This window comes from Aureimonas ureilytica DSM 18598 = NBRC 106430, from assembly GCF_000382705.1.
Lineage (GTDB): Bacteria > Pseudomonadota > Alphaproteobacteria > Rhizobiales > Rhizobiaceae > Aureimonas > Aureimonas ureilytica.
Map to the genome: position 1 here is coordinate 277054 of NZ_ARQE01000004.1, position 112619 is coordinate 389672.

Sequence of the window (112619 nt, forward strand, 5' to 3'; positions counted from 1 at the left end):
CCAGCCGGCGCGACACTTCGCGATTGGCGGCGTCGAGCCGCGAGGCGCGCGTCAGCGCCGCGTCGAGGTCGGCGGCGAGGCGGGATCGGTCGGCGGTCATGCGCTGCACCTCCTCTTCGGCCGAGATGACGATATGGTCTCGCGACACACGCCGCTCCACCGCGCGCTCCAAACGTTCCAGAGCCGCTTGAAGGCGATTCGTCGCGTCGGTCAGCGGGCCCGCGTCCGGCATAAAAACCCCTTTTCCCGTCAGCCTTGAGAACTCGCGCGACCCGGCCTGAAGGGTGCCGGACCGGGTCGCCTCCCCGCTTTAACGGGAACGCAAGGGCGTGAAAAGCTTTTCCACGCCGGAGCAACGCGCCGCGATGATTGACAGGCGCGAAGAACCTATGATGAGTGCGCGGCAAAGGCGGCGCGCCCGCCGCGCGCGCGACGCATCCGGGAGGACGTTCGACCCCATGCCTTTGCCCAGAAGGCCCGCTCTTCCCGCGCGTTCTCGTCCGCTCCATCCTCACCCGGCGCCCTGCCGGCTCTAACGCCATCGCAGCCCGCCGTTGCGCGCCCTTCGCGCCGGCGAAACGGGACGGGGCCTCGGTGGCTTCGCCCTTCAGGAAAGGAAGACCATGGCAGTACGTGTCGCCATCAACGGATTCGGCCGCATCGGCCGCAACGTTCTCCGCGCCATCGTGGAGTCGGGCCGCACCGACATCGAGGTCGTCGCGATCAACGATCTCGGCCCGGTGGAAACCAACGCCCATCTCATCCGCTACGATTCGGTCCATGGCCGCTTCCCCGGCACGGTGAAGGTCGACGGCAACACGATCGACGTCGGCCGCGGCCCGATGCGCGTGACCGCCGAGCGCGACCCGAAGAACCTCCCCTGGGGCGAACTCGGCATCGACATCGCCTTCGAATGCACGGGCATCTTCACCGACCCGGCCAAGGCCTCGGCGCATCTGGAAGCCGGCGCCAAGAAGGTGCTGATCTCCGGCCCGCTCACCAACGCGGCCGACGAGAAGACCGTCGTCTACGGCGTCAACCACGAGACCCTGACCGCCAACGACAAGATCGTCTCCAACGCGTCCTGCACGACCAACTGCCTCGCGCCGGTCGCCAAGGTCCTGCATGAAGCGATCGGCATCGACACCGGCTTCATGACGACGATCCACTCCTACACGGGCGACCAGCCGACGCTCGACACGATGCACAAGGACCTCTACCGCGCCCGCGCGGCGGCCTTGTCGATGATCCCGACCTCGACCGGCGCGGCCAAGGCGCTCGGCCTCGTCCTGCCCGAACTGAAGGGCAAGCTCGACGGCTCGTCGATCCGCGTGCCGACCCCGAACGTCTCGGTGGTGGACTTCAAGTTCGTCGCCAAGCGCGCGACCTCGATCCAGGAAGTGCAGGACGCCATCCGCGCCGCCGCCGACGGTCCGCTGAAGGGCATTCTCGGCTACACGCTCGACCCGAACGTCTCGACCGACTTCAACCACGACCCGCATTCCTCGGTCTTCGCCATGGACCAGACCAAGGTCATGGACGGCACTTTCGTGCGCATCCTCTCCTGGTACGACAACGAGTGGGGCTTCTCCAACCGCATGTCGGACACCGCGATCGCCATGCACAAGGCCGGCTGAGAGCCATGAGCTTCCAGCCCCTTCTCGCGCGCGATGTCCGCTGGGCGCCCGTGTCCGAAGCGGGGCTGGAGCATCTGCATCTGACGACGACGCCGGACGGCGTCGTCGCTCGCTCGGCGGTCATCGGCGAGCGCGGCGGCCGCCCCTACGGCGTGTCCTACGAAATCCGCCTCGACGCCGACTGGCAGGTCCAGAGCTTCGACATCCGCGCCGCCCATGGCGACCGGCTGGCGCTGACGCAGAGCGCGCCGGGCTTCTGGATCGGCCCCGATGGCACCGAGCGCACGGACCTCGCCGGCTGCCTCGACATCGATCTCGCCGGCACGCCCTTCACCAACACGCTGCCGATCCGCCGGCTCGGCGAACACCTGTCCGAGCCGACCGAGCTTCGGATGCTCTACGTGCCCTTCGACACGTTCGAGCCTCTTGTCGACGCTCAGCGCTACATCAAGCTTTCGGAGCGTCTGTTCCGCTACGAGGCGGTGGACCGCAGCTTCGCGGTGGATCTCCCCGTGGACGAGGACGGTCTCGTCATCGACTATCCGACCCTGTTCAAACGCCTGTAGTTCTTGCGCGTTCAACCGCGTTCTTCCTTTCCTTGGAGCCATGAGATGACCCTCTTCAAGACGCTCGACACTGCCGACCTTCAGGGCAAGCGCGTTCTCGTGCGGGTGGACCTCAACGTGCCCATGAAGGACGGCAAGGTGAGCGATGCCACGCGCATCGACCGCATCCTGCCGACGATCCGCGAGATTTCCGACAAGGGCGGCCGCGTCCTGCTTCTCGCCCATTTCGGCCGCCCCAAGGGCAAGCCCGATCCCGAACAGTCGCTCGGCCCCATCGCGCCGGTTCTCAGCGAAAAGCTCGGCCGCCCGGTCGGCTTTGCGGAAGACTGCGTCGGCCCGGTGGCGGACGGCATCGTCGCCAACATGACGGACGGCGACGTTCTGCTTCTGGAGAACACCCGCTTCCATGCCGGCGAGGAAAAGAACGACGAGACCTTCGTCGCGCAACTCGCCTCGCTCGGCGATGTCTACGTGAACGACGCCTTCTCGGCCGCGCACCGCGCCCATGCCTCGACCGAAGGCCTCGCCCATCACCTGCCCTCCTATTGCGGGCGCACGATGCAGGCCGAACTGGAAGCGCTCGAAAAGGGCCTCGGCAACCCCGAGAAGCCGGTCATCGCCATTGTCGGCGGCGCCAAGGTCTCGACCAAGATCGACCTTCTCCAGAACCTCGTCGCCAAGGTCGACTGCCTCGTGATCGGCGGCGGCATGGCCAACACGTTCCTGGCCGCGCAAGGGATCGATGTCGGCAAGTCGCTCTGCGAGCACGATCTCGCCGACACGGCCCGCCAGATCCTGGAAAAGGCGAAAGCCGCCAACTGCACCATCCTCCTGCCGACCGACGCGGTCGTGGCGCGCGAGTTCAAGGCCAATGCCGCGAACGAGTCGGTGGCCGTCTCGGCCGTTCCGTCCGACGCGATGATCCTCGATGTCGGCCCCGCCAGCGTCGAGGCGATCTCGGCCTGGATCGACAAGTCGAAGACCCTCGTCTGGAACGGCCCGCTCGGCGCCTTCGAGATCGAGCCCTTCGACCGCGCCACCATGGCGGCGGCGCGCCACGCGGCCGATCGCACGGATGCCGGCCAGCTCGTGTCGGTCGCCGGCGGCGGCGACACGGTGGCCGCGCTCAATCAGGCGGGCGTCGCCGAGCGCTTCACCTATGTCTCCACGGCGGGCGGCGCATTCCTGGAGTGGATGGAAGGCAAGGCCCTGCCGGGCGTCGAAGCGCTCAAGGCCTGATCGGCTGACAAGCGGGGGGTTTTCGTGAAGGACACGCTTCTCTCCTGGCTTCTCCTGCCCGTCTATGTCTGGCAGGGCCTCGGCATCCGCCGCCGCGTGGAGCGGATGCCGCCGCCCGCCGGCGCGCAATATGGATGCGTGGGCGTGAGCGAAGAGGCACCGGCCATCCGGCTTCTGGTGATCGGGGATTCCTCGGCGGCCGGCGTCGGCGTCGAGCGGATCGAGGAAAGTCTCGCGCCGCGCCTCGCCGAACGGCTCTATGCGCTGACGGGCCGCGTCGTCGCCTGGCGGGCGGCGGGGGCCAATTCGGCCGTCTGCTCGGAGGTGCGCGACTTCGTGGTGCCCAATGTGGCGCGCGAGGCCTTCACCCATATCGTCCTGTCGATCGGCACGAACGACGTGAAGAACTTCCACTCGGCGCGGCGCTTCAAGCGCAGCTTCGGGACGCTTCTCTATGCGCTGCGCGCCCGCTGGCCGGATGCGCGCATCGTCTGGTCGCAGCCGGTGGACATGCTGCGCGTGCCGGCCTTGCCGCGCGGCCTCGCCCTCGTTCTGGAACTGCGCAGCCGCATCCTGCGCCGCGTCGGCGCGCGGCTTTGCGTCGAGCGTGGGGCCATTCCCGCCACGCAAATCCCCCGCGTCGAGCCGGCCGGCTTCTCGCGCGACGGGTTCCATGCCTCGGCCGAGGGCCATGTCTATGTCGCCGGACATCTGGCGAACTACTGCCTGGGCGAGTCGCGCGACGCGTGATCGGCCCCGCCCGACCGCCCGGCGGACGGCCCTTCCCCCCTCCTCGATGATCCTCGCCTTCAGCGACCGGCCACCTGCCGCCCCCTTGGGCCGGCCGCAGGCCCGCGCGCCTGAATGCGCCGCAGCATCACGGGAAGCGATCGGCCCGTAACAAAGCTTAAGAAAATTTCATCGGGCGCGATGCTTTAGGACAAGATTTGCGCCGCATCCCTGCGATACGAAGCGCGCTAGCGCAGCCTCTCACGGTTTCAAGACACGCTCTCGCGTTTTCTGAAGCTCCGGCGACCCAAAGCCGCGCCGTCAGCTTCATCCCCGATCCCCTGATGGATCGACGCGATTTCGGATGTTTCGCCATGTCGGCTCTTTCCCAAACCTTCTCCGCCTATTCCCAGGCGCTCGCGCTTCTTCGCGCCGAGCGCGGCAAGGCGCTCGGCATCGTCTTCGCCGGCATGGCCGTCGCGGGCATCCAGGTCGCCGAGCCGGTCCTGTTCGGCCATGCGATCAACGCGCTTCTGTCGGGCGGCGACGCCGTGTCGCTCGTGCTCGTCTGGGGCGCGGCGAGCTTCGTGTCCTTTCTCTCGGCCATGGTGATCTCGCTTCTGGCCGACAGGCTGATGCATCGCCGCCGTCTCGCGGCCATGGCGACCTTCCTGGAACATGTGCTGGCGCTCCCCGCCTCGTTCCATTCGCGCTCGCAGTCGGGGCGCTTGATGCGGGTGATGATCTCGGGCGTCGACACGCTGTTCGGCTTCTGGCTGCCGCTGTTTCGCGAGCAGATCGGCAACATGGTGGCGCTCACCGTGCTCCTGCCCGTCGCCTTCTGGATGAACTGGCGCCTCGCCTCGCTCCTCGGCGCGCTGATCGTCATCTACACGCTGGTGAATCTCGCCGTCGTGCGCCGCACCTCGGGCGGCCAGAGCCAGGTCGAAGGCCGCTTCACGGAAGTCTCCGGCACGGTCGGCGAGCTGTTCGGCAACGTGCCCATGCTCCAGAGCTTCCTCGCCGTGCCGCGCGAGATCCATTCGGTGCGCTCCTCGCTCGACCGCATCCTGGCCGCGCAATATCCGGTTCTCAACTGGTGGGCGGTCATGTCGGTGCTGACGCGCGGCGCCTCGTCCATCTCCATCGTCTCGATCTTCGCCTATGGCGCCTTTCTCGCCTCGCGCGGGCTGACCACGGTCGGCGAGATCGTCTCCTTCGTCGGCTTCGCGACACTCCTGATCGGCCGGCTCGACCAGTTCACCGGCTTTCTCATGGGCCTGTTCGGCCGCGCGCCCATGCTGGTGCAGTTCTTCGGCGTCCTGCGCGAGCGCACCGATGTCGTGGAATTCACCGACGCCAAGCCGCTCCCCATCACCGAAGGGCGCGTGCGCTTCGAGAACGTGACCTTCCGCTACCCGGAGGGCTCGGGCGCGGTGCGCGGCCTGTCCTTCGAGGCCGCACCCGGCGAGACCGTCGCGATCGTCGGCCCGACGGGCTCGGGCAAGTCCACCGCGCTCGCCCTTCTCCAGCGCGCCTACGACCCCGAGCAGGGCCGCATCACGATCGACGGAGAGGACATCCGCAACGTCACGCTGAATTCGCTGCGCGGCTCGATCGGCGTCGTGTTCCAGGAAGCCGGCCTCTTCAGCCGCACCATCCAGGAGAACATCGCGATCGGCCGGCCGGAAGCCACGATGGCCGAGATCGAGGAGGCGGCGAAGCTTGCCGGTGCCTTCGACTTCATCCAGCGCAAGGAGGACGGGTTCGCCTCCATGGTGGGCGAGCGCGGCGCGGGCCTGTCGGGCGGCGAGCGCCAGCGCCTCGCCATCGCCCGCGCGCTCCTGAAGGACGCGCCGATCCTGATCCTCGACGAGGCGACCTCGGCGCTCGACACCGCGACCGAAACCCGCCTCCAGGCCGCGCTGGAGCGGCTGCGCAAGGGCCGCACGACCTTCGTGATCGCCCATCGCCTGTCCACGATCCGCTCGGCCGACCGGATCATCGTGCTCGACAACGGCTCGATCGTGGAAACCGGCACGTTCGACGAGCTGGTGGCGCAGGGCGGCGTCTTCGCCGGTCTCGCCCGCGACGCCGGCGTTTCCTCGCTGCGCCGGCCCCTGCCCGAGGTCGTGCAGGACAACGACGCCGAGACGTTCCGCGAGGCCGCGGAATAAGATTAGGATGGAGCGGGGTCGGCCCCGCTCCCTTCCAACAAGGCTGCGGGGCGACCAGGGAGGACACAGCATGCAGCCCTTGATCTTCATCAATCTGGCCGTGCGCGATCTCTCGCGCGCCGTCGCCTTCTACGAGGCGCTCGGCTTCCGGCGGAACCCGCAATTCTCAGACGAGACGGCCGCCTGCATCGTGGTGTCGGATGTGATCCACGTCATGCTCCTGACCCATGCGAAGTTCATGAAGTTCTCGCCGCGCCCGATCACTGATGCGCACGCGAGCGCGCAGGCGCTCTTCTGCCTGTCGACGGAGAGCCGCGCGGCGGTGGACGCGCGCGTCGCCGACGCCGTCGAGGCGGGCGGCATCGCCGATCCGACGCCGACGCAGGAGTTCGGCTTCATGTATTGGCGTTCCTACGAGGACCTGGACGGGCATATCTGGGAGGTCATGTGGATGGACCCCTCGGCCGTCGCGGGCGATCCCGCCTCGCCCTGACTCCACCTCGACTGACGCCTCTATTCCGACTCGTCCTCGTAGCCGACGAGATGGAGCGGGCGGGCGCGCACACCGCGAAGTGAGCACCAGCGCACCAAGGCTTCCTCGCGCCCATGCGTGACCCAGACCTCCTGCGGGGCGATCTCCGCGATGGTCTCGATCAGCTCGTCCCAGTCGCAATGATCCGACAGGATCAGCGGCAGCTCGACGCCGCGCTGGCGCGCCCGCCCGCGCACGCGCATCCAGCCGGACGCGAAACAGGCGACCGGATCGGGAAAGCGCCGCGCCCATTTGTCGGCGAAGGCGGAGGGCGGGCCGACGACGATGGCGCCCGCGAACTCCTGCTTTGCGGCACCCTCGTCGCTCTTGCCCCGCGCGATCGTGGCGGGGCGCAGCTCGCCCAAGTCGATCCCCTCGCTCTCGTAGAAGTCGCAGAGCTTCTTGAGGGCGCCGTGGATATAGATCGGCTCGCGGTAGCCCTCCTCCCGCAGCATCCGAATGACCCGCTGCGCCTTGCCCAGCGCATAGGCGCCGACGAGATGGGCGCGCTCGGGAAACTGCTTGGTGGAGGCGATGAGCTTTCGCACCTCGCCGCGCGAATCCGGGTGACGGAACACCGGCAGCGCGAAGGTCGCCTCGGTGATAAAGACATCGCAGGGCACCGGCTCGAAGGGCTCGGCGGTCGGGTCCTCGCGCCGCTTGTAGTCCCCGGACGCGACGATCCGCATTCCCTCCCATTCGACCAGAATCTGCGCCGAGCCGAGCACGTGACCGGCGGGGTGAAAGGACACGCGAACGCCGTTCACCGTCAGCACCTCGCCCCAGGGGGCTTCCTGGCGCGCGCCGGCGAAATCCTCGCCGTAGCGCAGCGCCATGATGGCGAGCGTGCGGCGCGTCGCCGTGACATGGCTGTGGCCCGAACGCGCATGGTCGGCATGGCCATGGGTGATCAGGGCGCGCTCCACCGGGCGCACCGGGTCGATGTAGAAATCGCCGGGCGGGCAATAAAGCCCGTTGGGCGTCGGGCGAAGCAGGTCTTCGAAACGGGCCATGGGCTGGAAGATAGGCGCGGGGCGCGCAAGCGGAAGCGCCCGCGAAAATCCGCTTGCGCCCGACCGGCCCGCGCCCGATAAGCGCTCGCCCCGCCCCCGGATGACACCCGTGCCTCAGAACCCTCACCGCTCCGGCAACACGCTCGCCGACCGGCGCGCCGACTATGCCGAATCCTATGCCGGCGCGCGCGACTATGCCGCCGCCGCCGACCTGATGCGACAGGCGGTGGACCTCGCGCCCGGCTGGACGCTCGGCCGCGTGCGGCTCGCCGCCTTTCTGGAGGAGGTGGGCGAGCGAAACGAGGCGGTCGCGCTCTACCGCGCGGTTCTGGCCGAGGACGCGGCCGACCCCTACGGCGCCGGACTGAAGCTCGCCGCGATGGGTGCCGCCCCGGTGCCGGACGCGCCACCGCCCGCCTTCGTCGCCGGCCTGTTCGACCAATATGCCGAAAGCTTCGAGACCTCGCTCGTCCAGCGCCTCGGCTATTGCGTGCCGGACCATCTCTTCGCCCTGCTCGGCTCGCATTGCGCGCCCTTGCGCTTCCGCCGGGCAATGGATCTCGGGTGCGGCACGGGTCTGATGGGCGAGCGGCTGCGCCCCGTGACCGACACGCTGCACGGGCTCGATCTCTCGGTGGGCATGTTGGAGCAGGCGCGGCGCAAGCGGCTCTACGATCATCTGAGCGAGGGCGACGTCGCGCAAGCGCAGGCGCCGGACGGCCTACCTTACGACATCGTCACGGCGACCGACGTGATGAACTATCTCGGCGACCTCTCCCCCGTCTTTGCCCGCGCGCGGCAGCTGCTGGCACCCGGCGGGCTGCTCGCCTTTTCCGTCGAGACCACGCACGACCCGGCCGATGGCGGCTACGCGCTGCGGCCGTCCCTGCGCTATGTCCATTCGACCGGATTTCTCACCCAGCTCCTGCAAGCGCAGGGCTTCACCGCCGTCGCCGAGTCCGGCCTCGACATCCGCCGCGATCGGGGCGAGCCCGTGCGCGGCGCCGTGATCCTCGCGCGCCGGGGCTGAGCGGAGGCCGAGCCGCCTTTCGCGCGGCGCATGGCTTCCATGCGTTCTCTCGGGCTTTGCCGGGGAACCGGGCGATTGTAGCGTGCCGCCTTGGCCCGGCATGGAGCAGGCGTGTGACCATATCCCTCGAACAGCCCTCGGACCTTTCGAACGGAATCGAAGCCGGCCGGCTGGAGGAAGAGACCCTGCGCCGCGCCCATCGCTTCGGCGTCTGGGCCGCCACGGCGACGAAGCACAGCCCCTGGGAAGACGTGCTCGGCGTCGTCGCGGGCGTGACGCTGACGGCGCTCGGCATCGCCATGCTCGGCCATCTCGGCTTTCTGACGGGCGGCATGGCGGGTCTCGCCTTCGTGGTCCATTACTGGACCGGCTGGAATTTCGGCCTCGTCTTCTTCGTCCTCAACCTGCCCTTCTACGTGCTCGCCATCGGGCGCATGGGGCGGGCCTTCACGGTCAAGACCGCCTTCGCCGTCGCGCTTCTCTCGGTCATGACGGCCTTCAGCGGCGATCTCATCCGCTTTGCCGGTGTCCAACCGCTGCTCGGCGCCTGTCTCGGTGGCCTTCTGATCGGCTTCGGGCTGCTGGCTCTGTTCCGCCACCGCGCCTCGGCCGGCGGCGTCGGCATTCTCGCCGTCTATCTGCAGGACCGCTTCGGCTGGCGCGCGGGGCTGACGCAGCTCGGTGTCGATCTTCTCGTGCTGGTCACGGCCTTTCTCGCCGTCTCGCCGCTCGCGGTTCTCTATTCCGTCCTCGGCGCGTTGGTCCTCAACCTCTTCCTCGCGATCAACCACCGGGCTGACCGCTACCTCGCGCGGTAAGGTTCAGCTGGCGCGGTCAGGTTCGGGCGGGCGATCCGCCGCGCCGGCCTTGGCGTGCGGCAAGGCCGGCCTTACCTAATCGGGCGTGACCGCGCCCTTTCCCGCCCCCGCCCCGTCCGATCTCGTCTTCGCTCTCCCCGAGCCCTTTCTGCGCTGGTTCGCAGCCAAGGGCTGGAGCCCGCGCGCCCATCAGCTCGACCTTCTGGAGCGGGCTGAAAAGGGCGCCTCGGTTCTCCTGATCGCGCCGACCGGGGCGGGCAAGACGCTGGCGGGCTTCCTGCCCTCGCTGATCGACCTGTCGCGCCGGCCGAAGCGCGTTCCCGGCCGCAAGCCGCCGGGCGTCCACACGCTCTACATCTCGCCCCTGAAGGCGCTCGCCACCGACATTCGCCGCAATCTGGAAAAGCCGGTGGAGGAGATGGGCCTCTCCATCTCCATGGAAGCGCGCACCGGCGACACGTCGCAATCCAGGCGCCAGCGCCAGAAGCTGAAGCCGCCCGACATTCTTCTGACCACGCCCGAGCAGCTCGCGCTCCTGATCGCGAGCCCGGACGCCGACATCTTCTTCTCCGACCTCAAGACCGTGATCTTCGACGAGCTGCATTCGCTCGTCGCCTCCAAGCGCGGGCATCTTCTGGCGCTGGGCCTCGCGCGCCTTCGCAAGCTGCGGCCCGAATTGCGCACGGTCGGCCTGTCGGCCACGGTCTCCAACCCCGACGAGCTGCGCCAATGGCTGGTGGCGCAGGCGCCGGGCACCGCGCCCATGGCCGATCTCGTGACCGTCGACGGCGGCGTGAAGCCGGAGATCACGATCCTCAAATCCTCGGCCCGCGTGCCCTGGCAGGGGCATATGGCGCGCTATGCCATGCCCGAAATCTACGAGGCGATTCAGGCGCACCGCACGACGCTGCTCTTCGTCAACACGCGAAGCCAGGCCGAGCTTCTGTTTCAGGAGCTTTGGCGCATCAACGAGGACACGCTGCCCATCGCGCTCCATCATGGCTCGCTGGACGTGACGCAGCGCCGGCGCGTGGAAGCGGCCATGGCGGCCAACGAGCTGCGCGCGGTGGTCGCCACCTCGACGCTCGATCTCGGCATCGACTGGGGCGATGTCGATCTCGTGGTGCATGTCGGCGCGCCCAAGGGGGCCTCGCGTCTCGCCCAGCGCATCGGCCGCGCCAACCACCGGATGGACGAGGCGTCGAAGGCCATCCTCGTTCCGGCCAACCGGTTCGAGGTCATGGAATGCCAGGCGGCGCTCGACGCCAACTATCTCGGCGATCAGGATTCGCCGCCGATGCGCGAGGGCTGTCTCGACGTGCTCGCCCAGCATGTCCTCGGCATGGCCGTTGCCGCGCCCTTCCGCGCCGACGATCTGCACCGCGAAGTGACCATGGCCCTGCCCTATCGCGAGCTCGACCGCGAGACCTTCGACCGCGTGGTGGATTTCGTGGCGACCGGCGGCTACGCGCTGCGCGTCTACGAGCGCTACGCCAAGATCCGGCTGACGGAGGACGGGACGTGGCGGATCACGCACCCCTCCGTCGCGCAGGCCTATCGGATGAATGCCGGCACGATCATCGAGTCCGAATCGCTTCTCGTGCGCCTCATCCGCGCCAAGACGAAATCCGGCATGGCGCGCGGCGGCCCGGTTCTCGGCAAGATCGAGGAAAACTTCCTGGAGACGCTCGCCAACGGCGACACGTTTCTCTTCTCCGGCCAGGTCCTGCGCTTCGAGGGCATTCACGAGATGGAATGTCTCGTCACCAAGACGCAGGACGACGAAGCCAAGGTGCCCTATTACGGCGGGCAGAAATTCCCGCTCACGACCTTCCTGGCCGAGAAGGTCCGCGAGATGCTGGCCGATCCCGCCAAATGGGGCAGCCTGCCCTCTCAGGTCGGCGAATGGCTGGCGATCCAGAAGCGCAAGAGCGCCATTCCCGGCCCGAACGATCTGTTGATCGAGACCTTTCCGAACGGCAACCGCTTCTTTCTGGTGGCCTATCCCTTCGAGGGACGCCTTGCGCACCAGACGCTCGGCATGTTGCTGACCCGCCGGCTGGAGCGCGCCCGCGCCAAGCCCCTCGGCTTCGTCGCGACCGACTATGCCCTCTCCATCTGGGGCCGGGCCGATATGGGCGCGATGATCGCCGACGGACGCCTGTCGCTCGACGATCTCTTCGACGAGGACATGCTGGGCGACGATCTGGAAGCCTGGATGGCCGATTCCTGGCTGCTCAAACGCACCTTCCGCCAATGCGCTGTCATCAGCGGTCTCGTCATGAAGAACCAGCCGGGGCGCGAGAAGACCGGGCGGCAGATGACCGTCTCGTCCGATCTCGTCTATGACGTGCTGCGCGCGCACGAGCCCGACCACATCCTCCTGCGCGCCACCTGGGCGGATGCCGCGACCGGCCTTCTCGACGTGCGCCGCGTCTCGGACCTCCTCGGGCGCATCAAGCGGCACATCCTGCACAAGAATCTCGAGGAGATTTCGCCGCTGGCCGTGCCGATCATGCTGGAGGCGGGCCGCGAGCGGATCGAGGGCGAGGCGCGCGACGACCTGCTCGCCGAGGCCATGGAAGAGGAACTCATCATCAAGGCGCTCGGCGAGGTGAAGGATTTCCGCTCGAACTATCTCGGCTGAGCCGCTTCCTCCGCCCGGCGGTCGCTTTCGGCCAGCAGCGCGACGATGAGGTCGGATTGCGAGACGATGCCGGCGAGGCGGCCGTCCGCTTCCACCACCGGCAGGTGATGAAGGCCCGTCGCGGCCATGAGGCGCACGATATCGGCAAGCAGCGTGTCCGGCGAGACCGTGCGCACCGGGCTCGTCATGATGTCCTCGATCGAGCCGTTGGGGGCGCGCATCCGATTGAGCGTCAGTTGCAGCCGAAGCCCGACGCCGAGCCTCGGGCCGCGCGGCCCCCAGGTCGGCTTGTCCAGGAGATCGGTCTGCGTGACGATGCCGACGACGCGCGCGTCCTCGCTCGTCACCGGCAGGGTCTTGATGTGGTGCGAGCGCAGAAGCTCCAGCGCCTCCGCGATCGGCGCATCGGGCGCGATGGCGACGACGTCGCGCGACATGATCGAGGCGCAGGTCATCTGCCCCGAGCGGCGGCGATAGGATCGGATTTCGGCCTGACGCAGGATCGCTTCGAGATCGCCGCGATCGACGTCGAGAAGCTGGTCGTATTCCGCCAGAACCGCGTCGAGGTCTTCGGAGGTGAAGCCGACGCGCGCGGCGGCCGGCCTGTCCCGGGTCTGGTGCCCGGCGGCGACGGCTAATGGCCGATGCGGATAGGTGCGCCCGGCCATGCGGTTGTAGAGAATGGCCGCGATCAGCATCAGGACGGAATTGGCCATGACCGGCCAGATCACGAAGCCGTAGCCGAGCGCGTGAATGCCGGGGCCGCCAAGCACCGCCGTCAGCGCCACCGCGCCGCTCGGCGGATGCAGGCAGCGAAGGCCCATCATGAGGCCGATGGCGATGCCGATGGCGAGCGCGGCGGCCAGGAACGGATCGGGCACGAGAAGCCCGACCGTGACGCCGACCAGCGAGGACACGAGATTGCCGCCGATCAGCGACCAGGGCTGGGCGAGCGGGCTCGCCGGCACGGCGAAAAGGAGGACGGCCGAGGCGCCCATCGGCGCGATCAGGATCGGCAGCGCCGTTCCCGGTCCGAGCGCGAAGCGGCAGACGAGGCCGGTGAGGAGAATGCCGATCAGCGCGCCGAAGGCGGAGCGAAGCCGCTCCCTGAAGCTGACCGGCGGGGACGAGGGAAGAAAGGAGGCGAAGACACTCATGGTGCCCCTTATCACCGGAGCGTGATGCTTCGCCAAGAGGCTCGGAAGCTCGGCCCGCCGGCTTAAGGGTGCGGCGGGCCGAGTGGGTCAGTGACCGGCGGTCAGTTCCAGGGCGTCCGCCCGGTTCTGGATGGTCAGCTTGTCGACGATCGTGCGCGAGGCTTCGTTGAGGCCGACGGTTTCCACCTCGACCCCCGCCTTGCGGAAGCGCAGCACGACCTTGTCCAGCGCGCCGACGCCGGTGAGGTCCCAGATATGGGCGTGGGTCACGTCGATCACGACGCGCTCCAGCTTCTCCCGGACATCGAAGCTCTCGACGAAGCGCCCGGCCGAGGCGAAGAAGACCTGGCCTTCCACGCGGTAGGTCCGCGTCCGCCCATTATCCGACAGCTCCGACGAAACGCGAAAGATCTGCGCGATCTTGGAGGCGAAGAAGAGGCCGGACAGAAGCACGCCCGCAAAGACGCCGAGCGCCAGATTGTGCGTCCAGACCACGATCACCACGGTCGCCACCATGACGACGGAGGAGCGGCGCGGATGGGTGACGAGGCTCTTCAAGGAGCCCCAGTCGAACGTGCCGATGGACACCATGATCATGATGGCGACGAGCGCCGGCATGGGGATCACGGCGACCCAGTCTCCGAGCACCACGATGAGGAACAGGAGCGCGACGCCCGCGAAGAAGCAGGACAGCCGCCCGCGCCCGCCGGAGCGGATGTTGATGCCGCTCTGGCCGATCATGGCGCAGCCCGCCATGCCGCCGAAGAAACCGGTCACGGTGTTGGCGATGCCCTGGCCGACGCATTCGCGGTTCTTGTCCGAGCCCGTGTCGGTGAGATCGTCCACGACCTGCGCGGTCATCAGCGATTCCAGAAGGCCGACCAGCGCGATGCCCACGGAATAGGGGGCAATGATGCGCAGCGTTTCCAGGTCGAAGGGCACGTCCGGCAGGAGGAAGACCGGCAGGCTGGAGGGCAGCTGCCCCATGTCGCCGACCGTGCGCACCTCGATGCCGAAGGCGAGCGCGGCACCCGTGATCACCACGATCGCGACGAGCGGCGACGGCACGGCCTTGGTGATGCGCGGAAAGAGATAGATGATGGCGAGCGCCGCCGCGCAGAGCACATAGGTCATGGCGGGCACGCCGATGAGCTCGGGCAATTGCGCCAGAAAGATGAGGATCGCCAGCGCGTTGACGAAGCCGGTCATGACCGAGCGCGACACGAAGCGCATGAGATCGCCGAGCCGGCAGAAGCCGGCCACGATCTGGATGAGGCCGGCGAAGACCGTCGCGGCGAAAAGATATTGCAGCCCGTGGTCGCGCACGAGCGTAACCATGAGAACGGCGGTCGCGGCGGTCGCGGCCGAGATCATGCCGGGCCGGCCGCCGAAGATGGAAATCAGGACGGCGATGGAGAAGGAGGCGTAGAGGCCGACCTTCGGATCGACGCCCGCGATGATGGAAAAGGCGATGGCCTCGGGGATCAGCGCCAATGCGACGACCAGCCCGGACAGGAGGTCGCCCCGGACATTGCCGAACCAGTCGGCCTGCCAATTGCGTGTGGTGAACATCGGAAACAACGAAATCTCGACGACGTCCTGCCGGCTCGCTCAAGGCGGGCGGCGGTCGCATCACATTCTCAACGTCGTCTGGATTGGCCGAGGGATAGGCGCCCGGCATAGCCACTTGGGAGCCCCAAGTCCTTGTGCCCGGTCTGACTGCCTTATTTTATCCGGCGAATCAAGCCGGGCCTCGGAGTCGCACCGCCTTGCCTTCGCCACCAATTTGGATTTGAGACAGGAACAGGACTGGAACAAACGGTAAAGCAAGCGCGACCGATGAACATGATCGACCGACGATTCCGGCAAGCGGGCGGCGAAGGCGTCGAGACCACCGTCAATGGCGGCCGCCTCGTCTGCGACCCGTCGGGCATCGTCTTCTCGCCCGAGTTCGGGCTCTTGATCGTGTCGGACCTCCATCTGGAAAAGGGCGCGGCGTTCGCACGGCGCGGCATGATGCTGCCGCCCTACGACACGGCGGCGACGCTGGCGCTTCTGGACGCGGCGCTCGCGCGCTACGCGCCCACCCATGTCGTGGCGCTCGGCGACAGTTTCCACGACCGGCATGGCGCGGCGCTCATGCCCGCTCCGTTTCGCGAGCGTCTGGCCGGCCTCGTGGCGGGCCGGCGCTGGACCTGGATTTCGGGAAACCACGACCCCGAGCCGCCGGCCGGCCTTTCCGGCGAGGTGGCGGAGGAGATCGCGCTCGGCCCCTGGCTCCTGCGCCACGAGCCCTCCCCCCATGCGCGGGCGGGCGAGATCGCCGGCCATCTCCACCCCGTCGCGCGGGTTTCCGGCCGGGGCCGCTCGGTGCGGGGGGCGTGTTTCGCGACCGACGGCTCGCGCATGGTGATGCCGTCCTTCGGCGTCACCACGGGCGGGCTCAACGTGCTGGACCGCGCCTTCGACGGACTCTTCGCCCGCGAGCGGGCGAAGGCGCTGGTGATCGGCACGACGCGGATCTATCCGATCCCGTTCGGTGCTCTCTCGGCGTAAGGCTTAGAGCGCCACGGGCTGTGCCGTCGCGAAGGCGACCGCGACCATGCAGAGCACGACGACGACGGTGAGCACGAGGCGCAGCTGGGCGTACCAGGGCGTTTCGATGCGCCCTTCGCGGGTCGCGGTGTAGTCCCAGACGCCCTGCACGCTGAAGGCGACGGCGAAGCCGACGAAGTTCCAGGGCTGGGGAAGCTGCACGAAGACCCAGGCCGCGAGCGAGGGGATCACCGACAGGGCAAGGGTCGTCGGGCTCTTGCGCGCGGTCTCGTTCAGGGCCGCGCCCCAGCGCGCGCCGCCGAGAAACGACAGGATCACGGCGGCCCAGGCGGACACGGCGAGCCAGAGATAGGACGGGTCCGCGATCTCCGAATAGGTGGCGATCAGCAGCGTTCCGACCACGAAGGGCACGAGGCCGCCGACGCCCAGAATCCAGCCGGCGCGGACGAGTTGGTCGGCCCGGCTGCGGGCCGGCGCGTCCTGAGCGAAAGTCTGCATGAAGGTCAGTCCCGTTTGAAGATGATGCGGCCGAACCAGCCGGTGAACACGGCGACCAGAACGGCCACGAGGCCGTAAAGCGCGCCGTTGCGAGCGGCAAACACGGAAATCTGGCTTTCGATCCCCGTCTTCACCACCCAGAGGTCTTCCGAGCGCTCGCGCACGAAACTCCCCTCGCGGAACAAAATAGCGCGCGCGACGTGGCGGCCCACCGGCATATCGGGCGGCAGGGTCAGATTGGCGCGAAACAAGGTGGCGCTGACGAACTCGATCGCGCCCGAGGTCTCGGCGTAGAGACCGGCGGCCTTCTTGGCTTCGACCAGGGCGTCGGCATAGAGCTGCGTGTCGGTGGGAGAGCCGTTGCGCGAGGGCGTGCGCTCGAAGGCCTGGTTGGCGACGCCGATGCCGAGCTGGCGCAGCGTGACGCCGGGCGCGATGTCCTGGATCGGGCGCGTCGAGACGAGCGAATAGGAGGCCGGCACGCTTTCGAAGCGCTCCGAGCCGCGATTGAGCCAGATGCCGAAGGTGCGCTTCTTCTCGCGCACAACGAGATTGCTGCGCGGCCCCTCCAGGATCACCACGATATCGTAGCGCCCCTGGCGCATGATGCGCGGATCGGCATTGTCGAGCGCGCCGAACACGACGAGCCGTGTGCCGCCGAAATTCGAGCCGACCGCGATCATCTCGGTGGAGAGGCCGATCTGGAAGCTTTCGGGCACGGGCGGCGGATCGGCGGCCGGAGCTGTTGCCGCCGGAGTGGGGACCGGCGCGCGCGTCTGCGCCCCTGCGGCGGTGGCGAGGAGAGAGAGCCCGAGAAGGAGCGCCAGCCGCCTCATCCGCTTTCGCCGCTCGGCAGGCTGATCGTGAAAATGTCGGTCGGCACCACGACGAGCTCCACGAAAAGGCGCACGGCGACCGCGAGAACGAGGAGCGCCAGAAGCGCGCGAAGCTGCTCGCCGCGCAGCTTGCGACCGGCTTCGGCGCCGAACTGCGCGCCGACGACGCCCCCGATCATCAGGAGAAAGGCCAGAACCACGTCCACCGTCCCGTTGGTGGCGGACTGGAGAACCGTCGTCACCGCCGCCGTGAACATGATCTGCACCAGCGAGGTGCCGATCACGACGCTGGTCGGCACGCGCAGGAGGTAGATCATGGCGGGCACCATGATGAAGCCGCCGCCGACGCCCATGACCGAGCCGAGAACGCCGATCGCGAAGCCGAGGCCGAGCACCGGCACGACCGAGACATAGAGCTTGGAGCGCTTGAAGCGCATCTTGAACGGCAGGCCGTGGACCCAGCTGTGCTGGCCCGTGCGCCGCACCTCGCCCGAGCCGCCGCCCTTCACGCGGCGGATGGCGCGGATGCTTTCGGCCAGCATCAGGCCGCCCACCGTGCCGAGGAGGAGGACGTAGAGGACCGAAACGGCGAAATCGAGCTGGCCGAGCCGGCGCAGCAATGTGAACAGCCAGACGCCGACGCCCGAGCCCACCGCGCCTCCGAGGATCAACATCAGGCCGAGCTTCAGATCCACCGTCCCGCGCTTGTAATGGGCGAGCGCGCCGGAGACGGACGAGGCGATGACCTGATTGGCGCCGGTGGCGACGGCGACGGCCGGGGGGATGTTGTAGAAGATCAGAAGCGGCGTGATCAGGAAGCCGCCGCCCACTCCGAACATGCCCGACAGAAAGCCGACCGCCGCGCCCATCCCGACGATGACGAAAATGTTGACCGAGATCTCGGCGATCGGAAGATAGAGCGTCACGGGTTTCAACTCGCCGACTGGAGGCTGCTGGAACGCTCGAAAGGTTCGGGCACGAAAAAAGGGCAGCCCCGTCTTAGGGCTGCCCTTCGCGTCAAGTCAAATGCCATCGGGCCTTCCCGAGCGCTGAGGTTCGGATCAGGCGTCCTTGCGGTCGAGAAGCGCGCGGATCAGCGGCTCGTCGATCTGGCCGGTGGCCTGGAGGCCGGCCTTTTCCTGGAACTTGCGGATGGCGGCGGTGGTCTGCTCGCCGACCACGCCGTCCGGGCGGCCCGGATTGTAGCCGAGCTTCAGGAGGATGGCCTGAACGTTGCGGATCGCCTTGGTCATGTCCACCGAGGCGGTCTGGCCGGACTTCTCGGTCCAGCTGGCGGGAATGTTGACCGTGTTGACGGCGTCGATGCGCGGCTCGGGCTTCCAATCGGCCGTCTGCGCGTCGATCTCCTTGCGAAGCTCGGGCGCGAGCGACTTGCCGACCTCTTCGGACTTGTTCTGCGCGTCCTTGTCGCCGGCGGCGCCGACGATGCGGAACCAGCGGTAGGACTCGCCGAGATTCTGTTCCACGCCGACGCCCCGGGCATAAAGGATGCCGAGATTGTACTGGCTGTCGCGCATCCCGTGCTGGGCGGCGCGCAGGAACCATTCGGCCGCGGTCTTGGGCTCGGATGCGCCTTCGATTCCCGTGGCGTAGAGAACCGCCAGATTGTGCATGGCGCGGATGTTGCCCTGGTCGGCCGCGAGGCGATACCAGTCGCGCGCCGCGCCCGTGTCGCGGGCGACGCCGTTGCCCTTCTCGAACAGGGTGCCCACGCTGTACTGGGCCGGCGCATAGCCGCGCGAAGCGGCCTGGGCGAACCAGACCATGGCCGCCTTCGGGTCGGACGGCGCGGTGCGCCCTTCCATGAGGCGCAGGCCGATCTCGAACATCGCCATCGGATCGCCCTGGGTGGCGGCGTTCGTCAGCGCCTGCGGGCCGATCTTGCCGGGCATGGCCGGCAGCGCGCCGCGTGCCTCGGCCGGCAGGCGGGCTTCGGCGGTGGCCAGAAGCGGCGAAGCGTCGGCATTGGTGGCGGCCGGCGCGAGGGACGCGGCGACCACCGGCGCGGCGGCGGCAGCGGGCTCGCTCGCCTCGGGCGTCGCGACTTCGGCAACCGCTGGGGCAACCGCCGGGACGGCGACGGCGGCCGGAGCCTCCGGCGCGGCGGCCATGGCGGCCGCGGGTTCGGCGGCCTCCATCGGCGCTTGCGCGGCGGTCTCGCTCATGATTTCGGGCGCGGCCGTAGCTGCGGGCTCGGCGCTGCCGAGGCGCTGCGGCTCGGCGGCCGGCGGCGTGATCGCGGGCGCGGCGGGGGCAAAGGTCGGCGCTTCCAGCGCGGGGACGGGAAGAGCGGGGGCGCGGGGGGCGACCTCGATCGACGCGGCGGGCGCGGAAACGGCGCTCTGCGTCTCATCCGGCTGGCCGGCGAGGTAGCGCTGGCCGAGCGGAATGGCCATGAGCGCCAGAAGCACGGCGCCGACCGCCATCAGAATGGGCTTGCGACGACGGCTGCCGCGCTCGCTTTCGTTCTCGCCGAGCAGCGGCTCGGCCTTCAGCGCTTCGGCTTCGGCGGCAGCGGCCATGGCGGCCTTGCGGGCGGCGGCGATGAAGTCGGCCTTGGCGACGGAATCGGCGCTCTCGGCCCCGGCGCGCTGCTGGGTGCGCACGCGCTCGATCAGGGCCGCGATGTCGGGCGCGCCGGAGCCGGGCTCCAGCGGACGGTCGGCCTCGCGCGACACGACGCTGTCGGCGGCGTCGAGCGAGGGCGCGTCGATCTCGGTGGTCGGCTGGGCGCGCGCCATCGGCGGCACGGGCACGACGGGCGTCGGCCGGATGCGCTCGGCGAGGCTCGGCATCGGCTCGGCGGCCGCGGCGTTGCGCTCGGGGCGGCGCAGGCGCGAGAGCGCCCCGCGCAGGCCGCGCGGCTCCTCCGCCTCCTGGGATGCGTCCGCGTCGGCCGGCGTCATGGCCGGGGCCATCGCCATGGCCGGCAGAACCGGCGCGACGGACATGGATGCGCCGCGCGCGGGCTCGGTGCGAAGCTCGCTCTCGATCGCGGTCAGGCGATCGACGATCTTCACCAGCGTCGTGTGAACGGCGTCGAACACGCCGACCGCACGCTCGTCGGACTGGCGGCAAAGGTCTTCGAGGCGGCGCAGGTCACCGGCGAGATCGCGCACATAGGCGTTCTGGCGATTGTCCTCGCCGGCCTGCATCCGGCGCACGGCCTCTTCGGCAGCGGCGCGGGCGGCGGCGACGACGCTGTCGCGGTCGCTGTCGAACTTGCGCTCCAGCGCTTCCAGGCGGCGGGAGACTTCGGAGGAATCGACGTCCATCAGCGCGGGGGCGCCGGCCAGCACCTCGGCCAGACGGCCGATCTGGTTCTCCAGCGAGCGGATCACGTCATTGTCGACGCCGACCGCGCCGGCCGACTGTTCCAGCCGGTCGGCCAGCGCCTGAAGGCGGGCTTCCAGCGCGTTGGAGGCGAGCTCGCCGCCGGTGGTGCGGAACAGGCGCTCGACGCGCTCGCTCAAACGGTCGATCCGCGCGCCGATCTCGTCGGCGGCCGGGCGGGCGGAGAGTTCCTCGATCTGTTCCGACAGGGCGGCGATCTGCGCCGACAGAAGCTCGGCGTCGCCCGTTTCGGCGATCCGGTCGACCCGGCCGGCGAGCTCGGCGACGCGCGCCTCGATGCGCTGCAGGGGGCCGCTCGCGCTTTCCCCGGCCGAGGCGAGGCCACCTGACAGGATCGCGGCGGAGATTTCGTCGAGGCGCTCCTCCAGAACCGCAAAATGGCTGAGATCGGGCTCGCGGATTTCGGCGGCGAGCTGCTCGACGCTGGAGGACAGCGCCTGGATGCGCGCTTCCATCTGGTCGAGATGCAGCGTCTCGGGCAGGCCGACCAGCGCCTTCTCGATCTCGCCCATGCGCTCCGACAGGCGGCCGATGCCCGCTTCCAGCTCGCGGATCGGCAGCTTGGCGGTCATCGCCTCGAAGCGCGCCTCGATCGCCGCGCCGCTGGCTTCGCTGGACAGCTCGTCGAGCTTGGAGCGAAGCGTGTCGAGCTCGCCCTTCAGGACGCGCGTCAGCGTTTCCTCGGTCTGGGTGCGGACCGTGTCGACATAGCGCGCTTCGAATTCCTCCCAGCGCTGCTGGACGGCCTGGATCTGCTCTTCGGTGGAGAGCGAGCGCAGCGAGCCGCGCAGGCGCTCCAGCTCCACGCGCAGGTCGCGCTTGGCCTGGCTGTCGAGTTCGATCCGGTCGGCGATGCGCGCCTCGAACTCGTCCCAGCGCTGCTGCACGGCCTGGACGGATTCCTCGCGCGCCATCTGCGAGACCATGGTCGAGACGGTGTCGAGCTCGGCCCGCAGCTCCATCAGCGAGGCCTGATCGGCATTGCTCGCCGTCAGCTCGGTGAGCTGCTCCATCAGCGCGAAGATTTCGGCGCCGATCTTGTCGGCGCCCTTGGACTCGCCGACGAGGCGCTTGATCTCGCCGAGCGAGGCCCGCATCTCCTCGAAGCGCTGCACCAGATGACCGCCGACGACGCTGGTCTGGATTTCGCCGCGCAGCGCGGTGACGTCGGCCGCCAGTTCCTTGATCACGGAAAGCGCCGCGCCCTGGGCCTGAAGATCGCCGATCTCTCCCGCGATCGAGCCGAGCCGCTTGTCGGCGGGCTGCGGCGCGCGGGCGGCGGGGCGCTTGGCGGCGGGGGCTGCGTCCATTCGACGCTCGAGCGCCAGCGGCGAGGCGGCGGCATCGAGCGCCGGGCGCGCGGCGCGGCGGGCGGCGGCGATGGAGCGAAGACGGGCGGCGGCATCGCGCGCCGGCTGCTCGGCCGCCACGGTTTCCGCCGCGTCGCCGGCCGGCCGCTTGCCCATGGAAAGCCGCGTCAGCCGGGCTTCCAAATCTTCCAACGTCTTGGACAGGGAGGTAAAGGACCCTTCCGCCATGGGCGCCTCGGCATCGGACCGTGCCTTCAAATGCGGATCGTTGCGCGACATGCCGTCTTCCTCTTGGTCCAAGGTCCCGTCGTGGTCGCGCGGCTCTTGGGAAAAGAACCGAACCGCCGCTCCGGTGGGTTGACGATCGATTAAGGTCGAACCCTTTTGTTAAGGGACTATAAAGACAACCGGGATTGAAGCTGGATTCCTGTCGGGCGAGCGCTTGGCGGCAATGGGTGAAATTCCTACAGGTTTATGAATCGGACGGGTGAGGTCACCCGCGCGGACACGAAATGGCAGGCGCGCTGAGAGGCGCGAAGATGTATGACGCAACCCAATGAGGACACGAGCGAGCAGGAATTCCGCATCACGGCGGACCAATTGCTCAGCTTCGACGACCCGGGCCGGGACAAGCTGGAGGAATTCCGGATCGGCGACCTGTCGCGCGAATTCGGGGTGACGCTTCGCACGCTGCGCTTCTACGAGGATCGCGGCCTCCTTTCGCCCGAACGGCGCGGCACGACGCGCATCTATTCGCGGCGCGACCGGATGCGCCTGCGGCTGGTCCTGCTCGCCAAGATTCTCGGCTTCTCCCTGACCGAGGCCAAGCAGCTCATCGACCTTCGCGAACAGTCCGACGGGCAGCGCAAGCAGCTCAAGACGGCGCTGGTGCGCTTCGAGGAGCAGCGCCAGATCCTGCAGGACCAGAAGCGCGAGATCGAGGAGTCGCTTGAAGCCATGCGCCTGACGACGGACTTCGTGCAGAACTGCCTCACCAAACTCGGCTGATCTGCGGCGCCTTTCAGGCGCTTTCGTGCCGCAAAGCCCTGCGGCGCGGGCACCCTTACGGGTCGCAGCCATCACCTATGAACGAATTATGAAGGAATTGGCGAAACAGCCGTGCATTTGAGTAAGGCGACCTATGCACTCCTACGCATAGCTCTTCGTGCTGCGGTGCATCATATTGGGGATGGGAGTTGAACAGACCCCTATCCTATCGAGGCTTTTATGATGACCGCCCAAACCGAACGCCACGGAGCCCAGCCGGCCCATCTCGGCTACTCCTCGCGCCGCCCTGCCGGTGCGGACCGTTCGCGTCCGTCGAATCGTTCGCTGCAGAGCGGCCGTGCCGTCTTCCTGGAAATGGACCCGCTGACCAATCTCTCCGGTCTGCGCGGCTCCATGTTCGAGTCGGCCGCGCCCCAGCGCTTCTAAGCCCGCAAGGCCCCGCCGAAAGGCTGGGCCGACCATTTTCCCTGATCGCGAGCCCGGCCGCTCTTCGAGAGCAGCCGGGCTCGTTTCGTTTGTGGCCTCGTTGCGTTCGCGACCCCGTTTCGTTCGTGGAGGGCCGCCGCGCCCTTCCGGGCGCGGCGCCGGTCAGTCCAGCGGCCGATCGTTGCGGGTGAGATGCAGCGTCACCCATTCGTCGCGGCGCAGCGTCTTGCGATGGAACAGGCCCTGCACGCGATAGGCGGCCAGCACCGCATCGCGCTGCTTGGCGAGAATGCCGGACAGGACGAGATCGCCTCCATCGCCAAGTTGGCGCGCCATCTGCGGAGCGAGCATCATCAAGGGCCGCGCCAGGATATTGGCGACGATCAGCGAAAAGGGCGCATAGGCCGCGAAGGCCGGGCCGTCGAAGCCCTTCGCCGTTTCGGCGCGCACGAAATTGTGCTGGCCGTTGGCGCGGATGTTCTCTCTCGCCACCAGCGTCGCGACCGGATCGATATCGGTCGCCAGAACCGGCACGCGCGCGAGCTTGGCGATGGCGATCGCCAGAACCGCGCTGCCCGTGCCGAGATCCAGCGCATTCACCGGCCGGCGGCGGCGCACCACCTCCTCGATCATCGACAGGCAGCCCGCCGTGGTGCCGTGATGTCCCGTGCCGAAGGCCTGCCCCGCCTCGATCTCGATCGACAGGTCGTGCGGGCGCACCTTGTCGCGGTCATGCGCGCCATGCACCAGGAAGCGGCCGGCGCGCACGGGCTTCAGGTCCGCCAGGACCTGCGCCATCCAATCGATATCGGGCAGATCCTCGCGGGTCGGCTCCAGCGGCGCGAAGGCGGCATCGAGGGTCTGCGCGTCGGTGTCCGCCTCGCCCTCGAAATAAACCGAGGCCTCGTGGAGATCGGCATCCTCGTCGATCTCGATATGGGCGATCGGCCAGCCCTCGTCCGCGAAGGCGGCGTCGAGGCGCTCGTAGAGCGCTTGCGTGACCTGTTTGCCGCCACGGGCAAAATAACGAACCTGGCCCAAGGGCGGTCCCTTCCTGGTGGTTGTAACGGATCGATCAGGCGCCGAGGCGCTCCAGCTTGAGCTTCGCGGTGGCCGGGTCCTCGCCAAAGGCGATCGTGCCCCGCAGCGCGCCGGTCCGGTCGAGAAGCAGGACCGAGGCGGTGTGGTCCATCGTGTAGTCCGCGCCCTGCGGCACCTTCTTGAAATAGATGCCGTAGCTCTTCAGCATGGCCTCGACTTGCGCGTCGTCGCCGGTCAGCGCGGTCACGTCGTCGGACAAGGCGCCGACATAGGTGCGCAGGATCTCCGGCGTGTCGCGCGCGGGATCGACGGTGACGAAGACGATATTGAGGTCGCGCCCGTCCGCCTTCAGCGCCTTCTGGTAGCCCGCCAGTTCGTACAGCGTCGTCGGGCAGACGTCCGGGCAATGGGTGAAGCCGAAGAACAGGGCGGTGGGGCGTCCGCGCAGGACGGCCTCCGTCACCGGGGCGCCGCGCTGGTCCACGAGCTGGAACGGGCCGCCATAGGCCGGGCCGCTCATCGCGTCGCCGACCTCCTTGCGACCGAGCGCGAAGACGAGGATCATGAGCGCCAGGACGGCGGCCACGAGAAACCACAGCGCATAGCGCAGCGCGCGGGCGCGGCTGCGACGGGGGGTCGGTTCGGGTCGGGCCATGGCGTTTGCTCCTGTCTCGGCTCATCGGATACATCAGCCGGGCCGGGCGGCAAAGCCGCCTCTCCCCTTCCCGCGCGCCGAGGCCCTTCGATGACCCAACTCGCCGAGCCCGATCTGCGCTTCCGGGCCGACGAACCCAAGCAGCATCCGAGCGCGGAGCTGAAGGACACCAGGCTCGGCCGCTTCTGCGACATCGGGCAGCGGGTGAAGCTGCGCGACGTGACGGTCGGCGACTACACCTATTTCGAGCGCGGCGGCGAAGCCGTGCAGACGGATATCGGCAAGTTCGGCTCGATCGCCGCCCATGTGCGCATCAACGCGCTGGAACATCCGACCGAGCGCGTCACCACGCACAAGATCACCTATCGCCCGAACGAGTATTTCCGCTTTCTCGGCGTCGACCACGGCTTTCGCGAACGCCGGGCGGCGCGGCGCGTTTCGATCGGCCACGATGTCTGGATCGGCCATGGCGCGGTGATCCTGCCGGGCGTCACGGTCGGAACCGGCGCGGTGATCGGGGCCGGCGCGGTGGTGACGCGCGACGTCGCACCTTATGCGATCGTGGCGGGCGTGCCGGCGCGCCCCCTGCGGATGCGCTTTGCGCCCGAGATCGCTGAGCGCCTCCTGCGCCTCGCCTGGTGGGACTGGCCGCGCGAGCGTCTGTTCGAGGCGATCCCCGACATGCAGACGCTGCCGATCGAGCATTTCCTCGCACGCTGGGAAGAGCGCGCTCTCAGCCCCGACGCTCCGCCGTGAGGAAGTAGAGAAGCGCGAGCGCGGGAAAGAAGCCGCCGAGCGCGGCGACGCCCTGCCAGCCGAAGCGCTCCAGAATGGGGCTGGTGAGGCTCGACCCGAGCGCGCCGCCGAGAAAGAAGGTCGTCATGTAGACGGCGTTCAGCCGGTTGCGGATCGCGGCGTCGAGCTGAAAGATCTCGCGCTGGCCGATCACCAGATTGGCCTGCACGCCGAGATCGACGAGAATGCCGGCGACCACCAGCGCGGCCAGCGAATGGGTGCCGAGAAACGCGATCAGCATGGCCACGAGAACCAGCGAGATGGCGATCAGCGTGCCCCGGCGCGAATGGCCGCGATCGGCCATGCGGCCCGCCACCGGCGCGGCCAGAACGCCGAGCGCGCCGCTCAAGGTGAAGAGCGCCACCCATTGCGGCGAGAGATTGTAGGGCTCGCGCAGGAGAAGGATCGGCGCGCCGGTCCAGAAGGCGCCGAAAGCGGCAAAGAGCCCGGCATGATAGAGGGCGCGGCGACGCAGGACGGGCTCGGTCAGGAACAGGCGCCCGAGCGAGCGGATCAGCGTCCCGTAGCGCTCGCGCCCCGCCGGGCGGCGCGCGGGAAACAGGCGGCTTCCGGCCAGGGCCAGACCCGCCACGAGAAGCGCCGAGAGAAGGAAGATGCCCCGCCAGCCGGCAAAGCCCGCCACGAAGCTCGACACCGGCCGCGCCAGGAGGATGCCGCCGAGAAGGCCGGTCATGATGTTGCCGACGATGCGCCCGCGCTCCTCGGCCGGCGCGAAGCTGGCCGCGAGCGGCACGATCATCTGCGCGGCGGTGGAAGCGACGCCGACCAGAAGCGTGAGTGCGAGAAGAAGCGGCAGGCTGGGCGTCAGCGCCAGCGCGACGAGGCCGAGCGCGGCGGCGGCCATGGTGAGAAGGATGAGCCGCCGGTTTTCCACGACGTCGCCGAGCGGCACGAGACAGACGAGGCCGAGCGCGTAGCCGATCTGCGAGGCGGTGACGATCAGGCTTTCCATGGCCGGGCTCATGCCGAGATCGGCGCCGATCAGCGCCACCACCGGCTGGGCGTAATAGAGATTGGCCGCGAGCGCGCCGGCCGACAGCGCCATGGCGAAGGCCGCGGCGCGCGACAGGCGCGGCGCGGCGCCCTCAGGGGCGGTGCGGCTGGATTCGGTCGGTCGAGCAAGGTTCGGCGAGGTCACGATCGACGCTCCCTTGGATGGCTTGATGGGCGACTTGATGGGTCAGCTTGACTGTCCCTTACGCCTCCCTTCCCACCGGCGGAAGGCACTCGGCGGGCGGGCGATGGCGAAATCTTGATCGCCCCTCCCCGACTCGTTCCCCCTCCAGCGCTTCTCAGGCCGGTCTTCGGCTTCCTATATGGAGAGGACCGACATTCAACGCTTGCCGAAGGACCTTTCCATGAACCCCTCCCGAACCGGACGTTACACGGCTCTCCTCGCCGTGATGACGCTGGTCTTCTCGACGATGGTCGTGGACTATGCCGAAGCCCGCCGTGGCGGCAGCTTCGGCAGCCGTGGCGGCCGCACCTACCAGTCCGCGCCGGCGACCAACACGGCGCCGGCCGCCGCGCCCGTCCAGCGCTCCATGACCTCGCCGGGCCAGGCCTCCAGCGCGGCGGCCGCCGCGCGTCCGGCCGCCGGCCAGCGCTCGGGCCTCTTCGGTGGCGGCTTCGGCGGCGCCCTGATGCGCGGCCTTCTGATCGGCGGTCTGTTCGGGCTGTTCATGGGCTCGGGCTTCGGCGGTCTCGCCGGCATGCTCGGCCTTCTCGTGCAGGTGGCGCTGATCGGCCTTCTCGTGATGCTCGCGGTTCGCTTCTTCCGCTCGCGCCGCAACCAGACGGCCGCGGCCGGCGGCCCGAACCCGATGAACGGCAACCGCAACGCCTATACCGGCCAGGACCCCAATGCCGGCCGCAACGCCTATGGCTCGGGCCTCGGCAGCCGCTCGGCCGCAGCAAACAAGCCCGGCGTCGGGCGCGACGAGATCGGCGTGACACCGCAGGATCTCGGCATTTTCGAAAGCCGCCTCAAGGCGCTGCAGGCCGCCTATAGCCGCGAGGATTACGACGCGCTCGAGCAGATCGCGACGCCGGAAGTCGTGTCCTATCTCAGCCAGGAGCTGGCACAGAACGCCGCGCGCGGCGTGCGCAACGAGGCGCGCGACGTCGAGCTTCTGCAGGGCGACGTGGCCGAAAGCTGGCGCGAGGGCACGCGCGATTATGCGACCGTCGCCATGCGCTACGGCATGATCGACGTCGTGAGGGACCGCCAGTCGGGCCGGATCGTGGAAGGCGACGAGACGAACCCCGTCGAGTCCACCGAAGTCTGGACCTTCGTGCGCGAGCGCGGCGGCGAGTGGAAGCTCTCGGCGATCCAGGGCTCCTGAGCCCACGCGAACTCCGACTTGCAAGACGAACGAAGGGCCGTCGGCGAAAGCCGGCGGCCCTTTTCGCATCGAGGGGGATCGTCTGGGCGTTTCGACCTCAGGCGGGCGCCCGCCCCGCCGAACACTTTCGAGAGACCCGCGTCAGGGGCTCAGCGCCTCGCTGGCGTCGATCACCCGCCGCTCCGAGCCGCGATGAACCGTGACCCGCCTCGGCTCGATCAGGTCGATCGTCCAGCCCCAGGCCGTGCCGCCTTCCTCCAGCCAGGTGTCGACACCCGCAAACAGAACGCGCCGCACCGCGCTGTCCGCGAGGATTCCGACGAGCCGCAGCGGCGGCTCCACCGGGGCGGCGGCGATCGGCGGCGTTTCGGAAGCGAGCCGACCCACACCGTCCAGCGGCGCTCGCGCGGGGTCGAAGGGCGGCGCGCGCGAGAAGGCGCTACCCTCCAGCCGCAGCGGCGAGACCATGCGGGCAGGCACCTCCGGTGCGCCGGGCGCAGGTGCTTCGAGCGACGCGGTGAGGGCGAGAGCGGCGAGCACCCCGACAAGGACAAGCACGAGCGCGGCGCCTCGCTCGCCCGGCCCCGACAGGAATAGCCCCTCGCGCATCACGGCTGCTTCCGCATCAAAGGGACGGTGGACACCGAGAGGGTTCCCGACAGGACCAGCGATCCGTCCACCTCGCGGCGCTGCGTGAGAACGAGGTCGTCGACGCTGAGAAAGGGCGGGCGGGTCTCGAGATCGGCCAGAAACGCGTAGAGCGCGCCTTGCGTGGCGGTGAAGGCGATCCCCGCGCGAACCGGCGCGCCGGGGCGCTCGTCGGTGGCATCGGCGTTCAGCGTGTCGATGCGAAACGCGCCGGCGGGAGCGGCCATTGTGAGCCGCTGCGACAGGAGCCCGGCCGCCGTGCCGGCATCGGGGGCCGTGAGAAAGGGCGCGTCCGGCTGCGTCGCGAGCCCGCCGACCAGCGCGCGCCGGGCGTCCAAGCGCGCAAGCCGCTCTGCCAGCGCGGTTTCGCGGGCAAGCGCCTCGCGCCCTTCGCTCCACCGCGTCCACGGGCCCGTCAAAAGGGGCGAAACGAGCCAGAGCATCGCGAACAGAAGGGCAAGCGCCGCGAAGCGCCGGGCGGCGGGCGAGGCGAGAAAGCGTTCGGCGGTCATCGCGCGCGCTCCTCCCGCGCCGGCCGCTCGGGCAGCGGACGCAGCTCGAAGGCGAGTTGGCCGGGCGCGGTGTCGGTCCCTTCCGAGAGAAGCGGACTGCCGGCGAGCGCCGCGCGCACCGCCCCACTCCCCCCGCCTTGCAGATCGATCAGGAGCCGCTTTCCCTCCAGGCGAAGCGCCGTGAGCGTGGTGCCGGGCGGCAGGCGGCGCGCGAGCTCGTCGAGCAGCATCGATACCGGAACGCGGCTCGCGCGCGCGTCCAGAAAATCGGCGACCGCTGTCGCGGACTGGGCGGTCGGCGAAGCCTTGGGCAGCGCCGCCCGCGCCGCGCTCAGCTCGGCCAGCGCCGCGTCCTGCCGCGCGATCAGGAGAAAGGGCGTGGCGAGCGCCAGGAGGAGCGCCGCAGCGCCGAGCCAGCGCGCGAGCGGCGAAAGCCGGGCGAGCGCGGCCCGAAAGCTCGCCTCCTGCCGCGACAGGAGGTCCACCGGCATCGGCCGGCCTTCGGCATCCCCGACGCTGACCCGCACGAGCGCGAGCCCCGCACCCGCACAGGCCTCTTCCACCGCCCGGATGCGCTCGCGCGCCAGGATGACGTGGATCACCTCCAGCTCACGCGTCGCGACATTCTCGGTCTCGACATACCAGTCGCTGAAGATCTCGCCCGGCTCGAAGGGCAGAAGCGCCTCGGCCTCGAGGCGGAGCAGCGCGCCGGCATGCGGCAGGGCGCGGCGCGGCAATTGGGAGCGGCGCAGGAAGCACAGATCGCGCGGAACGCAGAGCCGCACCGTGCCCTGCGGCGCGGCCTCGGCAAGCTCGGCGAGATGCCGCGAAAGCGCCTCGCCCGGCGCGAGCGCTCCATCCGGCGAAGGCAGAGCCCCACCGGGAGAGGCGGCCCGCGCCGCCGCGACGCGCCCGTCCGACAGGAGCACGCAATCGATCTCGGCGCGCGCGCCGCTGGCGCGGGCGCGCAACCCGTTCGGCACCAGGGCGGCGATCTCGTCCCGCCACCAGGACCAGCCGCGCCGGGCGATGTCGGTGAGGCTCGGCCGCATGTTGGTTTCCGCTGTCACGCCCCGTCCGGCCACCCGCCCCGTACCCTCGATCGATCGCAGTCGCACAAAGCCTAGCCGGCAAATTTCTACGGATTGTTAAGCAAACGCGTGCTTTTTTGAGGGGGCGTCTTGAACCAGGGACGAGCCTCGCGCCCTCCGCCGGCCGCGCGGACACGCTGAGGCCTTGGGCTCCGCCGAGCCCGGCTTCGCCGATCCGACCTCCCCCCTCGCCCCTGGTTCAAGGCAGCCGCGCGGGATTCGGATCGGAACGGCCATGCTTGTTTGGGGATCGAAGAGGCGGCCCGGATCGCCCGCCACCGACCGGCGCCAGGGCACCCGCGCGGCAGCCGGCCCGACCGCCCTCGGCTTTCTCGACCATCTTCAGGCCCAAGGGCTGATGGAGCCGCCCGCCGCCGAGCGCGCGCGCCTCGCCTTCGAGACGCATGGCTCGCTGCCGATCGTCATCACCGAACTCGGCCTCCTGTCGGAAGCCGATCTCCTCGCGGCGCTGGAAGACTTCACCGGCCTGCCGGCGGCGGCGGCCGACACGCTGCCCGCCGAGCCGGTTCTTGGCGATCGGATGGGCGGCGCCTATTGCCGCCGCGCCCGCGTCCTCGCGCTGCGCGACGGGCCGCCGCCCATGGTCGGCGTGGTGGACCCGTTCGCGACCGACCTCATGGCGGCGCTAGCCTATTCGCTGGGCGGGGCGAGCTTCCGGCTGATCGGCCCGAGCACGTTCGAGGCCGCCGCGCGCCGCTTGTTCGGCGAAGCGGATGCGAACGAACTCGGCGAGGACGCCGAGGACGGGCTCGGCAGCGACCGCGAGCGGCTGGAAGACGCCGCGCGCCAGGCGCCGATCATTCGCCTTGCCCATTCGCTGTTCCGCACCGCCTTCGAGCTCGGCGCGTCCGACATCCATATCGAGCCGGGCGAGACCGACCTCACGGCGCGCTACCGCGTCGATGGTGTCCTGGTGCGGCCCGAGACCCTGCCGAAGGCGGTTCACACGGGCCTCGCCACCCGCATCAAAATTCTCGCCGAACTCAACATCGCCGAGCGGCGCCTGCCGCAGGACGGGCGCATGAAGGTCGTGGACCGGGGCCGCGAGGTGGACGTGCGCGTGTCCGTGCTGCCGACAGCCCATGGCGAGGCGCTGGTGCTGCGCCTTCTCGGCCAGTCGCGCAAGGAAGGCAGCTACGAGGCGCTGGGCTTTCCCGCCCCGCTCGCCGCGCGCATCGACGCCATGGCCGACCGGCCGAACGGCATCTTCCTGATCACCGGCCCGACCGGCTCGGGCAAGACCACGACGCTCTACACGCTCCTGCAACGGCTGAACGACCGCACCGCCAAGATCATCACGGTCGAGGACCCCGTGGAATATCGGATGGCCGGCGTCACGCAGGTCCAGACCCATGCCGCGATCGGTCTCGACTTCGCCGCCGCCTTGCGCTCCATCCTGCGCCAGGACCCCGACATCGTGATGGTCGGTGAAATCCGCGACGGCGAGACGGCGCGCATCGCCGTGCAGGCGGCGCTGACCGGCCATCTCGTGCTCTCGACGCTGCACACCAATTCCGCCGCCGCCGCCACGACCCGGCTGATCGACATGGGCGTCGAGCCTTATCTCCTCGCCGCCGTCCTGAACGGCGTCCTCGCCCAGCGCCTCCTGCGCCTCCTGTGCCCCGAATGCCGCGAGGTCGCGCCGGCCAGCGCCGCCGAGCGCGCGCGGATCGAGCGCCATCGGCCGGACCTTGCGGGCGCGCCGGTGCTGCGCCTCGCCCATCCCGTCGGCTGCCCGCATTGCAACAACACGGGCTATCGCGGCCGGACGGTGGTCGCCGAGGGGCTGGAGATCGGGCGGGGCCTGTCGGCGATGATCGCCGCGCGCCGCAACGAGGCCGAGATCGAGGAAACGGCGCGCCGGGAGGGCATGCAGACGCTGCTCGGCCACGGGATCGACAAGGCGCTGGCGCTGGAAACGAGCCTGGAAGAGGTCCTGCGCAGCCTCGGCGGCGGAGACGGCGCATGACGCTCTATCGCTTCGAGGCGGTGGACGGGCGCGGGCTGAAGCGCGCCGGGCGGGTCGAAGCGGAAGACCGCGCCCGCGCGCTCGCGCTCGCCTCCGCCGGGGGCCTGCGCGTCCTGAAGGTCGAGCCGGTGCCTCAGACCGCCAGCATCTGGCAGCGGGACCTCTTCGGCACGGGCGGGGTGAAGCGCACCGAGCTTCTGTCCTTCGTGAAGGACCTCGCGACGCTTCTGGGAGCGGAGCTCACCATCGACCGCGCGCTGCGGCTCGCCATTCGCCAGTCGCCCCGCAGCCTCACCGAAACGCTGGAAACGGTGCTGGCCGACGTTCTGGGCGGCCAGCCCTTGTCGCGCGCCTTCGCCCGCCATCCCAAGGTCTTCTCGCGCGAGATCGTGGAGGTGACGGCGGCGGGCGAGCTGACCGGCACGCTCGGCCGCGTGCTCGGCGATCTCGCGGTGTCGCTGGCGCGCGCGGACGCGATCCGGCGCACGGTGGTCTCGGCGCTGATCTATCCGCTGCTCCTCCTCGTCATGGCGCTCGGCATCGTCGGGCTCGTGGTGGGGCTGCTCGTTCCCTCGCTCGCGCCCTTGTTCGACCAGCCCGGCATCGAACCGCCGGCGGTGATCGTGCTGACGCAGTCGATGGAGCGCTTTCTCGGCGCGAACTGGGTCCTCGTGCTCGGCGCGTTCGGCGCGCTCGCCGCCCTCCTCGCCGCACTCTGGGGAAGGCCCGGATTCGTGGAATGGCGCGAGGCGGCGCTGTTGAAGCTGCCGCTTCTCGGCCCGGTTCTAGTCGGCATCGAGGCCGGGCGCCTGTGCCGCACGCTCGGCACGCTGCTCGGCGCCGAGGTCGGCCTGCCCGCCGCGATCGCCGCGACGCGCCTCGTGCCCAAGCGCCTCGCGTTTCGCCGCGTGCTCGACGAGGCCGCGCGGCGCATTCCCGAGGGCGCGCGGCTCGCCCCCGCGCTTGCCGGGCTGGAAGCCCTGTCGCCGCTGACGCTTCAGATGATCGCGGTCGGCGAGGAGGTGAACCGCGTGCCGCATATGCTGATGCGCGCCGCCGAACTGCACGAGGAAGCCGTGGAAACGCGCATCGGGCGGCTGTTCGCGGTCATGACGCCGCTCATCACCGCCGGCCTCGGACTTCTCGTCGGCGGGCTGATCCTGTCCGTCATGAGCGCCATCCTGTCCGTCAACGATCTCGCGGCCCAATGAGCGAGGCGGAGGCGGGCGACGCGGGCTTCACGCTGGCCGAGATGCTGGTGGTGCTCGCCCTTCTGGCGCTCGCCGCCACGGCCGCCGCCTCCAGCTTTGCCAACAACCGCCCGGCCGGCGTTCTCAGCACGGTCACGGACCAGCTCGTCGCCGACCTCCAGCGCACGCGCATCGACGCGATGCGGCTCGGCCGGATGCGCCATCTCGCCTTCGATGCTGGAGAGCGGCGCTGGCAACGCGAGGGCGCCGCGCCCGTGCCGCTGCCGGACGGCGTGGGGCTCGACCTCACCACCGCCGGCGAAGCGCGGCTCGGTGGTGGCGGGGACAGCGGCGCGCCGACCATCGCCTTTCTGCCGGACGGCCGCTCCACCGGCGGGCGCGTCTCGCTGCGCCTCGGCGGCGGAGAGCGCAGGGTCGAGGTGAACTGGCTGACCGGCGCGGTGCGCCGCGAGGGGCCATGAGCGAGCCCCTATGAGCGAGCGCCGCGACGAACAGGCAGGCGAGAGCGCCGAGGAGGGTTTCACCCTGGCGGAGGTGCTGGTCGCCTTCGCGATCCTGGCGCTCGTCACGCTCGCCATGATGCGCGCCTTTTCCGGCACCTCGCTCGCCCTGTCGCGCAGCGCCGGCCATGAGGCGCGGATGGATCTCGCCGCGCGAATCATTGAAACCGAGCGCGCCCGCGACCCCATGGAGCCCGGCCGGCGCGAGGGCCGCGAGAACGGGCTCGACTGGTGGGCGCTGACCGAACCCGTCGAGAGCGCCGGCCTCGCGCCGCCCGCCGGCACGCCGCGCCTCTTTCGCCTTTCGGTCGGGGTCGATCCGCACGGCGCCAAACCCGCGTCCGCCCTTCTCTCCACTCTGATCCTCGCGCGAGGGTCCGATGGCCGCTAGCCGGGCCCTGGCGACTCGATCGGCCAAGTCGGCGGAGGCGCCCCCCTGCCGCGAAGCGGACGACCCGGAAGCCGGCACGACGCTGGTCGAGCTTCTCGTGGCGCTGGCGCTCCTGTCGCTGATCGCCCTCTTCATCGGGCAGGGCATCGACGCGATCCGCCAGATGGCGCCGGTCGGCCGGCGCATCGAGGCGGCCATGGATATCGAGGCCGCGCGCGAGCATCTGCGCCGCACGCTCGGCGAGGCGGTGGCCGATCTCGGCCTTGTCGGCGGCGCGCCGTTCGACGGGGCGAGCGAGGCGCTTCGCTTTCTGGCCCCGGCCGACCCGATCCTGGAAATCGGCGGCCTCAACGCCGTCACGCTGATGCTCGCGCCCGTCGCGGGCGGCGGGTTCGACATGGTGGAGCGCCGCGCGGTGGCGGGCGGCGATCTCGCGCTTTCGGGCAGCCTCACCCTGCTCGTGCCGGGCGTGCGATCGCTGCGTCTGCGCTATGGGGAAGCCGGCCCAGACGGGTCCATCCTATGGCGCGAGACGTGGCGGCAGCGCGGCGTCCTGCCGGCGCTCGTGTCGATCGAGCTCAGCTTCCCCGCGTCCGACCGGCGGCGCTTCGCGCCGCTCCTCGTTCATCCCCTCGCCTCGCCCGTGCCGCCGGACCGGCTAAGCCAAAGCCCTTCCGACGAGGCGCAAGGCGCTTTCCTGCCCGAAGGCTGACCGGCGCCTCTGGACCTTGCCAGCCGTCTGTCCAGCCCGCCGCGCCGGGTGAACCAGTTTCGGTCCATCTTGGGTCCCTAATGATTTCCTAACGAAGGGCCCTTGTGCTTCGGATCGGCTTGACCGTGCGGCAACGGTCCGGGGAACGGCAGGCATGGAATCCAAGGATCGGACGGAGACTGCGAGGGGACAGCGCCGCCTGCGGCGCTCCGGCTTTGCGCTTCTCGCCCTGTCCCAGATTCTGACGGCCTGCACCACGCCGAACTCCCGCACCGTCGAAGCGCGCAGCGGGCTGGAAGCCACGCGCTCGCTCGGCGCCCCGCGCGCGGCCCGGCGCGAGGGGATCTTCGGCGGGATGCGCCGTGGCACGCCGTCCGAGGTCGTCCTGTCCGGCGGCGCGTCCGGCCCGGCCGGCGGCGCGCCGCTCTACAGGGAAGCGGGCGACAAGGTGACGCTGAACCTCGTCGATGTGCCGATCCGGGCCGCCGCCAACGCGATCTTCGTGGAAATCCTGCGCTCCAACTTCATCATGGCCGACGATGTCGCGGGCACGGTGACTCTCCAGACGGCGCGCCCCGTGAGCCGGCAGGCGCTGGTGGACGCGTTCGAATCCGTTCTCGCCGGCAAGGGCCTGACGATCCAGAAGACCGGCGAGATCTATCGCATTGCCATGGGGACCGATTCCCTAGAGACCGGCAGCGTCGGCTTCACGCAGCCGGGCGACCTTCAGGTCGGCACCGGGGCGCAGATCGTGCCGCTGAAATCCGTCTCCGCGCTGGAGATGGAGCGCATCCTAAAGCCGATCGCGCCGAACGGCATCGTGCGGGCCGATCCCGCGCGCAACATTCTCGTGCTCACCGGCACGGCCGAGCAGATCCGCACGATGCGCGAGACCATCGGTCTGTTCGATGTCGACTGGATGCGCAACCAGTCCGCCGCGATCTTCCCGCTGACCGGCGGCGGCGATCCGAACGCCATCGCCAAGCAGCTCGAGGCCGTCTATGGCGGCGCGGAAGGCCCGGCGCAGGGCACGGTGCGCTTCGTGCCGAGCCGCGAGCTGAACTCGATCCTGGTGATCGCGGCCAACCGGCGCCAGCTCGACCGCGCGCGGGACTATATCCTCAAGTTCGACTTCGTGGCCTCCGAAAGCGGCCAGCGAACCTTCGTCTACAAGGTGGAGAACCGCCCGGCCAAGGAGCTGGCGACGATCGTCCAGGGCATGTTGTCGGGGATCGAGGGCTCGGGCGTTGCGAGCAGCCTGACGGCGCTGCGCACCAGCGTCGGCATGGGCGAAACGGACCTGCGCGGCGGCGAGGCCGGCGACGCACCATCCGACGCCGCGAGCGGCATCGCCGCCTCGCAGACCCCCGCCTTCGGCGCGGGCAAGATGACCGTGGTGGCGGACGAGCCGAACAACGCGCTGATCATCGTGGCGACCAAGCCGCAATACGACCGGCTCCTGCCGATCCTCGCCTCCTCCGACCGCATGGCCAATCAGGTGCTGATCGAGGCGGTGATCGCGGAAGTGACGCTGAACGACCAGTTGAAGTTCGGCCTGCGCTGGTTCTTCGAACATGGCGGCGGCGGCAAGCTGAAGCTGTCGGACGCCGTCAGCGGCGCCGTGTCGGCTCTCGCGCCGGGCTTCTCCTACATGCTCGCCAAGGCCGACTTCCAGCTCGTGATCAACGCGCTGGCCTCCGTGACCAACGTCAAGGTCATCTCCTCGCCGACCCTCACCGTTCTCGACAACCGCACCGCCCGGCTCCAGATCGGCGACCAGGTGCCGATCGTGACCCAGACCGCCACTGCCACCTCCGCCTCGATCGACGCGCCGATCGTCAACCGGGTGGAGATGAAGGACACCGGCGTCATCCTGTCGGTCACGCCGCGCATCAATTCCAACGGCCATGTCCTTCTCAACATCGAGCAGGAAGTGAGCGACGTCGTGCGCACCACCTCGTCCGGCATAGATTCGCCGACGATCCGCCAGCGCAAGGTATCCACCACCGTTTCGGTGGACGACGGGCAGAGCATCGCGCTCGGCGGCCTCGTTCAGGATTCGCGCGAGAAGGGCAACGACAAGGTGCCGGTGCTCGGCGACGTGCCGGTGCTCGGCGCGGCCTTCCGCAACCGCAGCGACGTGAAGAAGCGCACCGAACTCGTGATCTTCATCCGCCCCCGCGTCATGCGGAACGGGACGGAAGCCGAAGCCATCACCCGCGAGTTCCGCGACGGGCTGGCGCGGCTCGGGCTGGACGAAGGCAACCCGTCCACCTTCCAGCGCATCACCCGCTAGAGGCTGTCATGACGCGCCGGCGCAGAAGCGCGCCCGAGGCGGAGCGTAAGCGCGAGACCGGCGACGAGGACGGCGAAGCCGGCTTCGTGCTTCTTTCGGTGCTTCTGGCCGCGATCCTGTTCGTCGGGGTGGCCGCGAGCTTTGCCGTGCGCGCCCGGCTCGTGACGCTTCAAACCGGCAACAGGAGCGAACTCGCAAGGGCGCAGGCGCTGGCGGACGGCGCGGCCCTGTTCGTCGCCGACGCGCTGCGCCCGCCCCCGCGCCAGGCCCCCACATCGCAGGCCATTCTCGCCGCCGCGCTGTCGGGTGAGGCGACGGCCGCCCCGCCGCCCGAGCCCCTGCCGCTGCCCTTCGACGGGACGCCCCTCTCCTGCGCGCTGCCCGGCGGCGGCGGCGGCCGGCTGGAGCTGTCGGCCGTGGACCAGGGCGCGCTTCTCGATCTCAACGGCGCGTCCGTGCCCATGCTGCGCGATTTCTTCGAGGCCGCCGGCCTCGGCGGCGAGACGGCGCGGCGGTTGGCCGAGGAGATCGGCGACTTCCGCGACCCCGACGACGATCCGCAGAGCAACGGCATCGGGGAGCGCGCGCAATATTGGCAGGCGGGACTGGCCTGGGGACCGGCGAACCGGCCCTTCGTGGATGTGGAGGAGGTCGCGCGCCTGCCTTCCGTCACGCCGGCGCTGCTCGCGCGCCTGCGCCCGCTCCTCACCGTCCAGAATCCGCGCGCCGGCCTCGACCTCGCGCTGACGCCCGCTGCCTCGCACGGCGTCCTGCCGCCGGAGGCCACCGAGCGGCCGAACCTCAAGCGATGGCAATTGGCGAGTTCGCGCACGAATTTCGCGGTGGACGCCCGGCTGCGGCGGGGCGACGGGAGCCTCGCGGCCGGGCGGCGCGCGCTCGTTACCTTCGGCGGGCCGGACAATGGCGAATTGCGCGTCCTGCGCTGGTCGCGCCCGCCCTTCGGCGAGGACAAGACGAGCGCAGCGCCATCGCAGGGCGACGCCTTCTGCTCTCTTCTCGCGACGGCTCTCGGAACGGCACGCGAAGCGGCGAGCGCCACCCTCAGCCCGTGAAGCGGTCGAGAAGAAGAACCGCCATCAGCGCGAGCGCCAGATGCGGGCCGAAGCGCAGGCGCCGATCGGCCCGGATCGCGCCGCCTCGCAAGGCCTGAAGCCCGACCATCGCCAGCCCGGAGAGCGAGGCGAGAAGCACCACCAGCGGCAGCGCCTCGAGCCCGGTCCAGAGCGTCGCCGCCACCAGGAACTTGACGTCCCCGAGCCCGAGCCCCGTGCGCCCGCGCCAGACGCGGTAGAGACGGCGCAGGAGAAGAAGAAGCCCGCCGACGATCGCCGCGTCGAGACCATGCGCGAGGAGCGTTTCCGGCGAGCCCATCGCCAGACGCAGGAGGCCGAGCCCCGCGATCCCGGCATTCAGCGCATCGGGAATGCGCCCGGTTCGCCCGTCGACGAGCCCGACGAGGAGAAGCATCGGCGCCAGCAGGGCGAGGGCCGTCACGTCGCCGATCATCGCTCCTCCCCAGCCCGCCGCAGCACCGCACTTCCCCAAGCGGAGGGATCAAACGGCAAAAGGCGTTGAAGGCGCGTGAACCCGCGAAAATCGCCACGCCGCGCTTTACGGATCGCACATCAAGATCGCCTAGCGTGCCGCAAGGGAACGAGACACGGGACGGGGCGGATGCTCAGCTTTCGAAATCGCGCGGCGGAGACCGAAGGCTCGGACGAGGGCTTCACGCTCGTCGAGCTTCTCGTGGTGCTCGCCATCATCGCGCTGATCGGCACGCTCGTCGGCCCCCGCGTCCTCGGCTATATCGGCACCGCCAAGGCCGACACGGCCAAGACGCAGCTTCAGAACCTCGCCAACGCGGTGGAGCTGTATTACCTCGACACGGGCGCCTATCCGGCCGCCGACAAGGGCCTTGCCGCGCTCACCGCGAGCGACGGCGCGCCCGGCTGGAACGGCCCCTATCTGAAAAGCGCCACCGGCCTTCAGGACCCCTGGGGCCGCGCCTACCGCTACGAAGCCGCCCCCGGCGGCTTCCGCATCGCCACCCTCGGCCGCGACGGCGCGGAAGGCGGCACGGGCGAAGACGCCGACCTCACCAACCGCTGATGCGGGACGGCTCGTCGGTTGATCAAAGCGGCGCCGGGCTTCTCCCGGCCGGACGCACGAACCCGTCGCTCGCCACCATCAGCCGGCGCGCATAGTCCGAGCGCACCTCGCGCCGGGCGAGATGTCCCTGTTCCAGCGCCTCCACCGCCTCGCCTCCGCGCATCACGAGAAGCCGCTCGCACATGTGGTCGATCACGGCGAGATCGTGGCTGACGAAGAGATAGGTCAGGTTCCGCTCGGATCGCAGGCGCGTCAGAAGGTTCAGGACCTCGGCCTGGATCGAGGCGTCGAGCGCCGAGGTCGGCTCGTCCAGAAGCAGGATCGCCGGTTCGAGAATCAGGGCTCTCGCGATCGCAATGCGCTGGCGCTGCCCGCCCGAAAGCTGATGCGGCAGGCGGAAGCGGAAGGCCGCATCGAGCCCGACATCGGCGAGCGCGCGCAGGATGCGCCCGTCGCGGTCCTTCAACCCATGGATCGCCAGCGGCTCGGCGAGGATGCGGTCGACCGTGTGGCGCGGATGAAGCGAACCGTAGGGGTCCTGAAACACCATCTGCACCTTGGCGGCGAAGGCCTTGTCCCGCCGTGCGTCGAGGGGAACGCCGTCCACCCTGACCTCGCCGCCCGAAACCGGAGCGAGACCGCAAAGGGCGCGCAGGATCGTGGACTTGCCCGAGCCCGATTCCCCCACGAGCCCGAAGCTCTCGCCGGGCGCCACCGCGAAGGTCACGCCCTTCACGGCATCGACGCGCCCGCGCCCTTGGCCGAAGCTGATGCGCAGATCCGTCACTTCGATGCGGGGAACGGTGCTCATGCCTCTTCCCATTCGGGCTGGCGGTCGAGAACGGGCAGCATGTCGTGGCCGCCGCCGATGCGCGGCAGGCAGGCCAGAAGCCCCTGCGTATAGGGATGGCGAGCCTCCGACAGCCGGGCCGCCCCGATCTCCTCCACGATGCGCCCGCGATACATGACGAGAACCCGATCGCAGAAGGTGGAGACGAGCCGCAGATCGTGGCTGATGAACAGAAGACCCATGCCTCGGCCGCGCACGAGACCATCGAGAATGCGCAGGATTTCGAGCTGCACGGTGACGTCGAGCGCCGAGGTCGGTTCGTCGGCGATCAGAAGCTCGGGCTCGGGGATCAGCATCATCGCGATCATCACCCTTTGGCCCATGCCGCCCGAAAGCTCGTGCGGATAGGCGCGCAGCACGCGTTCGGGATCGCGGATCTGGACATCCTCCAGCATTGCGATCATGCGGGCCCTGGCCTCGCGCGCCGAAAGCCGCCCATGGGCGCGCAGCGCTTCGCCGAGCTGCCGGTCGATGCGCATGACCGGGTTCAGCGAGTATTTCGGGTCCTGCATCACCATGGCGATGCGGCGCCCGCGAAGGGCGCGCATGTCGCGCTCGGGCAAGGCCAGGAGATCGGTGTTTCGAAAGGCCAGTCTGTCGGCCGCGACATGGCCCGGCGCGCGCACGAGCCGCAGGATGGCCCGGCCCGTCATCGACTTGCCGGAACCGGACTCGCCCACGATCGCGACGCGCTCGCGCCCGACCGTGAAGGACACGCCCCGCACGGCCTCGACGAGACCGCGCCGGGTGTCGAAGCCGACCCGAAGGTTCCTCACCTCCAGAAGCGGCCCGGTTGAAGGAAGCCCACCCGTCATCGCTGCGCGCTCCTCGGATCGAGAATGTCGCGCAGCGCATCGCCCAGAAGGTTGAAGGCGAGGCTGACGAGCAGGATCGCGACGCCCGGAATCGTCGCCACCCACCAATGGGTCAGGAGATATTGCCGGCCCGACGAGATCATCGCGCCCCATTCGGCGAGCGGGGGCTGCGCGCCGAGACCGAGAAAGCCGAGGCCGGCCGCCGTCAGGATGATGCCGGCCATGTCGAGCGTGATGCGCACGATCACCGAGGACAGGCACATGGGCATGATATGGCCGGTGATGATGCGCAGCGTTCCCGCGCCCTGGAGCCGGGCGGCGGCGATATAGTCGGAGCGCCGCACGGTCAGCGTTTCGGCGCGCGCGACACGCGCATAGGGCGGCCAGGCGGTGAGCGCGATGGCGAGAATGGCGTTCTCGATGCCGGGCCCGAGCGCCGCGACGAAGGCGAGCGCCAGGATGAGGCGGGGGAAGGCAAGGAAGATGTCGGTGACGCGCATCAGGACCCGGTCGGTCCAGCCGCCGAGCGTGCCGGCCACGGTTCCGATCACGAGGCCGATCACCGGCGCCGTCAGCGCCACCAGCGCCACGACATAGAGCGTGACGCGCGAGCCGTAGACGAGCCGGCTCCAGACGTCGCGGCCGAGCTCGTCCGTTCCGAGCCAATGGCCGGGACCGGGCGGCAGGAGGCGCGTGTCGAGATTCTGCGCGTTGGGAGCGTGGGTCGCCAGAAGCGGCGCGAAGATCGCCATGAGGACGAGAAGCGCGATCAAACCGAGCCCGATCATCGCCAGCGCGTTGGAGCGCAGCGTCAGCCAGCCTTGCCAGAGCGCGACGGCGCGGGCCTGAAGGCGCGAGCGAGGCGTGTCGGTCGTCAGCCAGCCGCGCCAGCCGGAGCCTTGCAAAGCCTTGCTCATCGCGCCCTCGGATCGACCAGCGTGTAGACGACGTCGGACAGGAGATTGAGCACGATGAAGGCCGCGCCGATCACCAGCGTTCCGCCGAGCACTGCGTTGAAGTCGGCCGCGAACAGGGCCTGCGTGATATAGAGGCCGAGCCCCGGCCAGGCGAAGACGGTCTCGGTCAGGACCGAGCCTTCCAGAAGCGCGGCGTAGGACAGGGCGATCACCGTGACGAGCGGCACCATGGCGTTGCCGAGCGCGTGGACCCAGACGACACGCCGCTCCGAGACGCCCTTCACGCGGGCGGCGGTGATGTAATCCTGGCCGAGCTGTTCGAGCATGAAGGATCGGGTCATTCGGGAGATATAGGCGAGCGAGAAATAGCCGAGCACCAGCGCCGGCAGAACGAGATGCGATAGGGCGTTGCGGAACACGTCCCAGGCGCCCGACAGGGCGCTGTCGATGAGGATCGAGCCGGTGACGCGCGTGACGTCGAATTCGTAGGCCAGTTCGTAGGAGACATCGAGCCGGCCGGGGCCGCCGACCCAGCCGAGCTGCCCGTAGAACACGAGAAGCGCGATGAGGCCGAGCCAGAAGACCGGCATGGAATAGCCGAGAAGCCCGACGACGCGGATCACCTGATCGGGCCAGCGGCCTTGGTGGACCGCGCCGAACACACCGGCCGGCACGCCGACGAAGACGCCGATGAGGGTCGCGAGCGTGGCGAGTTCCAGCGTTGCGGGAAACGCGTTGGCGATGTCCTCGAGCACCGGCCGCGAGGTCAGGTTGGAGCGCCCGAGATCGCCGGTCACGACATCGCCGAGATAGCGCACGAACTGGATCGGCAGCGGCTGGTCCAGCCCGAGCGCGACCTTGGCCGCGTCGTATTGCGCCTGCGTGGAGCGATCGCCGACCACCGCCAGAACCGGATCGAGCGGCACGACCCGCGCGATCAGGAAGGTGACGAAGAGAAGGCCGAACAGGGTGACGAGGAGGCTGAAGAACAGGCCCGCTCCCCGCCGGAGCGCCCTCGGCACGGCCAGCCCTCCCCCGGTGGGCGCGCGGGTCGGATCGAGAGCGGGTTCGTCGAGAACGGGCGGGCTCATGCGCCCGCCCTCATGCCTGGAATGCGCAAGGGATCACTTCGCGGCTTTGGTCACGGTCCAGTAGAAGGCCGACGCCACGGCGCCGCCGGTGTGGAACCCGTCCACCCCCTTGCGAAGCGCGGGCTGCTCGGAGCGCTGGAACAGAACCGCGATCGGCGACGCCATCTGCTCGTGGCGCTGCATCTCCTCGTACATGCCCGCGCGCTTGGCCTCGTCCTTCTCGATCACGGCGGCCGCCACCATCGGCGTCGTCACCGTTGCGGGATAGGCGTTGCGCCAGGCGAGATTGCCGACGAGATTGCCCGCGTCGGAATTGTCCGGGTTGGACGCGAAGACGGAGGCGTTGGTCTGCGGATCGGGATAGTCCGGCCCCCAGGTCTGGAGCGTCAGCTTGTGGTTTCGCGCGCGGTAGATCGACAAAGCCTCGGCGCCGGTCACCGAGCGAAGCGCGGCCTTGATGCCGGCCTGGGCGAGCGTGCCCTGGATGGCCTGCGCGATATCCACACGCTCCTTCTCGTTGCGGATCAGGATTTCGGTCTCGAACCCGTTGGGATAGCCGGCTTCGGCCAGAAGCGCCTTGGCTTTCGCCACGTCGAGCTTGAAGGGCTTGTCCTCGATCGCGCCGAGGAAGCCGGCCGGCAGGAAGGACTGATGCGTCTGTTCCTGACCCTTCAGGAGCTGGCTGGTGATGCCGTCATAGTCGATCAGATACTTGACCGCCTCCATGACCTTGGGCTTGGCGAGGATCTCGTCCTTCTGGTTGCCCGAGAGGTAATAGACCTGCCCGCGCAGCTCGGTCTGGATCTTGAGATTGGCGTCCTTCTCGATGACCGCGATGTCGGTCGGGCCGAGATTGCGGGCCACGTCCACGTCGCCCTTCTGCAAGAGCAGAAGCTGGGTCGCGGGCTCCACGACATGGCGCACGAAGACACGCTTCATCGCGACCTCGTGGTTGAAATTGGGATTGGCGTCGAGCACGACGGATTCGTTCGGCTTCCAGGCGCGCAGGACATAGGCGCCCGAGCCCGCCGAATGGGTGTCGAGCCAGGAATTGCCGAAATCCTCGCCGGCATGTTCCATCACCACGGCCTTGTCGACGATCGAGCCGACCTCCGCCGTCAGCGCGTTGTAGAGGAAGGACGGCGCATAGGGCTTGTCGGTGACGATCTGGAGCGTCGAGGCGTCCACGGCCTTCACGGTCTGATCCACATTGTCCTTGGTCAGGCCGAACTGGGTGAGGATGAAGGCGGGCGTCTGATCGAGCTTTACGACGCGCTGGAGCGAGAAGGCGGCGTCCTCGGCGGTGATCGGATTGCCCGAGGCGAACTTGCGCCCTTCGGCCATCTTGAACGTATAGGTGCGGCCGTCCTCGCTGACCGACCAGCTCGACGCGAGACCGGGGATCGGCTTCAGCGTGTTCGGATCGATCTCGACCAGCGTCTCGTAGATGTTGTTGATCTGGTCCTGGCCCGAGAACTCAAAGCTTTCCGCCGGGTCGAGCGACTTCATGTCGTCGATGCCGTTGGCGATCACCAACGTGTCGGCCGGCGTCTCGGCAAGAGCCGCCGATCCCATGGCGACAGCCCCCAGAAGCACGGTTCCGGCAAACAGGCGGCGGCTGAGCGAACGGGAAAGAGAATGCGACACGGACAACCTCGTCGGGTTCGGTGAACGGATCGGCGCGGCGAAAAGCCGATTCCCCGCGCCCGACGAGGGAACGCTATGCGATGATTAATGCGTCGGCAAGCGTGTGCACTGCACAAAATCCGGGCGCATCGTCACGCCTTCCAGGTGCGGTCGAGAACCGAGAGCCAGTTGCGCCAGCTGATGCGCTCGATCAGGGCTTCGGAATAGCCGGCTGCGGCGAGATGATCGATCAGGGCGGGGAGGCCGGCGGAGGAGCCGATGGCGTTCGGGATCGTCGCGCCGTCGAAATCCGAGCCCAGCGCGACGCCGTCTTCGCCGAGGCGTTCCAGAAGCGCGTCGAGGTGGCGGCGCATCGTGTCGAGCGGGGTGTCGGGGTCCATGCGCCCGTCCTCGCGCAGGAAGGCGGTCGCGAAGTTCAGGCCGACGACGCCGCGCGAGCGCGCCACGGCGTCGAGCTGCTCGTTGGTCAGATTGCGGCTGACCGGGCACAGGGCGTGGACGTTGGAATGGGTGGCGACGAGCGGCGCGTCGGACAGCTCGGCGACGTCCCAGAAGCCGCGCTCGTTGAGATGCGACAGGTCGAGAAGGACGCCGAGCTCGTTGCAGCGCTTCACCAGCCGCCGCCCGGGTTCCAGAAGGCCCGGTCCCGTGTCGGGCGAGGAGGGAAAGCGCATGGGCACGCCATGGGCGAAATGATTGTTGCGGCTCCACACCATGCCGACCGAACGCAGGCCGGCGGCATAGAGCACGTCGAGCATGTGGAGATCGGGGTCGATCGCCTCGGCACCCTCGATGTGGAGAACCGCCGCAAGGCTGCCCCGCGCGATCGCCGCCTCGATCTCGGCGACGCTGCGGCAGACCGTCAGCCCGCCCTTCGAAGCCGTTTCGAGGCGCAGGAGGATCGAGGCCATGGCGATCGTGCTGTCGGCGCCGACCGGATGGGCGAGCGGGTCGGGCAGCGGCAGGTCGTAGCCCGGACCGCCCAGGAGGTCGGCGAGATCGCCCGCCATCGGCGAGGGCGGGAAGATCGCGAAGAGACCGCCGACGAGGCCGCCGGTCCTGGCCTTGGCGAGATCGATATGGAGACTGGAGCCGCCGGCGAGAAAGGCCTCGAACGTCGCGGGCGTCGGGTCCTGATAAATGCGCAGCAGCGCGTCGTTGTGTCCGTCGAAGACCTTCAAGGCGGGCTCTCCAAGGCGAGAAAAGCGCGACCGGAGCCGCGCGAACCATCGGTGCGCCGGCCGAGCCCGTTTCGGTCTCACCCGGCGATGCGGGCGGACGTTAATCGAGCGTCGGCTCGCGGGCCAGCGCCCGGGTCGCTTTCGCTTGGCGACCGAAAGTGCGCCCGCCTGAAGCTCTCGCCGCGCCCGCGATCAGCCGCCGGTGATGAGCCGGCCGCGTTCGTCGGCTTCCATCAGCTCGCTCATGACGTTGCGGATATGGCGCGCCATGGCCTTGTAGGCCGCTTCCGGGTTGCGCAGGCGAAGCGCGGTCAGAACCGCGTGGTGATCGCCGATCCAGAGCGGGCGCACGGTGGGCGCGTGGATGTGCTCGTGCAGCTTCTTCCACATCAGCGACTGGTCGCGCTGCACCCAGAGCGTTTCCACCATGGAGACGATGATGGCGTTGCCCGTCATGCGCGCGATGGCGAGATGGAAATCGCGGTCGCCCTTCTCGTTGAGAAGGAGCGCCTGCGCCTCGTGCTCCATGCGCGCGATGCAATCTTCCAGAAAGGCCAGATCGTAGCTCGTGGCGCGCTCGGCCGCCATGGCGGCGGCGCTCGCCTCCACCGCGAGCCGCGCTTCCAGAAGCTCGAACGGGCCGGGGCCGGCATCGGCGCCGATCTTGTCGAACTGGATCTGGCTGCCGCGCACGGGAAGAACCGTGATCCCCGTGCGCCCCTTCACCTCGACGATGCCGCGCATTTCGAGGGCGATCACCGCTTCGCGCACGACCGGACGGCTGACCTCCAGCTCCTCGGCGAGCTCGCGCTCGGAGGGCATGCGCCAATCGGGATCGCCGGACTTCTCCTCGATCATCCGGGCGATGCGGCGCGCGACCACCTGATACAGGCGCTCGTTGCCGCCGCGAATGCGTGTGTCGCCGTCCATGTCGTCCTTTCAGGGCGCCACCCCGCCGGGGATGGCGCCTCACCCGGTGGGTGTCAGGCCGCGTCCTGCGTCTTGGCCGCGTCCGGCAGCCAGGAGCGGTAGAGCGGATGATCGGCCGTGATCGGCAGCGGCGTCGGCTGGCCGGTGCGCTGCGAATGATAGGCCGCCGTCACGAGTTCGAGCGAGTTGCGCGCGTCCTGGAGCGTCACGGGCGGCTCGCCGCCGGAGACGATCGCCTCGTGGAACAGCTCGAACTGGCGCGTATAGCCGTCCTCGCGGACTTCGTAAGTGGCCAACGCCGCGTCCACCCGCGCCTGATGCGCCTCGTCCCCGGCGATGAAGGTCCAGGGATCGCGGCCCATCGTGTAGGGCTCGAGAATGCTTTCGGCCACGAGATCGTGGAAGCAGAAGCGCAGGCGCGAGATTTCCTTGCGCGAGCCGAGCGTCATGGAGAGGCTGGCGAGCGAGCCGTTCGCCATCTTCACCGAAAGCGCGGCCGTGTCCTCGACCTCGATCGGGTTCACCAGCGTCGCGCCATAGGCGAAGACCTCGGCGCAGGCGCCATGGACATAGTTCAGCATGTCATGGGCGTGGATCGCGTGGCCGAGAAGGCCGCCGCCGAGTTCCGACTTCCACTTGCCGCGCCAGGGCACCTCGTAATAGGCCGGGCCGCGCCACCAATGCGTCTCGATCGTGGTGAGGAACGGACGGCCCGTCAGCCCCTTCTCGATCAGGAATTTCAGCTTCTGCAGGCCGGTGCCGTAGCGATACTGGAAGATCGGCATGAGCTTGGGGCCCGCCGCGCGATCCACGATCGCGGCCATCTCGTCGACTTCCGCGATGGAGCCGAAGAGCGGCTTCTCGCAGATCACATGCTTGCCGGCCTCGATCACGCGCCGGCACAGGTCGAAATGCGAATCGGGCGGCGTGCAGATGTCGATGAGGTCGAGATCGTCGCGCGCGATCAGCGTCGCGACGTCCTGCGTGTATTCGGGAATGGCATATTGGTCGCAGAGCCTGCGACCGCGATCCTCGTCCAGCGAGCAGAGGACGACGACCTCGAAGAGGTCCTTGATCCAGTCGAAGCCGGCCAGATGCCGCTCGGCGATGCCGGCGCCGACGATGCCGACGCGCAGTTTCCGGGTCATGATGCGCCCTCCCCTTCAGCGATTGCCGATGCGCACGGCGTTGGCCTGCGCTTCCAGCGACAGGCGGCACACCTCGAAGACGTGGCGCTGCGGCATGGCGGTTTCGGTCCGGTCCTTCACGTCGTCGGCGAAGGCCTGGAAATAGGGCAGCTTCTCTTCGCTGCAGTCGATATGGACGTTCTCGGTCCCGTTGACGAGGAAGAGGTGGTCCTTCCCCGGACGGCCGGAAATGTCGATATATTTGCGCAGCTCGATATAGCCCTCGGTGCCGAGAATCGTCAGGCGCCCGTCGCCCCAGGTGCCGAGCGCGTCGGGCGTGAACCAGTCGACGCGCACGAAGCCCGAGGCCTTGTCGGAGCGCAGCAGGATCTCGCCGTAATCCTCGAAGCGGGGCTTGTCCGGCATGGCGAAATTGCCGATCGCGCTCGACACGATCTCGGCCGTCTCGGAGCCGGTGTAGTACAGGAACTGGTCGATCTGGTGGGACGCGATGTCCACGATGATGCCGCCGAAGCGGTCGGGATCGAAGAACCAGTCGGGGCGCGTGGCGAGCTGGAGGCGGTGCGGCCCCATGCCCATGGTCTGCACGACCTGGCCGATGCGGCCCTCGCGCACGAGCTCGCCGGCCTTCACGGCGGAGCGCACGCTGTGGCGCTCGGTGAAGCAGACCGAGAAGATCTTGCCCGTCTCCTCGACGGTGCGGCGGACCTCCTCGAGCTGGGCGAAGGTGGTGACGCCCGGCTTGTCGGTCATCACGTCCTTGCCCGCCTTCATGGCGCGCACGGCGAGCCCGGCGCGGTCGGCGGGAATGGCGGCGATGCAGATGATGTCGATCGAGGCGTCCGCGAAGATCGCGTCGCGATCGAGCTTGGGCGCGTTCGGATAATCGGTTTCGAGCGCTTTCAGGACGCCGGGCGCGGTGGTTTCAGGGCAATAGCCGACGAACTCGCAGCCCGCCGCGATCAGGCCCTTGATGTGGTCGAAAATATGCCCATGGTCGATGCCCACAGCCGCAAATCTCAGCATGTCCGAATGCTCCTCCCGTCACGGACCGACGCGACGAAACGCTAAAAGCACGCCGCTGGTCAGACCAGACACGCCACATCGGGGATTGTCAAGACGCCCCACCGGGTGGAGATCTCTGCGCTGTCGGGCACGCTTATGTAGCCAGTTGACAATCTGGTAAGACCAAGCATTCTGATCAGCACGGCCGATCGAGCGGGAGGGCTCGCCGGCATTCTGGGAGGAAGTTCAGCATGAAAAAGCGGCATCTACCGCTCCTGGCCCTTTGCGCGCTCGGCGCTTCCACGGCCCTGTCGTCCCGCGCCTTCGCGGCCGAGATCACCCTCGCCTGCCAGGATGTCGGCTTCGGCTGCACGGCCATGGCGCCGGTGATCAAGCGCTTCGAGGCTGCGAACCCGGACATCACGGTCAAGGTCGAGAACGTCCCCTACCAGTCTCTGGTGGAAAGCCTCCCCGTTCAGCTGGAATCCGGCCAGGGCCCGGACATGGCGGTCGTCACCGATCTCGGTGGCCTCAGCCGCTTCTATCTGGACCTGCGCCCCTATGTGGACGCCGCCCGCTTCGAGGCGGAATATCCCCAGACGCTCTCCTGGCTGCGCGGCGCGGACCCGACGGGCAAGGCCATCAACGGCATGCCGACGACGCTCACCGTCAACGGCGCCTATGTGAACCTCTCGCTCTTCGATCAGGCCGGCGTGCCCGTGCCGAAGGAAGGCGCGACCTGGGCGGACTGGGCCGAGGCGACGCGCAAGGTCGCCAAAGCCACCAACACCGAATACGCCATGGAAATGGACCGCTCGGGCCATCGCTTCGCGAGCCTTGCGATCAGCTACGGCGCGCAGCTTGTGGACGACAAGGGCCAGCCCGTCGTGGACGAGGGCCTGAAGAAAGCCATCGAGCAGTTCGTCGCCTGGCACAAGGATGGCACGATGCCGCTCGACCTCTGGGGCGCGGTCGGCGGCGCGACGCATCGCGAGCTGTTCGCCGACTTCCTGAACGCCAAGACGGTGCTCTATTTCGGCGGCTCCTGGACCCTCAACAAGATGGACAAGGAGGTCGGCGACCTCTTCGACTGGGAGGTCGCGCCCGCCCCCTGCGGCCCGGGTTCCTGCACGGTGATGCCGGGCGGCGGCGCGCTGGTCGGCTTCAAGCAGACCAAGAGCCCGGAAGCGGTCGGCAAGCTCATCGAGTTCATGTCGCTGCCCGAGAACAATGCCGAGATGGTGGTCGCTGCCGTCGAGATCCCGGCCTCGAAATCCCTCATCGACAAGGGGCTCGACTATCCGGGCGCCTCCGAGCGCACGCGCGAATCTCTGAAGACCTTCGCCGCGCAGGTGCCCAAGATGGCCCCGGCCGCCTTCCGCTTCCAGGGCTGGCGCTACCAGCGCGCCATGATGAACGCCATGACCACGCGCATCAGCCAGGTCATCAACGGCGAACTCGACGTCGACACGGCGCTGTCGCGCATCAAGCAGGACACCGAAATGGCCCTGCAGGCCGCCGCCAAGTAAGGCCGGGGAGAGCGATCATGGCCGTCACGCAAGGCTTGAAACACGCGGTCGGCGGGGTCTTCGCCCTGCCCGCCCGCGCCATCGAACCGATCATGCTGCGGGTGCAGAAGTTGATCGGCGCGAGGAGGATGCCCTGGGTCTTCCTCGTGCCGAACCTGACGGCCGTGCTTCTCTTCTCGCTCCTGCCGGTGGGCATCAACGTCTTCTATTCGCTGACCGGCAGCGACCGCCTCTACCCTTCCGAGCGGCCCTATATCGGCTCGGAGAATTTCGCGACGCTTCTCGACTGCGCCAGCTATCTCGACCCCGCCTCCTGCCGGGCGGACCTCTTCTGGCGGGCGGTGCGCAACACGATGCTCTTCGTGCCGGTGCAGGTCACCTGCATGATCGGCGTCTCGCTGCTGGCGGCGATCTGCCTCAACCGCAAGATCCGTGGCCGGGGCTTCTTCCGGGCGATCTTCTTCTTCCCGGTCATGCTCTCGCCCGTCGTGGTGGCGCTGACCTGGCAGTGGATCCTGCAGCGAAACGGCGCGCTGAACGGGCTTCTCAATGCGCTCGGCCTGCCCGGCGCCAACTGGCTGGCCTTTCCCGACACCGCCTTCTTCTGGACCGTCTTCGTCACGGTCTGGGCCCATATGGGCTTCTACACGATCATGCTGCTCGCCGGCCTCCAGGCCATTCCGGGCGATGTCTACGAGGCCGCCCGCATGGACAAGGCCTCCACCTGGCGCGTCTTCTCGCGCATCACCGTGCCGCTTCTCAAACCCGTCCTGCTCGTCGTCTTCGTGCTCTGCGTCATCCGCTCGGTGCAGACCTTCGACGAGCTCTACGTCCTGACCGGCGGCGGGCCGGGATCGGCCACGATGCTGATCGTCCAATATATCTACGAAGTCGGCTTCGCCGTTCAGCCCCGCAATTTCGGCCTCGCCGCCGCCGCCTCGCTGATCCTCGGCATCGTTCTCCTGATCTTCACCGCGGTGCAGCTCCGCCTGTCGAGGAATTCCTGACATGACGAGCCTTTCCTCCGACATGCCGGACCGCAGCGCGCGGGGCTTCCTGTTTCGTAAGCGCGGCGGGCGTCGGGCCGATCTCAGCGACTGGCTGACCTACGGGTTCCTGATCCTCGGCCTTCTCGTGATGTTCAGCCCGATCGTCTGGGTGGTCATCTCGTCCTTCAAGACGCAGTCGAACCTTCTGGAATTCCCGCCGACCGTCCTGCCCTACTCCGCCGAAACGGCGGTCGTGCCCGGCTTCGACGAGCCGCTGCCGCTCTACGATGTGACCCTGAAGGACGGCACGAGCGACCGCCTCGCCCAGATCCGGCGCGTCGGCAAGAACGCGCAGATGATCGACCCCGACAATCCGGCGGCCGGGCGCGTGACCGTGCCGGTCGAGAATGCCGTGGCGGTGCGCCATGTGCGTCTGGCCACCGAGAACTACACCAGCCTCTTCGCCGATTCCGGCAAGGCGCTCGGGACCTATGTCTATAACAGCCTCTACATCACCATCGTCGCGACGCTGATCACCGTCGTCATGAACTCGATGGCGGCCTTCGCCCTGTCGAAATACCGTTTCCGGGGCAGTCAGGTGGCGTTGCTCGCCATTCTGGCGACGCTGATGATCCCGGCCACCGTGGTTCTCGTGCCGACCTTCCTGATCGTCTCGGAGCTGGGTCTCGTCGGCAATCTCTGGGGCGTCATCCTGCCGACGGTCGCGACCCCCACCGGCGTGTTTCTCCTGCGCCAATATATGCTGACCATTCCCGACGAGCTGATCGAGGCCGCGCGCATGGACCATGCCAGCGAATGGCTGATCTTCTGGCGCATCGTCATGCCGCTGTCCGCGCCGGCGCTCGCCGTCGTCGCGATCTTCTCGATCCTGTCGCGCTGGAACGACTTCCTTCTGCCGCTCGTCGTTCTCAACAAGCGCGAGGTCTACACGCTCCAGCTCGCCCTCAATTCCTTCCAGGGCGAATTCGAGCTGCGCTACGACCTGCTGCTCGCGATGACGACGCTGACGGCGCTGCCGCTCGCGGCCGCCTTCCTCTTCCTGCAACGCTACATCACCACCGGCATCGCCTCGACCGGCATCAAGTGAGCGGAACCCCATGGCCGATCTCGTTCTCAAAAACGTCAACAAGACCTTCGGTTCGCACGCGGTCATCCCGAGCATCGATCTCGACATCAAGGACGGCGAGTTCGTCGTCTTCGTCGGGCCGTCGGGCTGCGGAAAATCGACGCTTCTGCGCCTCATCGCCGGGCTCGAGGAGATCAGCTCCGGCGACATCCTGATCGACGGGCAGAACGTCGCGCATACGCCCGCCGCCGACCGGGGCGTCGCCATGGTGTTCCAGTCCTATGCGCTCTATCCGCATATGACGGTGCGCCAGAATCTCTCCTTCGGGCTCGAAAACATCAAGATGCCCAAGGCCGAGATCGCCGCCCGTGTCGATGCGGCGGCGAAACTCCTGCAGATCGACCAGCTTCTCGACCGCCAGCCGCGCCAGCTTTCGGGCGGCCAGCGCCAGCGCGTCGCGATCGGCCGGGCGATCACCCGCGATCCGAAGATCTTCCTCTTCGACGAGCCGCTCTCCAATCTCGACGCCGAGCTGCGCGTCCACATGCGCCTCGAAATCACCCGGCTGCACGAGCGGCTCGGCAACACGATGATCTACGTCACGCACGACCAGATCGAGGCCATGACCATGGCCGACAAGATCGTGGTGCTGCGCAAGGGCGTGGTGGAACAGGTCGGCGCGCCGCTCGAACTCTACAACCGGCCGCGCAACACGTTCGTCGCCGGCTTCATCGGCTCGCCGCGCATGAACCTCCTGGACGGCACCTTCTCGGCCGGCGACGGAGCCTTTCGCTTCCAGGCCGATGGCTTGCCGCCGGTCGCCATGGACCATGCGGGCGGTGCGGTCGCGAAGCAGAGCGGCAAGCTCGGCATCCGCCCGGAGGATTTCCTGATCGGCGACAGCGGCTGGCCGGTCGAGATCGCCGTCGCCGAACAGCACGGCGCCAACAGCTATCTGCACGGGACGCTGCCGAATGGCGAGCCGATCCTGATCCACAAGCCCGGCCAGATCGCCGTGACGCGCGGCGACATTCTCCATGTCGCGCCCGCCCCCGGCAAATATCACCTGTTCGATCAGGCGGAGCTGCGCATCGAGGCCTGAGCGGTCGTTCTTACGGGCGCAGCACGAGTTCCATCCGCTCGGCGTGGAAGCGCGTTCGGATCACCTGAACCGGGCGATCCTCGCCATCGACGTCGATCGCCGTCGAGACCAGAACGATGCTGTCGGGCGAAGTCGCCAGATGGTCGGCGTCGAGCGGGTGGACCCGCTCGGCGATGACCCGCGTTTCGCGGCGGCGATAATCCGCGAGCCCTTCCAGCTTCAAGGCCTCCGTCACCGAGCCGGTTTCGGCATAGGCGCGCACGATGCCGGGAAAGCGCTCGGCCGAGAAATGCGAGGTGGCGATCGACAGGGGCACGCCATTGGCGACGCTCAAGGTCTCCAGCCGATGCAGCGGCGCGCCGACGGCGCAGCCCAGAAGCGCTGACAGCTCCGCGTCGGCGCGCGCGGCGTCGGCCCGGATCAACCGGCCGCCGGGCGTGCGCCCCTGTGCCAGGACGTTTTCCGAAAAGCGCGTGCGCGGCCCGATCGGATAGGCGAGCCGCTGCACCGGCGCGTTGACGAAGGTGCCGCGCCCGCGCTCGACGCGCAGCAGGCCCTCCACCGCCAGCGACTGGATCGCCCGGCGCACCGTGTGGCGATTCACCCCGAAGCGTTCGGCCAGATCGATCTCGGGCGGCAGGCGCTCGGTCAGCGCCCCTTCCGCGATATCCAGGCGAATCCGGTCGGCCACCCGGCGCCAGCGCGTCACGCCCTCGTCCATCCCGTTCAAACTTGGCCCCCTCGCCATTCTTTCGCGCCGTCATACTGGCGTCACCGATGGACTGCTAGACGTGTCTCGTCCAGACTAGATGTCTAAACAACTAGACCAATTACCGGACGAACCGATGCTTGCAGCTTCCGACGCTTCCCCCGATCCCAGCGCGGCGCCCCGCCAAAGGGCGATGGGCGCCTTCGCGCTCGCCCCCGCCGCGCTGCTCCTTCAGCTGCGCGACCGCCTGCCGGCCGACCTGCCGCAGGCCCATCCCGTGCGCGGGCCGCAGATCGGCCTGGTCATGCTGCGCGGGCGGGCGGGCGGCGGCGGTGCGCCGTTCAACCTGGGCGAAGCCAGCGTCTGCCGCGCCACGGTCCGGCTCGGCAGCGGCGAGGTCGGCCATGCGATGATCCTCGGGCGCGACGCCGAGAAGACACGGCTCGCCGCCCATCTCGACGCGCTCTGGCAGCACCCGGACTGGCGCGAGCGGATCGAGAGCGAGATCGTCGAGCCGGCGCTCGCCGCCGACGCGGCCGACGCCGCCCGGCGATCCGCCGAGACCGAGGCGACGCGGGTGGATTTCTTCACCGTCGTGCGGGGCGAGGATCAGGCCTGATGGACACGAAACTCTCCACCCAAACGGTTTCGGGCGGCTTCTTCGACCCCGTGCTCGGCGCGCAGGACGCGTTCCGCCGGATCATGACCGCCTTCGCCGAGCCCGGCACGATCGTGACCCTCCCCCATCCCGTCGAGGCGCCGGCGTCGCTTGTTCCGGCCGCCGCCGTGCTTCTCCTGACGCTGGCCGACGCCGACGCGCCGGTCTTCCTCGACCCCGCGCTGGCGGGCGGCGCGGTGCCCGGCTGGCTCGGCTTCCATACCGGCGCCGAGATCACCCAAGAGCCGGAAGGCGCGAGTTTCGCGGTCCTTGGCGAGGGGTCCGACCCCGCCGGCTGGGCGCGTTTCTCGCTCGGCACCGACAGCTATCCCGACCGCGCGGCGACCTTGATCCTGCCGGTGGCGAGCCTTCAGGGCGGCGCGCCGCTCACCCTCGCGGGCCCCGGCATCGAGACCACGCGCCAGTTCGGCCCACGCGGGCTGCCGGAGGGTTTCCTCGCCGCGCGCGCGGCGAACGCGGCGCTCTTCCCCCGCGGCCACGATCTCGTTCTCGTCTGCGGCGAAGAGCTGGTCGCCCTGCCGCGCACCACGCGCATTCGGGGGGTCTGACCATGTATGTCGCCGTCAAGGGCGGAGAATCCGCCATCCGCAACGCCCACGCGCTTCTCGCCGACCGCCGGCGCGGAGACCGGGACGTGCCGGCCCTTTCGCTCGGCCAGATCACCGGGCAGCTTTCGCTCGCCGTCGACCGCGTCATGGCGGAAGGCTCGCTCTACGACCCCGAACTTGCCGCGATCGCCATCCGGCAGGCGCGGGGCGACATGATCGAGGCGATCTTTCTCCTGCGCGCCTATCGCACCACGCTGCCGCGCTTTCGCGCCGCCGAGCCGATCGACACCGGCGCCATGCAGCTGGAGCGCCGCGTGTCCGCCACCTACAAGGACCTGCCGGGTGGGCAGCTTCTCGGGCCGACCTTCGACTACACGCATCGCCTTCTCGACCCCGCCATGGCCGGCGACGAGCAGGTCCCGGAGCCCGAACGGCGCGAGGCGCCGGAGGCCGACTGCACCGCGCCGCGCGTCACCGATCTTCTCGGCACGGAAGGGCTGATCGAGCCGGACGGCACGCCCCCTTGCGAGGGCTGGGGCGAGCCCGGCGACATCACGCGCGATCCGCTCGACTTCCCGGCCGGGCGCGACCTGCGGCTTCAGGCGCTGGCGCGCGGCGACGAGGGCTTTCTCCTGGCGCTCGGCTATTCGACGCAGCGCGGCTACGGGCGCAACCATCCGTTCGTCGGCGAAGTGCGCATCGGGCTGGTGGAGGTCGAGGTGGACCTGCCCGAACTCGGCTTTCCGGTGGTGGTCGGGCGCCTGCGCGTCACCGAGTGCCAGATGGTGTCGCAATTCGCTGCGCCGGAGGGCGAGGACGCCCGCTTCACGCGCGGCTACGGGCTGGTCTTCGGCCAGAGCGAGCGCAAGGCCATGGCGATGAGCCTCGTGGACCGCGCGCTGCGCGCCGACGAGTTCGACGAGGAGCGCCGCGCCCCGGCGCAGGACGAGGAATTCGTGCTCGCCCATTGCGACAACGTCGCCTCGACCGGCTTCGTGGAACATCTGAAACTGCCCCATTACGTCGACTTCCAGGCCGAGCTTCACCTTCTGCGCACGCTGAACGCCGGGCGCCGGGCGGAGGCGCGGGAACCCGAGGACATGGACGCAGGCACCGTGCGCGCGGAGGCCGCGGAATGACCCTCACCCTTCCCGCCATCAACTTCGCCTATCTCGACGAGGCGACGAAGCGGATGATCCGCCGCGCTATCCTCAAGGGCATCGCCATTCCCGGCTATCAGGTGCCCTTCGCCAGCCGCGAAATGCCCATGCCCTACGGCTGGGGCACGGGCGGCGTGCAGGTGACGGCCGCGATCGTCGGGCCGAGCGACGTGCTGAAAGTCATCGACCAGGGCGCCGACGACACGACCAACGCCGTGTCCATCCGTGCCTTCTTCGAGAAGGTGGCCGGGGTCGCCACCACGACCCGCACCGGCGAGGCCTCGATCATCCAGACGCGCCACCGCCTGCCCGAAGCGCCGCTGAAGGCGGGGCAGACCGTCGTCTATCAGGTGCCGATCCCCGAACCCTTGCGCTTTCTGGAGCCGCGCGAAAGCGAGACGCGCACGCTCCACGCGCTGGAGGAATACGGGCTCATGCATGTGAAGCTCTACGAGGACATCGCCCGCCACGGCCATATCGCCACGACCTATGCCTATCCGGTGAAGGTCGAGGGGCGCTACGTGATGGACCCCTCGCCCATCCCGAAATTCGACAATCCGAAGATGCACCGCTCGCCGGCGCTCCAGCTCTTCGGCGCGGGCCGCGAGAAGCGCATCTACGCCCTGCCGCCCTTCACGGACGTTCTGAGCCTCGATTTCGAGGACCATCCCTTCGCGATCCAGCATTTCGAAAGCCCTTGCGCCCTGTGCGGGGCGAAGGGGGTCTATCTCGACGAGGTGGTCACCGACGACCGGGGCGGACGCATGTTCGTCTGCTCCGACACGGACCATTGCGAGACACGCCAGGCGGACGGCCATCGCGGCGCGCTTCTGGGAAAGGCGGACGCATGAGCGCGGACACTCCTCTTCTTCGCGTTCGCGATCTGGAAAAGCGCTACGGCGCGCGGATCGGCTGCACGGGCGTGTCGCTCGACCTCTGGCCGGGCGAGGTTCTGGCGATCGTCGGCGAATCGGGTTCGGGCAAGACGACGCTTCTCTCCTGCCTGTCGGCCCGCCTCGCGCCGAGTTCCGGTAGCGTCCACTATGCCATGCGCGACGGCGCGATGCGCGACCTCGCCGATCTCACCGAGGCCGAGCGCCGCTTCCTGATGCGCACCGACTGGGGCTTCGTGCACCAGAACCCCACTGACGGCCTGCGGATGCGCGTGTCGGCGGGCGCCAATGTCGGCGAGCGGCTGATGGCGGTGGGCGAGCGTCATTACGGGCGGCTGCGCGACAGCGCCACCGACTGGCTCGGCCGCGTTGAGATCGATCCGGGGCGCATCGACGACCGGCCGACCGAGTTCTCGGGCGGCATGCGCCAGCGGCTGCAGATCGCCCGCAATCTCGTCACCCATCCGCGCCTCGTCTTCATGGACGAGCCGACCGGCGGGCTCGACGTCTCCGTTCAGGCGCGCGTCCTCGACCTCCTGCGCGCGCTCGTCGCCGATCTCGGCCTTTCCGTCATCATCGTGACCCACGATCTCGCCGTCGCCCGGCTCCTGTCGCAGCGCATGATCGTCATGAAGAGCGGGCGCGTGGTGGAGGAAGGTCTGACCGACCGCGTCCTCGACGACCCGCACCATCCCTACACCCAGCTCCTCGTCGCCTCGATCCCGGAGTCCTGACGATGTCCTCTCCTCTTCCGACCGTGGCCCCTCTTCCGACTGTCGCCCCTCTTCTCTCCGTCGACGGCGTCGCCAAGTCCTTCACCATGCATCTGCGCGGCGGCGTCCAGCTTCCCGTGGTGGAGAACGTCGCCTTCCAGCTTCATCCCGGCGAATGCGTCGTGCTCGGCGGCCCGTCGGGCGTCGGCAAGAGCTCGATCCTGCGCATGATCTACGGCAATTATTCCGTGGATCGCGGCGCGATCCTCGTGCGCGACGCCGCCAATGGCGCAATGCGCGATCTCGGCGCCGGCGATCCGCGCACCGTGCTGGCGCTGCGCGAGCGCTCGATCGGCTATGTCAGCCAGTTCCTGCGCGCCGTGCCCCGCGCTTCGGCGCTGGACGTCGTGGCCGATCCGCTGGTGCGCCTCGGGAGCCCACGCGAGGAGGCCGGCGCGCGGGCCGCCGCGATGCTGCGCCGCCTGAACCTGCCGGAAGCCCTCTACGACCTGCCCCCCGCCACCTTTTCAGGCGGCGAGAAGCAGCGCGTCAACATCGCGCGCGGCTTCCTCACCGATCACCCGATCCTGCTTCTGGACGAGCCCACCGCCTCGCTCGACGCCGCCAATCGCGACGTGGTGGTGCTGATGATCCGCGAGAAGCTCAATGCCGGCGTCGCGATCCTCGGCATCTTCCACGACGAGCCGGTGCGCGCGGCGGTCGCCACCCGCATTCTCGACGTCTCCGCCTTTTCCGCCCGAAAGGCCGCCTGATGCCGAAGCTCAGCGAACATGTCCCGCTCGTTCATCCGAGCGCCGAGATCGAGAACTCGACGCTCGGCCGCTTCACCGAGGTCGAGGCGCGCAGCGTCCTGACCGAGACCGTGCTCGGCGACTATTCCTACGCGATGCAGGATTGCCGGATCTTCGCCGCGCGCATCGGCAAGTTCGTCAACATCGCGGCCTCCGTGCGCATCAACGCGACCAACCATCCGGTCTGGCGCGCGACGCTGCACCACTTCACCTATCGCGCCGGCGACTATTTCGACGGGGCCGAGGACGAGGCGGACTTCTTCGAGGCGCGGCGCGACAATGTCGTGACCATCGGCCACGATGTCTGGATCGGCCATGGCGTCACCGTCCTGCCGGGCGTCACCATCGGCAATGGCGCGGTGATCGGCTCGGGCGCGGTGGTGACGCGGGACGTCGCGCCCTACACGATCTCGGGCGGCGTGCCGGCGCGCCTGATCCGCGAGCGCTTCGGCCCCGGCATCGGCGCGCGCATGGATGCGCTCGCCTGGTGGGACTGGCCGCACGAGACGCTCTTCCGCGCGCTGGAGGATTTCCGCCGCCTCGAAGCGGAGGCGTTTCTCGACGCCTACGAGACTGTCACCAAACCTTAATCCGGATGTCACCGACAGCCCAACTCGGCGTGACATGGTCCGCCGAAACGAGATGAGGGACGATGTCATGACCGCGATCCGCGTCACTCGACTGTCCAAGCGATTTGGGACCACGCAAGCGCTCAGCGATGTCAGCCTCTCGGTCGAAGCCGGCGAGATGGTGGCGCTGATCGGCGCGTCCGGCTCGGGCAAGTCGACCCTGATCCGCCACATCGCCGGCCTGGAGACCGGCGAGGGCGAGGCGAGCGGCATCGCGATCTTCGGTACGCCCGTCCAGGCCGGCGGGCGGATGCTGAAGGGCGCGAAGGCGGTGCGCGGCGACGTGTCGGTGATCTTCCAGCAGTTCAATCTGGTGCATCGCCTGAGCGTCCTCACCAATGTCCTGATCGGCGCGCTCGGCCGCCTTCCCCGCTGGCGCGGCACGCTCGGCCTGTTCGGCGCTTCCGAGAAGACGAGGGCGCGCGAAGCGCTGGAGCGCGTCGGCATCGGCCATGCCGGGCCGCAGCGCGCCTCGACGCTGTCCGGCGGCCAGCAGCAGCGCGCCGCGATCGCCCGGACGCTGGTGCAGGGCGCGCGCATCCTGATCGCCGACGAGCCCATCGCCTCGCTCGACCCGGCCTCGGCCAAGCGCGTGATGGACGTGCTCGCCTCGATCAACCGCGACGACAAGATCACCGTTCTCGTGTCGCTGCATCAGGTCGATTACGCCCGGCGCTACTTCCCGCGCACGGTCGCCATGCGGGACGGGCGCGTCGTCTATGACGGGCCGTCATCCGCGCTCACCAACGCGTTCCTGTCCGAGCTCTACGGCTCGGCCTCGGAAGAACTGCTCCTGCCGGACGCCCCGGCGGCAGCGCCCCCGCGCCGGCCGGAGCCGGTGCGCCATCCCTCGCTCGGAGCCCTCGAGGCCGTCTGAGTTTGTCTGACACGATCGGAGACTGCCATGAACGCAATCCTCAAGGGTCTGGCGGGGCTTATGCTCGCCTCCGCCTTCGCCGGTTCGGCTCTCGCCGAGACCGTCAATTTCGGCATCATTTCCACGGAATCGCAGCAGAACCTGCGCACCAAGTGGGAGCCGTTCCTCGCCGACATGACGAAGCAGACCGGGCTCGACATCAAGCCCTTCTTCGCCTCCGACTATGCCGGCGTCATCGAAGGGATGCGCTTCGGCAAGGTGCAGCTCGCCTGGTACGGCAACAAGTCCGCGATGGAAGCGGTGGACCGCGCCAAGGGCGAGATTTTCGCCCAGACCGTCCATGCCGACGGCACGCCGGGCTACTGGTCGGTGATCCTCGCGCCGGCCTCGTCCAAGCTGAATTCGCTGGACGATCTCCTCAAATGCGACAAGTCGCTGAACTTCGGCTTGGGCGATCCGAACTCGACGTCCGGCTATCTCGTGCCGATGACCTTCGTCTTCTCGGCCCGCAACATCGACCCCAAGACCTGCTTCAAGAACGTCACCAACGCCAATCACGAAACCAACGCGATGGGCGTCGCCAACGGCCAGCTGGACGCGGCCGCCAACAACACGGAAAACCTGGAGCTTCTGGAAAAGAACCAGCCCGCGGCCTACGGCAAGGTCAAGGTCATCTGGAAGTCGCCGCTGATCCCGTCCGATCCGCTGGTCTGGGCCAAGGACCTCGCCCCGGAGACCAAGGAGAAGCTGCGGACCTTCATCCTCGACTACGGCACCGACCGCTCCAAGGGCGACAAGGCCCATGAGCTGGCGGTTCTGAACGAGCTGCAATGGACCACCTTCCGCCCCTCCAACGACGACCAGCTCCTGCCGGTCCGCATCATGGAACTGACGAAGTCGATCGCGCAGGCCAAGGGCGACGCCAAGCTGTCGGACGCCGAGAAGGCCGAGAAGATCAAGCCGCTGGAAGAGAAGAAGGCCGCCTACGAGGCCGCGCTCGCCAAGCTTCCGCAGGGCTGATCCGTCCTTCCCGCGCCGGGGCGGCCTTTCGCCCCGGCGCCCTTCCCGTCCTCGCAGGCGAGACCTCATGACCCAAGCGAACACGATCTCCGAGACCGGCAAGGCTTCGATCGCACAGGGCGCGCGCGGCTCCTTCGGCTCGCTCGCCACGCTGGCGCTCGTCGCGGGCGCGCTCGCCTGGAGCTGGACGCCGGCCGATATGGGCCGCTGGACCTATCTCTTCACCGATTCGGCGAACATGGCCGAATATGCCAGCGGCTTCCTGCGCCCTGACTTCGCGGAGTGGCGGATCTATCTCCACGAGATGATCGTCACCGTGCAGATCGCGATCTGGGGCACGTTCCTCGCTGTCGTCCTGTCGGTGCCCTTCGGCATCCTGTCGGCCGAGAACATGGCCCCCGCCTGGGTGTATCATCCCGCGCGCCGGCTCATGGATTTCTTCCGCGCCATTCACGAGGTCGTCTTCGCCGTGCTCTTCGTCGTCGCGGTCGGCCTCGGGCCGTTCGCGGGCGTCATGGCGCTCTTCGTTCACACGACCGGCATTCTCGCCAAGCTGTTTTCCGAAGCCGTGGAGGCGATCGACCCGCGACCGGTGGAGGCGATCCGCACGACGGGCGCCTCGCGGCTGCAACAGGTGATCTACGGCGTTATCCCGCAGGTCCTGCCGCTCTGGATTTCCTTCTCGCTCTACCGGCTGGAATCCAACGTGCGCTCGGCCACCGTCCTCGGCGTCATCGGGGCGGGCGGCATCGGGCAGATCCTGTTCGAGTCGATCCGGGGCTTCTACTATCCGCAGGCCTCGGCCATGCTGATCATCGTCGTCCTGACGGTTTCTCTCATGGACCTCCTGTCCCAGTTCCTGCGAAAGCGCGTCATCTGATGAGAGCCGCGATCTATTTCACACCGCCCGCCGACGCGCCGCTGACGCATCTCGCCGCCGCGTGGCTCGGCCGCGACGCCTTCGCCTCCTCCTCCGTCCCCCTGCGGGCGCCCGAGCCCTGGCTCGCGCCGCTCGTCGCCGAGCCCGCGCGCTACGGCTTCCACGCCACGATGAAGGCCCCTTTCCGGCTCGCCGACGGCATGTCCGCAGAGGCGCTGGACGCGGCGCTCGCCGCCTTCTGCGCCGAGCGGGCGGCGCCGACGATCCGCTCGCTCGCGCTGCGCCGCATATCCGGCTTCTTCGCGCTCGTGCCCGATCAGGCCGAGCCCGAGCTCGACGCGCTGGCCGCGCAGACGGTGCGCCGCTTCGAGCCGTTTCGGGCAGGCTTGAGCCCGGCCGAATTCGCGCGCCGCAAGCCCGAGAGCCTGAGCGAGCGCCAGCGCGCCCATCTCGCCGAATGGGGCTATCCCTACGTCTTCGAGGCGTTTCGCTTCCACATGACGCTGACGGGCCGCGTTCCCGACGAAGCGGCGCCCGCCGTCGAGGCGGTGCTTCTGGCGCGCTTCGAGCCCGTGCTCGGGCGCCCGCTTCCCGTCGACGGGCTCGCCCTGTTTTGCGAGGACGCGCCCGGCGCCCCCTTCACCGTCCAATCCCGCCATCCGCTGCGCATCGAGCCATGAACGCGATCACCATGACCACCACGTCCACCGAACAGGTCTTCACCAACGCCGCCATCGTGCTGCCCGACGAGGTCGTCGAGGGCAGCCTCCTCGTGCGCGAGGGGCGGATCGCCGACATTTCCAGCGGCCCGGCGCGCGGCGGGGTGGATTGCGAGGGCGACCATCTCCTGCCCGGCCTCGTGGAACTGCACACCGACAATCTGGAGGGCCATTACCTTCCGCGCCCCAAGGTGCGCTGGAACATCCATGCCGCGCTGCAGGCGCATGACGCGGAGATCGCGGCCTCCGGCATCACCACCGTGTTCGACGCGCTGCGCGCGGGGCTCGACGAGGACGCCCAGCTCGGCATTGCCGACATGCGCCTCATGGCCGATGCGATCCTCGCCGCCAAGGAAGCCGGGGACCTGCGCGCCGATCACTATCTCCACCTGCGCTGCGAAGTCTCGGCGCCGGACGTGATGGAAGCCTTCGACGGGCTCGCCGCCAACCCCTGCGTGCGCCTCGCCTCGCTGATGGACCATGCGCCCGGCCAGCGGCAGTTCGTGGATCTCGAAACCTACCGCGTCTACTATCAGGGCAAGACCGGCATGTCGGACCCGGTCTTCGCGGAGTTCTGCGCCCGGCGCATCGAGCAGTCGGAAGCCCATTCCCCCGGCCATCGCCTGCTTCTGTCGGAGCGCTGCCGCGCCGCCGGCATCACGCTCGCCTCGCATGACGATGCCACGCTCGCCCATGTCGAGGAAAGCCGCGCCCTCGGCGTCGCGCTCGCCGAATTCCCGACCACGCTGGAGGCCGCGCGCGCCTCGCACGAAAGCGGCCTCGCGGTTCTGATGGGCGCGCCCAATGTCGTGCGCGGCGGCTCGCATTCGGGCAATGTCTCGGCGATCGCGCTGGTGGAAGCGGGCCTTCTCGACGTCCTGTCCTCGGACTACGTGCCCTTCAGCCTGATCCAAGCGAGCTTCGTTCTGGCCGAGCGGATCGGCCTGCCCGCCGCCGTGCGCATGGTGAGCCAGGCGCCCGCCCGCGTCGCCGGCTTCACCGACCGAGGCGCCATCGCGTCCGGTCTGCGCGCCGATCTCGTACGGGTTCATGCGCCGAGCACGAGGGCGGCGACGCCGGTGGTGCGCGGCGTCTGGCGCGAGGGCCGACGTGTCGCCTGACCGGAGCCTGTCGCCCGGCGGGAACCCGAGCCCGCTCGCCCCGGGCGCTGGCCTCCTCGTCGCCGTGGTCGGCCCGAGCGGGGCGGGAAAGGACACGCTGATCCGCCTCGCGCTGGAGCGCTTGGGGGGGGAGCCGCGCCTTGCGCTCGCCCGCCGCGTCGTCACCCGGCCCTGCGATGGCCAGTCGGAAGAGCACGACAGTCTGGACGAGGCCGGTTTCGCCAAGGCCGAGACCGAGGGCGCCTTCTGCCTCAGCTGGCGCGCGCACGGTCTCGCCTATGGCCTGCCGACGCGCATCGAGCAGCAGGTCGGTGCCGGCCAGATCGTCCTCGCCAATCTCTCGCGCCGTGCAATCGGTGAAGCAGGGGCGCGCTTCGGCCGGCTCGGCATCGTCGAGATCACCGCGCCGCCGGAGGTCCTCGTCGCGCGCATCGCCGCGCGGGGCCGCGAAACCGAAGCCGACATCCGCGCCCGCATCGCCCGCTCCGCGCCGCTCAGCCCGCCGCCGCAGACCATCAGCTTCCTGCGCATCGACAATAGCGGACCGGCAGACCAAGGCGCCGACGCACTCGCCACCCATCTCGGCGCGCTCCTGGGCCGGGTCCTGCCCTGACGGATGGCGGAGCGCGTGCGGATCGGCGCGCCCGCCTTTCGGTCGTCTCTCGAAGCGGTTCGAGAGACGAGGGTCCGGGAGCACGAAGCGATTCGCACCCTCGACGGATACGATCCGCACCTTCGCGAGTTGTGTGAAAAATCATCCGTTCGACGCCGAGGAACCCGAATGCTCGCTTCCCTTCTGATCGGTCTGGTCGCCGGCCAGCGCGCCATGACCCCGCTGGCGCTCGTGGCCGATGCGGCGGGCCGGGGCCTTCTGCCGCCGGGCGCGCCGGGCGCGCGATGGCTCGCCCATCCGCTCGCCCGGCTCGGCGCGACGGCGCTCGCGGCCGGCGAGATGGCCGGCGACAAGCTCCCCTCCGCGCCCGATCGCACCGTGCCCTCGGGCCTCATAGCCCGCAGCCTGACGGCGGCGCTCGCCGGCGCGGCGTTCGCGCCGCGCGGCCGGCAGGTGGAGGGCGCCGCACTCGCCGCCGCCGCGGCGATCGGTGCGTCCTTCCTCGGCCTTGCCCTGCGCAAGCGCGCCATGGCGCGCTACGGGCAGACCCGCACGGGCCTTGTGGAAGACGCGATCGTCCTCGCCAGCGGCACCGCGATCACCCAGCTCGCCACGAATCGCGCCGCCTCGCGCCGTTGGCCCGACAGGCTTTCGCACCGGCGCGACTGAGCGCGCGCCGCACACAAGAGAGTGCAGTGATCGTGAGAGTGCAGTGATCGTGAGACAACGGCTCGGTGCGCTTCTCGCCGCATGAGAAGCCACCTAGGCGAACCGAGCCAGTCCATCAACCGGATACGAAGCGTCTGACCGCCCGAATTTGCGTATCTGTCAGGTGTCAGCCAATCTAAAAGCCGAACCACGCGCCTAGATACTGTATTGTCAGGGGGAAGATGGTGCTGCGAGAGAGGATTGAACTCTCGACCTCTCCATTACCAATGGAGTGCTCTACCACTGAGCTACCGCAGCGCTTCGATGGCGGCTGTTTGCCATAAGGCTTCAGGGAAGGCAAGTCGGATTGCGCGATCTTTTTCATCGTGCCGACATGCGAAAAGGCTAGACAGTCTTTTTCGCGACGCCTATAAGGCCCTCACCAACGCAGCACGGTTCGAACGAAGCGGCGCTGCTGGCCCAAGTAGCTCAGTTGGTAGAGCATGCGACTGAAAATCGCAGTGTCGGTGGTTCGATTCCGCCCTTGGGCACCATTTTCCTGGTTTTCAATCTGATGGACTGGTTCGGCTTGACGCTGAGCCGCTAGCTTGTGTTCGGCTCAGCCTGTCGTCGCGTCGACAAGCGCCCATGCTCCACGCTCCGAATCTTCGTGTTTCGATTCGCGCGAATAGCGACCGTGCCCTAGGACCGCGCCCCGCCGAATCTCCGCCGAGCTTGGCAGCCCCTCCCCTCGCTACAAGCGCCTGCCGAAACCTCTCAGCGGAGAATCATGGCTGGAAAATTTTTCGTAGCGCCAGAGAGCAGAGCTCTGTCGCTGGAAGATCAGCAGGGTCACGCTTCCGCCGGTCCTGGCTGGCGGACGAGCCGCATAGCTCGCCCCATGGTCCGACGGCCCCAACCCCGCAAGGTTTCGTCGGTGCTCTAAAGCGCGCCGGCCACCGCCTTCAGCCAGATCGACACGGCGACCGCGCCGCCATCGGGGATGCCGAGCGCGCGGGCGCCGAGATAGCTGGCGCGGCCGAGGCGCGGGCTCATGGCCTCAGTTCTCGCCGCGCCCTCCTCCGCCGCGCGCGCGGCGTCGGCCCAGGCCTCGGCCGGCGTCCGATTCGCCTCGGCGGCGCGCCGGAGGGCGTCGGCCGCCGGTTGGAGCGCGTCCAGCATGGTGCGATCGCCCGGCCTGGCGCCGCCGAGTTCGGAAATCGCCTCCACCGCCGCCGCGAAGGCTTCGGCGCTCGCGCCCGAACCCGCCGGCGCGTCGGCCAGATGGCGCGCCGCGCGCATGAGGCCCGTCGCGTAGAAGGGGCCCGAGCTTCCGGCGATCGCCCGGCGCAGCGCGTCGGCCATGGCCTGGAGCGCGCCGTCAGGGCTCGTCCAGGCGGCATCCGGCAGCGCGCGAAGGGCCGCCGCCCCACGCGCCAGACTGGCGCCGAGATCGCCGTCGCCGGCCCGCGCGTCGAGATCGGTCAACGCGCCCTCAGCCGCTTCGAGCGCGGAGGCCGCCGCCAGCACGGCGCGCCGCATCCTGTCCATGCCGGGCCGGGCCTCCTGCCCGGCCGCTGCGGGCGCGGGCGATTTGGGCGCGGTTGACGGCAGGCGGACGGTTCGGTTGAGATGGCCCCGGCCCGGCCAGGCGGGCGCCGCGGTCGGCGCGTCGAGCAGCGCCAGTCGTTCGTCGTCCACGCGCAGGAGCGAGAGCGAGCAGCCACGCATGTCGAGGGCCGAAAGCAGCGTGCCGCACCAGGCACGCTCGACCCGCAAGCCTCGCGCCGCCAACTGGCGGAGCGCCTCGTGCGCGACGATGTCGAGTTCCATCGGCGGCGTGCCGCCGAGACCGTTGACGAGAAGCACGCAGCGCTCGCCCTCCGTAAGGTGGAGGTCGTCGACGATGGCGGCCAGCAGTTCCTCCACCAGCGCGCCGGCGGGCTTCAAGGGCGCGCGGCGCACGCCCGGTTCGCCATGGATGCCGAGTCCGAGTTCGATCTCGCCTTCGGCCAGCTCGAAATTCGGTTTGCCGGCGGCGGGCACCGTGCAGGGTTCGAGCGCGAGGCCCATCGTGCCGAGATCGGCCGCCGCCGCGCGCACCAGCGCGGCGACCGTGGCGAGCGCGTCGCCCCGCTCGGCCGAAGCGCCCGCGATCTTGTGAACGAGGATCGTGCCGGCGATGCCGCGCCGCCGATCCTTCGGGACGGTGTCGCGCAGCGCCACGTCGTCGGCCACCACGACGATCTCGACCTCCTGGCCGCGCGCCCGCATCATTTCCGCCGCGAGGCCGAAATTCAGCCGGTCGCCTGTGTAGTTCTTGACGATCAGGAGCGCGCCGGCCGCGCCCGTCGCCGCCTCCAGCCCGGCCAGAACCGCGTCCGTCGAGGGCGAGGTGAAGACGTCGCCGGCCACCGCCGCCGTCAGCATCCCCTCCCCGACGTAGCCGGCATGGGCGGGCTCGTGGCCGCTGCCGCCGCCCGACAGGACGGCGACCCGGCGCGCCTCCGGCTCCGGCAGGGGATGGCGGATCACGACCGATTCGTCCGCTAGCAGCGCTTGGGCGGGTGCGAGCGCGACCGCGCCTTCCAGCATTTCGGACACGAGGGTCTTCGGGTCGTTGATGAGCTTCTTCAAGGGGCGCCTCCGCAACCGGCCGGGATCGTCGGGATTGAGTCTGCCGGCCGGGCGCGCGGATGCAAGGGCGGATGCGACGGGATCGGCCTTGTTGCAGAGGTTTGCGAGGCGCAAAGCGCGCGGGTTCCGAAGGATCGATGCAGCGACCGGTGCGCATGGCCCCCGTGCAAGCGACGGGCTGGTGGAGCCCTTATCGGCGGCACCCCGACGTCTCGATCCACCCCCACGCCTTTCGCTCCGCCTTTTCCCTCGCCTATCATGGCGGAGACGGGCTCGGCGGGAGCGCGGCCTCCTCAAGCCCTTTCCGCCGCCGCCTTTGCAGATTGGGAGTTCAAGCATGACGTCGATCTTCGACGAGCCGGAGCGTTTCGCCGCCACTGCCCTTGCCGGCTTCTGCGACGTTCACAGCCATCTCGTCCACGGCCTGCGCGGCGGCGCGCTGCGCGCCAGCCAGACGCCGGAGGGCAAGGTCGCGCTCGTGATCGGCGGCGGCTCGGGCCATTACCCCGCCTTCGCCGGCTATGTCGGCGCGGGGCTGGCGGATGCCGCCGTCGCGGGCGACGTCTTCGCCTCGCCCTCCACCGAGAGCGTCGCGCGCATCTGCCGGCAGGCCCATCGCGGCGGCGGCATCGTGCTCGGCTTCGGCAATTACGCCGGGGACGTCCTGAATTTCGGCGCGGCGGCCGAGCGGCTGCGCGGCGAAGGGATCGACGTGCGCATCCTCGCCGTCACCGACGACGTGGCGAGCGCACCGCCCACGGAGAAGAGCAAGCGCCGGGGCGTGGCGGGTGACATCCCCGTGTTCAAGATCGCGGGCGCGGCGGCGGAAGCCGGCCTGTCGCTGGACGAGGTGGAACGCCTGGCGCGCCTCGCCAATGCGCGCACCGTCTCGCTCGGCGTCGCCTATTCGGGCTGCACCCTACCGGGCGCCGACGCGCCGCTCTTCACCGTGGACCCGTCCAAACTCGCCGTGGGCCTCGGCATCCACGGCGAGCCGGGGGTCCGCGACGAGCCGCGCATGCCCGCCGCCAAGCTCGCCGAGCTTCTGGTCGCCCCGCTTCTCGCCGAGCGGCCGGACGGGGCGAGCGGGCGCGTCGCCGTCCTCCTCAACGGGCTCGGCGCCACCAAATACGAGGAACTCTTCGTTCTCTGGACGCAGGTCGCCGAGGGCTTGCGCGCGGGCGGTCTGGAGCCCGTCGCGCCGGAGGTCGGCGAACTCGTGACCAGCCTCGACATGGCCGGCTGCTCGCTGACCTTGACCTGGCTCGACGAGGAGTTGGAGCCGCTCTGGCTTGCCCCGGCCGAGACCGCCGCCTTCCGGCGCGGGCAGGTCGCGCCCGCTGCCCGCGCGCCCAAGCCCGCCGAGGACGCCGAGGAGACGCCGCGCTTCGCGCCGGCCGGCGAGCCCTCGCGCGAGGCGGCCGCGCGCGTTCAGGCCCTGCTGGAAACGATGGCGCGAGCGCTCGCGGCCGCCGAGGACGAGCTCGGCCGGATCGACGCGATCGCCGGCGACGGCGACCATGGGCAGGGCATGCGGCGCGGCTCGGCCGCCGCCGTCGAGGGCGGACGCGCGGCGCTGGCGCTCGGCGCGGGGGCGGGCTCGCTTCTGGCCCATGCGGGCGACCGCTGGGCCGACACGGCGGGCGGCACGTCCGGCGCCATCTGGGGCCTGATGCTGCGCGCCTTCGGCACGGCGCTCGGCGATGAGGAGAAGCCCGGCGCGGCGGACGTGGCCGCCGGTGCGCGGGCGGGTCTCGAGGCCGTCACCGCGCTCGGCCGCGCCCGGCTCGGCGACAAGACGCTGGTGGATGCGCTCGTGCCCTTCGTGGAGGCGCTGGAGCGCGAAACCGGCGCGGGCCGCGACCTGCCGTCCGCCTGGGCCACGGCCGCCGAGGCCGCCACGCGGGCCGCCGAGGCTACGAAGGACCTCGCGCCCCGTCTTGGCCGCGCCCGGCCGCTGGCGGCCAAGAGCCTCGGTCATCCCGACGCCGGCGCCGTCTCGCTCGCCCTCATCGCGCGCAGTCTCGCCGAAGCGCTGCGCGGGGAGGCGACGGGCGCTTGAAGTCGGGCCCTGTCCTCCTGAGGTCGGTCGGCTTGGCTTGCCGGGGGCGAGCGAGCGGCATCGATCCGGCCCGTCGGGCGCTCCCGCTCGGAGATCAATGGGCGAGCGAGCCCGGCGGGTGCGTTCGCCGGCCGAGCAAGCGGCGCGTCCGTGCTTCGCTCGCAGGGGAGCCGCCCCCCTCCTCCGCCCGCGCCCGCACCCGGCGCCCGGATCGGGCCTCTCCGCCGCCAAGCGCGCGGCCCCGATCATTCCGGCATTGGCAAGGCCGGCCCGATCGCGCTACCCCGATTTCACTGCCGCTTGAGATCGGAGCCCTTCGTGAAGCCCCAGCCCCTGACCTCCGCCCCTTCGGACGCCGAAAGCCGCAAGGCGGTCGCGCCCGTCGTCTGCTATCCCGTGGAACGGCTGCCCCGGCCGGATCTTGGCGCCTATCGCGCCGTTCGCGAGGATTGGACCCTGGTGGAACGGGTCACGGTGCCAGCGCGCGAGGCCGCCTGCTTCCATGCGCCGGCCGGGCATTTCGTCCGCATCCTCTCCGTCGAAGGGCCGCAGGTCGGCGACCTCAACCTCTTCAACGCGGCGGACCTCACCGAGCGCTTCTACAGCGGCAAGACGCGCGCGCTCTGCGGCACCCATGTCGGGCCGGGCGACCAGCTCTTTTCCAGCTTCCCGACGCTGCGCCCGATGGCGACGATCACGCACGACACGCTCGACTGGTACGGGTTCGACGCCTTCGGCGGCGGTGTCCACGACGTGATCGGCACGCGCTGCGACCCCTATACGCATTCGCTCCTCAGCGACGGCGGCATCTATCACCATTGCTGCCATTCCAACCTGACGCGCGCGCTAGCCGAGGAAACCGGCCTGCCGCTGCCCGAGGCCGAGCGGCATGTCCATGACGTGCTCAACGTCTTCATGTGCACCGGCTTCACGCGCGACACCGGGCAGTATTTCATGAAGGCGAGCCCGGTGCGGCCGGGGGATTATCTCGAATTTTTCGCCGAGATCGATCTTCTCGGCTGCATGTCCGCCTGCCCGGGCGGCGACTGCTCGACGGTCCATTCGTCGGATGTGGCGGCCTGCTACCCACTCCTCGTGGAGGTCTACAAGCCGGCGCGCCTGCCGGCCGGCTGGGCGCCGCCCGCCGTCAACCGCTACGACCGCACCCACGGAACGGCCCTCTGAAAACAAACCGGCCGGCCGCGCATTCGCGGCTGGCCGGCCGGCGGGATCGTTGCGGCCCGTTCAGAACCGATAGGTCGCGTTGATGCGGAAGGAGCGGCCGGGCTCGGAATAGAAGAGGTCCGGCTGCGCCCGCGTTTCGGGCACGGTGACGGCGTCGTAATAGGTCTTGTCGAAGAGGTTGAAGACGCCCGCCGCGATCTTCAGGCCCGGCAGTTGCTCGGGCTCCAGATAGGCGGTGACGTCCACCACCCCGTAGCCCGGCGCCTCGAACCCGTTATCGACCTTGTCGCGCCGCGCGGCGAGCTTGGTGGTGACTTCGCCGCCCCAATGGGCCTGCGCATAGCCGAGGCCGAGGATCGCGGTCATCGGCGGCACGCTGTCAAGATAGGTGTCGTCGGTGAGGTTGCGCCCTTCGGCGTAAGCCAGCGAGGCGCGCGCCGTCCAATGGTCGTGAAGGCGGGCGTGCGCGCCGAGTTCGACACCTGAAATCCGCGCGTCCGGGATGTTTTTGTAGCTCGAAATGCCGCCCAGCGGATATTCGCCGCCCGGCTGGGTGAGCTGCACCGTGTCGATGAAGTTCTGATAGCGCGTCGAGAAGACGTTGATCCGCGCGCCGAGCGCCTCGTCGCCATAGCGCAGGCCGAGATCGAACCCGTCGCTCGTCTCGGCTTCGAGATCGGCATTGCCCCGGCGCAGATAGGTGCCGACCGCGCCATAGCGCGAATAAAGCTCGCCCACCGTCGGCGCGCGGAAGCCTCGCGTGTACTGCGCGTAAGCGGTGAGTTCGGGCAGGAGATCGTATTCCAGCCCGAGCTTGGGCGAAAAGGCGTGGTCGCTGTTCTCGGGCGGAAGGCGCCCGTCATAGGCGGCGCTGGCGCGATATTCGGGCGATGATTCGGGCGCGTTGCGATACCAGTCGAAGCGCAGGCCCGGCGTCACGCGCAAGCGGCCGGACAGAAGCGCCACCTCGTCCTCGCCATAAAGGCCGATGAGGCGGCTCGTGACATCCGGCGCGTCGGCCTGGTTGGTGTGGAGCATGCCGCAGGAGAAGCGATCGCGCGCCCGGCCGAGCGCGCAGCTGTCCTTGCCGGCGGAATATTGCGTCGTGTCGGCGGTGCGAAGCTCGGTGCCGAGCGTGACGCGGTGCTGCACCGCGCCCGTGTCGAAGCGCTTGGCGCCATAGGCGTTGAGGCCGAAGGCTTTCTCGTCGAGCGAGTTGTCGCGCTCGAACGGGCCGATCACCGAGGTCGAGCGATAGGCGTCGACGCGCGTGTCGCGCGCGATGTCCTGATAATAGAGAACCGCCCGCGCCGTGTCGATCCAGCCCTCTCCATCCGGCGTGTCGAAATCATAGGTCAGCGCCGCCTTGCGCCGCTCGACCTCCTCGCCGGTGAAATACTGGCCGGCGCGGTAATTGCCGGTCGCGCTCTGGCTGGTGCGCCCGTCGAAATCCTCGTCGCGATGGAAGATCTCGCCGGTGAGGCCGAAGCGATGGCCGCCCTCGACGCTCTGGTAGACCTTCCCCAGAAGATCATACTGCTCGTAATCTCTGGGGTTCGCGGCCGTGCGCGCGGGGCCGAGGACATCGAGCGTGCCCATCGTGTCGGTTTCGTTGCCGCCGCGATAGCCGCCCTGAAGGAGGACCGAGGTGTCGCCGGTCCGCGCCGCGACGGCATGGCTCGTAAAGCCGCTGCGATCGGCCGAATCGAATCCGCTCTTCGAGAGCGTGCCGATGCGGCGCCCGCCGAGCAGAAGATCGTCCGGCTCCAGCGTGCGCAGGGCCAGAACGCCGCCGAGCGCGCCCGAGCCGAGCAGCGGATCGGCGCCGCGCGTCACGTCCAGCGCGGACAGCGTGTTGAAGTCGAAACTGTCGGCGCCCCCGTTCGCGCCGCGCGTCGCGTCGGCGAGATAGGGCACGCGGACGCCATCGATCGTGGTGAGGACGCGCGACCCTTCGAGGCCGCGAATGTTGATGCTGTTGGTGGTGCGGTTGAAGGAAATGCCGGCTTCCTGCGTGCGGCCGAGATCCTGAATGTCGTCGATCAGCTTGGTGTCGATCGTGGCGCGGCTCGTGGTGGAGGTCGTCACCGTGCCGGCCGCGCCTTCGCTGGCGCCCGCCTCGCCGGATTCCACCGTCACCGTTTCGAGCTGCACCGTGTCGCCGGCGGCAGGGGCCGCCGTCTGCGCCCGCGCCGGGGCGCCCGAAAGAAGCGCGGCGGTCGCGACGCCCGCCATCAAAGCTCGAACCGCCAGAGATTGCATCACGGGACTTTTCCTTCCGATCGACCGATTGTCGTGAACCGCGCCATCGAATTGGAATCGTTCCATGAATTCCCGTGGCCAAGCAGTCGGAACGCTGTGTATCGACGCCGGCAAACAGGAGTCAAACAAATAAAATGCAGGATTATAACATTATAATCGTTCAAAAATGGAATGAATCCAATTCAGAAACGCTCTTAGAACGATTTTAGACTTACATTATATTTCGTAATGACTTGACGCGTCGGCGCATTCGTCATTACTCAGGCCTCTTCCTAAGCCAGCCTTTGGGACGCTTCGCCATGCGCCTGCCCCTTCTCGCCCTGCTTCTGACCCTCGCGGCCGGCGCCGCTTCGGCCGATCCGCTGCCCGGCCGCATCGTGTCGATCGGCGGGGCGGTCACGGAAATTCTCTATGCGCTGGGCGCCGAAAGCCGCATCGCGGCGGTGGACACGACGAGCGTCCATCCGCCGGCCGCGCTCCAGACCAAGCCCGATATCGGCTACATGCGCGCGCTTTCGGCGGAGGGCGTCCTGTCGCTGTCGCCGGACCTCATCCTCATGGAGAACGGGGCCGGGCCGAAGGAGGCCGTGGCGCTGATCGACGCGGCCGGCGTGCCCGTTCGGCACGTCCCGAGCGGCCATTCCGTGCCGGACCTCCTGGAGAAGGTGCGCCTCGTCGCGGCCTCGGTCGGCGAGGAGAGCAAGGGCGAGGCCATGGCGGCCGACATGAAGGCGGCGCTGGACCGGCTCGCCACCGACCTCGCTCCGATCGAGCGCAAGCGCCGGGTTCTCTTCATCCTGTCGATCGCCGACGGGCGCGCCAACGCCGCCGGGCGCGGCACGGGCGCCGACGCGGTGATCCGCCTCGCGGGCGGAGAGAACGTCTTTTCGGGCGTCGAGGGCTACAAGACGCTGTCGCCGGAAGCCGCCGCCGCGCTCGCGCCAGACATCATCCTGATGCTGGATCGCGGCGGCCCGAGCAGCGGCGATCCGCTCGCCCCTCCCGCGCTGGCCGCGACGCCCGCCGGACAGGCGGGCGCGGTGATCCGCATGGACGCCTCCTATCTTCTCGGCTTCGGCCCACGCACGCCGGGCGCCCTGCGCGATCTCGCCACCCGGTTCTACCCGGAGGCCGGGCTTGGAGCCTCCCTTGTCCGTTGAGGCCCTCGGCGCCGTCCGGCAGGCGCGCAGGGCCATGCGCTCGGAACAGAGGGAGGCTTCGAGCGACGCCGCCCGGCCCGCGAGCGAGCCCGCGCTGTCCGGCGACCGCAGCCGCCGCGCCCGGCTCGCGACGCTCGGCCTCGCCGCGCTTCTCCTCGCCACGTTTCTCGCCGCGCTCGGCACGGGGCCGGCCTTCCTGTCGCCCGGCAAGGTCGCCGCCATCCTCGCCGCCGGCCCCAAGGGGCAGGTCGCCTCGCTCGCCGACACGGTGATCGTCTGGCAGATCCGCCTGCCGCGCGTGCTTCTCGGCGCGCTCGTCGGGGCGTCGCTGGCGTTGGTCGGCGCCATGATGCAGGGCCTGTTCCGCAATCCCCTCGCCGATCCCGGCCTGATCGGCGTGTCCTCGGGCGCGGCCTTCGCGGCGGTGGCGACCATCGTCCTGTCGGGCGGCGCGCTCGCGCCCTTCGCGGCGCTGTTCGGCCTCTACGCCCTGCCCGTCGCGGCCTTCGGCGGCGGTCTGGCGGCGACGCTGGTGATCTACCGTGTGGGCACGCGGGCCGGGCGCTCCTCGGTCGCGCTGATCCTTCTCGCCGGCATCGCGCTCGGGGCCTTCGCCGCCGCCGGCACGGGCTTCCTCGTTTATCTCAGCGACGACAACCAGTTGCGCGACCTGACCTTCTGGAGCCTCGGGGGGCTTGGCGGCGCGACCTGGGGCAAGCTCTGGGCGGCGCTGCCGATGATGGGCGCGGCGCTTCTCGCCGCCCCTTTCCTGGCGCGCGGGCTGAACGGCATCGTGCTCGGCGAAGCGGAGGCCTATCATCTGGGCATCCGCGTCCAGCGGCTGAAGCGGCTGACGATCCTCACCGTCGCGCTGGCGACCGGCGCCGCCGTCGCGGTGTCGGGCACGATCGGCTTCGTCGGCATCGTCGTGCCGCATCTCCTGCGCCTCGGGTTCGGGCCCGACCATCGCACGCTTCTGCCCAATGCCGCGCTCGGCGGGGCGATCCTCCTGCTTCTCGCCGACATGGTCGCGCGCACGCTGGTGGCCCCGGCGGAACTGCCGATCGGCATTCTCACCGCCGCGATCGGCGCGCCGGTCTTCCTGTGGATACTCCTGCGCCGTCGCGGCCTCGCGGGATTTTGAGGCTGCCCATGCTCGATCTTCAAGACGTGAGCCTGCAATACCGGGGACGCCTCGTTCTCAGCCCGCTTTCGCTCACCATCCGCGCGGGCGAATTCACCGTGGTGATCGGGCCGAACGGGGCCGGCAAGTCCAGCCTGCTGAAGCTGATGACGGGCGAGATGGAGCCGGCTTCCGGTTCGGTGCGGCTCGACGGCGAAAACCTCGCCCGCATGGCGCCCGAGCGCCTCGCGCGGCGGCGCGCCGTGCTGCCGCAGGGCTCCAGCCTCGCCTTTCCCTTCACCGTCGCCGAAGTCGTGAGCTTCGGCCTGGAGGCGGCCGGGCGGGCGCGCGATCCGGCCGCCATCCGGGGCGCGCTCGCGCGCGTCGATCTGGCGAGCTTCGGCGCCCGCTTCTATGGCGAATTGTCCGGCGGCGAGCAGCAGCGCGTGCATCTGGCGCGGGTGCTCTGCCAGATCGGCGCGCCGGTGCGGCACGGCAAGCCGGCGCTTCTGTTTCTGGACGAGCCGGTCTCCAGCCTCGACATCCGCCACCAGCTCGCCGTGTTGGGGCTGGCGCGCGACTTCGCGCGGGGCGGCGGCGCCGTGGTCGCCGTGCTGCACGACCTCAACCTCGCGGCCGGCTATGCCGACCGCTTGATCGCGCTCTCGCTGGGACAGATCGCCGCCGACGGGCCGCCCGCCGCCATTCTCACCGACGCGCTGGTGGAAGAGGTCTTCGGGGTCCGGCTGCCCGTCGGCGCGACGCCCTTCCCGCCTCAACCCTTCGTTCTGCCGCAGACGGCGGCACCGCTTTCGAGGACCTCCGAATGGATACATTGACCGACCCCGCGCAGCCCTCCGCGACGCCCTTCTTCGCCACCGGCAAGCGCAGCCGCGATCTCGCCGCCGAACTCGGCCTGTCGGAAGCCGAGCTTCTCGCCGCGCATGACGGGCCGGAGGTCGTGCGCCTCGCGTTGGAGGCCGAAGCGCTGGTCAACGCGCTGCCCGCGCTCGGCGAGATCATGGTTCTGACCCGCAACGACGTGGCGGTTCACGAGAAGGTCGGCCGGTTCGGCGGCATCCGCTTCGGGAAGGAAGCCGGGCTCGTCATCAACCCGCCGCTCGACCTGCGCCTGTTTCCGAAGGCCTGGGCCTCGGCCTTCGCGGTCGAGATTCCCGGCGAAGGGGAGCCGCGCCGCTCGATCCAGATCTTCGACCGCGCCGGCCATGCCGCGCTGAAGATCCATCTGCGCCCCGCCTCCGATGTCGCCGCCTTCGAGGCGCTCCGGGCGCGCTTCGCCGTCGCGGAGCGCGGGCCGCTCGTCGTCACGCCCTATCCGGCGGACCCCGTGGCGGAGGCGATCGACGAGGAGGCCTTCCGCCGCGACTTCGCGGCCATGGCGGATGTCCACGAGTTCGTGCCCCTCCTGCGCCGCCACAAGCTCGGCCGGCGCGGCGCGCTGGCGCTGATGGGCGAGGCGCATGCGCGCCCGCTCGGGGCGAAGGCCGCGACGCAGCTTCTGGAAGCGGCGAGCGCCGGCGCCCTGCCAATCATGTGCTTCGTCGGCAGCCGGGGCTGCATCCAGATCCATTCAGGCCCGGTCGAGCGCATCCGCGCCATGGGCCCCTGGATCAACGTGCTCGACCCCGGCTTCGACCTGCATCTGCGCGAGGACCTCGTGGCGGAGGCCTTCGCCGTGCGCAAGCCGACGCGCTGGGGCGCGCTGACATCCGTGGAACTCTACGACGCGGCCGGCTCGCTGGCGGTGCAGTTCTTCGGCGTACGCGACGAGAAGGGCCCCGAGGACGAGCGCTGGCGCGCCCTGGTCGCCGGACTGGAGCACGTCCATCGAACATAAGTTCGCCGGACATGCTCCAAATCCTTGTTTCTCGCATTGTCCGGGCGCGAAAGCCTTTTAGGCTTTCGCTGGAAATGCGCCGGGCGGCGCGTTCGAGGATTAGGCGAACAGCGCCTCGCCGGGGCCGGACCGGCGGGGCGCTACCCGCCGAAAAAGGCGATCTCTTCGCGAAGGCGCGCCGGCCCGTCCTCGAGGCCGAGCACGACGGACGCGAGGATGCGCGCCTTAACGCCGGTGAGATCGCCCGCGAAGAGGCCGCCCTTGCGCGCCACGTCCTTGCCCGCGCCATTGCCGTAGATCGGCTTGACGCGGCCTTCCGGGCAGCGCGAGCACATGATGACGGGAACCCCGCCCGCGACGATCTCGCCGATCGCCTCGGTGACCGAGGGCAGGCAGTTGCCGCGCCCGAACCCCTCGATCACGATCGCCTTCGTGCCGCTCGCGGCGAGATAGCGAAGCACCTTGTCGCCCGTGCCGAGGCCGAGCTTCACGAGTTCCACTTCGGTTTCGAGCCGCGCCGGAGCGTAGGTCCGCCGGATCAGCGGGCGGCGATGGAGGATCACGTCCTCGCCGTCCACCTCGCCGAGCTTGCCATGCTCGCCCGAGCGGAACGTGTCGGTTCGCGACGTGTGGGTCTTCGTGACGTCCCGCGCGGCGTGGAATTCGTCCTCGAAGCAGACCAGCGCGCCGAGCCCCCGCGCCAAGGGAGACGCGGCGAGGCGCACCGACTGCGCGATGTTGCGCGGCCCGTCCGTGTCGGGGGCGTCGGCGCTGCGCTGCGCGCCCGTGAACACGACGGGTTTGGTGCCGCCGACCAGAAGATCGGCCAGAAAGGCGCTTTCCTCCATCGTGTCGGTGCCATGGGTGACGACGACGCCGTCGCAATCGGGCCGGCCGACATGTTCGGCAATGCGCCGGGCGATCGAGAAGGCGAGCGGCAGGTCGATCGCCGAGGAGCCGACGCGGCAGAAATCGTCCACCGCGAGTTCGATCCCCTCCAGCCGGTCGTGCAGCCCGGCCCGCAGTTCCTCGCCGGACATCTCGGCCACGACGTCGGAGCGCGCGCCGCCGGGGCGCGAGGCGATGGTTCCGCCGGTCGTGATGAGCTGGATGCGCGCCATGGCCGGGCCTCGTGCAGGAGCGGAAGAAGCCGGCCGCCTTCGACGGGCGGCCGGGGGTCTTCGCGCTTCTGCCCGTTCGCGCCGGGCCTGTCCACCGCGCGTCCGGTGGCCGGCTGGCGCTCGGGCTAACGCGCGCTCGCGACCAGGGCGATCGCCGTGCCCCAGGGGTCGCGCAGCGTCAGGCGGCCCGCTTCCTCGCCGGCCTCCGTCCCGGCCGGCAGGCGGGCGCGCACCCGCTCGATCGCGTCCGGGTGTGTCAGGATCTCGACCTCCGCAAGGCCCGTGGACGGGAAGGCGCGCGGGCCGGCGCCCCGGCTGTTCCAGACATTGGTGGCGAGCTGGTGATGATAGCCACCCGAGCCGAAGAACGTGCCGCCCGGATAGCGGCAGGTCACGTCGAAGCCGAGGAGCCCGCCGTAGAACGCCTCCGCCGCCTCCAGCGCGCCGACCTGAAGATGGACATGGCCGACCGATCCGCCCTTGGGAAAGCCGCCCCAGGGACGCGCGGCGCCCTCGGTGATCAGCCCCTCTGCGTCGAGCGGCGCGTTGTCCATCTCGATCTGCCCGTCGGCGCGCGGCCAGATCGCGCTCGGCCGATCGGCATAGACCTCGATCCCGTTGCCTTCGGGATCGGCGAGATAGACCGCCTCGCTGACCAGATGGTCGGCCGCGCCTTGAAGGCGAAGGCCGGACCGGCCGGCATGGGCGAGCCAGGCGCCGAGATCGGCGCGGCTCGGCAGGAGGAAGGCCGTGTGGAAAAGACCGGCCTCGCGCGGCGAGCGCTGGCGCGCGGCGGGGTCGCGGCGGAGGTCCAGAAGCACGCGGCCATCGATGCCGAGCGTGGCCCGCTCGGCGGTCTCCTCGATCCGATCGAGCCCGAGCGCTTCGGTGTAGAAGCGGCCGACCCCAGCCAGGTCGTGAACCGTCAGGCTGACGCGGCCGATGCGGTGGGGCGCCCCGGCGAGGATCGGATCGGCGTCGGACGGGAAGGCGGATGGGCTCTGCAGGGTCATGATCGGATTCCTTGCGCCTCGTAGAGAAAACGTATCCCTGATATGCGCCTTCCCCTCGGGTTTGATAATCCGGCCGCCTGGCATAAGACTTCCAACCAGGAGAGTGAGTCGATGCTGGATCGCCTGACCGGGTTGGAAGTGTTCGCGCGGGTGGCCGGGCTCGGAAGCCTGTCGGCCGCCGCGCGGGCGCTCGGCATGTCGCAGACCATGGCGACCAAGCACATGGCGGCGCTGGAAGAGCGGCTCGGCGTCAAGCTCCTGCATCGCACGACGCGCAAGGTGGCGCTGACCGAGCCCGGCCGGCACTATCTCGAAAGCGTCGAGCGCATTCTGTCGGATTTCAGCGAGGCGGAGGCGAGCGCGGCGGCGGAGCGGCTGGACGTCTCGGGCACGCTGCGGCTCAACGTGCCCGTGTCCTTCGGCGTGCGCGAGGTCGCGCCGTTGCTCGCCGACTTCGCGAGGCTGCACCCCCATCTCACCGTCGATCTTGGCCTCAGCGACCGCGTGGTGGATCTCGTGGAGGAAGGATGGGACGCGGCGATCCGCATCGGGCGCCTGCGCGGGCCGGACCTGATGGCCCGCCGGCTGGCGCCCTGCCGCCTCGCGCTCGCCGCCTCGCCCCACTATCTCGCCGCGCGCGGCACGCCCAGGCGCGTCGCGGACCTCGCCGCGCATGAGTGCCTCGGCTACACGCTCTCGCCCATGCTCGGGGCCGACCGCTGGCAGTTCGGGCCCGACGGCGCGGTGGCGGTGGCGATCTCCGGGTCCTTGCGCGCCAACAATGGCGATGCGCTGGTCGCCGCGGCGCTCGCGGGACAGGGCATCGTCTACGAGCCGACCTTTCTTCTCGGCGACGAGCTGCGCGCCGGCCGCCTCGTGCAGCTGCGGCTCGACCATCCCCCGTCCGAACTGCCCGGCGTCTTCGCGGTTCACGCCATGAACCGCCGCCCGCCCGCCAAGGTGCGCGCGCTGTTCGACTTCCTCGCCGAGCGCTTCGGGCCGACCCCGCCCTGGGACCGCGACCTCGACTGATACGCCTGTCATGGAACCGTCAGGCGCGCGGCCTAGACTCGACCCGCCAGACCCGAAGTCGCCCGGTGCCGATGCTGTTTCCCGAACTGAGCTATGCCCGCCCTCACGACCCGCTTCTGCGCCGCGTCGTGATCCGCTCCGTGGAACAGGCCGTGGGACGGCGCAAGCTGGCGCGCCTTTACGCCGAGTGGCGCGAGACGGCGCGGCGCGAACCGCGGACGCGCTTTCGCGCCATGCTCGATCTGATGCGCATCCGGCTCGACATCGGCGGCAGCTTCCCGCCGGACATCGCCCCAAACGAACCGCTCGTCATCGTCGCCAACCATCCGTTCGGCATCGGCGACGGCGCGGCGCTTCTGGCGCTCGCCGAGACGCTCGGCCGGCCCTTTCGCATCCTCGTCAGCAACGACCTGATGCGGATCGAGGAAATGGCCGAGTGCGGCCTGCCCATCGCCTTCGAGGAAACGCGCGAGGCGCAGGCGCTGACCCTGAACACGCGGCGCGAGGCCATGCGCCTTCTAGCAGAGGGCGTCGCGATCATCGTGTTTCCGGCTGGCGGCGTCGCCACGGCCGGCGCCATGTTCGGCCGGGCCGAGGACCTGCCCTGGAAGCAGTTCACCGCCAAGCTGGTGCGCCGGGGCGGCGCGACCGTGCTGCCGGTCCATGTCCACGGGCAGAACGGACCGCTCTTCCATCTCGTCAGCAAGTGGTCGCAGACCCTGCGCTACGGGCTTCTGCTCGGCGCGTTCCGTCGGCTTTACGGGCGCCCGATCCGCCTGACCGTCGGCGCGCCGATCCGGCCCCTCGAGGCGGCGGACGGGCGCGCGCTGACCGAGCTCCTGCGCCGGTCGGTGTTCGAGATGGCGCCGGGGCCCGCGCCCCGGCAGGACGCGCCGGGGGCTGCGCTCCGAGCGCTGCGCCAGCGCGCGAGGGCGGCTGGTCAGGCCGCGCCGTAGCCGACGATGCCCTTGATCTCCAGGAAGGATTCCAGCCCGAACACGCCATATTCGCGCCCGTTGCCGGACTGCTTGTAGCCGCCGAACGGGGCTTCCGGGTCCCAGGCCGGATAGTTCAGATAGACATTGCCCGAGCGCATCCGCCGCGCCATGCGCCGGGCGCGCTCGGGGTCGGCCGACTGGATATAGGAGGCGAGACCGTAGACCGTGTCGTTGGCGAGGCGCGCGACCTCGTCCTCGCTCTCGTAGGAGAGGATGGAGAGAACCGGCCCGAACACCTCCTCGCGGGCGATGGTCATGTCCGGTGTCACCTCGGCGAAGACCGTCGGCCTGACGAAATAGCCCCGGTTCATGCCGTCCGGCCGGCCCGGGCCGCCGGCCACCAGCCGCGCCCCTTCCGCGATCGCGGTGTCGATCAGGCCCTGGATCTTCTCGTATTGCGCGCCGCCGATCACCGGGCCGAGATCGATGCCTTGCGCGTCGGCCGGGCCGACCTTGAAGCGCGCGGCGGCGCGCGCGGCGATGTCGGCGGCTTCCTCGTGCCGATCGGCCGGCACGAACATGCGCGTCGGCGCGTTGCAGCTCTGGCCCGTATTGCCGAAGCAGCCGGCCACGCCCTTCGTCACCGCCATTTCCAGATCGACATCCGGCAGGAGGATATTGGCGGACTTGCCGCCGAGTTCCTGATGCACGCGCTTGATCGTGTCGGCCGCCGCCTTGGCGACGAGGATGCCGGCGCGGGTCGAGCCCGTGAAGGACACCATGTCGATGTCGGGATGGCGCGAGATCGCCTCGCCGACGCCCGGCCCGTCGCCGTTGACGAGGTTGAAGACGCCCGGCGGAACGCCCGCCTCGTCCACGATCTCGGCAAAGAGGAGCGCGTTGAGCGGCGCGAGTTCGGAGGGCTTCAGGACCATGGTGCAGCCGGCCGCGAGCGCGGGCGCGACCTTGCACATGATCTGGTTCATCGGCCAGTTCCAGGGCGTGATCATGCCGACGACGCCGATCGGCTCCTGCGCCACCAGCGTCGTGCCGCGCAGCGTCTCGAAGGAGAAGCGCTCCAGCGTCTCGATCGCGACCTGGAGATGCCGCAGGCCCGACCCGACCTGCGAAGCGCGCGCGAAGGGCAAGGGCGCGCCCATCTCGCGGCTGATGAGTGCGGCCATTTCGTCGGCGCGGCCCTCGTAGACCGCCAGAAGCCGGCGCAGGATCGACAGGCGCTCCTCGCGGCTCGTCAGCGCATAGGTCTCGAAGGCGCGGCGCGCGGCCGTCACCGCGCGGTCCACATCCGCCGCCGATCCGAGCGAAATCGTGGCGCAGGGCTCTTCGGTGGAGGGATCGACGACCGCCAGGGTCTTCGGGGTCGCGGGATCGACGAAGGCTCCGTCGATGTAGAATTTCAGCGCGTTCGTCGTCGGAAGAGGGCTCATCGGGGCAGCGATCCTTGGTTTCTCAAGCGGGCTCAGGCGGGCTCAGATGCCTGCGCGCTCGCGCAGGAAGGCGAGCATCGTGCCCGCGTCCGATACGTCGACGCCGACGCCCTCCGGCTCGTCCCGCACGCCGGGCTCGGCGAAGAGCTTCACGATCGCGCCGTCCTCCACCAGCATGGAATAGCGCCAGCTGCGCAGGCCCATGCCGGTGCGCGTGCGCTGCACGAGAAGGCCCATGCGGCGCGTGAAGTCGCCATTGCCGTCCGGCAGCATGAAGACCTTCTCGACTTTGGCGCTGCGCGCCCACTGGAACAGGACGAAGGCGTCGTTCACCGACAGGCAGATCACCTCGTCCACGCCGAGCGCGCGGAAGTCGTCGTAATGGGTCTCGAAGCCCGGCAGGTGCGTCTCGGAGCAGGCGGGCGTGAAGGCGCCGGGCACCGCGAAGAGGACGATGCGCTTGCCCGAGAAAACCTCCGCCGTGGTGAGGTGCTTCCACTCGAACGGGTTCGGCCCGCCAAGGGCGTCGTTGCGCACGCGCGTGGAAAAGACGACGTCGGGAACGCGATCGGGCTGCATTACCCCCTCCTCCAAAACCTCCGGCGCCGGGCGCCGATTCGGGGCGGATTGTCCTGCGCCGCCCGGCCGGAGGCAAGGTCGCAGGGTCGCGCCGGCGCGCAATGCGAAAGGGGCCCGCCTCCTGCGTGGCGAGCCCCCATCCTGCCGGAACGCGGCGCCTGGCGTCAGGCGTCGCCGCGCTTGTTGGACGGCACGTCCTTGTATTCGTCGATCTTCACGCCCCGGCTGTCCAGGCCGAAACTGTCCTCGCGCTGCGCCTTGTCGCGATTGCTGAGGATCTGATTCTTGTTGACCTTCTCGTCCTGAAGTTCGGTCATCGCGCCGGTGCCGTTGGATTGTCCTGCCGACATGGTTCGTCTCCCTTTCGAGGTTCATGGGAGCAACGAGCGGGGATCGATCGGGTTTCGGAAAAAATGGTCGAAACCGGCCACGCGACGTGTTCCAGGCCTTGGTTGCCATCGTCTCGGGCTCCCGCGCCTGATGAGCGTCGGGAACCCTTTCCCGGGGCCGAGCGGTTCTGGAGCATTCGCAGTCGAAAGCTCTCAAGTCCGGCCATGACGGTTTCCCAGCCCCCCTCGCCCCCTCCCCCGTCCGCCTCCGAATCCCTGCCGGAAACGGAGCGCGCCGATCCGCGCTTTCGCGATCTGGAAACCCGCTCGACGGCCGGCCTTCTCGAAGCCCTTCTCGGCGGGCAGGCGGGCGCCGTCGCCGCCGTGGAAGCCGCCCTGCCCGCGATCGAACGGGCGACGGAAGCGGTCGCCCGACGGCTCGGCGGCGATCGCGCCTCCCGGCTCGTTTATTGCGGAGCAGGCACGTCGGGGCGCCTTGCGATGCAGGACGGGGTGGAACTCGGGCCGACCTTCAACTGGCCGGCGGAGCGCGCGGTGTTTCTGCTGGCAGGCGGCGTCACCAGTCTCGCGCTCGCCCGCGAAGGGGCCGAGGACGACACGGACACCGCCCGCGCCCTGATCGCCGAGAGCGGCGTCTGCGCGCGCGACGTGGTGATCGGCGTGGCGGCCAGCGGGCGCACCCCCTTCACGCTCGCCTCGGTCCAGGCGGCGCGCGAGCGCGGCGCCCTCACCGTCGGCCTCGCCAACGACCCGGACGCGCCGCTCCTTCACTCCAGCGAATGTCCCATCCTTCTGCGGACCGGGGCGGAGGCGCTGGCGGGATCGACGCGGCTCGCCGCCGGCACCGCGCAGAAGATCGCGCTGAACCTCCTGTCCACCGCCGTCATGATCAGGCTCGGCAAGGTGTTTCGCGGTCGCATGGTGGACATGCGCCCCAGCAACGAAAAGCTGCGCCGACGAGCCGAGCGCATGGTGGCCGATGTCACGCAATGCGGGTTGGAGCGCGCCCGCGCGGCGCTGGAAGCCTCGGACGGGCGCATTCGCGAGGCCATTCTGCGCGCCGAGGCCGAAACGCGTGGCTGACGCGCGGCGACATGAAAGGACTCTCAGCGGCTGGCGAGGCGCGCCATGAAATCCTTCAGGCGCGAACGCCATTTCCAGCGGCGGTGGAGGCGGCGGCGCCGATCGTCGAGATCGGCGGCGACGCGCGGCACGTCCTTGTTCGCGGCCGGATCGAGCGAGATCACGAGCGTGCCGACCTCGACGCGGTCGCGCCAGAGCGGATTGAGAATGCCGTGGTCGGGCACCGCGCAACTGTCCACCGACAGGATGGTGGGATCGGCGATCATGGCTTCGGTCGCGAGGGACGCGACCAAGGCTCCGGGCCGGGCGCGGGCGAAGCGCTCGTCAAAGGCCGTCTTCCAGGCGACGCCCCGCCCATTCGAAAGCAGCACCACGAGACTGCCGATCGCCTCGCCGTCGAGGCGCAGCGAATAGACGCGCGCGCCGTCCTGCGCCGCGAGGCCATTCACCGCCTCGCGCGCGAAGGCGGTGCGATGGCGGTCCTGTAGGAGGGCGCTGCCGGCGCGGCCCTTCCAGCCCGAAGCCTCCAGATAGAGAAAATCCTCGAAGGCCTCGCGCACCGAAAGCGGGTCCGACGCCGCCTCGAAGGACAAGGAGCCCATGGCCTTGAGGATGCGCAGCCGGCGCCCGTGGTCGCGATGGCGCTTGGGTCCGAGCACCCGGCGCAGATAGGTCTCGGCCGGGCCTATCGAGGCGTCGAGAACGGCGCGGCTGCTCCGGTCCGACAAGGCCATGGCGAGGCCGCGCGACAAGGCCGTGCGGATCACGAGCCGCGCCAGCGCGCCTTCCAGCGGCAGGTCGGGCAGGACGAGGAGCGGCGGCACGCGGCGCGTCGGCGAGCCCATCGCCTCGAAGAGGCCGGCGACCGTCGCCTCCGGGTCGTCCGTGTCGAGCGGCGGCACGCCGAGGCGGCCGAACGGATGGGTCCAGCCGCGCACGACCTTGCGCCGGCCGAAGGAGGCGGCGGCCTCCACGGAAAAGGGCATGAAGAAGCGCAGGCGGCTGCGCTCGCCCTCTTCGTCGCGCACCACGATGAGCCGAACCGCCTTTTCGTCCAGCCGGGGCATGGCGGGCACGAGAAAGCGCGGCTCGAAAAACACATTGGCCTCGATGGCGCGCCGCGACAGGTGGCGCAGTTCGTCCACCAGCGAGAAGGCGTCATGCGGCTTGTAGATGGAGATGCGCCGCGTTCCCGTGAACCGCTCGGCTTGGTTCGGCTCTCCGGGTAGAAGGCGAAGCCGCTCCGCGCGCGGTGCCTGTCCCTCATCGGCACCGGCGTCCGAGGGGTGAGACCGATCCAACGCTTCCTCTTCCAACACCTGCTCGGCGTTGCTCATCAAACGCCTCTACGCCGCGTTGCCAGACTTGCCATTTGCAAAAATTACGCCGCGCTCGTTAAGGCACGCTTTATAACCAAGCGAGCCGAAGGCCGCTCACCCAATTCTGTGGCCGGCCATCCGACGCCCTCAGCCCGCAAAGCCGCCCCCGTCGAGATAGGCCTGCTCGTCCGGCGTGGTCATGCGGCCGAGGATCGGGTTGCGATGGGGAAAGCGGCCGAAGCGCGCGACGATGTCGCGATGCTCCTCGGCGAAGGGCACGTTCTCCTCGCCGATCTCCTGCATCCAGCGCACGCAGGCTTCCTGATCACCGAGCTCTTCGGAATGCATGAGCGGCATGGCGAGGAACTGGTTGATGTCCTCGCCCACATGATAATGGTCGCCGCGCGCGAGCGCCGCCTTGGCGAGCGCCAGCGCCTTTTCGTCGGTGGCGAAGGCGCGCGGCGTGCCGCGGAACATGTTGCGCGGGAACTGGTCGAGCAGGAGAACCAGCGCCAGCGCGCCGTTCGGCTCCTCGGCCCAATGGTCGAGTTCGCCGAGCGCGGCGCGCTCATAGACATCGCCGAAGCGCTGGGCGATCGTCGCGTCCAGTTCGTCGTCGCGGGCGAACCAGCGCTCGGGGCCGAGATCGCGCCAGAAATCGACGATGGTCTGCGGGTCGATCGAGTAATCGCTCATGGGCTCGCTTCGGCGGAGGTTGAGGATCGATGGGGACTGACGGGTTAGATAGGAACGCCTGCAAGGAGGACAAAGCCGAACTTGAGGATCGGCTCGATCTTCGCGGCCTGAAATGTCCGCTGCCCGTGCTGCGCACGAAGAAGGCGCTCGGCCGGCGCGCGCCCGGCGCGTGGCTGGTGGTTCTCGCCGACGACCCGCTGGCCCGGCTCGATCTCCTGCATCTCTGCCGCAGCGAAGGTCACGAGGCCGAGCCGCCCGCCCCCTTGAGCGGGGGCGGCTGGCGGTTTTCCATCCGCAAGGGGCTGGGGGCGGCCGATCAGTAGCCCCGGCTGCCGAGCGAGAGCGGATTGTCCAGAAGCGCGGCCCGGTCCGGCGCGTCGATGCGCGGCGCGCCGGTGAAGGCGGCGAAGAGATCGCGCACCAGCCGCTCGTCCAGCCCGTCGCCGATCAGGACGAGGCGCGAGCCGGGGGCCTCGCCGTCCGGCCAGGCCGGCAGGCGCACGGGCGGATGCAGATAGGTGCGAACCCCGTGCAGCACGAGCGGATGCGCCTCGTCCTCGCGCAGGCGCACCACCGCCTTCATGCGCAGGAGCCGCTCGCCCTGCCGCAGGAACAAAAGATCCAGAAAGGCCTCCAGATCGCTCGATGCGATCGGCGCGGCGTGCGTCAGCGCGAAGGAGGCGACGCCGCCATGGGCATGGGGCCGATTGTGGCTCGGATGCGCGCAGGCGCCGCCGTGATCGTGACCGCACTCGTGGTCGTGATCATGGTAATGATCGTGATCGTGGGGATGGGCGTGATCGTGGTCATGCCCGTGGTCTTGACGATCCTGCCCCTCCTCGCCCATCCAGCGGGCGAGATCGGCCTTGCGCGTTTCGGGATCGAGGAGCCCGCAGCCGAAGGCCTCGGCCGCGCCGGCCGCCTGCGCCTGGCGGATCGGCGCGCGCGGGTTGAAGGCGCGGATCGCGCCGGCGAGCCCGGCCCAGTCGGGCGCGAGATCGGTCTTGCTGACGAGGATGCGATCGGCGCAGGCGACCTGGCGCTGCGCTTCCGGCCGCTCGGCGAGCGAGGCCGCGCCCGTCACCGCGTCCACCAGCGTCACCACGCCGTCGAGCGCGAAATGCTGGAGAAGCACCGGATGCGCCATGAGCATGGCGAGGATCGGCGTCGGGTCGGCCAGCCCCGTGGTTTCGATCACCACGCGGCGGAAGGGCGCGAGGCGCTGCGTCTGCACGCGGTCCACGAGTTCGGCCAGCGTGTCCACGAGATCGCCGCGCACGGTGCAGCAGATGCAGCCGTCGGCAAGTTCGATCACGCCCTCGCGGGCCGTTTCCACGAGGAGATGGTCGATCCCGACCTCGCCGAACTCGTTGACGATGACGGCCGTGTCGCGCGCTTCCGGCGAGCGAAGAAGCCGGTTGAGGAAGCTCGTCTTGCCCGCGCCGAGGAAGCCCGTCAGCACCGTGACCGGCACGGGACCCGCAGGAGAAAAGGCGCTCATCGGGCCTCACCCGCCACGCGAATCCGCGCGCCCAGAATGTCGGCGCCCGGACGCATCGCGTCGGCGTCGCCCTCGCGCAGGGCGCGGCGGGCGGGCGCGGCGGCCTCGCCCGTGTCGGTCGGGCGCGGCGTCGGGATCGGGATGCCATAGGCGGCGACCATGGAAATGCCGGCCGGAAAGCCGCGCCCCGCCGCCGCGCCGCCGAGCGCCACCGGCACGGAGGCGGGCGGGCGCGTCAGCTCGCTCATATAGGGCGAGCCGAAGGTCTCGGGCCGGGTTTCCTCGCTTTCGCGCTCGTTGGCGCGCTGCGTGCGGCCGGCGGCCGAGCAGATCGCGGCGCTGACATCGACCGGCGGCCCTTCCGAATGCGGCAGGTCCTGCACCGTCTCGCGGATCGAGCGCGGATTGGTGTTGAAGCCGTTCTCGATGACTTCGGCCGCCAGACGCTCGCGCACGATCGGCCCTTCGGCGCCCAGCACCACCGCGACGATCGTGCGATTGTCGCGCGTGGCCGAGGCCACGAGATTGAAGCCGGAGGCGCAGATATAGCCCGTCTTCATGCCGTCGGCGCCCTTGTAGCGGCCGAGCAGCCCGTTGCCGTTCTTGATCACGGCCTGCCCCATCGTGATCGCCTCGGTGGAGAAATAGTCGGTGAAGGCGGGAAACTCGCGGCGGATGGCGACGGCGAGGAGGCCCAGATCCTTGGCGCTGGAATATTGCCCCTCGCCCGGCAGGCCGTTCGGATTGATGAAATGCGTGTCCTGCATGCCGAGATCGGCCGCCGCGCGGTTCATCGCGCCGACGAAGACCTCGGTCGAGCCGCCGCCGAGCGTCTGGGCGATGGAATAGGCGACGTCGTTGGCCGACTTCACGAGCATCATGCGCAGCGCCATGTCGAGGCGCATCACCGAGCCGGGCGGAAAGCCCATCTTGGAGGGCGCCTGCCGGGCCGCGTCGCGCGTCATGACGACGGGCGTGTCGAGCTGGGCGCTTCCCTCCTCCAGCGCCTTCAGCGCGAGATAGGCGGTCATCAGCTTGGTGGTGGAGGCGGGAAACCAGCGCTGGGTGGCGTTGTTCTGGGACAGGACCTTGCCGGTGGCGACGTCGATCGCGATCGTGTTGGCGGCCTCCGCCGCGCCCGCGAACGGCAAGGCCGCCATGACGGCGGCCAGAACGAAACTCCTGAGCTGAGCCTTCGCCCGCATCCTCGTCCTCTTTCTTTTTCCAGCGACGTGCGAAAAACGGCCGCGTCCAGCCTCTTCGCACCTGCACCCGACTCGTGTCAGGATAGGGCGAACGTTTTAAGAAGGTTCATTTGTCGCCATTCTATGGCACCGCCCGGAACTTCCCATGCCCGTTTCGCAGAGCCTCGACCAAGCTTCCGACCTCGCCATCTGGCGCCAGACGCTGCATGCCATGCCCGAACTCCTCTACGAGGTGCACGACACGGCGGCCTTCGTGGCGGCGCGGCTGCGCGAGTTCGGCTGCGACGAGGTGGTGACGGGCCTCGGGCGCACCGGCGTCGTGGGCCTGGCGAACGGCCAGGCGCCCGGGCGCACGATCGCGCTGCGCGCCGACATGGACGCGCTGCCGATCGTGGAGGACACGTCCCTTCCCTATGCCTCGCGCCGCCCCGGCCAGATGCATGCCTGCGGCCATGACGGGCACATGGCCATGCTGCTCGGCGCCGCGCGCCAATTGTGCGCGACGCGCCGCTTCGCCGGCCGGGTCGCCTTCGTGTTCCAGCCCGCCGAAGAAGGGGGCGCCGGCGCGCGCGCGATGATCGAGGACGGACTTCTGGAGCGTTTCGGGATCGAGGAGGTCTACGGGATGCACAACCTGCCGGGCCTGCCGGTCGGCACGTTCGCGATCAATCCCGGCCCGATCATGGCGGCGACCGACGAATTCTCGATCGAGCTGTCCGGGCGCGGCGGCCATGCCGCGATCCCGCACCAGACGCGCGATCCGATCCTGGCGGGCGCCGCCCTGGTGCAGGCGCTGCAGCAGATCGTCTCGCGCAATGTCGACCCGCTGGATTCGCTCGTCGTCTCGGTGACGCAGTTCCATTCGGGCTTCGCGCGCAACGTCCTTCCCGAAAGCGCGACGGTCTCCGGCACGGTGCGCTCGCTGCGCCACGCGACGCAGGATTTCGCCGAAACCCGCATCGGCGAGATCGCCGCCGGCATCGCCGCCGCGCACGGGCTCACGGCCGAAAGCCGCTATGCCAGAAACTATCCGGTGACGCAGAACGACGCCGAGAAGGCGCGCTTCTGCGGCGACGTGGCGGCGAGCGTCGTCGGCGATGCCAAGGTCGAGCGCGCCGTCCCCGCCCTGATGGGCGGCGAGGACTTCTCCTTCATGCTGGAGCGACGGCCGGGCGCCTTCCTGTTCATCGGCAACGGACCGAGCGCCGGGCTCCATCATCCGCGCTACGATTTCGCCGACGAGGCCGCGCCCTTCGGCGTCGCCTATTGGGTGGCGCTGACGGAGCAGGCCCTGCCCCTGGCGGCGTGAGCCGTTCTCGGACACCCGACACGAAAAAGCCGGCGACGACGCCGGCTCCTATTCGTCGAAGAGAGGAAGACGAGGTTCAGCGAACGCCTTCGGGGTCCAGCGCCTCGATCAGCGCGCGCAGGCGATGGCGCACTTCGATATCGGGAATGCGCGAAAGAGCGAGCGAGGACTGGAGCGTCTCGCGGCTCGCCACGGGCTGCGCCGGCTCGCTCTCGTCCAGTCCTTCGAAGAAGAACATCGGGCTGGTCTCGAAGGCCTTGGCGATACGGTAGAGCGTGCTGGCGCTGATGCGGTTGGCGCCGGTCTCGTATTTCTGGATCTGCTGATAAGTCACGCCGATCCGGCGCCCCAGTTCCTCGAGCGATACGCGGCGTGACGTGCGAATCAAACGAAGACGCGCGCCCACCTGCACGTCGATTGGATCCCGCTCGGCCTTCAACTCGGACACCTCATACTGCATTTCGACCATCTTCCATCCGGGCCCAGAGCGGAAATGCAACAAGCGTGAGTGGGACGACCGATCACCCAACCCCAGGGGCAAGAGATCGGTCCGGCCTGCGTTGCCTATTCCAGTTCGATTCGACTGCCGACATGATAGCGCGGCGGTGACGAAATTGTGATCCCCACCCCGGCAGACTGCAACCTTCGCGCGCCATGCTTAATAGAACCCGGGGATAAATGATAAGGGAAAAAAGGCAGCCTGCACGTCAAAAAAGCGAAAGCTGCTCGGCCTTGGCTCGTCCGGTCAGCCGGCTTCTCAGGTTTTCTTCGTCGAGGCGCGCGCCCGGCGTCCAGTCCAGCGCGCAGACGAAGGGCCGGACCTTGTCCATCGAGCGGCACAGCCGCGCCACGTCGTCGAGCCGCAGGGTGCGGTGACGGCGCGAGGAGAGAATCGCATCCACCGAACGCGTTCCAAGGCCCGGAACGCGCAGGAGCATCTCGCGATCGGCCCGATTCACGTCCACCGGAAAGCGGTCGCGATGGCGCAGCGCCCAGGCGAGCTTGGGGTCGATCGCGAGATCCAGCATCCCGTTCTCGCCCGACGACACGATCTCGGCGCGCTCGAACCCGTAGAAGCGCATCAGCCAGTCCGCCTGATAGAGGCGATGCTCGCGCATGAGAGGCGGCTTGGCGGAGGGCAACCGGTTCGACGCGTCGGGAATGGGCGAGAACGCGGAATAGTAGACGCGCCGCAACCGATAGTTGCCGTAGAGATTTTCCGAGCGGGTGAGGATCGTCGCGTCGTCGGCGCCGTCGGCCCCGACGATCATCTGCGTGGACTGGCCGCCCGGCGCAAAGCGCGGCGGCTTCACGCGCTCGCGCTTCTCGCCCCTCCCCTCGTCGATCTTCATGCGCAGATGGCCCATGGAGCGGCGGATGTCGCGCGGCTTCTTTTCGGGCGCGAGGCTTTCGAGCGCGACGTCGGTCGGCAGCTCGATATTGATCGACAGGCGGTCGGCGAAGAGGCCCGCGTCCTCGATGAGCTTGGGCGACGCGTCGGGAATGGTCTTCAGATGGATATAGCCCGAGAAGTTCTCCTCCATCCGCAGCTTGCGGGCAATGCGCACCATCTCCTCCATCGTGTGGTCGGAGCTGCGGATGATGCCGGAGGAGAGAAACAGGCCCTCGATATAGTTGCGCTTGTAGAAGGCCATGGTGAGCTTCACCACTTCCTCCACGCTGAAGCGCGCCCGCGCCACGTTGGAGGAAGAGCGGTTCACGCAGTAGACGCAGTCGTAGATGCAGAAATTCGTCATCAGGATCTTGAGGAGCGAAATGCACCGCCCGTCCGGCGCATAGGCGTGGCAGATTCCCGAGCCCTCCGTCGAGCCGATGCCGCCGGACTTCATCGAATCGCGCTTCGACGTGCCGCTGGACGCGCAGGACGCATCGTATTTCGCCGCATCGCTGAGGATGGCGAGCTTGTCCATCAAGGTCATCTTGGCCATCCCACCCATATAGAGTTCCCCTTTCGTTCCGGCCATCGAGCTCCGCGCCTTTTCCACCGCCCGCACCTGTGACGCGCGGTCGCGGCCCGTTCAGGTGAGGTTCAGAACCGTAAGCCTAGCTTGCATTCATCATCGGCCGGAACCGGTGGAGCGATCGGGCGTTCGCCCGGCTCGTCCCCTCCGTCCGGCGGGTCGTTTCAAGGGAGAAGTTTTTTCATGCGTCGTTTCAGTCAGGTCTTCATGGCGCTCGTGGTTCTGGGAACCGGCAGCGTCACCTTCTCGGCCCCCGCCGAGGCTCAGGGGTTCCGCGAGCGTCAACGCTTCGTCGAGCGCTTCTGCGCCCGCAATCCGGGCGCCCGCGACTGCCGCGAGTTCCGTCGCGATGCGCGCCGCTGGGACAACCGCCGCTACAATCGCTGGTACCGCGACAATTATCGGGACCGTCGCGACAATTCGGGCGCCGCGGCGATCTTCGGCTTCGCCGCCGGTGCCGCGCTCGGCGCGGCGGCCGCCGGTGGTGCCTCGAACGGCGCGGTGGTGAGCCGCGATCAGGTGGCCCGCTGCGCCGCCCGCTACCGGACCTACGACCCGCGCACCAACACCTATGTCGCCAACAGCGCGGGCGAGCGTCGCATCTGCCGCCTCTGAGCGGGCAGCCGACGAGCGGACGAACAGGGGTCGGCGCCATGCCGGCCCCTTTTCTTTTGTCGGGAAGCGATCAAATGATCGCGATCGCATTCAGCCGTCATTCAGGATGCCGCCGGTAGATTGACCGCACTGAAGCCGCTTCGTCGCCTCGGATCGTCCGGGAGTTTGAAGAGCGGCGCATCCGTCGCTCCGGAGTTCGCACCATGCGCATTCTTCTTGCCGTTCTGACCGCCTGCACGCTGACAACGAGCCTCGGCACCGCGCAGGCTCAGGTCTGGGACAATGGCCCCGGCTATATCGGCGAGCCGCCGCCGCCGCCGCGCGGCTATTATCGGGAAGCACCCCGCCGTCACCATCGCGGCGGTATCGATGCGGGCGACGCGCTTCTGGGCGGCGCCATCGGCCTTGCCGCCGGCGCGCTTCTCGGCTCGGCCCTGTCGCAGCCCCAGCAGGCGCCCGCGCCGACCTACGACCCGCCGCGCCAGAGCTATCCGGCCTATGGCGTCGCCCCGCCGAGCTATGAGGACACGGTTCCGGCCCGTCGCACCTATCGCCAGCCGCGACAGGCCCGGTACTACGACGATTACGGCACCAACACGCGTCAGGCGCATGTGGACGCCTGCTTCGCGCGCTACCGCTCCTACGACGCGCGCACCGACACCTATATCGGCAATGACGGCTATCGCCATCGCTGCAACATCTGGTAGCGGGCGGCTCCGCCGAACCGGATGATCTGAAACGAAAAAGGCGCCCGGTTCATCGCCGGGCGCCTTTTTCGTGGGATGGGTTCACCGTCTCTCAGCGCGCCTTGCGCACGGCCCGCTTGGCGACGACGGGAACCAGCGCCGCGCGATAGTCCGACGAGCCGTGCAGATCGCCGATCATGTCGCCTTCCGGCACGCTCAAGCCGTCGATCGCCTCCGGCTCGAAGCGCGCCGACAGGGCCGCTTCCGCCTCGTGCCAGCGGAAGGCCCCGTTCGAGCCCGCGCCCGTCACCGCCACGCGGACCTCGCCGCCCCGCCGGGCGACATAGACGCCGCACATGGCATAGCGCGAGGCCGGGTTGCGGAACTTCTCGTAGGCCGAGGCATCGGGGGCTTCGAAGCTGATAGCCTTCACGATCTCGCCCTCGCCCAGCGCCGTTTCGAACAGGCCGAGAAAGAAGTCGTCGGCGGAATATTCGCCGCGATCGGTCTCGATCGTGCCGTTCAGCGCCAGAAGCGCGGCGGGATAATCCGCCGCCGGGTCGAAATTGGCGCAGACGCCGCCGATCGTGCCCATATGGCGCACGGCCGGATCGCCGATCAGCTGGGCGAGCTCCGTGAAGCCCGGCGCGACCGCTTCGATCGCGTCGGAATTGGCCACTTCGAAATGCGTCGTGCCGCCGCCGATGCGAACGCTCCGCCCCTCCACGGAAATGCCCTTCATCTCCGCGACATGCCGCAGATCGATCAGCGCCGAGGGCGCGGCGAGCCGCGCCTTCATGGTCGGGATCAGCGTCATGCCGCCGCCGAGATATTTCGCCTCCTCGCCAGCCCCGGAGAGAAGCTGGGCGGCCTCGCTGAGCGAGGTCGCGCGATGATATTGGGTCTCGTACATGCCTCTCCCCTCCCTCAGTTCGCCGTGCCGGCCGAGCGCAGGGCGCGCCAGACCTTCTGCGGCGTTGCCGGCATGGTCAGCTCGTTGGTGCCGATCGCGTCGGTGATGGCGTTGATGACCGCCGGCGGCGAGCCGATCGCGCCGGCCTCGCCGCAACCCTTGATGCCCAAGGGATTGGTGGTGCAGGGCGTCTCCGTGGTCAGCACCTCGAACATCGGCAGGTCCCAGGCGCGGGGCATGGCGTAGTCGTTGTAGCTGGCGGTCACGAGCTGGCCCGACGCGTCGTAATGGACGCCTTCCAGAAGCGCCTGCCCGATCCCTTGAGCGAGGCCGCCATGGACCTGCCCTTCGACGATCATCGGATTGACGATGCGGCCGAAATCGTCGGCGGCGACGAACTGCACGACCTCCACCTTGCCCGTCTCGGAGTCCACCTCGACTTCGCAGATGTAGCAGCCGGCCGGGAAGGTGAAGTTCTGCGGATCGTAGAAAGCGCCCTCCTTCAGGCCCGGCTCCATGCCATCGGGCAGGTTGTGGCCCGTATAGGCGCCGAGCGCGACCTCGTGCCAGGCGAGCTTGCGGTCGGTGCCCGCGACCTTCACCTCGCCGTTCTCGATCACGATGTCGTCGTCGGAAGCTTCCAGAAGATGGGCGGCGATCTTCTTGGCCTTCACCTCCACCTTGTCGAGCGCCTTGGCGATGGCCGACATGCCGACCGCGCCGGAGCGCGAGCCATAGGTGCCCATGCCGAACTGCACCTTGTCGGTGTCGCCATGGATGACCTGGACATTGTCCACCGGCAGGCCGAAGCGCTCGGCGACGAGCTGAGCGAAGGTCGTCTCGTGGCCCTGACCGTGGCTGTGGGAGCCGGTGAGGATTTCGATCGTGCCGACGGGATTGACGCGCACTTCGGCCGATTCCCACAGGCCGACGCCTGCGCCGAGCGAGCCGACCGCCTTGGACGGCGCGATGCCGCAGGCCTCGATATAGCAGCTATAGCCGAGGCCCCGGAGCTTGCCCTTGGCCTTCGCCTCGGCGCGGCGCGCCTCGAAGCCGTCGACATCGGCCGCCTTCTTCGCGGCGTCCAGCGTCGCGGCGAAATCGCCCGTGTCGTAGTTCATGATGACGGGCGTCTGGTGCGGGAAGCTGGTGATGAAGTTCTTGCGGCGGAATTCGTCCGGCGCAAGGCCCAGCTCGCGCGCTGCCGTTTCCATCGTGCGCTCGATCACATAGGTCGCCTCCGGCCGCCCCGCGCCGCGATAGGCGTCCACCGGCACCGTGTTGGTGTAGACGGCCTTCACATTCGCGTAGATCGCCGGGATGTCATACTGGCCCGAGAGCAGCGTCGCGTAGAGATAGGTCGGGGTCGCCGAGGAGAAGAGCGACATGTAGGCGCCGAGATTGGCGACCGTCTCGACCCGCAGGCCGATCACCTTGTGGTCGGCGTCGATGGCCATCTCGACATGGGTGTGATGGTCGCGCCCATGCGCGTCCGTCAGGAAGGCCTCGGAGCGATCGGAGGTCCATTTGACGGGAACGCCGGTGCGCTTGGACGCCCAGAGGCAGACGATCTCTTCGGGATAGATATAGATCTTGGAGCCGAAGCCGCCGCCGACATCGGGCGCGATGACGCGCAGCTTGTGCTCGGGCGCGACATTGTAGAAGGCGCTCATGACGAGCCGCGCCACATGCGGGTTCTGCGACGTCGTCCAGACCGTGTAGTGATCGTCAGCCGGATCGTAGACGCCGAGTGCCGCGCGCGGCTCCATGGCGTTCGGCACGAGACGGTTGTTCACGATGTCGAGCCGCGTCACATGCGCGGCGCGCGAGAAGGCCTCCTCCGTGGCGCGGGCGTCGCCGAGTTCCCAGTCGAAGCAGAGATTGCCGGGGGCCTCGGGGTGGATTTCGGGCGCGCCCGCCTCCAGCGCCGCCGGCCCTTCCACCACCGCGTCGAGAAGCTCGTAGTCGATCTCGACGGCTTCCGCCGCGTCGCGCGCCTGAAGCCGGGTTTCGGCCACGACCACGGCGACGGCCTGGCCGACATGGCGCACGGTGCCGACCGCCAGCGCCGGCCATTCGCCCATCTTCATGGGCGAACCGTCCTTGGAGGTGACGGCCCAGCCGCAGATCAGATTGCCGATGCCGTCGGCCTTCAACTGATCGCCGGAGAGAATGTCGATCACGCCGGGCATGGCCCGCGCGGCCTCGGCGTCGATCCCCTTGATCCGCGCATGGGCGTGGGGCGAGCGCACGAAGGCGGCGAATTTCATGCCGGGCACCACCATGTCGTCGGTGTAGCGCCCCCGGCCCGTGATGAAGCGGCGGTCCTCCTTGCGCAGGACCCGCGCGCCGAACCCTTCGATACCCATGTTCCATCCTCCCGAGATGCTGATCGGGGCGGGCGGGATGCGCGCGAGGCCGGCGCATCGGAGCGCCCCGTGATGATGCGAGACCGGCGGCGCGAGGCCGCCCGGCGGACGGCCTATTCGGCGGCGACGCGCTGGCTGGCGGGCTCGACGCGCATGGCCTCGGCCGCGGCCAGAACCGCCTTCACGATATTGTGGTAGCCGGTGCAGCGGCAGATATTGCCGTCCAGCTCGTCGCGCACCGTCTTCTCGTCGAGAACGCCGTCATGGCGACGGATCATGTCCACGGCGGTCATGATCATGCCCGGCGTGCAATAGCCGCACTGGAGCCCGTGATGCTCGCGGAACGCGGCCTGGACGGGATGCAGGTCCTGCCCCCTGGCGATGCCCTCGATCGTGGTGATCTGGCTGCCGTCGGCCTGCGCGGCGAGCATGGTGCAGGACTTCACCGCCCGTCCGTCCACATGCACGACGCAGGCGCCGCATTGCGACGTGTCGCAGCCGACATGGGTGCCGGTGAGACCGAGCGTTTCGCGCAGAAACTGCACGAGAAGGACGCGGCCCTCCGCCTGCCCCTTCACCGCGCGCCCGTTCACCACCAGAGAAATTTCGGTCATCCGTTCCTCCCGAGACCATCGGCCGAAACGCCCTCTAAAAGGGGCGATCTCGGCCGGCGCGCGTTTGGGAGCTCGAAGCATCCCCCGCGCCGTTCTCGGCCGTTCGGCTGGGGGAAGACTGCCCCGGCTCGCAAGCCTCGGCAAGCACTTTCTGGAACCATTCCAGAGCCCGGGGCGCGGGCTCGTGCGGCACTATGCCCCGGTTCCCGCGCGGGCGTTAAGCAGCGCCGGCGATCGGCGTTAAGAATGTGTGGCGCAAGTCCCACAAAAGCTTCGGGGAATCCTTCGCCGACTGCGCCACGCGGTTGTTATTTGCGGGAGAGCCGGCATTTTGAAGGACAAGCTCGGGGGAGCTGCGGCCAGCGGGCCGGAGTGATCGGGGAGGTTTTCGTGGAGCGCGCAAGCGCTCCGGCCGCTCTGCCCCCACCCCAAAGCGTCCGGCAAAGAGAGCGTTCCGCGTTGATGTCAGGATTGAAGCGTTGGGCCGGGACGGCCTTCGGCCTGCCCGCCATGGCCTTCGCCGTCGCTCTGTCGGGCGCGCCCGCGCCGGCCGAGGCGCTGCCGAAATTTCTCGACCCGTTCAACCTCTTCGGCTCGAAGGAAGAGGACACGAGCGATCTGCCCGACCCGATCAACTACACGGCGACGCTGACGGTCTCGCCGGATGTCGACGGGCTGCAGAAGGTGCTGGAGCGCGCGTCCTCGCTGGTGGCCGACGAGGACGAGTCCGTTTCGGGCTCGCTCGGGCTCCTGGCCAAGGCGCGCAACGACCGCCGGCGTCTCGTCGCCACGCTCTACGAGAATTCGCGCTATGACGGGCTCGTCACGATCCGCATCGAGGGTCGCGACATCGCCGATCTCGCGCCCGACGCCACGTTCGACACGTCCCGCCCGGTTCCGGTCGAGATCACCGTGCAGCCCGGCCCGCTCTTCACGCTCGGCACGGTGCGCATCAGCGCCAACGGCGTGCCGGTGGATGCCGCGCCCTACGATCTGACGCCTGGCTCCTCCGCCGATTCCACGCGCATCCTCGCCTCGGAAGCCCGGCTTCTGGAAGACCTTCGCAACGAGGGCCGGCCCTTCGTCGCGGTGACGAACCGCAACATCGTCGCCGACAGCGCCACCGACCGGATCGATATCGACCTCACCGTCTCGCCCGGCCCGCCGGTGCCCTTCGGCCAGACCTATGTCACCGGCACGGAGCGCATGGAGCCGGGCTTCGTGGCCTTCATGGCCGGCATAGAGCCGGGCTCGACCTTCTCCACCGCGACGCTCGACAAGGCCCGCAAGCGTCTCGTCGATCTCGGCGTCTTCTCCACTGTTTCGGTCAAGGCCGGCGACGCGCAGGTCGCCGACGGCACGCTGCCGGTTCAGGTGACGGTGGCCGAGCGCAAGCTGCGCGTCTTCGGCGCGGGCGCGACCTTCTCCAACACCGAAGGGGGCGGCGCCAACGCCTATTGGGAGCATCGCAACCTCTTCGGCCGGGCGGAGAGCCTGCGCATCGAAGGCGCGGTGTCGCGCATCGGCGCCGACACGATCAGCACCACCGGCCGCGAAACCGAGGGTTTCGACTACAAGGCTTCGGTGACCTTCAAGAAGCCGGGCGTTCTCGGCCCGGATTCGGTCTATATCGGCTCGCTGACGGCGCTCACCGAGCAGCCGCTGGCCTACGACCGCACCTCCGTCGCCCTGTCCAACGGGGTGGAATATTCGATCGACGACCGGCAGCGGCTGACCGTCGCGGTGAAGGCCGAATACGAGACGATCACCGACTATCTCGTGACCGAGAAGGAGTTCCTTCTCGCCTCCGTGCCGCTGACCTATACGTTCGACGCGCGCGACAACAAGCTGAACCCGACCAAGGGCTTCCTCGCCTCGCTCTCGGCCGAGCCGACCTACGAGTTCGAGACCTCGGTGCCCTTCGTGAAGGCGCGGGCCGACGCCTCGGCCTATCTTTCCTTCGACGAGGAGAGCCGCTTCGTGCTCGCGGGCCGCGTCGGCTACGGCATCGTGGCGGGCGCCGATCTCGCGGACGTTCCGAACGACCGCCGCTTCTTCGCCGGCGGCGGCGGCTCGGTGCGCGGCTACGTGTTCCAGTCGATCGGCCCCTATTATCCGAGCTTCGCGCCCCCGGGCACCAACCGTCGCTTCGTGGACACGCCGAGCGGCGGGCTTTCGCTCTTCGAGGCTTCGGCCGAGCTGCGCTTCAAGGTGACCGACAACATCCAGATCGTGCCCTTCGTGGACGCGGGCGCGGTGGGCGACGATTTCGCGCCCGACTTCAGCAAGCTGAAGATCGGCGCAGGCGTCGGCGCGCGCTACATCACGAGCTTCGGCCCGATCCGCATCGATGTCGGCGTGCCGCTCGATCCCGGCCCGCGCGACAGCGACTTCCAGATTTATGCCGGCATCGGACAGGCCTTCTGATGATGACGATGCGACAGATATTCGCCCGCGCGCTGCGCCTTCGCGCCGCTCTCGTTCTTCTGGCCTGCGCCCTCGCCTCGCTCGCCGCGACGCAGCCCGCCCGTGCGCAGTTCCTCGCGGGCCAGCTGGAAAACCTCCTGTCCACCGAGGACCGGCAGGTGAAGATCGAGGGCCTCTCCGGTGCGCTTAGCGGCAATGTGCGCATCGAGGAGGTCACGGTGTCGGACCGCGACGGCGTCTGGCTGACGGCGCGCGATCTGGCGCTCGACTGGTCGCCGCTGGCGCTGGTGCGCAAGAATGTCGAGATCCAGAGCCTCACGGCCGGCTCGATCACGCTGGCGCGCCTGCCGCGCGCCGCGCCGCCGACCGAGGACACGTCCTCCGGCGGCTTCTCGCTGCCCGACATCACCGCCAATGTCGGCCGCATCGCGATCAACGAATTCGTGCTGAACGAAGCCGTGGCGGGCGTCGCCGCGCGGCTGTCGGCGGAGGGCTCGCTGACGCTCGCGAGCGACCCGGCCCAGCTCGACGCCAATCTGGCGATCCGCCGGCTCGACCAGGGCGGCGAGATCACGCTGAAACTCGGCTTCCAGCCCGCCGCCAACCGGCTGGAGCTGAACGTCGCGGCGAGCGAACCGGCGGGCGGCCTCGTCGCCAATCTCCTGAAGCTGCCGGGCGCGCCGCCCGTGTCGCTGACGATCCAGGGCTCTGGCCCCTTCGACAATTTCGCCGCCAACGGCACGCTCGACCTCGGCTCCGAACGCGCCGCGACACTGACGGCCACCACCGACACGGGCGCGGACGGACGCCGCATCACCGCCGAGCTTTCCGCCAAGACGCAGCCCTTCGTCCCGGAAGCCTATCTCGGCTCGGTCGGCGAGGACCTGACCCTCAACGCCAACGTGCTCCTGCGCAACGACGGCGCGATCGCCATCGAGACCGGCCGCCTTCAGTCCGGCCCGCTCGACCTGACGGCTGAGGGCACGCTCGACCGCAGCGGCTCCACCAACGATCTGACGGTCGCGCTTCGCACGGGTTCGGGCGATCCGATTCCGATCGCCTTCGGGTCGCAGGGCGCGCGAACGGCGCTGGAACTCACCTCGCTCGACGCCAAGCTCACCGGCGCCTTCGCCTCGGCCGGGCTGGACCTCGCCGCCAAGGCCCGCACCGCCGGTTTCGAGACCTATGTTCTGAACGAGGTCGGCGCGACGGCGCGCTCGGACAGTTTCGATCTCAACAATCTCGTCGGCCCCGTCGCACTCAAGGTCGATGCGCGCAATGCGAGCGTTTCGAACACCGCCAATTCGCAGGTCGCGCTCGTCGCCTCGCGCGTTCTGGAAGGGCCGATCGCGCTCGATGCCGACGGCGCGCTGACGAGCGAGGGCCTGAGCTTCAAGAAGGCGACGCTCACCACCGGCGCGGCGGATCTGTCGCTCGACGGACAGGCGGCGCTGAACTTCTCGACCTTCCTTCTCAACATCCGCTCCAGCTTCGAGACGGCCGCGCTCTCGCCCGAGGCCGTGCCCTATGTCGGCCAGCGCGTCGCCATCAACGGGCAGGCGCGGCGGGCCGAAGACGGCAGCCTCGGGGTCAGCGACCTCGTGGTGGACGGCGACGCGCTGGAAATCGCGGGCTCGGCGAGCCTGACGGGCGAGACGATCGCCGCCGCCATCACCGGCCGGCTCGATCAGGCCGCCATTGCGGACTCTGCGCTGAAGGGTCAGGCGAATTTCACGCTCAACGCCGCCGGCACGGTTTCCGCGCCGCAGGTGAACCTTACGGCCAGCGCGCGCGATCTCGAAGTCGCCGGGCGGCGGCTGGAGGCGCTGGAAGCGCGCATCGACGGCACGTTCGCGCCCGATGCTCCGAGCGGCACGATCGCGGTGAACGGCACCTATAACGGCGCGCCGCTCGCGCTGACGGCGGACCTCGCCACCGAGGGCGCGGTGCGCTCCCTGCGTAACCTCCTCCTTCGTCAGGGCCGCAACAATGTCTCGGGCACGCTGTCGCTCGACGGCGAAAACCGCCCGTCCGGCGATCTTGCGATCGACGTGCCGGATGCCTCGACGCTTCTGGCGCTCGCCGGGCAGACCGGCTCGGGCGATCTGCGCGGTCGTCTCGCCTTCGCGGTCGGCAATGGCGGCACGCCGGTGGCCGACGTGGACCTGACCTCCGGCGGCGTGACGCTCGGGGAGAACCGCTTGCGCAACGCGCGCATCGACCTGCGCGTCCAGAACTTCCTTCAGGCGCCGCTCGCCGCCGGCACGATCCGCGCGGGAGCGCTGGAAGCGGGCGGGCAGCGGATCGAGGCGCTCGACGCCACGTTGGAGGCCGCCGGTGACGCCACCGCGATCGAGGCGAGCGCCGAACTCAACGACGTGCCGACGCGCTTTGCGGGCGATGTCGCCTTCACGGATGCCGGCACGGTGATCGCGCTTCGCACGCTCACCGCCGACATTCCGAACGCCCGGCTCGTCCTCACGGAGCCCGCCACGGTGACGCTCGGCTCGGTGCGCACGACGCTCGGCACCCTTCGCTTCGATGCGGGCTCCGGCTCGCTCACCGCCTCCGGTACCCTGGCGGATCGGCTCGATCTCGACCTCACGCTGAACCAGCTGCCGCTGGCGCTCGCCAATCCCTTCGCCCAGGGGCTCGACGCCTCGGGCACGCTCACTGGCACGCTCGAAGTCGGCGGGCTGGCATCCGCGCCCGATCTCGACTTCGACCTTCGCGCCTCTGACGTGCGCACCAGCCAGACCCGCGCCGCCAAGCTGGAGGGGGGCGTCGATGCCGCGCTCGCCGGCCAGTATCGCGACGCAACGGCGACGCTGCGCACCGCCCGCGTCGATCTCGGGCAAGGCTCCGTCGAGGCGACCGGCACGCTTGGTCGCTCGCTCGATCTCGACCTTCGGCTCACCGACATTCCGGTCGCGCTCGCCAACGGCTTCGTGTCCGGGCTGGACGCGACGGGCCTCCTGAACGGCACGGCGAAGGCCACCGGCTCTCTGGAAAATCCGGCCGTCACCTTCGACGTCGCGGGCTCGGGCCTCACCACGGCGGACCTTCGCCGCAGCGGGATCGCGCCGGTGACGCTCGACCTGTCGGGCCTTTATCGCGGCGCCACGGTGCGGCTCGAAACGGCGCGCGTCGATGTCGGCTCCGGCCGGCTGGAAGCCACCGGCAGCGTCGGGCGCGATCTCGACCTCCAACTGCGGATCGTGGACCTGCCGGCGGCGCTCGCCGATGCCGCCCGCCCCGGTCTCGGCGCGTCCGGCACGATCAACGGCACGGCGACGGCAACCGGCTCGATCAGCAATCCCGACGCGCGCTTCGCGCTTACGGGCCGCGATCTCAGCGCCGCGCCGCTGCGCCAATCCGGCCTGCGCCCGGTGCAGCTCGATGTGGCCGGCACCTATGGCGACGGCACGGCGCGCATCGAGCGCGGGCGCGTCGATGTCGGCGACGGGTCGCTCGACCTCGCCGGCTCGGTCGGCCGCGCGCTCGATCTACAGGTGACGCTCGACCGGCTACCGGTGGCGCTCGCCAACGCGGTGCGCTCCGATCTCGGCGCGCGCGGCACCCTCTCGGGCACGGCTCGCGCCACGGGCTCGCTTTCCGCGCCCTCCGCCGAGTTCGACCTCAGCGCCGACGACGTGTCGGTGGCCCAAACCCGTGAGGCCGGCGCGCCGGCGGTGGACGCGGTGGCGCAGGGGAGCTTCGCCGACGGCACGGCGACGCTTCGCACCGCCCGCGTCACGCTCGGCTCCGGCCGTCTGGAAGCGACGGGCACGGTCGGCGAGCGGCTCGGTCTCGACGTGCAGCTCGTGAACATTCCGGCCTCGATCGCGGCTGCCGCCGCGCCCGACCTCGCCCCCCAGGGCACCTTGAACGGGCGCGTGCGCGCCGGCGGCACGATCGCCGCGCCTCAGGTCGAGTACGATCTGGCGCTCTCCGGCTTCTCGGTGCAGCCGACGCGCGACGCGGGCGTCGGGGCGCTCGCGATCAACGCCAACGGCCAGTTCGCCGACAACCGCGTGACGGTGGATTCGACGCTGTCGGGCTCGGGCCTCCAGTTCGCGGCCAACGGCTCGGTCAACATCGCGGGCACGCCGAGCTTCGACCTGCGGCTCGACGGCACCGCGCCGCTGTCGCTCGCCAACCGAATTCTCGCCGAGAACGGCCGTTCGGTGAACGGCACGGCGCGCATCAACGCCACCGTCACCGGCACCGCCGCCAATCCGAACGTCGTCGGCACGGTCTCGACGGCGGGGGCGAGCTTCGTGGACACGGGCGCCAATCTGGCGGTCAACAACATCAACGCCACGATCGCGCTGAACGGCCAGACGGCGACGCTCCAGGGCGTCACCGCGCAGCTCGGCGGCGGCGGCACCGTGTCGGTCACGGGCACGATCGGGATCGGCGCGGGCTTCCCGGCCGATCTCGCGATCCGCGTCCAGAACGGGCGCTACAGCGACGGCGAACTCGTCACCATCCGGCTCGACGCCGGGCTGACGCTGACGGGTCCGCTGACGGGCGCGGCCGTTCTGGCGGGCACGATCAACGCCCAGGAAATCGCGATCCTCGTTCCCGACAACCTGCCGACCTCGATTTCGCGCATCGATCTGGAGCGGCGCAACACGCCGCCCGCCGTTCTCAAGCAGCTGCGCGAGATCGACCCGAACAGCGGGGCGAGCGGCGCGTCGAGCTCGGGCGGCATCAGCCTCGACGTCACCTTGAACGCGCCGGGCCGCGTCTTCGTGCGCGGCCGAGGTCTCGACCTCGAACTCGGCGGCACGATCCGCATCACCGGGCCGATCGCCAATCTCGGCATCGACGGCGCCTTCGACCTGCGGCGCGGGCGGTTCCAGCTCCTGTCGCGCCGCCTTCAGTTCGAGCGCGCGACGCTGACCTTCGACGGCAATCTCGTGCCGACGCTGGACCTCCTGGCCTCGTCCGACACGGGCGAAGCCACGGTCTATGTGGCGATCACCGGACCGGCGGCGAGCCCGAGCTTCTCCTTCACCTCCTCCCCTGCCCTGCCGCAGGACGAGGTGCTGGCGCGGCTGATCTTCGGTCAGGGCACGGCGGACCTCTCCCCCGTGCAGATCGCCCAGCTCGCGAGCGCGGCGGCGCAGCTCGCCGGCGTCGGCGGCTCCACAGGGCTTCTCGACAATCTGCGCTCGCAGCTCGGCGTCGACGATCTGGACATCCGCACCACGGCCGATGGGCAGGCGGCGGTGGGCGTCGGGCGCTATCTCAACGAGAACACCTATGTCGGCGTCGATTCCACCGGCCGCGTGTCGATCGATCTCGACCTCGGCAGGGACATCAAGGCGCGCGGCGCGGTGACGGCCAATGGCGGCGGCGAGGTCGGCATCTTCTATGAGAAGGAATATTGAGCCGCGCGCAACATTTGGCCGGGCAACACGTTCAATTCGGCAACGGACAGCCGGCCTATGGAGCCGGCCGCCCGCTCGAGCAAGGAGCGAACGCCATGAGCACCGAGTCCCTGAAATACGCCAAGTTCGATCATCACGACGGAACGAGCTACGATTCGCCCGAGGCCGTGATGTCCGATGCCCGCTTGCCGAACGGCGAGAAGCATTCGATCCTCGAGGAATGGAAGCGCCGCGTGGCCGCCCATAACCGCGCGGACGGGATCGACACGATGGACCATCAGCTGGACCAGGCCATCGAGCGTCTCGCCGGCCTCGGCACGTAACCGCCCCTCCCACGCCCCCATGATGAACGAGCCGCCCCGCCCGGGCGGCTTTTTCATGTCCGGTTCGCCATGTTGGGGGACCATTCAAGCTTGATGTAAATTCGAAAGACTCCTCATGTTAGACATGCACTGAACGCATGGATGCCCTGGGACTTGACCGGGACGGATCGGGCCGGTTTGCTTCCGGGCCGTCTGGTCTATCTCCCTCAGACCTTAGACCTTCAGATACGCCGAGCTCGCTCGCGAGATCGGCCCAGCGACGGATCAGCAAGCGTGACCAGCCAGCCCCATGCCGACATCACCCTCGACGCGCTGAAGGCGCGCGGTTCGAAAGCGCTGGAGACCGGCATCCGCGCCCTCTTCGCCGCCGATACCGACCGTTTCGCCCATCTCTCCTTCCGGCATGACGATCTCACGCTCGACCTGTCGAAATGCGCCCTGTCGCCGGACGATCTCTCGGCGCTGATCGACTATGCCGGGGTCGTCGGCGTGGAAGCGCGGCGCGACGCCATGTATGCGGGCGCGCGCATCAACACGACCGAGAACCGCTCGGTTCTCCATGTGGCGCTGCGCGCCCATGTCGAGGACGGGTTCAAGGCCGACGGCGAGCCGGTGGGCGAGGCCGTCGAGAGCGTTCTCCAGGCCATGTCGCGCTTTGCGAGCGGCATCCGGGACGGGTCGATCCGGGGCGCGACGGGCAAGCGCATCACCGATATCGTCAATATCGGCATCGGCGGCTCCGATCTCGGCCCGGTCATGGCCGCGATCGCGCTCTCGCCCTATCATGACGGCCCGCGCACGCATTTCGTCTCCAATATCGACGGCGCGCATATGGCGGACACGCTGAAGCTCGTCGATCCGCAGACCGTGCTCTTCATCGTGGCGTCCAAGACCTTCACCACGATCGAGACCATGACCAATGCGCAGACCGCGCGGCGCTTCGTCGCCGGCGCGCTCGGCGAGGCGGCGGTCGGCGCGCATTTCTGCGCGGTCTCGACGGCGCTCGACAAGGTCTCGGCCTTCGGCATCGGCACCGATCGCACCTTCGGCTTCTGGGACTGGGTGGGCGGTCGCTATTCGGTCTGGTCGGCGATCGGCCTGCCGCTCATGATCGCCATCGGGCCCGAGCATTTCCGCGCGTTTCTCGACGGCGCGCGCGACATGGACCGACATTTCCGCTCGGCTCCGGCGCGCGAGAACCTGCCGATGCTGCTCGGCCTCGCCGGCTGGTGGCACCGCGTGGCGCAGAACCACCCCTCGCGCGCCATCATCCCCTATGACCAGCGCCTCGCCCGCCTACCGGCCTATCTCCAGCAGCTCGACATGGAATCCAACGGCAAGCATGTCGGCCTCGACGGCTTGAAGACGCCGACCGTGACGGGTCCGGTCGTCTGGGGCGAGCCGGGCACCAACGGCCAGCACGCCTTCTTCCAGCTTCTCCACCAGGGCACGGACATCGTGCCGGTCGAGTTCATCGTCGGCGCCAATCCGCACGAGAGCGATCCGGAGATGCGCGTCCATCAGGACCTGCTGCTGGCCAACTGCCTCGCCCAGTCGGAAGCCCTGATGAAGGGCCGCACGCTGGAGGAAGCGCGCGAGCAGCTCCTGAAGGCCGGCCGCTCGCCCGAAGAGGCCGAGCGCATCGCGCCGCATCGCGAGTTCTCGGGCGATCGCCCCTCGATCACCATTCTCCACGACAAGCTGACGCCCTTCGCCTTCGGCCGCCTCGTGGCGCTCTACGAGCACCGCGTCTTCGTGGAAGCGCAGCTCTTCGGCATCAACGCCTTCGACCAATGGGGCGTGGAACTCGGCAAGGAACTGGCCACCGGCCTCCTTCCCGTGATCCAGGGCACCCAGTCCCCTCAATCCCGCGATTCCTCCACCGCCGGCCTCGTGGCCGCGATCGCCGCACTTCGGAGCTGATTTGATGACGCCTGCCAGCAATCTCGCCCGCTCCTCCACCGTGGAGAAGCCCGAACCCCGCCTCAACGACGCCGACACGATCGCCACGGAGATCGTGGAGAAGCTGACCTATTCGATCGGCAAGACCGTGAAGGCCGCGCGCATTCACGACTGGCTGGAAGCCACGACCCTCGTCGTGCGCGACCGCATCATCGACAATTGGTTCGATTCCACGATCAAGACCTACGAGCGGCAGGACAAGCGCGTCTGCTACCTGTCGATGGAGTTCCTGATCGGCCGCCTCCTGCGCGACGCGATCAGCAATCTCGGCCTCACCGATCCGATCCGCGAGGCGCTGGCGCGCTACGATGTCGACCTCAACCTCGTGGAGCTTCTGGAGCCGGACGCCGCGCTCGGCAATGGCGGTCTCGGCCGCCTCGCCGCCTGCTTCATGGAATCCATGGCGACGACCGGCGTTCCGGGCTTCGGCTACGGCATCCGCTATGTGCACGGCTTCTTCCGCCAGGAAGTGGTCGACGGCGCGCAGGTCGAGCTGCCGGAAACCTGGCTGAAGCACGGCAACCCCTGGGAGTTCGAGCGCCGCGAAAGCTCCTACGAGATCGGTTTCGGCGGCAAGGTCTCCTCGATCGAGGAGAACGGCAAGCCGCGCTTCGTCTGGCGCCCGGCCGAGCGCGTGCTCGCCGTCGCCTACGACACGCCGGTGGTCGGCTGGCGCGGGAGCCACGTCAACACGCTGCGCCTGTGGAGCGCGCAGTCGCTCGACCCGATCCTGCTCGACGCCTTCAACGCGGGCGACCATATCGGCGCGCTTCTGGAATCCAACAAGGCGGAGGCGATCACCCGCGTCCTCTACCCCGCCGATTCGCATCAGGCCGGCCAGGAGCTGCGCCTGCGCCAGGAGTATTTCTTCTCCTCGGCCTCGCTGCAGGACATCATCCGCCGCCATCTGGCGCAGCATGACGACCTGACGAACCTTGCCGACAAGGTCGCGATCCAGCTGAACGACACGCATCCGGCCGTGTCGGTCGCCGAGTTGATGCGCCTTCTCGTCGACGTGCACGGGATGGAGTGGGACGCGGCCTGGCGCGTGACGCGCGACACGTTCAGCTACACCAACCACACGCTTCTGCCGGAAGCCCTGGAAACCTGGCCGATCCATCTCTTCGAGCGCCTTCTGCCGCGCCAGATGCAGATCATCTACCAGATCAATGCCGAGGTCCTGCGCGAGGCGACCACTGGCAAGCAGCTCGACGACGGCACGATCTCGGCGATCTCGCTGATCGACGAGAACAACGGCCGGCGCGTGCGCATGGGCCAGCTCGCCTTCGTCGGCAGCCATGCGGTGAACGGCGTCTCGGCTCTGCACACGGAGCTGATGAAGGAAACCGTGTTCCACGACCTGCACAAGGTCTTCCCGACGCGCATCGAGAACAAGACCAACGGCGTGACGCCGCGTCGCTGGCTGTTCCAGTCCAATCCGGGCCTCACCAAGCTGATCGAGGACGCGATCGGCACGGGCTTCAAGGACGACATCACCGAGCTCGCCAAGCTCGACCCGCATGCCGAGGACGCGGGCTTCCGCGAGCGCTTCGCGGCGGTGAAGCGCCAGAACAAGGAGCGCCTCGCCAATCTCGTCGAAGAGCGCCTCGCGATCCATCTCGATCCGAACGCGATCTTCGACATTCAGGTCAAGCGCATCCACGAGTACAAGCGCCAGCTCCTGAACATCCTGGAGACGGTCGCGCTCTACGAGCAGATCCGCTCGCTGCCCCATCTCGACTGGACGCCGCGCGTCAAGATCTTCGCCGGCAAGGCGGCCCCGTCCTACGTGCAGGCCAAGGAGATCATCCATCTCGCCGGCGACGTGGCGCGGGTCATCAATTCCGACCCGACCGTGCGCGGCCTCCTGAAGGTCGTGTTCATCCCGAACTACAATGTCAGTCTCGCCGAAATCATCATGCCGGCCGCCGACGTGTCGGAGCAGATCTCGACCGCAGGCTTGGAGGCCTCCGGCACGGGCAACATGAAGTTCGCGCTCAACGGCGCTCTCACCATCGGCACGCTCGACGGCGCCAATGTCGAGATGCTGGAGCACCTGGGCGAGGACAACATCTTCATCTTCGGCCTCAAGGCCGACGAGGTGGCGCGCCTTCGCGCCGAGGGCCATCGGGGCCAGGGCGTGATCGACAAGCAGCCCATGCTGCGCTCGGCGATCGATTCGATCTCGGCCGGCGTCTTCAGCCAGGACGACCCGAACCGCTACGCCAATCTCATGAACTCGATCCGCGACCGCGACTGGTGGATGATCGCGGCCGACTTCCGCGCCTATTGGGACACGCAGCGCCAGCTCGACATGGTCTGGAAGGACCGCGCCAAGTGGGACGCGATCGCGGTTCGCAACACGGCGCGCATGAGCTGGTTCTCGTCCGATCGCTCGATCGACGAGTATGCCCGCGACATCTGGCGCGCCGGCCCGAAGGCGGGCTGACCCGCCGAGCCGCTCCCCTCTCCCGCTCTTTTTTCGCCGCGACAAGATCGCGGCGAAAAAACGTGGGGGCGCAGCGTTCCCCTAGATGGAAGGTTTGCGCGGCCACGCTATCTTGCTTCCGATGGACGCGCATCGGCCTCTGCAAGAAGTCGCCGGCAAGGCCGGGCGCGCAACGATGCGTTGGGGGGAGTTTTCAGGATGGGCGATAGCCGGCGAGTGGCACCGATCGCGCGCGACACCATGGCCTATGTTCTGGCCGGGGGTCGCGGCTCGCGATTGATGGAATTGACGGATGACCGCGCCAAGCCCGCGGTCTATTTCGGCGGCAAGTCGCGCATCATCGACTTCGCCCTCTCGAATGCGGTCAATTCCGGCATCCGCCGCATCGGCGTCGCCACGCAGTACAAGGCCCACTCGCTGATCCGGCACCTGCATCGGGGCTGGAACTTCCTGCGTCCGGGCCGCAACGAGAGCTTCGACGTCCTGCCCGCCTCGCAGCGCGTGTCGGAAGACCAGTGGTATGCCGGCACGGCCGACGCCGTGTATCAGAACATCGACATCATCGAGGCCTACGCCCCCAAATACATCATCATCCTGGCGGGCGACCACGTCTACAAGATGGACTACGAGATCATGCTCCAGCAGCATGTGGACACGGGGGCCGACGTGACCGTCGGCTGTCTCGAAGTCCCGCGCATGGAAGCGGTCGGTTTCGGCGTCATGCATGTGGACGAGAAGGGCCAGATCACCGACTTCATCGAGAAGCCGGCCGATCCGCCCGCGATCCCCGGCCGG

The 112619-nt window shown here is 69.1% G+C and carries 100 protein-coding genes, 2 tRNA genes and 1 other annotated feature (2 of these 103 only partly in view); of the genes, 60 read left to right on the forward strand and 42 right to left on the reverse strand.

Annotated elements, in window-relative coordinates; all coding sequences use genetic code 11:
* Window positions 1-232 carry the 5' portion of a DUF4164 domain-containing protein gene (locus B146_RS0111345; RefSeq protein ID WP_019996561.1) on the reverse strand. The gene continues 50 nt to the left of window position 1, outside the view, so the window shows 232 of its 282 coding nt (coding positions 1-232); the start codon lies at window positions 230-232; its stop codon lies off the left edge, out of view.
* A gap of 391 nt (window positions 233-623) precedes the next feature.
* Between B146_RS0111345 and gap the strand changes: the two genes are divergently transcribed.
* From gap to B146_RS0111375, 6 genes are all read left to right on the forward strand, one after another.
* Window positions 624-1637, forward strand: a complete 1014-nt coding sequence (gene gap / locus B146_RS0111350) for a type I glyceraldehyde-3-phosphate dehydrogenase (RefSeq protein ID WP_019996562.1) — start codon at window positions 624-626, stop codon at window positions 1635-1637.
* A 5-nt stretch (window positions 1638-1642) separates the two neighbouring features.
* The gene (locus B146_RS0111355; protein WP_019996563.1) at window positions 1643-2203 is read left to right on the forward strand and encodes a putative glycolipid-binding domain-containing protein; all 561 of its coding nucleotides are present in this window, start codon (window positions 1643-1645) and stop codon (window positions 2201-2203) included.
* Window positions 2204-2248: 45 nt separating this feature from the next.
* The gene (locus B146_RS0111360; RefSeq protein ID WP_019996564.1) at window positions 2249-3442 is read left to right on the forward strand and encodes a phosphoglycerate kinase; all 1194 of its coding nucleotides are present in this window, start codon (window positions 2249-2251) and stop codon (window positions 3440-3442) included.
* 24 nt (window positions 3443-3466) lie between these two features.
* Window positions 3467-4192, forward strand: coding sequence for an SGNH/GDSL hydrolase family protein (locus tag B146_RS25785; RefSeq protein ID WP_019996565.1), 726 nt, complete (start codon window positions 3467-3469; stop codon window positions 4190-4192).
* 353 nt (window positions 4193-4545) lie between these two features.
* Entirely contained in the window at window positions 4546-6348 is a 1803-nt protein-coding gene (locus B146_RS0111370) for a glucan ABC transporter ATP-binding protein/ permease (RefSeq protein WP_026358538.1), read from the forward strand.
* A 70-nt stretch (window positions 6349-6418) separates the two neighbouring features.
* Window positions 6419-6841: a VOC family protein gene (locus B146_RS0111375; protein ID WP_019996567.1), complete on the forward strand. Its 423-nt coding sequence runs from the start codon at window positions 6419-6421 to the stop codon at window positions 6839-6841.
* Between the two features lie 20 nt (window positions 6842-6861).
* On the opposite strand, the gene B146_RS0111380 is transcribed toward B146_RS0111375, so the two are convergent.
* The gene (locus B146_RS0111380; RefSeq protein WP_019996568.1) at window positions 6862-7893 is read right to left on the reverse strand and encodes a ligase-associated DNA damage response exonuclease; all 1032 of its coding nucleotides are present in this window, start codon (window positions 7891-7893) and stop codon (window positions 6862-6864) included.
* Window positions 7894-8002: 109 nt separating this feature from the next.
* Here B146_RS0111380 and B146_RS0111385 point away from each other — a divergent pair, with 109 nt between their 5' ends.
* From B146_RS0111385 to B146_RS0111395, 3 genes are all read left to right on the forward strand, one after another.
* Window positions 8003-8923: a class I SAM-dependent DNA methyltransferase gene (locus B146_RS0111385; RefSeq protein WP_026358539.1), complete on the forward strand. Its 921-nt coding sequence runs from the start codon at window positions 8003-8005 to the stop codon at window positions 8921-8923.
* Between the two features lie 170 nt (window positions 8924-9093).
* Window positions 9094-9741, forward strand: coding sequence for a YitT family protein (locus B146_RS0111390; protein WP_407638548.1), 648 nt, complete (start codon window positions 9094-9096; stop codon window positions 9739-9741).
* 85 nt (window positions 9742-9826) lie between these two features.
* The gene (locus B146_RS0111395; protein ID WP_019996571.1) at window positions 9827-12388 is read left to right on the forward strand and encodes a ligase-associated DNA damage response DEXH box helicase; all 2562 of its coding nucleotides are present in this window, start codon (window positions 9827-9829) and stop codon (window positions 12386-12388) included.
* On the opposite strand, the gene B146_RS0111400 is transcribed toward B146_RS0111395, so the two are convergent.
* Together B146_RS0111400 and B146_RS0111405 are read right to left on the reverse strand one after the other, a co-directional pair.
* Entirely contained in the window at window positions 12376-13545 is a 1170-nt protein-coding gene (locus B146_RS0111400; protein ID WP_019996572.1) for an HPP family protein, read from the reverse strand. The genes B146_RS0111395 and B146_RS0111400 overlap by 13 nt on opposite strands.
* Window positions 13546-13632: 87 nt before the next feature.
* Window positions 13633-15117, reverse strand: coding sequence for a SulP family inorganic anion transporter (locus B146_RS0111405; RefSeq protein ID WP_019996573.1), 1485 nt, complete (start codon window positions 15115-15117; stop codon window positions 13633-13635).
* A gap of 81 nt (window positions 15118-15198) precedes the next feature.
* Window positions 15199-15252: a sequence feature (sul1 is cis-regulatory element that is thought to sense ions involved in sulfur or methionine metabolism; They are found in Alphaproteobacteria), on the reverse strand.
* Window positions 15253-15390: 138 nt separating this feature from the next.
* On the opposite strand from B146_RS0111405, the gene pdeM reads away from it, so the two are divergent.
* Window positions 15391-16101 (forward strand): ligase-associated DNA damage response endonuclease PdeM, encoded by a 711-nt coding sequence (pdeM, locus tag B146_RS0111410; RefSeq protein ID WP_322786367.1) that lies wholly within the window; start codon window positions 15391-15393, stop codon window positions 16099-16101.
* A 3-nt stretch (window positions 16102-16104) separates the two neighbouring features.
* Here the strand turns inward: pdeM and B146_RS27735 are convergent, their stop codons facing one another.
* From B146_RS27735 to B146_RS0111430, 4 genes are all read right to left on the reverse strand, one after another.
* Complete coding sequence (locus tag B146_RS27735; protein WP_019996575.1) at window positions 16105-16599, reverse strand: DUF3429 domain-containing protein; 495 nt, start codon at window positions 16597-16599, stop codon at window positions 16105-16107.
* A 5-nt stretch (window positions 16600-16604) separates the two neighbouring features.
* Complete coding sequence (locus B146_RS0111420; protein ID WP_019996576.1) at window positions 16605-17435, reverse strand: TIGR02186 family protein; 831 nt, start codon at window positions 17433-17435, stop codon at window positions 16605-16607.
* A complete protein-coding gene (locus B146_RS0111425; protein WP_019996577.1) occupies window positions 17432-18361 on the reverse strand; it encodes a sulfite exporter TauE/SafE family protein in 930 nt (309 codons plus the stop codon). The genes B146_RS0111420 and B146_RS0111425 overlap by 4 nt, the downstream gene beginning before the upstream one ends.
* A gap of 135 nt (window positions 18362-18496) precedes the next feature.
* On the reverse strand, window positions 18497-22399 hold the full coding sequence (locus tag B146_RS0111430) for a peptidoglycan-binding protein (protein ID WP_019996578.1): 3903 nt from the start codon (window positions 22397-22399) through the stop codon (window positions 18497-18499).
* A gap of 264 nt (window positions 22400-22663) precedes the next feature.
* Between B146_RS0111430 and B146_RS0111435 the strand changes: the two genes are divergently transcribed.
* Both B146_RS0111435 and B146_RS0111440 read left to right on the forward strand, forming a co-directional pair.
* Window positions 22664-23128 (forward strand): MerR family transcriptional regulator, encoded by a 465-nt coding sequence (locus B146_RS0111435; RefSeq protein WP_019996579.1) that lies wholly within the window; start codon window positions 22664-22666, stop codon window positions 23126-23128.
* A gap of 222 nt (window positions 23129-23350) precedes the next feature.
* Window positions 23351-23554: a hypothetical protein gene (locus tag B146_RS0111440; protein ID WP_155897459.1), complete on the forward strand. Its 204-nt coding sequence runs from the start codon at window positions 23351-23353 to the stop codon at window positions 23552-23554.
* 162 nt (window positions 23555-23716) lie between these two features.
* On the opposite strand, the gene B146_RS0111445 is transcribed toward B146_RS0111440, so the two are convergent.
* Window positions 23717-24595, reverse strand: coding sequence for a 50S ribosomal protein L11 methyltransferase (locus tag B146_RS0111445; RefSeq protein ID WP_019996581.1), 879 nt, complete (start codon window positions 24593-24595; stop codon window positions 23717-23719).
* A gap of 34 nt (window positions 24596-24629) precedes the next feature.
* Complete coding sequence (locus B146_RS0111450) at window positions 24630-25250, reverse strand: SCO family protein (protein ID WP_019996582.1); 621 nt, start codon at window positions 25248-25250, stop codon at window positions 24630-24632.
* A gap of 90 nt (window positions 25251-25340) precedes the next feature.
* On the opposite strand from B146_RS0111450, the gene B146_RS0111455 reads away from it, so the two are divergent.
* Entirely contained in the window at window positions 25341-26006 is a 666-nt protein-coding gene (locus tag B146_RS0111455) for a DapH/DapD/GlmU-related protein (RefSeq protein WP_019996583.1), read from the forward strand.
* Here the strand turns inward: B146_RS0111455 and B146_RS0111460 are convergent.
* Window positions 25984-27204 carry an MFS transporter gene (locus B146_RS0111460; RefSeq protein ID WP_019996584.1) on the reverse strand — a complete coding sequence of 407 codons (1221 nt, stop codon included), beginning with the start codon at window positions 27202-27204 and terminating at the stop codon, window positions 25984-25986. The genes B146_RS0111455 and B146_RS0111460 overlap by 23 nt on opposite strands.
* 220 nt (window positions 27205-27424) lie before the next feature.
* On the opposite strand from B146_RS0111460, the gene B146_RS0111465 reads away from it, so the two are divergent.
* Complete coding sequence (locus tag B146_RS0111465) at window positions 27425-28411, forward strand: Tim44 domain-containing protein (protein WP_019996585.1); 987 nt, start codon at window positions 27425-27427, stop codon at window positions 28409-28411.
* A 141-nt stretch (window positions 28412-28552) separates the two neighbouring features.
* On the opposite strand, the gene B146_RS0111470 is transcribed toward B146_RS0111465, so the two are convergent.
* From B146_RS0111470 to B146_RS0111480, 3 genes are read right to left on the reverse strand one after another with little or no spacing between them, the layout of a single operon-like run.
* Window positions 28553-29020, reverse strand: a complete 468-nt coding sequence (locus B146_RS0111470) for a hypothetical protein (protein WP_019996586.1) — start codon at window positions 29018-29020, stop codon at window positions 28553-28555.
* A complete protein-coding gene (gene gspM / locus B146_RS0111475; RefSeq protein ID WP_019996587.1) occupies window positions 29020-29571 on the reverse strand; it encodes a type II secretion system protein GspM in 552 nt (183 codons plus the stop codon). The genes B146_RS0111470 and gspM overlap by 1 nt, the downstream gene beginning before the upstream one ends.
* The gene (locus B146_RS0111480; protein ID WP_155897460.1) at window positions 29568-30641 is read right to left on the reverse strand and encodes a PilN domain-containing protein; all 1074 of its coding nucleotides are present in this window, start codon (window positions 30639-30641) and stop codon (window positions 29568-29570) included. Before B146_RS0111480 ends, gspM begins: the two co-directional genes overlap by 4 nt.
* Window positions 30642-30897: 256 nt before the next feature.
* Between B146_RS0111480 and B146_RS0111485 the strand changes: the two genes are divergently transcribed.
* The 7 genes from B146_RS0111485 (at window position 30898) to B146_RS27745 (ending at window position 38835) form a co-directional block, all read left to right on the forward strand.
* Window positions 30898-32652 (forward strand): GspE/PulE family protein, encoded by a 1755-nt coding sequence (locus B146_RS0111485; protein ID WP_019996589.1) that lies wholly within the window; start codon window positions 30898-30900, stop codon window positions 32650-32652.
* Window positions 32649-33863 carry a type II secretion system F family protein gene (locus tag B146_RS0111490; protein ID WP_019996590.1) on the forward strand — a complete coding sequence of 405 codons (1215 nt, stop codon included), beginning with the start codon at window positions 32649-32651 and terminating at the stop codon, window positions 33861-33863. The genes B146_RS0111485 and B146_RS0111490 overlap by 4 nt, the downstream gene beginning before the upstream one ends.
* Window positions 33860-34324: a GspH/FimT family pseudopilin gene (locus tag B146_RS0111495; RefSeq protein WP_019996591.1), complete on the forward strand. Its 465-nt coding sequence runs from the start codon at window positions 33860-33862 to the stop codon at window positions 34322-34324. The genes B146_RS0111490 and B146_RS0111495 overlap by 4 nt, the downstream gene beginning before the upstream one ends.
* 10 nt (window positions 34325-34334) lie before the next feature.
* The gene (locus B146_RS0111500) at window positions 34335-34754 is read left to right on the forward strand and encodes a PulJ/GspJ family protein (protein WP_019996592.1); all 420 of its coding nucleotides are present in this window, start codon (window positions 34335-34337) and stop codon (window positions 34752-34754) included.
* Window positions 34744-35466: a hypothetical protein gene (locus tag B146_RS27740; RefSeq protein WP_019996593.1), complete on the forward strand. Its 723-nt coding sequence runs from the start codon at window positions 34744-34746 to the stop codon at window positions 35464-35466. Before B146_RS0111500 ends, B146_RS27740 begins: the two co-directional genes overlap by 11 nt.
* A gap of 154 nt (window positions 35467-35620) precedes the next feature.
* Window positions 35621-37762, forward strand: coding sequence for a type II secretion system secretin GspD (gene gspD, locus B146_RS25800; RefSeq protein WP_019996594.1), 2142 nt, complete (start codon window positions 35621-35623; stop codon window positions 37760-37762).
* A gap of 8 nt (window positions 37763-37770) precedes the next feature.
* Entirely contained in the window at window positions 37771-38835 is a 1065-nt protein-coding gene (locus B146_RS27745) for a type II secretion system protein GspK (protein ID WP_019996595.1), read from the forward strand.
* Here B146_RS27745 and B146_RS0111520 read toward each other — a convergent pair.
* Window positions 38825-39289 carry a prepilin peptidase gene (locus B146_RS0111520; protein WP_019996596.1) on the reverse strand — a complete coding sequence of 155 codons (465 nt, stop codon included), beginning with the start codon at window positions 39287-39289 and terminating at the stop codon, window positions 38825-38827. The genes B146_RS27745 and B146_RS0111520 overlap by 11 nt on opposite strands.
* Before the next feature lie 168 nt (window positions 39290-39457).
* Between B146_RS0111520 and gspG the strand changes: the two genes are divergently transcribed.
* A complete protein-coding gene (gene gspG, locus B146_RS0111525; protein ID WP_019996597.1) occupies window positions 39458-39892 on the forward strand; it encodes a type II secretion system major pseudopilin GspG in 435 nt (144 codons plus the stop codon).
* Between the two features lie 22 nt (window positions 39893-39914).
* On the opposite strand, the gene B146_RS0111530 is transcribed toward gspG, so the two are convergent.
* From B146_RS0111530 to B146_RS0111570, 9 genes are all read right to left on the reverse strand, one after another.
* Window positions 39915-40703: an ABC transporter ATP-binding protein gene (locus B146_RS0111530; protein ID WP_019996598.1), complete on the reverse strand. Its 789-nt coding sequence runs from the start codon at window positions 40701-40703 to the stop codon at window positions 39915-39917.
* The gene (locus tag B146_RS0111535; protein ID WP_019996599.1) at window positions 40700-41557 is read right to left on the reverse strand and encodes an ABC transporter ATP-binding protein; all 858 of its coding nucleotides are present in this window, start codon (window positions 41555-41557) and stop codon (window positions 40700-40702) included. The genes B146_RS0111530 and B146_RS0111535 overlap by 4 nt, the downstream gene beginning before the upstream one ends.
* Window positions 41554-42474 carry a nickel transporter permease gene (gene nikC, locus B146_RS0111540; RefSeq protein WP_019996600.1) on the reverse strand — a complete coding sequence of 307 codons (921 nt, stop codon included), beginning with the start codon at window positions 42472-42474 and terminating at the stop codon, window positions 41554-41556. The genes B146_RS0111535 and nikC overlap by 4 nt, the downstream gene beginning before the upstream one ends.
* Window positions 42471-43565, reverse strand: a complete 1095-nt coding sequence (locus B146_RS0111545) for an ABC transporter permease (protein ID WP_019996601.1) — start codon at window positions 43563-43565, stop codon at window positions 42471-42473. Before B146_RS0111545 ends, nikC begins: the two co-directional genes overlap by 4 nt.
* Before the next feature lie 33 nt (window positions 43566-43598).
* On the reverse strand, window positions 43599-45212 hold the full coding sequence (locus B146_RS0111550; RefSeq protein ID WP_244498193.1) for an ABC transporter substrate-binding protein: 1614 nt from the start codon (window positions 45210-45212) through the stop codon (window positions 43599-43601).
* Window positions 45213-45343: 131 nt separating this feature from the next.
* On the reverse strand, window positions 45344-46393 hold the full coding sequence (locus B146_RS0111555; protein ID WP_019996603.1) for a dipeptidase: 1050 nt from the start codon (window positions 46391-46393) through the stop codon (window positions 45344-45346).
* Between the two features lie 192 nt (window positions 46394-46585).
* The gene (locus B146_RS0111560; protein WP_019996604.1) at window positions 46586-47323 is read right to left on the reverse strand and encodes a FadR/GntR family transcriptional regulator; all 738 of its coding nucleotides are present in this window, start codon (window positions 47321-47323) and stop codon (window positions 46586-46588) included.
* A 53-nt stretch (window positions 47324-47376) separates the two neighbouring features.
* Complete coding sequence (locus B146_RS0111565) at window positions 47377-48471, reverse strand: Gfo/Idh/MocA family protein (protein WP_019996605.1); 1095 nt, start codon at window positions 48469-48471, stop codon at window positions 47377-47379.
* A 15-nt stretch (window positions 48472-48486) separates the two neighbouring features.
* Window positions 48487-49497, reverse strand: a complete 1011-nt coding sequence (locus tag B146_RS0111570; protein ID WP_026358542.1) for a Gfo/Idh/MocA family protein — start codon at window positions 49495-49497, stop codon at window positions 48487-48489.
* Between the two features lie 230 nt (window positions 49498-49727).
* Between B146_RS0111570 and B146_RS0111575 the strand changes: the two genes are divergently transcribed.
* Genes B146_RS0111575 through B146_RS0111590 form a run of 4 tightly spaced genes read left to right on the forward strand, consistent with a single transcriptional unit; the run spans window position 49728 to window position 54183 of the window.
* Window positions 49728-51005 (forward strand): ABC transporter substrate-binding protein, encoded by a 1278-nt coding sequence (locus tag B146_RS0111575; protein ID WP_019996607.1) that lies wholly within the window; start codon window positions 49728-49730, stop codon window positions 51003-51005.
* A gap of 17 nt (window positions 51006-51022) precedes the next feature.
* The gene (locus B146_RS0111580; RefSeq protein WP_019996608.1) at window positions 51023-52012 is read left to right on the forward strand and encodes a carbohydrate ABC transporter permease; all 990 of its coding nucleotides are present in this window, start codon (window positions 51023-51025) and stop codon (window positions 52010-52012) included.
* Window position 52013: 1 nt separating this feature from the next.
* On the forward strand, window positions 52014-53102 hold the full coding sequence (locus B146_RS0111585) for a carbohydrate ABC transporter permease (RefSeq protein WP_019996609.1): 1089 nt from the start codon (window positions 52014-52016) through the stop codon (window positions 53100-53102).
* A 10-nt stretch (window positions 53103-53112) separates the two neighbouring features.
* Window positions 53113-54183, forward strand: coding sequence for an ABC transporter ATP-binding protein (locus tag B146_RS0111590; RefSeq protein ID WP_019996610.1), 1071 nt, complete (start codon window positions 53113-53115; stop codon window positions 54181-54183).
* A gap of 10 nt (window positions 54184-54193) precedes the next feature.
* Here the strand turns inward: B146_RS0111590 and phnF are convergent, their stop codons facing one another.
* Window positions 54194-54892, reverse strand: a complete 699-nt coding sequence (gene phnF, locus B146_RS0111595) for a phosphonate metabolism transcriptional regulator PhnF (protein ID WP_244498194.1) — start codon at window positions 54890-54892, stop codon at window positions 54194-54196.
* Window positions 54893-55085: 193 nt separating this feature from the next.
* Between phnF and phnG the strand changes: the two genes are divergently transcribed.
* The 14 genes from phnG (at window position 55086) to B146_RS25810 (ending at window position 66225) form a co-directional block, all read left to right on the forward strand.
* Window positions 55086-55511, forward strand: coding sequence for a phosphonate C-P lyase system protein PhnG (phnG, locus tag B146_RS0111600; RefSeq protein WP_019996612.1), 426 nt, complete (start codon window positions 55086-55088; stop codon window positions 55509-55511).
* Window positions 55511-56119 carry a phosphonate C-P lyase system protein PhnH gene (phnH, locus tag B146_RS0111605; RefSeq protein WP_019996613.1) on the forward strand — a complete coding sequence of 203 codons (609 nt, stop codon included), beginning with the start codon at window positions 55511-55513 and terminating at the stop codon, window positions 56117-56119. The genes phnG and phnH overlap by 1 nt, the downstream gene beginning before the upstream one ends.
* A gap of 2 nt (window positions 56120-56121) precedes the next feature.
* Window positions 56122-57258 carry a carbon-phosphorus lyase complex subunit PhnI gene (locus B146_RS0111610; protein ID WP_019996614.1) on the forward strand — a complete coding sequence of 379 codons (1137 nt, stop codon included), beginning with the start codon at window positions 56122-56124 and terminating at the stop codon, window positions 57256-57258.
* On the forward strand, window positions 57255-58130 hold the full coding sequence (locus B146_RS0111615) for an alpha-D-ribose 1-methylphosphonate 5-phosphate C-P-lyase PhnJ (RefSeq protein ID WP_019996615.1): 876 nt from the start codon (window positions 57255-57257) through the stop codon (window positions 58128-58130). The genes B146_RS0111610 and B146_RS0111615 overlap by 4 nt, the downstream gene beginning before the upstream one ends.
* Window positions 58127-58906 carry a phosphonate C-P lyase system protein PhnK gene (phnK, locus tag B146_RS0111620; protein ID WP_019996616.1) on the forward strand — a complete coding sequence of 260 codons (780 nt, stop codon included), beginning with the start codon at window positions 58127-58129 and terminating at the stop codon, window positions 58904-58906. Before B146_RS0111615 ends, phnK begins: the two co-directional genes overlap by 4 nt.
* 2 nt (window positions 58907-58908) lie before the next feature.
* A complete protein-coding gene (phnL, locus tag B146_RS0111625; protein ID WP_019996617.1) occupies window positions 58909-59658 on the forward strand; it encodes a phosphonate C-P lyase system protein PhnL in 750 nt (249 codons plus the stop codon).
* Window positions 59658-60287: a DapH/DapD/GlmU-related protein gene (locus B146_RS0111630; RefSeq protein WP_019996618.1), complete on the forward strand. Its 630-nt coding sequence runs from the start codon at window positions 59658-59660 to the stop codon at window positions 60285-60287. Before phnL ends, B146_RS0111630 begins: the two co-directional genes overlap by 1 nt.
* Before the next feature lie 67 nt (window positions 60288-60354).
* Window positions 60355-61203, forward strand: coding sequence for a phosphonate ABC transporter ATP-binding protein (gene phnC / locus B146_RS0111635; RefSeq protein ID WP_040408528.1), 849 nt, complete (start codon window positions 60355-60357; stop codon window positions 61201-61203).
* A 27-nt stretch (window positions 61204-61230) separates the two neighbouring features.
* Window positions 61231-62223 carry a phosphonate ABC transporter substrate-binding protein gene (gene phnD / locus B146_RS0111640; protein WP_019996620.1) on the forward strand — a complete coding sequence of 331 codons (993 nt, stop codon included), beginning with the start codon at window positions 61231-61233 and terminating at the stop codon, window positions 62221-62223.
* A 67-nt stretch (window positions 62224-62290) separates the two neighbouring features.
* On the forward strand, window positions 62291-63103 hold the full coding sequence (phnE, locus tag B146_RS0111645; RefSeq protein ID WP_019996621.1) for a phosphonate ABC transporter, permease protein PhnE: 813 nt from the start codon (window positions 62291-62293) through the stop codon (window positions 63101-63103).
* On the forward strand, window positions 63103-63783 hold the full coding sequence (locus B146_RS0111650; RefSeq protein WP_019996622.1) for a DUF1045 domain-containing protein: 681 nt from the start codon (window positions 63103-63105) through the stop codon (window positions 63781-63783). The genes phnE and B146_RS0111650 overlap by 1 nt, the downstream gene beginning before the upstream one ends.
* A gap of 11 nt (window positions 63784-63794) precedes the next feature.
* The gene (locus B146_RS0111655; RefSeq protein ID WP_155897463.1) at window positions 63795-64943 is read left to right on the forward strand and encodes an alpha-D-ribose 1-methylphosphonate 5-triphosphate diphosphatase; all 1149 of its coding nucleotides are present in this window, start codon (window positions 63795-63797) and stop codon (window positions 64941-64943) included.
* Window positions 64933-65556, forward strand: a complete 624-nt coding sequence (gene phnN, locus B146_RS0111660) for a phosphonate metabolism protein/1,5-bisphosphokinase (PRPP-forming) PhnN (RefSeq protein WP_019996624.1) — start codon at window positions 64933-64935, stop codon at window positions 65554-65556. Before B146_RS0111655 ends, phnN begins: the two co-directional genes overlap by 11 nt.
* Window positions 65557-65724: 168 nt before the next feature.
* Entirely contained in the window at window positions 65725-66225 is a 501-nt protein-coding gene (locus tag B146_RS25810) for a hypothetical protein (protein ID WP_019996625.1), read from the forward strand.
* Window positions 66226-66447: 222 nt separating this feature from the next.
* On the opposite strand, the gene B146_RS0111670 is transcribed toward B146_RS25810, so the two are convergent.
* Window positions 66448-66522, reverse strand: a tRNA-Thr gene (locus tag B146_RS0111670).
* 160 nt (window positions 66523-66682) lie between these two features.
* On the opposite strand from B146_RS0111670, the gene B146_RS0111675 reads away from it, so the two are divergent.
* A tRNA-Phe gene (locus tag B146_RS0111675) sits at window positions 66683-66758 on the forward strand.
* A 388-nt stretch (window positions 66759-67146) separates the two neighbouring features.
* On the opposite strand, the gene B146_RS0111680 is transcribed toward B146_RS0111675, so the two are convergent.
* Window positions 67147-68841 carry a dihydroxyacetone kinase family protein gene (locus B146_RS0111680; RefSeq protein ID WP_019996626.1) on the reverse strand — a complete coding sequence of 565 codons (1695 nt, stop codon included), beginning with the start codon at window positions 68839-68841 and terminating at the stop codon, window positions 67147-67149.
* 337 nt (window positions 68842-69178) lie between these two features.
* Between B146_RS0111680 and B146_RS0111685 the strand changes: the two genes are divergently transcribed.
* Both B146_RS0111685 and B146_RS0111690 read left to right on the forward strand, forming a co-directional pair.
* Complete coding sequence (locus B146_RS0111685; protein ID WP_019996627.1) at window positions 69179-70903, forward strand: dihydroxyacetone kinase family protein; 1725 nt, start codon at window positions 69179-69181, stop codon at window positions 70901-70903.
* Between the two features lie 318 nt (window positions 70904-71221).
* Window positions 71222-72088, forward strand: a complete 867-nt coding sequence (locus B146_RS0111690) for an urea carboxylase-associated family protein (RefSeq protein ID WP_026358548.1) — start codon at window positions 71222-71224, stop codon at window positions 72086-72088.
* A 60-nt stretch (window positions 72089-72148) separates the two neighbouring features.
* Here B146_RS0111690 and B146_RS0111695 read toward each other — a convergent pair whose 3' ends face one another.
* Window positions 72149-74350 (reverse strand): TonB-dependent hemoglobin/transferrin/lactoferrin family receptor, encoded by a 2202-nt coding sequence (locus B146_RS0111695; RefSeq protein ID WP_026358549.1) that lies wholly within the window; start codon window positions 74348-74350, stop codon window positions 72149-72151.
* A gap of 299 nt (window positions 74351-74649) precedes the next feature.
* On the opposite strand from B146_RS0111695, the gene B146_RS0111700 reads away from it, so the two are divergent.
* The 4 genes from B146_RS0111700 to B146_RS25815 are packed head-to-tail and all read left to right on the forward strand — an operon-like array spanning window position 74650 to window position 78491.
* Window positions 74650-75510 carry a heme/hemin ABC transporter substrate-binding protein gene (locus B146_RS0111700; protein ID WP_019996630.1) on the forward strand — a complete coding sequence of 287 codons (861 nt, stop codon included), beginning with the start codon at window positions 74650-74652 and terminating at the stop codon, window positions 75508-75510.
* A 34-nt stretch (window positions 75511-75544) separates the two neighbouring features.
* The gene (locus tag B146_RS0111705; protein ID WP_051091560.1) at window positions 75545-76654 is read left to right on the forward strand and encodes a FecCD family ABC transporter permease; all 1110 of its coding nucleotides are present in this window, start codon (window positions 75545-75547) and stop codon (window positions 76652-76654) included.
* Window positions 76655-76662: 8 nt separating this feature from the next.
* Window positions 76663-77472 carry a heme ABC transporter ATP-binding protein gene (locus B146_RS0111710; protein ID WP_019996632.1) on the forward strand — a complete coding sequence of 270 codons (810 nt, stop codon included), beginning with the start codon at window positions 76663-76665 and terminating at the stop codon, window positions 77470-77472.
* On the forward strand, window positions 77460-78491 hold the full coding sequence (locus B146_RS25815; protein WP_081630969.1) for a hemin-degrading factor: 1032 nt from the start codon (window positions 77460-77462) through the stop codon (window positions 78489-78491). The genes B146_RS0111710 and B146_RS25815 overlap by 13 nt, the downstream gene beginning before the upstream one ends.
* Before the next feature lie 140 nt (window positions 78492-78631).
* Here the strand turns inward: B146_RS25815 and B146_RS0111720 are convergent, their stop codons facing one another.
* Both B146_RS0111720 and B146_RS0111725 read right to left on the reverse strand, forming a co-directional pair.
* A complete protein-coding gene (locus B146_RS0111720; protein ID WP_019996634.1) occupies window positions 78632-79612 on the reverse strand; it encodes an asparaginase in 981 nt (326 codons plus the stop codon).
* A gap of 125 nt (window positions 79613-79737) precedes the next feature.
* Window positions 79738-80625, reverse strand: a complete 888-nt coding sequence (locus B146_RS0111725; RefSeq protein WP_019996635.1) for a VOC family protein — start codon at window positions 80623-80625, stop codon at window positions 79738-79740.
* A gap of 111 nt (window positions 80626-80736) precedes the next feature.
* Between B146_RS0111725 and B146_RS0111730 the strand changes: the two genes are divergently transcribed.
* On the forward strand, window positions 80737-81657 hold the full coding sequence (locus B146_RS0111730) for a LysR family transcriptional regulator (protein WP_019996636.1): 921 nt from the start codon (window positions 80737-80739) through the stop codon (window positions 81655-81657).
* Window positions 81658-81728: 71 nt separating this feature from the next.
* Entirely contained in the window at window positions 81729-82613 is an 885-nt protein-coding gene (locus tag B146_RS25820; RefSeq protein ID WP_019996637.1) for a 1-acyl-sn-glycerol-3-phosphate acyltransferase, read from the forward strand.
* Here B146_RS25820 and B146_RS0111740 read toward each other — a convergent pair.
* The 3 genes from B146_RS0111740 to B146_RS0111750 all read right to left on the reverse strand — a co-directional run bounded on the left by B146_RS0111740 (window position 82598) and on the right by B146_RS0111750 (window position 84972).
* Window positions 82598-84043, reverse strand: a complete 1446-nt coding sequence (locus B146_RS0111740) for an aldehyde dehydrogenase family protein (RefSeq protein ID WP_019996638.1) — start codon at window positions 84041-84043, stop codon at window positions 82598-82600. The genes B146_RS25820 and B146_RS0111740 overlap by 16 nt on opposite strands.
* A gap of 42 nt (window positions 84044-84085) precedes the next feature.
* Window positions 84086-84622 (reverse strand): peroxiredoxin, encoded by a 537-nt coding sequence (locus tag B146_RS0111745; RefSeq protein ID WP_019996639.1) that lies wholly within the window; start codon window positions 84620-84622, stop codon window positions 84086-84088.
* 164 nt (window positions 84623-84786) lie between these two features.
* Window positions 84787-84972 (reverse strand): hypothetical protein, encoded by a 186-nt coding sequence (locus B146_RS0111750; RefSeq protein WP_019996640.1) that lies wholly within the window; start codon window positions 84970-84972, stop codon window positions 84787-84789.
* 204 nt (window positions 84973-85176) lie between these two features.
* On the opposite strand from B146_RS0111750, the gene B146_RS0111755 reads away from it, so the two are divergent.
* Window positions 85177-86055: an N-acetylmuramic acid 6-phosphate etherase gene (locus B146_RS0111755; protein ID WP_019996641.1), complete on the forward strand. Its 879-nt coding sequence runs from the start codon at window positions 85177-85179 to the stop codon at window positions 86053-86055.
* Window positions 86056-86078: 23 nt separating this feature from the next.
* On the opposite strand, the gene B146_RS25825 is transcribed toward B146_RS0111755, so the two are convergent.
* Entirely contained in the window at window positions 86079-87392 is a 1314-nt protein-coding gene (locus B146_RS25825; protein ID WP_019996642.1) for a GNAT family N-acetyltransferase, read from the reverse strand.
* Between the two features lie 129 nt (window positions 87393-87521).
* Window positions 87522-88070, reverse strand: coding sequence for a DUF924 family protein (locus B146_RS0111765; RefSeq protein ID WP_019996643.1), 549 nt, complete (start codon window positions 88068-88070; stop codon window positions 87522-87524).
* A gap of 29 nt (window positions 88071-88099) precedes the next feature.
* Between B146_RS0111765 and B146_RS25830 the strand changes: the two genes are divergently transcribed.
* On the forward strand, window positions 88100-88393 hold the full coding sequence (locus tag B146_RS25830) for a sulfurtransferase TusA family protein (RefSeq protein WP_051091544.1): 294 nt from the start codon (window positions 88100-88102) through the stop codon (window positions 88391-88393).
* On the opposite strand, the gene B146_RS0111775 is transcribed toward B146_RS25830, so the two are convergent.
* Both B146_RS0111775 and B146_RS25835 read right to left on the reverse strand, forming a co-directional pair.
* Entirely contained in the window at window positions 88387-89571 is a 1185-nt protein-coding gene (locus B146_RS0111775) for a CobW family GTP-binding protein (protein WP_026358550.1), read from the reverse strand. The genes B146_RS25830 and B146_RS0111775 overlap by 7 nt on opposite strands.
* Window positions 89568-90776, reverse strand: coding sequence for a D-alanyl-D-alanine carboxypeptidase family protein (locus B146_RS25835; RefSeq protein WP_019996646.1), 1209 nt, complete (start codon window positions 90774-90776; stop codon window positions 89568-89570). The genes B146_RS0111775 and B146_RS25835 overlap by 4 nt, the downstream gene beginning before the upstream one ends.
* Before the next feature lie 145 nt (window positions 90777-90921).
* Between B146_RS25835 and B146_RS0111785 the strand changes: the two genes are divergently transcribed.
* Entirely contained in the window at window positions 90922-92085 is a 1164-nt protein-coding gene (locus B146_RS0111785) for a M20 aminoacylase family protein (protein WP_019996647.1), read from the forward strand.
* 76 nt (window positions 92086-92161) lie between these two features.
* Here B146_RS0111785 and B146_RS0111790 read toward each other — a convergent pair whose 3' ends face one another.
* The gene (locus B146_RS0111790) at window positions 92162-92545 is read right to left on the reverse strand and encodes a helix-turn-helix domain-containing protein (RefSeq protein ID WP_060577666.1); all 384 of its coding nucleotides are present in this window, start codon (window positions 92543-92545) and stop codon (window positions 92162-92164) included.
* 247 nt (window positions 92546-92792) lie between these two features.
* Window positions 92793-94034 (reverse strand): putative DNA modification/repair radical SAM protein, encoded by a 1242-nt coding sequence (locus B146_RS0111795; protein WP_019996649.1) that lies wholly within the window; start codon window positions 94032-94034, stop codon window positions 92793-92795.
* 216 nt (window positions 94035-94250) lie between these two features.
* Here B146_RS0111795 and B146_RS27750 point away from each other — a divergent pair, with 216 nt between their 5' ends.
* Together B146_RS27750 and B146_RS25845 are read left to right on the forward strand one after the other, a co-directional pair.
* Window positions 94251-94682 carry a BA14K family protein gene (locus tag B146_RS27750; RefSeq protein ID WP_019996650.1) on the forward strand — a complete coding sequence of 144 codons (432 nt, stop codon included), beginning with the start codon at window positions 94251-94253 and terminating at the stop codon, window positions 94680-94682.
* Between the two features lie 203 nt (window positions 94683-94885).
* Window positions 94886-95389: a BA14K family protein gene (locus B146_RS25845; RefSeq protein WP_019996651.1), complete on the forward strand. Its 504-nt coding sequence runs from the start codon at window positions 94886-94888 to the stop codon at window positions 95387-95389.
* A gap of 91 nt (window positions 95390-95480) precedes the next feature.
* Here B146_RS25845 and B146_RS0111810 read toward each other — a convergent pair whose 3' ends face one another.
* The 3 genes from B146_RS0111810 to B146_RS0111820 all read right to left on the reverse strand — a co-directional run bounded on the left by B146_RS0111810 (window position 95481) and on the right by B146_RS0111820 (window position 99264).
* On the reverse strand, window positions 95481-96281 hold the full coding sequence (locus tag B146_RS0111810; protein WP_019996652.1) for an FAD binding domain-containing protein: 801 nt from the start codon (window positions 96279-96281) through the stop codon (window positions 95481-95483).
* Between the two features lie 14 nt (window positions 96282-96295).
* Entirely contained in the window at window positions 96296-98650 is a 2355-nt protein-coding gene (locus tag B146_RS0111815) for a xanthine dehydrogenase family protein molybdopterin-binding subunit (RefSeq protein ID WP_019996653.1), read from the reverse strand.
* 113 nt (window positions 98651-98763) lie between these two features.
* Window positions 98764-99264 (reverse strand): (2Fe-2S)-binding protein, encoded by a 501-nt coding sequence (locus B146_RS0111820; protein ID WP_019996654.1) that lies wholly within the window; start codon window positions 99262-99264, stop codon window positions 98764-98766.
* A gap of 462 nt (window positions 99265-99726) precedes the next feature.
* Here B146_RS0111820 and B146_RS0111825 point away from each other — a divergent pair, with 462 nt between their 5' ends.
* The 6 genes from B146_RS0111825 to glgC form a co-directional block, all read left to right on the forward strand.
* Window positions 99727-101691, forward strand: coding sequence for an autotransporter assembly complex protein TamA (locus tag B146_RS0111825; RefSeq protein WP_040408470.1), 1965 nt, complete (start codon window positions 99727-99729; stop codon window positions 101689-101691).
* Complete coding sequence (locus B146_RS0111830; RefSeq protein ID WP_019996656.1) at window positions 101691-107090, forward strand: translocation/assembly module TamB domain-containing protein; 5400 nt, start codon at window positions 101691-101693, stop codon at window positions 107088-107090. Before B146_RS0111825 ends, B146_RS0111830 begins: the two co-directional genes overlap by 1 nt.
* Window positions 107091-107185: 95 nt before the next feature.
* The gene (locus tag B146_RS0111835) at window positions 107186-107413 is read left to right on the forward strand and encodes a hypothetical protein (RefSeq protein WP_019996657.1); all 228 of its coding nucleotides are present in this window, start codon (window positions 107186-107188) and stop codon (window positions 107411-107413) included.
* Window positions 107414-107686: 273 nt separating this feature from the next.
* Window positions 107687-109336, forward strand: a complete 1650-nt coding sequence (gene pgi, locus B146_RS0111840) for a glucose-6-phosphate isomerase (protein ID WP_019996658.1) — start codon at window positions 107687-107689, stop codon at window positions 109334-109336.
* Window positions 109337-109340: 4 nt separating this feature from the next.
* Window positions 109341-111824 (forward strand): glycogen/starch/alpha-glucan phosphorylase, encoded by a 2484-nt coding sequence (locus B146_RS0111845; RefSeq protein WP_019996659.1) that lies wholly within the window; start codon window positions 109341-109343, stop codon window positions 111822-111824.
* A 198-nt stretch (window positions 111825-112022) separates the two neighbouring features.
* Window positions 112023-112619: the 5' portion of a glucose-1-phosphate adenylyltransferase gene (glgC, locus tag B146_RS0111850; protein WP_026358554.1), read on the forward strand. The gene runs 672 nt beyond the window's last position; only the first 597 of its 1269 coding nucleotides appear in the window; the start codon lies at window positions 112023-112025; its stop codon lies beyond the right edge, outside the window.

What these genes read in the sequence shown, in the direction of transcription:
- gspM (WP_019996587.1), bottom strand. Translation starts at nt 29,571, where the DNA reads ATGACCGCCGAACGCTTTCTCGCCTCGCCCGCCGCCCGGCGCTTCGCG.
- B146_RS0111795 (WP_019996649.1), bottom strand. Translation starts at nt 94,034, where the DNA reads ATGGCCAAGATGACCTTGATGGACAAGCTCGCCATCCTCAGCGATGCG.
- B146_RS0111775 (WP_026358550.1), bottom strand. Translation starts at nt 89,571, where the DNA reads ATGAGCGCCTTTTCTCCTGCGGGTCCCGTGCCGGTCACGGTGCTGACG.
- B146_RS0111755 (WP_019996641.1), top strand. Translation starts at nt 85,177, where the DNA reads ATGACGGTTTCCCAGCCCCCCTCGCCCCCTCCCCCGTCCGCCTCCGAA.
- B146_RS0111695 (WP_026358549.1), bottom strand. Translation starts at nt 74,350, where the DNA reads ATGCAATCTCTGGCGGTTCGAGCTTTGATGGCGGGCGTCGCGACCGCC.
- phnE (WP_019996621.1), top strand. Translation starts at nt 62,291, where the DNA reads ATGACCCAAGCGAACACGATCTCCGAGACCGGCAAGGCTTCGATCGCA.
- B146_RS0111725 (WP_019996635.1), bottom strand. Translation starts at nt 80,625, where the DNA reads ATGACCCTGCAGAGCCCATCCGCCTTCCCGTCCGACGCCGATCCGATC.
- B146_RS0111560 (WP_019996604.1), bottom strand. Translation starts at nt 47,323, where the DNA reads ATGGACGGCGACACACGCATTCGCGGCGGCAACGAGCGCCTGTATCAG.
- B146_RS0111700 (WP_019996630.1), top strand. Translation starts at nt 74,650, where the DNA reads ATGCGCCTGCCCCTTCTCGCCCTGCTTCTGACCCTCGCGGCCGGCGCC.
- B146_RS0111535 (WP_019996599.1), bottom strand. Translation starts at nt 41,557, where the DNA reads ATGACGGGTGGGCTTCCTTCAACCGGGCCGCTTCTGGAGGTGAGGAAC.
- B146_RS0111465 (WP_019996585.1), top strand. Translation starts at nt 27,425, where the DNA reads ATGAACCCCTCCCGAACCGGACGTTACACGGCTCTCCTCGCCGTGATG.
- B146_RS25825 (WP_019996642.1), bottom strand. Translation starts at nt 87,392, where the DNA reads ATGAGCAACGCCGAGCAGGTGTTGGAAGAGGAAGCGTTGGATCGGTCT.
- B146_RS0111720 (WP_019996634.1), bottom strand. Translation starts at nt 79,612, where the DNA reads ATGGCGCGCATCCAGCTCATCACGACCGGCGGAACCATCGCCTCGCGC.
- B146_RS0111420 (WP_019996576.1), bottom strand. Translation starts at nt 17,435, where the DNA reads ATGAGGCGGCTGGCGCTCCTTCTCGGGCTCTCTCTCCTCGCCACCGCC.
- phnC (WP_040408528.1), top strand. Translation starts at nt 60,355, where the DNA reads ATGACCGCGATCCGCGTCACTCGACTGTCCAAGCGATTTGGGACCACG.
- B146_RS0111405 (WP_019996573.1), bottom strand. Translation starts at nt 15,117, where the DNA reads ATGTTCACCACACGCAATTGGCAGGCCGACTGGTTCGGCAATGTCCGG.
- phnL (WP_019996617.1), top strand. Translation starts at nt 58,909, where the DNA reads ATGTCCTCTCCTCTTCCGACCGTGGCCCCTCTTCCGACTGTCGCCCCT.
- B146_RS25845 (WP_019996651.1), top strand. Translation starts at nt 94,886, where the DNA reads ATGCGCATTCTTCTTGCCGTTCTGACCGCCTGCACGCTGACAACGAGC.
- B146_RS0111440 (WP_155897459.1), top strand. Translation starts at nt 23,351, where the DNA reads ATGACCGCCCAAACCGAACGCCACGGAGCCCAGCCGGCCCATCTCGGC.
- B146_RS0111520 (WP_019996596.1), bottom strand. Translation starts at nt 39,289, where the DNA reads ATGATCGGCGACGTGACGGCCCTCGCCCTGCTGGCGCCGATGCTTCTC.
- B146_RS0111430 (WP_019996578.1), bottom strand. Translation starts at nt 22,399, where the DNA reads ATGTCGCGCAACGATCCGCATTTGAAGGCACGGTCCGATGCCGAGGCG.
- B146_RS0111630 (WP_019996618.1), top strand. Translation starts at nt 59,658, where the DNA reads ATGCCGAAGCTCAGCGAACATGTCCCGCTCGTTCATCCGAGCGCCGAG.
- B146_RS27750 (WP_019996650.1), top strand. Translation starts at nt 94,251, where the DNA reads ATGCGTCGTTTCAGTCAGGTCTTCATGGCGCTCGTGGTTCTGGGAACC.
- B146_RS0111705 (WP_051091560.1), top strand. Translation starts at nt 75,545, where the DNA reads ATGCGCTCGGAACAGAGGGAGGCTTCGAGCGACGCCGCCCGGCCCGCG.
- phnK (WP_019996616.1), top strand. Translation starts at nt 58,127, where the DNA reads ATGAGCGCGGACACTCCTCTTCTTCGCGTTCGCGATCTGGAAAAGCGC.
- B146_RS25830 (WP_051091544.1), top strand. Translation starts at nt 88,100, where the DNA reads ATGGGGACTGACGGGTTAGATAGGAACGCCTGCAAGGAGGACAAAGCC.
- B146_RS0111360 (WP_019996564.1), top strand. Translation starts at nt 2,249, where the DNA reads ATGACCCTCTTCAAGACGCTCGACACTGCCGACCTTCAGGGCAAGCGC.
- B146_RS0111615 (WP_019996615.1), top strand. Translation starts at nt 57,255, where the DNA reads ATGACCCTCACCCTTCCCGCCATCAACTTCGCCTATCTCGACGAGGCG.
- B146_RS0111590 (WP_019996610.1), top strand. Translation starts at nt 53,113, where the DNA reads ATGGCCGATCTCGTTCTCAAAAACGTCAACAAGACCTTCGGTTCGCAC.
- B146_RS0111750 (WP_019996640.1), bottom strand. Translation starts at nt 84,972, where the DNA reads ATGTCGGCAGGACAATCCAACGGCACCGGCGCGATGACCGAACTTCAG.
- phnH (WP_019996613.1), top strand. Translation starts at nt 55,511, where the DNA reads ATGGACACGAAACTCTCCACCCAAACGGTTTCGGGCGGCTTCTTCGAC.
- B146_RS0111580 (WP_019996608.1), top strand. Translation starts at nt 51,023, where the DNA reads ATGGCCGTCACGCAAGGCTTGAAACACGCGGTCGGCGGGGTCTTCGCC.
- B146_RS0111810 (WP_019996652.1), bottom strand. Translation starts at nt 96,281, where the DNA reads ATGTACGAGACCCAATATCATCGCGCGACCTCGCTCAGCGAGGCCGCC.
- pdeM (WP_322786367.1), top strand. Translation starts at nt 15,391, where the DNA reads ATGATCGACCGACGATTCCGGCAAGCGGGCGGCGAAGGCGTCGAGACC.
- B146_RS0111815 (WP_019996653.1), bottom strand. Translation starts at nt 98,650, where the DNA reads ATGGGTATCGAAGGGTTCGGCGCGCGGGTCCTGCGCAAGGAGGACCGC.
- B146_RS0111450 (WP_019996582.1), bottom strand. Translation starts at nt 25,250, where the DNA reads ATGGCCCGACCCGAACCGACCCCCCGTCGCAGCCGCGCCCGCGCGCTG.
- B146_RS0111575 (WP_019996607.1), top strand. Translation starts at nt 49,728, where the DNA reads ATGAAAAAGCGGCATCTACCGCTCCTGGCCCTTTGCGCGCTCGGCGCT.
- B146_RS0111650 (WP_019996622.1), top strand. Translation starts at nt 63,103, where the DNA reads ATGAGAGCCGCGATCTATTTCACACCGCCCGCCGACGCGCCGCTGACG.
- B146_RS0111570 (WP_026358542.1), bottom strand. Translation starts at nt 49,497, where the DNA reads ATGCTGAGATTTGCGGCTGTGGGCATCGACCATGGGCATATTTTCGAC.
- B146_RS0111500 (WP_019996592.1), top strand. Translation starts at nt 34,335, where the DNA reads ATGAGCGAGCGCCGCGACGAACAGGCAGGCGAGAGCGCCGAGGAGGGT.
- B146_RS0111455 (WP_019996583.1), top strand. Translation starts at nt 25,341, where the DNA reads ATGACCCAACTCGCCGAGCCCGATCTGCGCTTCCGGGCCGACGAACCC.
- B146_RS0111585 (WP_019996609.1), top strand. Translation starts at nt 52,014, where the DNA reads ATGACGAGCCTTTCCTCCGACATGCCGGACCGCAGCGCGCGGGGCTTC.
- B146_RS0111530 (WP_019996598.1), bottom strand. Translation starts at nt 40,703, where the DNA reads ATGAGCACCGTTCCCCGCATCGAAGTGACGGATCTGCGCATCAGCTTC.
- B146_RS0111545 (WP_019996601.1), bottom strand. Translation starts at nt 43,565, where the DNA reads ATGAGCCCGCCCGTTCTCGACGAACCCGCTCTCGATCCGACCCGCGCG.
- B146_RS0111400 (WP_019996572.1), bottom strand. Translation starts at nt 13,545, where the DNA reads ATGAGTGTCTTCGCCTCCTTTCTTCCCTCGTCCCCGCCGGTCAGCTTC.
- B146_RS0111490 (WP_019996590.1), top strand. Translation starts at nt 32,649, where the DNA reads ATGACGCTCTATCGCTTCGAGGCGGTGGACGGGCGCGGGCTGAAGCGC.
- B146_RS0111495 (WP_019996591.1), top strand. Translation starts at nt 33,860, where the DNA reads ATGAGCGAGGCGGAGGCGGGCGACGCGGGCTTCACGCTGGCCGAGATG.
- B146_RS0111470 (WP_019996586.1), bottom strand. Translation starts at nt 29,020, where the DNA reads ATGCGCGAGGGGCTATTCCTGTCGGGGCCGGGCGAGCGAGGCGCCGCG.
- phnG (WP_019996612.1), top strand. Translation starts at nt 55,086, where the DNA reads ATGGGCGCCTTCGCGCTCGCCCCCGCCGCGCTGCTCCTTCAGCTGCGC.
- B146_RS0111655 (WP_155897463.1), top strand. Translation starts at nt 63,795, where the DNA reads ATGACCACCACGTCCACCGAACAGGTCTTCACCAACGCCGCCATCGTG.
- B146_RS0111765 (WP_019996643.1), bottom strand. Translation starts at nt 88,070, where the DNA reads ATGAGCGATTACTCGATCGACCCGCAGACCATCGTCGATTTCTGGCGC.
- B146_RS0111730 (WP_019996636.1), top strand. Translation starts at nt 80,737, where the DNA reads ATGCTGGATCGCCTGACCGGGTTGGAAGTGTTCGCGCGGGTGGCCGGG.
- B146_RS0111370 (WP_026358538.1), top strand. Translation starts at nt 4,546, where the DNA reads ATGTCGGCTCTTTCCCAAACCTTCTCCGCCTATTCCCAGGCGCTCGCG.
- B146_RS0111380 (WP_019996568.1), bottom strand. Translation starts at nt 7,893, where the DNA reads ATGGCCCGTTTCGAAGACCTGCTTCGCCCGACGCCCAACGGGCTTTAT.
- B146_RS0111790 (WP_060577666.1), bottom strand. Translation starts at nt 92,545, where the DNA reads ATGCAGTATGAGGTGTCCGAGTTGAAGGCCGAGCGGGATCCAATCGAC.
- B146_RS0111820 (WP_019996654.1), bottom strand. Translation starts at nt 99,264, where the DNA reads ATGACCGAAATTTCTCTGGTGGTGAACGGGCGCGCGGTGAAGGGGCAG.
- B146_RS0111745 (WP_019996639.1), bottom strand. Translation starts at nt 84,622, where the DNA reads ATGCAGCCCGATCGCGTTCCCGACGTCGTCTTTTCCACGCGCGTGCGC.
- B146_RS27745 (WP_019996595.1), top strand. Translation starts at nt 37,771, where the DNA reads ATGACGCGCCGGCGCAGAAGCGCGCCCGAGGCGGAGCGTAAGCGCGAG.
- B146_RS27735 (WP_019996575.1), bottom strand. Translation starts at nt 16,599, where the DNA reads ATGCAGACTTTCGCTCAGGACGCGCCGGCCCGCAGCCGGGCCGACCAA.
- B146_RS0111710 (WP_019996632.1), top strand. Translation starts at nt 76,663, where the DNA reads ATGCTCGATCTTCAAGACGTGAGCCTGCAATACCGGGGACGCCTCGTT.
- B146_RS0111435 (WP_019996579.1), top strand. Translation starts at nt 22,664, where the DNA reads ATGACGCAACCCAATGAGGACACGAGCGAGCAGGAATTCCGCATCACG.
- B146_RS0111825 (WP_040408470.1), top strand. Translation starts at nt 99,727, where the DNA reads ATGTCAGGATTGAAGCGTTGGGCCGGGACGGCCTTCGGCCTGCCCGCC.
- B146_RS0111835 (WP_019996657.1), top strand. Translation starts at nt 107,186, where the DNA reads ATGAGCACCGAGTCCCTGAAATACGCCAAGTTCGATCATCACGACGGA.
- nikC (WP_019996600.1), bottom strand. Translation starts at nt 42,474, where the DNA reads ATGAGCAAGGCTTTGCAAGGCTCCGGCTGGCGCGGCTGGCTGACGACC.
- B146_RS25815 (WP_081630969.1), top strand. Translation starts at nt 77,460, where the DNA reads ATGGATACATTGACCGACCCCGCGCAGCCCTCCGCGACGCCCTTCTTC.
- gspD (WP_019996594.1), top strand. Translation starts at nt 35,621, where the DNA reads ATGGAATCCAAGGATCGGACGGAGACTGCGAGGGGACAGCGCCGCCTG.
- phnD (WP_019996620.1), top strand. Translation starts at nt 61,231, where the DNA reads ATGAACGCAATCCTCAAGGGTCTGGCGGGGCTTATGCTCGCCTCCGCC.
- B146_RS0111785 (WP_019996647.1), top strand. Translation starts at nt 90,922, where the DNA reads ATGCCCGTTTCGCAGAGCCTCGACCAAGCTTCCGACCTCGCCATCTGG.
- B146_RS25835 (WP_019996646.1), bottom strand. Translation starts at nt 90,776, where the DNA reads ATGCGGGCGAAGGCTCAGCTCAGGAGTTTCGTTCTGGCCGCCGTCATG.
- gap (WP_019996562.1), top strand. Translation starts at nt 624, where the DNA reads ATGGCAGTACGTGTCGCCATCAACGGATTCGGCCGCATCGGCCGCAAC.
- B146_RS25820 (WP_019996637.1), top strand. Translation starts at nt 81,729, where the DNA reads ATGCTGTTTCCCGAACTGAGCTATGCCCGCCCTCACGACCCGCTTCTG.
- B146_RS25810 (WP_019996625.1), top strand. Translation starts at nt 65,725, where the DNA reads ATGCTCGCTTCCCTTCTGATCGGTCTGGTCGCCGGCCAGCGCGCCATG.
- B146_RS0111375 (WP_019996567.1), top strand. Translation starts at nt 6,419, where the DNA reads ATGCAGCCCTTGATCTTCATCAATCTGGCCGTGCGCGATCTCTCGCGC.
- B146_RS0111740 (WP_019996638.1), bottom strand. Translation starts at nt 84,043, where the DNA reads ATGAGCCCTCTTCCGACGACGAACGCGCTGAAATTCTACATCGACGGA.
- B146_RS0111355 (WP_019996563.1), top strand. Translation starts at nt 1,643, where the DNA reads ATGAGCTTCCAGCCCCTTCTCGCGCGCGATGTCCGCTGGGCGCCCGTG.
- B146_RS0111830 (WP_019996656.1), top strand. Translation starts at nt 101,691, where the DNA reads ATGATGACGATGCGACAGATATTCGCCCGCGCGCTGCGCCTTCGCGCC.
- B146_RS0111610 (WP_019996614.1), top strand. Translation starts at nt 56,122, where the DNA reads ATGTATGTCGCCGTCAAGGGCGGAGAATCCGCCATCCGCAACGCCCAC.
- B146_RS27740 (WP_019996593.1), top strand. Translation starts at nt 34,744, where the DNA reads ATGGCCGCTAGCCGGGCCCTGGCGACTCGATCGGCCAAGTCGGCGGAG.
- B146_RS0111485 (WP_019996589.1), top strand. Translation starts at nt 30,898, where the DNA reads ATGCTTGTTTGGGGATCGAAGAGGCGGCCCGGATCGCCCGCCACCGAC.
- B146_RS0111845 (WP_019996659.1), top strand. Translation starts at nt 109,341, where the DNA reads ATGACGCCTGCCAGCAATCTCGCCCGCTCCTCCACCGTGGAGAAGCCC.
- B146_RS0111685 (WP_019996627.1), top strand. Translation starts at nt 69,179, where the DNA reads ATGACGTCGATCTTCGACGAGCCGGAGCGTTTCGCCGCCACTGCCCTT.
- gspG (WP_019996597.1), top strand. Translation starts at nt 39,458, where the DNA reads ATGCTCAGCTTTCGAAATCGCGCGGCGGAGACCGAAGGCTCGGACGAG.
- B146_RS0111565 (WP_019996605.1), bottom strand. Translation starts at nt 48,471, where the DNA reads ATGACCCGGAAACTGCGCGTCGGCATCGTCGGCGCCGGCATCGCCGAG.